The following is a 115,343-nucleotide window of genomic DNA, read 5'->3' as shown; positions in this document are numbered from 1 at the left end:
GCACCACGGACAAGCCGATGTCGGGCCGCGTCTTGTCGACGACGAGCACGTCCATGCCTGCCGCCGCGATGCGCGCGGTGCAATGCGCGAGCGCTGCCGGTAGCGACGCGGCCTCGACCGGTTGCCACGTCGAACGCGTCGTCGCGCGCGCGCCCGCCGCCGGATACAGAAATCCGGTTGCCGGGAGCTTGTCGCGATCCCACGGATGCGGCGCATCCGCGGCGACATCGAGCAACTGGTTGACTTCGGTCAGTGCCCGCTGCACCGCGATCCGGCCGTCCGGATGACAGCCGAAGCCGATCGAGAAGCGCCCGTCTTGCGGATTTTCCGCCAGCGCGGCCACGGTCGGCACCGCGAGATCGGTGGTGATGTCCAGTGCCCACAAACGCCACCCGAGCGTCGCGTATTCGTGCACGAGCGCGTCGAAATACGGATCATCGAAACTCGCGAGATCGATGCCGGGGCGTGCAAGCCGGTTGTACCACCAGATCGCGACCGCATCGCGCTCGATCAACTCGAGCATGCCTTGCAGAATCGCCTCGTCGATGCTCGAACCCGCCGCGCAGCCGTTGGGGTTGTGCACGCACGCGGCCGGCGCCTGCGCACTGTCCGGCGTTTCCGCATAGCAGTAGCTCAGCGGCACGAGGCGGCGCCTGCCGCTCACGAGCGACCATGCAGGCGTCCAGTCGATCACGTCGCGCGACGTGAAGCGCGGCGGCACCTGCTTGCGGACATCGCGGGTCAATGCATTGATCGCGTCGCGCGCATCGAATTGCCGTTCGCTGAACTGCTGAAGGTCGTTCACGTGGATGGGCTCGGCGTCGCAAGCCGGATCGGCGAGCAGGCTTGCCATGCTGCCGGTCAACCTCGCCTCGTCGCCCTGATACACGCTGCTGAATCGTTCGAGCGCTTCGCATAGCGCGCTCACGCGGGCTTGCTCGTCGCTACGGCCCTTGCCGGAGCAGATCCTGTCGAACCGGTTGCTGCCGGGCACGGCGGCCGGGCACACGAGAAAGCCCGACGCATAGACCTTGCGCAGGCCCGCGTGCCGCTTCGGCATCGGGTGCAGATACGCGATCGCGCCACTGACCGGCGAGATCAGATGGGCATAACGCTCGAACACCTGTTGCGGGTCGGCGGTACGGTAGCCGCCGTCGGCACGCGTCAACGGCGCATGATCGGCGAGCCGCGGCGCCCGCGCCGCCTGCTCGCGCATCCATGCGGGATTGCCGCAGCACGGGCATTGCGGACGCTTCAGCACGCGATGCCGTTCAGCGGCCAACGTGTCGATGCGCTGCGCCACGATATGCGTTTGCGAACGTTCCGCTATCGTGCGGTTGACCGCGATCTGCTCGACCGTCGCCGCAACGAGCGCCGCGGCGGCAGCGGCGCCGGCACGCGACGCGGCCGGCGGCAGACGCGTTGCCGCGCTGCCGTGATGGCGCGCAAGCAGCGCCTCGACCGGCCGGTTGATGCGAATCCAGTACCGCACGCATTCGATGCACGGCGCATCGGCATGCGCGCCGCCGCCGGCCAGCAACGGCCCGATCAGCGTCTGCACGCCACCGGCCGCCACAAGGAGCAATGCCCCGCCGCGCGCCGTCACGCGGGCGGCGCACGCGGCGAGATCGTCGCGGTCGTGCGTATCGGCGATCGCGACGGTCAATTCGGCGTCCGGCACGACATCGATGCCGGCCGTGTCGAGCGCGCACCGGAGCGCCGCATCGTCGGCGCCAAACGCCTCGACCGCGACGCGCAGTTGAACGACGCGCGCGCAAGCCGCGTCACCGTCGAGCCCGGCACGCTCGAAGAAGCCGCGCGCGGCATCGTCGTAGTGCGGCGAGTCGGCGCGCACGTACCCGCGACGCACCAGGTGATCGAGCCGCGCGAGCACGTCCCATTCTCCAAACGTGTCGGCAAGCGATGTCACGATCTCGGCGATCGTCATCCGCGCCCGCAAGCAGGCGGCGATCCGCACGAAGATCGCGCCCGACAGCATTGCGCGTTTGAATTCGTCGACGACGAACAGCGTCTCGGGGCCCGCATCGAGCACGAGCAAATGCGGTTTGAAGCGCAACACGCGCGAAAGGTCATCAAGCATCGTCGGATTCCGTGCGAAGGATCAACAAACATCGCTCGACCCGGGCAACCGGCCCGGGTCGCGCGATGGGGTGCGGCTCGGCCGCACCAGGTCAGCAGCAGGTGAACAGGTAGCTCGGCCCGGCGTCGCAGTAGGCCGCGAGCGCGACGGCCTCTTCGTCCAGGTTCGTCGGTTGCTCCGGTATGCCGACCGTCATCACGTTGCGCGGCAGGTTCCAGCTCCCGCCGCCTTTCCCGTCGCTCGTCCAGCCATGATCACCGTGCGTCTTCTCGATCTCGATGTCGAGGATCCACGGACACTGGTAACCGAAGTATTTCGCGAGCGTATCCAGCGGCTGGTCCAGCAGTTCGCGCTTGAATGCCGGGTCCCGCCATGAAAGCGCGATCGCACGCAGATAGACCTTCTGAAACTCCAGCATCGATTCGAGCGTCGGATTAGCGTTGTCCTTTGCCATGTCGGTTTCCCCGAGGTCATTCCATGATGGTGATGTGGTTCGCGTTGTACGCGGCCAGCGCCTGCGCGAATTGCGCCTCGTCCGCCGGCGCGGGCGGCAGATACAGGGTGAGCTTGTTTTTGTGGCCGGCTGTCCAGTCGCCGTTGACGGTCGGTGTCCACGCCGACGATTTGATCTGCACCTTCAGGTCGAGCTTGAACGGAAAGTGATAGTCGAAATGCTCGCGCAATGCGTGGACAGGATCGCTCTCGAGTTCGTCGAGAAATGCCGGGGAATGCCATGCGAGGGCGATTGCCCGGATGACGGTCGCGCGGTATTCGAGAAACTGCTCGTACGTCGGTAATCGAAGATCCTTGCTCATCGGTCTGTTCTCCTGAATGACGAATGGAACTGCTTACGGCAACGACTGCAACGTCGCTTCGGCGAGCCTGGCGATCCGGCCCATGCCCGCCGTCGTTGCAATTTCGACTGCGCGCCGGCACGCGTCCAGCGCGGCCACGCCGCCGCAGCGCGGATCGGCCCGGCGCAGGTACTCGCACTGCTTCAGCAACAGCTGGGCTTCGTAATACCGTTCCCCGGTCGACTCGCACCATGCGAGGCATTGCCGGATCTGCGCGAGCGCGGCGTCGTAGTCGCCGCGCCCGGCATCCAGCTCGGCAAGCAGCGACGCGTAGTAGGTCAGCCCGAGCAGGCCGCCCGACTGCCGCTGCGCATCGAGGTGCGCGACGACGCCCGCGCGATCCGCTTGCGTCCACGCATGGATGATCGCGGCGTAGTGCCCGACCGCGCGCAGCCGGTGCGCCTCCGACAGCCGAAGCAGCGCTGCCGACAACGATCGCGCCGCGTCGCGATCGCCCGCGAGCTGGTACGTGCGTGCGAGGTACAGCATCGTGACGCCGAGCGTCGGCAGATGGTCCAGGCAGGTCGCGCAATACACGGCTTCGCGCGCCATCGCGAGCGAGGCCTGCGGGTCGTCGTCCATGCACCAGCGCACGCTCGCGAGCGATGCCATCGTCCACGCGCGCGTATCGAGCCCCAGGATGCGCCGGTGGCCCGCGTCGCGTCGCACGTCATAGCCGGCCAGCACGGCGTCGAACGCGGCGCGGGCGCGCGCATAGTGGCCGTCGACCCACAGGCTCATGCCGCGCATTGCGTCCGCCGCGACCTGAACGCCGGCATCGCCGCGCTCGGTCGCGAGCGCGTCGAGCCGCAGGCCGATCCCGCGCACGGTGGGACGATCGCCTGCGACGTGGTAGTAGGTCGACAGCGTCCATAACGCGCTGATCTCGAGTTCCGGATCGTCGAGCGTCTGCATGTGCCGCAGCAACTGCTCCGCATGCTCGCGCACCCGCGGATCCGCCCAGCCGAAGCGCGCCATCGTCGCGTGCGTCAACGTGGCGCGGATGCGCGCACTGTCGTGCTCGCGTTGCGCGTAGTCGGCCGTGCCGAGCCATTCGAATACGGTCTGCCCGTAACGGATCGCGTCGTCGTACCGGGAACGTTCGAGTGCGCGGCGCGCCGCGTCGATGCCGTGGGCGATCGCCTCCGCCCAAGCGCCTGCGCGCGCGAAGTGCCCGGCGACGCCGAACGCATGCGCACCGGCGCCGCGATCGGCTTGCGCGACCAGCGCACGGCCGACGCGCGCGTGATTGCCGCGCCGCACGGCCGGCGGCATCGATTCATACGCGGCATCGCGAATCAGCGCATGGCGGAACGAATAGAACACGCGATCGCGCCGATGCTGCGCATACACGATCCGCTCTTCGTGCAGCAGCCGCAGATGCGCGTCGAGCGTGGCCCGGTCGTGCGGCGATGCGTCGGCGAGCAGTTGCGCATCCACCTCGAGCCCGATGGTCGCGGCGAGCTGCGCCGTGTCGCGCGCGCCGTCGATCCGATCGAATGCAAGACCGAGCATGCCGCCGAGACTGAGCGGAAGCGGATATGGGTCGGTTTCCCCCGTGGGCGCGGGCGAGCCGTCCGCGCCGCTCATCGTCAACTCGCGCGCGACGGCCTCGATAAACAGCGGGATACCCGCCGTGCGATCGGCAAGCTGGTCGAGCCATGCCGGATCGAACGCGCCCTGGCCCAGATGCGCCGACAGCAGGCGCTGCGCGTCGTCGCGCGGCAGGCGGCGCAGCACCACGCGGTCGGTCGCGCCGCGCCAGCGAGCGAGCTTGTCGGGGCGCGACGTGAGCACGATGCACAGGGCCACCGCGCGCGGCGAGCGCTGCAGATACGCGAGAAAGTCCTCGGTCGAGCGATCGAGCCATTGAACGTCCTCGATCACGAGCAAGACCGGCGCGCCGTTGCCGAGCGACACGATCAGTTGCTCGAGGACATCGAACAACGCGTGCTGCTCGCGCACGCTCGACCACAGCAGCCCCTTCGCCTCGCAGGGCAGCCCCAGCCAGGTCGCGAGCGCGACACGGGCGGCCGCATGATCGCAATCGAGCGGCGCGATCATCGCGTCGATCGCCGCGAGCGCGATGCCGGGCGGGCTATCGGCATCGATATGCCAATGCGCGCCGATGAACCGCAGGACCGGAAACAGCGCGTGGTTCTCCCGCTCGGGCAGGCACCCGCAATGCGCGAAGGCGTGGCCCCGGGCCTGGACGGCCTCGCACAGCGCGTGCACGAGCCGCGACTTGCCGAGCCCCGCGTCGCCGACGACGAGCCGCGGCACACCGTGCGGCGCCGGCTCGCCGCGCATCGCGCGACGATGGCGCCCTTGCGTTTCGCGCCACGCGCGCAGCAGCGCGTCGAGCTCGCGCGCGCGGCCGACCATGGGCGCACGCAGGCCGGCGTCGAGCGAATCGAACGGCGTATCGGCGTGCCGCTCGCCGAGCAACTCGTGAACCGGCTGCGGCACGAGGCCCGCCCGCGCCAGCCGCAACGCGGTCGGCCGGACATCGGCATGCCGTTCGAGCGCGAGCCGCGCATCGTCGCTGATCAGAATCTGTCCGGGCCCGGCCAGCCGCAGCAGCCGCGACGCCGCGGCGGGCGTCGAGCCGCCCGACATGTGCGACGCATGCGCGAGCGCCTGCCCGACGTGAATCGCGGCCGCCACTTCGACCCGCCAGTTGTCTCCTGCCCCGGCAACGCGTCCGCCGGCCGCCGCCGGCACCGGCAGCAGCGCACGCCCGGCTACCCGCACCATGTCGAGCGCCGCACGCACCGCGCGGCGCGCGGGCCGGTCGATATCGCCTTGCAGGCCGAAATGGAACAGCAGCGTGTCGCCGAGCCGTCCGCCTGCGTGCGCGCCGTAACCGATGGCGATATCGGCGCACTTCGTCAGCCACTGTTCCTCGTAGCCGTCGAGCGCATTGCCGTGCTCGGTTCCGGCATGGCGTTGCCGCCCCTCTCCGGCGATCGTCACGCAACAGCACAGGGTGGTGATCTGTCGGAACTCGCCGAGCGCGGGGATCGTCTCGCCGTGCGGTGCAAGCGGGCGCGGATGCATCTGCCGGCCCGCGCGACCGGCATCGAACTGGCCGACGAGCGCGGCGAAGTTGAGCGCGCGAAACTGCGCCGCGAGCGCGTCGGCCGACGCGGCGCGCTGCTGCGGATTCTTGTTCAGTGCGTGTCGCAGTACCGCGCCGAGCGGATGCGACGCGATCGACGGCGGGAGCGCGACATCCACGGGGCTCAGCTGCTGATAGAGGATGTCGGCCACGCTTGCGCCTTGCATGACGACATCGCCCGTCAGGCATTCGATCACGATCAGGCCCCACGCATAAAGATCGCTTGCGGGTGTCGGCGGCTCGTTGCGCAATTGCTCCGGCGCGCAATAGGGCGGCGAGCCAAGCACCTCGGTCGCCAGCGTCGCGGTGTCGCGCGCGACGTCTTCGGTACCGGGCAGCAACGCACCGATGCCGAAATCGAGGAGCTTCCCGTGCGGCCCGTCATCGGCCATCGTGATCACGATGTTCTGCGGCTTCAGATCCCGATGCACGATGCCGCACCGATGGGCGGCCGCGAGCGCGTCGAGCACCTCCGTCATCAGCCCCCCCGTGTCGACGGCCGACAGCGGCCCTTGTGCCGCGAGCCGGTCGCGCACGGTGCTGCCCTGCACCAGTTCGAATACGGCGAACAGCCGCCCGTCGGGCGCTTCCCCCTGGTCCAGCAGGGCCACGATGTTCGGATGCCGCAGCGCCTCGCACAGGCTCGTCTCGCGCCGGAAGCGCGCACGCCGGCGCGCGCGCTCCGCCGCGCTCAGCGCGGCATCGTCCCGCATCAGCTTGATCGCGACATCTTGGCCCGTCTCGTTGCAGGTCGCGCGAAACACCACGCCGTTGCCGCCTTCGCCGAGCAGCGCGCCGAGCCGGTAATGCCATTTGCCGGCAAGCGCCGCGAAAGGCGCGGCATGCTGGTGCGGCGCAACGGCGTCCGGCCCGGCTGGCGGGCGAAATGCGGTCGGCAACACGGCCGGTTCGCGCGCGTTCACGGGCAATGGACAACCGGGGCCGGCGCCGCGCGCTGCACGCCGATACGCGGCCCGACGGCCGGCACCGACTGGCATTCGAGGTGCTCGCCGCGCATGATGCGGAACGAAAAATCGCCGAAACGGACGCTGCCGCGCCGGCGCTCGACGAGCTGGCTCGCGCCCAGGCCCGGCAAGGCCGCGAACTGGCTCCGGGCGCGGTGAATCTGCACGTTGACATGGGACGTATCGATGCCGAGCATGCGTGCCAGCCGGTCGAGTTCGATCCATCCCTGCGTGGCGGCGTCGTAGCCGGCCTGCATGTCGGCCGAGCGTGCGCGGGCGAGCGTGACGAGGCTGTAGTGATGGGCACGCTCGCCGAGGTCGACCACGCCGCCGCGGACATGCAGCAGCATGCGCACGTGCTCCTCGTTCCGGCTGACGAAGAATTCGAGCAATTGCGCCGGCCCGGCCGGATCGGCAGGTGCGGCAAGCATCACCGTCGAGCCGTGGCGCACGAGGGCGAGGCGCCACGCGAAGTCGCCGGTCGACACTTCATCGCCGTCGTGGAGCGCGCGCGGCGGCAACGTGTCGTCGCACAGCCATTCACCGGCCGGCGAACGGACGATCGTGACCGGCTGCGCGGCCGGTGCAGGCAGGATCTGGCGCGGTGCTAGCACGATCGGCGCCGCGGCGCCTCGTATCGGCCATAGCGTATCGGCCGGATCGTCGAGCGTATCGACACGCCAGGGTGCAATGCCGGCTCTGCCGAACCGGATCACATCGCCTCGCTGCAGCACCGCGTGCTCGCCGTCGCGCAACGCCACGCCCGATACCGACGTGCCGTTGCTGCTGTGATCGTGAAGCTCCCAGAGCCCGCCGACCCAGCGGATATGGGCATGGACACGCGACACCGACCCATCCCGGATGACCGTGTCGCAGCGCGCGTCGTCGCGGCCGAACACGTGATACGCGCGGAGCAGGCATGCTTCTCCGGAAGAATCGTTCTTGAGTGTCGCCATGGCCGCCCCGTGTCGGATTCGCCCGGATCGCTCACGTGACGCATCGACGCGACCGGACAAGCGATTGATTCAATGATCGCGAACGGTGCCGACCGTTCGCCGCCTCGTTACCTGATTTTTCTGGCCAGCGTCCTTTCCAATCGTTGCCCGGCGCGCCGCGCGTTATTTCGGCAAATTGAATTGTCGAGCGCTTTGTTGTTTTAAAACCGGAAAACCTGATGAAAATCCTGCCAAATTAAATCACGCATCGCAACCGGAATACCCAGCGCGGGGGCTTTATATTGCAATGCTTCACATTTCGACGAATTTTCAGGGTCGCAAATAAAGGGTCGAAATTCTTCATCGCCGCGCAAATGACCACCAGACAAGCGCTGCAACGGTACGACGTCATTGAATGACGAGGTGAATTCGACAACCTTTGCTGTCGCGGACAATTTGTTTGATCGGGCGATAATTAAATTAGATAATTTCCTGAATTCAAACAATGGTCATCTATGTTCTTATAATCGACATTGATTAATTTATTCATAAATTCTGCTGCGCCACTCGGATGTTTCGGGAGATCTCATCGGCAAGCGCGTGCGTCACGATCAATTGATTGAATGACCGCCACGCCGGATCCGGCACCGGTCGTCCGGGCGCCGGGAGCGGGGAGCGGGGAGCGGGGAGCGGGGAGCGGGGCGACGACAATATCGACGGAACGCGCCGACAGGAAAGATTTGCGCTTCCGTTGGGCCGCGCAATCTCAATGCCGCCTGCAGATCGAATCCGCTCCATCCGCGCAGCATCCATGCTTTCCTTGCTCTGTCACGCCAACGTCAATCCCGTAAAGGGCTGGTGATGGCCGCGGCGCATTGGTGTGGAGTTGACCCCGTCGTTCTGGACAAAGCCTCGCACTACGGTTGATGAATCCATGGCGCGTCAAGACAATGGCTGCGCTCAACTCACGATCGGGTCGTGCATCGAAATGCGCCCGTCGAATGACGCGATCCGCGTGCAATGGTTGCGCGGCACGCGTCAGACGGATCGCAACGGGTCGTGCCGATCTTTCGCTCCAGGACCGATGGGAAACTTCATCGCGTCGTGGAAGGGATTTTTTCTATCTTTGACTACCACGGCGCGAGGCACACGACCAGAGCAATGCAAGCAATTGCCGCGAAGACAGAACCGGCTCGTCAGACGCACGCAATCCGGGCAAGCGATGCCACGCCACGGCGGGTTCGCGATGATGCTGTTGGTGATAGTTGATGTTGTACGGCCAGATAAAGAAGCGGCCCAGTAACCCGACGCGCCACGAATAAGTCCAGTCATTCCAGCCAGCCGTGACACCCGGCCCGCCGCTGTGCTCTGCAATACTACGGATCTTCTGCACCAGCGCCCCGATTGTCACGAGAGGAACGAACCAAAGCGCCGCAAGCGTCAACAGTTCGCGTACTGTGCATGCATGCACGAGCGGCACGAGCAGGATGCCCCATGTCGCTATCGCCGTAAGCAGCGGCAGTGACATGGACGCACCACGCCCGTTCGCACGCCGGTATGCGCGCATGTTTTTCACCATGTTGACCAGGAGCAAATCACCGAGCAGTTGCCGGACGAGCGGGAGTGTGTCGAGTGGCTCGAATTTCCATGGCTGCGCGTGGTACAGATAATTCCGCTCGGGATCTTCCGCAGTCCCGACGTGTCGATGGTGTGCGAGATGCAGCGGGCGATAAAATTCGATGGGCACGAGTCCCGGTACGCCGATTGCCAAGTTGATCAGAAAGTCGTTCGCGAAACGGCGGCGGGTCAAATGATAGTGTGTCGCGTCGTGATACAAAATGAACAACGCGTGTTGCCGGGTCGCGACAACAACGGCAGCGACGAGGTAGCCTCCCCAATGCCCCACCGATAACGCAACTCGCAGCGTAACTACGATACATAGCCATTCAAGCAGCAATGCGGCGGCCGTACGCAGGTCAACGTCGAGACGAATGAGCACGGTCGTCGCACCGCCAACGCCAATGCCGAGTGCGAGTCCCGCGAGCATGTCCGCGAGCAGATGCTGTCCGGTCGTCAAGACCGTGAGCGCCAGCATTGCGCTCCACGCAGCGTAATAGCGCGCTGCACGGACACGTAGCGCAGCCAATACCACGGTTACAGCCACAGGCAGCGCAACATGCCCGCATGGACTCGCGGCGAGTGGCGCGTCGATCCGATACAGCCACGCGATCCATCCTGTCGCAGCCGGCGACCGGCTCACGGCAGTCGGCCATAACAGATGACTGACGATGCACAGGCCTGCGGCAAGCGCACCTGCGAAAAACGCGGGCAGCAGCCAATTTCGGCATCGGCCGAACCAGACAATCGACGGCATCACGAGCGCGTAACTCAAATAAAGCGGCACGCTGGCGGACACACGCGGAATGACCGCATCGTACGGCCCCGGACGCAACAGCGCCACGGGTGCCATCGGCACGTGTGTGACCCAGAAGTACAGTGCACCCGACACGACGACATAGATTGCCAGCCAGCGCCACGCGTCGAACGCCGACGGTATATAGGAGACGGAAACAGGAGGTATGGCGCGCATGTGAAAAAAGGAGCGGCTCAATCGCGTATCATCATAAATCGTTTCAGCTCGCATGAATAACGACGCTATGCCGCTTCGAGCCAGTTCCATGACACGTGCGCAGCTGCGCGACGTCGACATTGCACATATGTACGCGCTCTACTCGACCTGTTACCGGGATACGGAACAGGCACGCTTCGAACACGATCTCGACGACAAGACACATTGCGTCATCATGCGCGATGACACCGGCAGGCTGCGCGGCTTCTCCACGTTGAAACTATATGAACAGCAGTGGTGCGACACCACACTGCGCATCCTGTTTTCCGGCGACACGATCGTGGATCCGGCCTGCTGGGGCAGCCAGCAACTCGCGTTTTGCTGGATTCGACTCGCCGGTGAGCTCAAACGCAACTCGCCTGACGTGGCACTATACTGGTTTCTGATCTGCAAAGGGCATCGTACGTACCGCTACTTGCGAGCATTCGCGCATGACTTCACCCCGCGATTCGACCGACCGACTGAACCCGTGAATCAGGCACTGCTCGATCATCTGGCAGTTGAGCGCTTCGGTCACGCATACGACGCCGCGTCCGGCGTGCTCAATTTTCCGGTACCGCAAGGCCGCCTCGCCCCAGCCCTCGCCGAAGTGCCGGACGTGCATCGACGGCTGCCGGATGTCGCCTATTTTCTGGAACGCAATCCAGAATACGCGTGCGGCAACGAGCTCGTCTGCCTGTGTGAACTGACGCCGGAAAACCTACGCCCGATGGCAAGACGAATCTTCACCGGTGAATGAGCCAATGACGCGGATCCGGCTAGCCACAGCGGTCGACAACGAACGGCTCCTCGCGTTTCAAACACGTTACGCGATGCTCAGCGGGATGCCGCTTCGCTTCGATCGCTCACCGGATTACTTCGCATTGCATCGGTGTCATTCGAACGACTATCGAACCTGGCTCGCGGAGGACAGCGCCGGGCGCGTCAAAGGAATAGCCAGCATGGTCGTTCGCGACGGCTACGTCGCCAGCGAGAAACAGCGCATCGCTTACCTCGGCGACTTGCGCATCGCACCCGATCGCGAACTAGCGCACACGTGGGTCGACTATGTCGTCGATCGCCTCGCCGATCTCGCCCGGCACGAAGATGTACAGCATACGTACTGCTGCGTCATTCGTGACAACCGGATCGCAACGCAATCGCTATTCAAGACAGGCAAGCGAACCCGGCTCGGATTTCGACATTGGCGCGGCTACAGTAACGTATCGATCTATGCGCGGCGTATTGCTGCGCGGAGTGCCGGCTCCGTCAGGATCACGAACGCGTCGGCCGCCGATGCCGACGCGCTCCGCGCGTTCCTGGACCAGGAGTCGCGTTCCCACCCCTTCGGTTGCGTCTTTACGGCGGACGAATTCGCGCGCCGCCTGAACACCTGGCCCGACTTCGGAATCGAGCGCTTTCTGGTTGCACGTAACGCGCAGCGGCGTATCGTGGGCTGCGTTGCTCCGTGGGATGCAGGACGTATCAAGCGCATCGTCCTGGAACGTCTGCCGCGCTCGCTCGGTGCGCTGCGTCACGGCTTCAACGCCATCGCGCCGTTGCTCGGACGCCCTCCCATCGCAGCACCCGGCCAGCCGCTTCAGGACATCTACCTGACTCATCTGCATGTGAGCGGACGCGACCCGGACATCGCACAGGCACTGCTCGATGCGGTCTGGCAACGAGAGCGGAGCCGCTACGCCTTGCTGCAGCTTTGCCTGTACGATCACGATCCTCTATGGCCCGCCTTGCGCGGCTATCGGTACACCGCACTGCCGATGGATCTATACACGCTATCCACGCCCGGCGCGAGCGCACTCGATCCGGCCGGCACCGAAGCGATCCCGGGATTCGAGATTTATCTCGTCTGACCGCTCGCGACCGCTGCCGCTCGCGTGTCGTTCAGGAGCGCAACGAGTGCAAGCCAGAAACGCCCCGCATCGAAGCCGGCGCCTCCGAGTACAGGCTGGCCATGGTCGAGATGCGGCACGCACACTTGGGGCATGCCGCGAATCGTCTGGTGGTCGAGGTAGAACTGTCCGTCATGCGCACAACCGGGACGGTAGCGGTCCAGGCGTGAGTGATGTGCGTCGAACCGGGACGTGCGTTCTATCGACCAGCTCACGACATGCACACAGTGCAGGCCACCGGGCACCGCAGACAACAGATTCGCGATGCCCGCGTCGCGCCCGCTGCCGATATCGCGCGAGCCTGCATGCAGCCAGCGTGTGCGCAGCAATCTCCCGGCGGCTCGACCCAACCATGCAGGATCGATGCGCGCCCCCCGTTGCTCGAGCAGGCCGTCGACGATCGCACTGGGGCCGACGGGCGGCTGAACGAGTGCGATACCGTCGCAGCGAGCACGAAGCCCTGAATCCGCATGCAGCGCCGCCAATGCATCGAGCCCGCCCTTGCTATGGGTAAGGACGATAAAGCGGCGATCAGCGGGCAGGCGCGCATACAGGTTGCGCACGATATGCGCGCCCTGCTCGGCAACCGCGCGCGACGAGCGGACCGGCACACGCAGGATTGGGTACCGCGCGGCACGCAACGCCCGCGCAGCATGCCGGAAGCAGGCAGGTATCCACTCGGAATAGAGTCCCGCAATTAGCACGATGACCGTGTCCCGGGATGCGTGGGCGCCATGCGCGTGCCAACATTCGATGAAGCGCCGGGTCCAGTCGAGTGCTGCGGGTGCCGGTTCGAACGGCGTCGATGGGTAGTGTTGCCGCCACTCGTCGAAGCCGGACGGCGACCATGCCGGACACCGTGCGCTCATGCCGGCTCCGTTGTCACGCCATCGGCAGCGAGCGCCGCGCGGGCAGCAGCCAGCGTGGCCGGATTCCCGATTCGGGCAGGGTGAAAACGCGGCGAGAACCATGCCAGCCACGCGGGCAGCACGCGGGTAACGATGCCCGGCGCACCGAATAGCCACCAGCCAAGCTGTGCCCAGCTTCGCCAATTGCCGGCGTCGCGGTCGGCACGCGCGAGACGGACGATAAAATAGCCCAGATCGACGATGAAGCATGCCGTGACGCCGAGCATCGCCGCCGTCCGCATGAAATAGCGCTTGATCGCGCCGCCGCCGCAAGCGCGAAATACGTCGAACGCGACGGCCTTGTGTTCGGTTTCCTCTATCGCATGCCACCGCCAGATCGCGGCCATCGACGGGTCGACGCCGTCGAGAATGGCCGGATCGCGCAATAGCAGATCGGCCAGAATGGCCGTGTAGTGCTCAAGACATGCTGTGAAGGTCAATTGAAGCAACGGCGACGCGACACGCCGGCATTGTTGCTGCCGTCTCCGCATGAGCGCCTCGAGTGCGTCGACCGGCATGCCCTGGCGAGCCAGGCGCCGGTTATACGCGCGGTGCTCGCGGATGTGAGCGGCTTCCTGGTACAGGAAAGCATCCACTTGCGCGGCGAGCGTGCCGTCGGCCGGCAGCGCGTCGCAGTACTGCCTCACGCTATCGACAAAGAACTTCTCGCCAAGCGGAAACATGATCGAGAACGCGTCGAAAAAGCGCGTCACGCGGCGGTTGTCACGATACCAATAGCGAGGAATGTGGTCGGCAAAACAAAAACGCGGATTGCGCCGACGGATGTCTGCCGCGTCGTTGCAGCGTTCATGCATTGAATCGTCGGTTCGTTTGGCGTACATGGTCGTGGCCGATCGTGGCGTAACGCGCAGGGTCAGCGCAGGCGGGCGTATTGTTCGATGATGGCGATCGAAGGTATGCTCTGCGTCGCCGCCACCATCCATGTCCGAATTGTATGTTCGTTGCCAATGCAAGCGCCATAGATAATCGTTCGCGACGGTTCGACCGGCTGAATCTCTGCGTGCTCGCGCTACAGAGCGTTGTATGGGCCGGCATCCTGACGTGGCTGTCGCACGGTACGAGCCCCTTGCGCTGGGTGTCGCTCGTACCGTTCTGCCTGATCATGCAAGGTGTGTTTTCGATGATGCACGAAACATTCCACGGTTTCGGGCATCGGCGCGGAGAAGTCAACTACTTGATGATGTGGTGGGCATCGACGATGTTCGGCGCCGCGGCAACGCTGATCCACGTGAATCATCTCGGTCACCACGTGCGGAATCGAACACCTGCGGAGCGGGTGGACTTCGTCGAGCCGGACGCTTCGCTGTGGCGCAAGCGAATCGAATACTACGCGGCGATCGTCGGCGGCATCTGGTTCGCGAGTTTCGCGGGCAGCTTCGTCCTGGCCGTGCTTCCGAGTCGCATCCCGCATGGTTGGGCGAAGTACGGACACGACAACACGTATGCGGCTGCGTTCAGAGACTTCGACCAGGCCGAATTTCGACGAATTCGATACGAAACCCTCGCAGGCGTGGCCGCGTGGATTGCACTGGGTGCATTGCTGGACTGGCGCGTGCTCGACATCGCGCTTGCCTACCTCGCATTCGCGTTTTCGTGGTCGTCGCTCCAGTGGGTGTATCACATGCACACGCCGCTCGACGTTGTCGAGGGCACATACAACATGCGTGCCCCCACAATGATCCGCTGGGCGTTCCTCAACTTCAACTACAACCTGACGCATCACCGGCATCCGAGCCTGCGCTGGCAGGAGCTTCATGCATGCTCCGACGCGGCGGAGACGCGACCGCTGTGGTACGGTTGGCTGCATGTGTTCGAGGCGCCCCGGCGTTTGCCCAGCGATCCGACACAGCTCGAAAAGACCTATTTCTGACGAGAGGACGCACGTGCGTGCACAGGATGCGTGGGCCGCGTTTGGCGCTGCTGCAGAACCCTTCCGTCGCGCGTGGCTCACCGCGCTCGATGCGCCGGGCGACGCGCAGGCGGCCTATCTGTCACGCTTGCTCGCCGCGAATCGGAACACGACGTTCGGCATTGCCAACGGGTTTGCCGATATCGCAGATCCGGCACAATTTCGCGAGCGCGTGCCGGTGGCCCCCTACGCCGGCATGTCCCGATGGATCGATCGTGCACTCCAGGAGTCCGCTCCGATCCTGACCGCGCAAGCGCCACGCTTCTTCGAGCGTACGAGCGGCGGCAGCGAGCAGCAAAAGCTCATTCCCTATACGCCGGCCTTTCTCGAAGAATTGCAGTTCGCGCTGATCGTCTGGCTCTCCGATCTGCATCGCGCCGTGCCCGGCGTCGCGGCCGGGCGCGCGTACTGGTCGATGTCACCTCCACTGCAAGCGCGCGAACGCGCTCCCAACGGCATCATGATCGGATCGGACAGCGATCTCGATTACCTGGCCGACAGTCCGCTCGTCGATCTGCTGCCGACGCTCGTCGCACCATCGCTGTCGGGTGATGGTCGGTCGTGGCGCAACGAAACGTTGCGCGCGCTGATCGCCGCTGATGATCTGGCCTTCATCAGCGTATGGAGCCCGACCTTCCTGACCAGTCTGCTTCGTCCGCTATTCGGCGACGCCGAACCGCAACGCCGCGATACGCTCACCTTCCTGTTCGATTCGCTGCCGTCGAACCGTACGGCAGCGCTGCGGCGCGCACTCGACGATGGCCACTGCGGCCGGGTGTGGCCGCAACTCGCTGCAGTGAGTTGCTGGATGGACGGCCCAAGCAAACACTACGCCGCACATGCCCGCACCTGGTTTCCGCAGGCCGCGTGGCTTCCGAAAGGCTTGTTTTCCACCGAGGCGGTGGTCAGCCTGCCGTTCGGCGATACGGCCGGCTGTCCCCTCGCCGTCTGCAGCCACTTCCTGGAGTTCCTGCTCGACGACGGAACCGCGATAGGCGTGGAAGAACTGAAGCCGGGCGATACGGTCGAGGTCGTCGTGACGACCGGAGGCGGCCTGTACCGCTATCGGCTCGGCGATCGGGTCCGTGTGACCGGATATGCGGGACGAACGCCATGCGTGGCCTTCGTCGGGCGGACGGGCACGCAAAGCGATCTGGTCGGTGAAAAGCTGGACGAAGCCTATCTTGCTGCGTCACTTTCCGAGGTGCTGCAACCGGGCGATGAAGGTTGCATGATTCCGTGCGCGGACGCGGATCCGCCCCATTACCTGCTGTTGCTTGCAAGCGGTACGCAGGACGTCGCCGCCCTGCGCGATGCGCTGGAACGGGCTCTCGCCCGCGCTTTTCACTACCGGCACGCGCGCACGGTCGGCCAGCTTGGCCCGTTGCGCGCGGTTCGCATACCCGGGGGCGCCGCCCAGCTGGCGGATCTCGTCCAGCGAGCCCACGAGCGTGCAGGCATCCGGGCTGGCGATGTCAAACCCCGCGCACTGGTGGCCAAGCCCGCTGTGGCGGACGCACTCCGCGCATTCATCGAGGACGCGTGCTCATGTTGAACATATCGATCGCATCAACGTGTTCCCCGTGCGACGAATTCGCGCCGGACGCCGATGGTGAAGCCTTCGGCGCGCTCGTCGAGCAATGGTACGTCGCGGGCACCGAAGCCGAGGTCAAGCGGGACAAACCGTTCGGCACGCGCGTACTCGGCCTCGGCATCGTGCTATTCCGGGCGGCCGACGGCGAGATCGTCGCGCTCGTCGATCAATGCGTGCATCGCGGCACCCGGTTGTCGGCCGGGAAAGTCATCGACGGCTGCCTCGTCTGTCCGTATCACGGCTGGCATTACGACCAGCACGGCAGCGTCACCCGAATTCCCAGCATCGACGGCGCAAGCGCCGAACCGACCGGTACGACCTACCCATATCGTCAGCGCAGGTTGCCGGTGCTGACTCGGCACGGCCTCGTCTGGGTCTATCGCGGGCGAGGCGATCCAGCGCTGAAGCGGCCGTTCGACATGCCGCACCACGGCGAACGGCCGTGGCAGTCGTACTACATGGTCAATACGTTCGATGGCGATCTCGGTGCGCTGGTCGAGAACTTCATGGACGTCCCGCATACGGTGTTCGTGCACGACCGGATCTTTCGCTCATCCACTGGGCGGCGGCTACGGGCGACCGTCGAACTGAAGCAGCAGAGCGTCGAGGTCACGTATCACGATGACGGCGACAAGATCGGCATGCTGGACTGGCTGACCAATCCGTCCAGGGAACCGCTTCGGCATACCGATCATTTTTATGTACCGAACGTCACGCGGTGCGACTATCACTGGGGTAGCCGCTCGAGTTTTCTGATCATCAGCCAGATCACGCCGCTCGACACGCGTCGATCGCGTGTCTATACGTACATCGCCTATCGCTTTGCCTTGCCGGCCGCGGTGCTGCGCGCGCTGAAACCGCTGCTGCACCTCTACACGCATTCCGTGATCCAGCAAGACGTGCGAATCATGCGTGCGCACCGCGAGGGACTCGACAACGCCGCAGGCTTCACGCCGTCGAGCGTGCGCGCCGATGTGGTCCACATTGCGATCGGCCGGTTGTTAGCCGCGACGCAGCGTGGCGAGCCGTTGTCCGATGCGCAATGCGGCACGAAGCCGATGGAATTCGTGATCTGAACGTCATCGGCGCGATCGGGCTAGGCCCGCCCGGCTCGACCGGCGCACCGCCCACGTGCCCCGTATTTCCGTTAGCCTCCCGTCTGGTCCTGGCTCGCGATCAGGCGTGCTCCGCATGCCAGCAAGTCGCCATCGCATGCGGCGACTTGCCCGTCGAACCGGGCGTGGCCCGACACCGTCGCAATGAAGGTCAGGCCGTGAATCTCGCAAATCGCGGGATCGTGCAAGCGTGCAATCGCGCGCCCGTTGATTCGCGAGTTCGGCGCCCCGGACACAACGCGTCCGCCGTGGCTGTGCACATCGCCCTCGATGATGTATCGCTTTTGACCCATGACATGTCGATCCGGTCCGTCAGAAATCCCAGCTGAACGTCTGCGGATGCGCCTGCCGCGACGCGGCGTCTGGCGGCGTCAGCATGACGATCGTGGCATGCAGCGGATCCCGCAGGTTGATCAGTGCGCTCGTCTTCCCGTCGCCATAACCCATCATCAGCGCCAGCGCGGTCTGGACCCAGATCGAGCTCGTTCCGGTGTCGCCGCCGATACGGCGTTGCATGTCGAATGCGTCTTTCGGATCGTCAATATCGACGTGCTGCGGGTTGTCGTGCAGCGACTGCACCAGCAACGCGAGATTGGCGGTCGAGGTGCCGGTGTCGTAGAACATCCGTCCCGGCTGCTCGCCGGGCGCAAGCGTGCCTACTGCCTGCTGCCAGCCGGCGCGGATCTTTTCGATTCGCTCGCCCTTCTTCAACGGCGTCCCGTGCCCGTTGCTCAGGTCGACTCGCACCGGTCGATGCAGATTGGCCAGGACCGGCCATCTGTCGTATTCCTTCAACTGCCACGTGGTCCAAGGAACTGGCACCCACGGGTTCGGCTTGAAGCCGTCCGGCATCTTCAGCGACGCGGTCTTCCAGAACTCGGGGAGCTTCGCCTGCCAGTAGTCCACCGGCATCTCCTTTGCACCCTTCTTCCAGTAGGCTTTCTGAAGCTGCCAGAAATAATTCCACAGCTTGATCACGTCATATCGGGTCTGGGTGTTGTCGATTGCCTCTGGTGCGTCCACCACATATGGACGAATCAGTCGGTCAACGCGATCCTTTCTCGTCACGAGCAACGCAACGTAACTGTCCGGATTCTTTGGTACGAAGTTTCCATCTTTTGTGGACAAACCCAGGTAATCGGCACCCGGAGTACCCAAATAGGATCGCGTGTTGATTCCATCCTCAACCAGCAACACTACTGCTGGCAAGTCCGGCTCGCGGTCAAAAATATCAAACGCTCTAGAGACCACATCGTCCCCGTGCGCAGTGTGTATTTCATCGAGTCTCATATAAAGGGTATTACCAATCCCCGCCCCGTTATCCGCACTGCTGATGTGGGTTGCCATGCGGTCCGCATCCGGATCACTCTCGTTTCGCGGCGGCCCGGCCACTATCACGGGAATCGGCCAATAATCGACCCATCCGCGCAACGTATAGCCGAAAACGTTGTTCTCGCGCTTATGTCCCGCAAAGCTTCGATCACTACTCGACCACGGATATTGTTTGGGATCTTGCAGGAGCAACGTTCCATTGGCCCCTGCCTCGTCCAGCCGCATCAATAGCGCACGCTGGCGAAACCGGTCAACGGCGACGCCAAAGCGTCGTATCTCCAATGTGAACCGTGCGTCCCGGGATCCGTCCCCTGCAATGACCGCTTCATTTGCGCTGGAGGGACGAGCAGCAGCCGGCGTGTCTTGAGGCGGCGAGTCTCTACGCAACGAGGCACCATAGGCGATACTGACGCCTGCCGCCAACAATAGCGGCGGCAAGATCAACAGCGACAAGCGTCGATACATTGCAATATTCCCTCCCAAAAATCCCTCCCTTCTAACAACAAATTCAAAGACTGCAATCCATAAGAGAGTTATGATTGCGAGTGCAATCAGAAATATTCGTGAAGCCGGTGGTCGTGTGACGTTTGTCGTAATCATGGCGCATCAATTTGTCAATGTACCGATCGTGCTTCTTTTGCATCTTCACTATTTCGATCTTTCCTGGTTTCACTGACCACACCGTCAGGAAAATCCTTGGGCACAATATCATTTTCCGGGAAAACTCCGCTTTCGTAATAGCTGCAATTGGCTTTTACTATGTCGGACGTTACGGAGTCGAGTTTTTTGCCGAGTTTTCTCTCGGCTTTTACTATATCACTCTCCGGAAGTCTCCAATCAGCAATAGCCCGCAGGAGTTTTGCCCAGTCCGGATCGTCCAACACACGCGCCTGGCCGATTGACACATCGTACGCGGTCGCACATCGGTGATTTCTACGACCGCTCATGACCGCCGAGTGATATGAGCTTTCTCCCGGATGCTTATTCATCAGCCGAACCTTGGCTTCGTTTAGCGTCTCCTGCCGATAAACGACGATGTGTCCCGGCGACGGCGGTACCGTCGGTACGATCCGACCTACCTTGCACTGATCGTCGGGACCCTTGCCCGCATTCAACGAGGCCTCCACCTCTGCGGGCGTGGGCAGCTTCCCATCCCCGCTCGTTGGCCAGTCGATGATTTGTGCGGGCAATGGCTGCAACGCACCTTCGCCACTGTTCGTGCTCAAGGCAATTTCCGCTTCGAGCTGGTCAATGGATTGTTTGCCGGGAGCATGCTCGCCGGCATTTTTCTTCGAGAGCGGCGTTGCCTCCGTTCCAGGCAGCACATTGCCTTCCATTTCGGGATCGAACGGTGGCGTCAATGCTTCACCATTGATATTGCGCTCGGTACCGACGCTTACCTGCGTCGACTTCACCCATGTCGTGAAGCCGCCGGGCAAGCCATGGGATGTTTCGCCCTTTTCCCGCATCGTAAAGTTTCCCGGCGGCGTACCAACCTGAACTGGCTTGCCCTGCCGCAGACGCCGGGTAAAGACACGCTGCCGGAAAGCCGCCGACAACAGGTTGATTTTTTCAGGTTTGCTTCCCGGCTGCGCTGCACGCACGTCAATGGAGTCGGGCAAACCGGAACACCCCATGCCATTGACGCCGCGCAGACCGACGGTCGCATCCTCCGGGCTGAAGTACATGTAGATTTTTCCGCGATTGTCGCGTTCGGCAAACACGACACATTCGTTACCTTGCGGCCCGCTCAGGCGCGTCGCCTGCGCGGGATCCCACGTTGGGCCGACGATGCCAAAATTGTCCCGTCCTGGCTCGAACTTCAATTGATCGAGTGGCGGCGTCGGATATTTGCCGCTCGCCACATGCCCGGCCAGGTTTGCCAGGGTCTTTGCACGCGCGTAAGCCGTCTGCTGCTGGTCCCCGCGTTGCAGCAGCCGATCCATGAACTCCTCGCTCAAGCTGTAGGGCGAGTCGATCAGGACCAACGTGTCAGCAGGACGGTCAGCCGGGCCACACTGGTTTGGAATCAGCCCCTCGACGAGATAGGCCTGGGCGAGCAGCGATATCAGCGTGCCCTGACTGTGCGCAATGATGTTGACCGTCCCGTCCGGGTCGATAAGGCGGATTTGCCGCACCAATGCCGCGAGCCGCCGAGCTGCCAGCAACATGTAATGCCGATTTTCCGCCTCGCGAAGCGGGTGCGTCGGGTCGCCCTGCATCCGGTCGAGAATTTTCGTCGTCATTCCCCCTTTGAAATTCGAGTCGAACATGTCGGGGATGTTGTTGGTCGCATTGGCGAAGAATCCGCCGTTGCGCGCGCGGTGCTCATCGAGGCGGTTGCCGAACCGGTCGACGTACTGGCCGTTGACGGTTTCCTTATTGGGGTCCCGGGGCAAATCTTCCTTCCCGACGCGTAACCCCCAATAAAACGGAATCAACGGGCTCCTTGTCTCTTCGCTTTCCTGCCGACGATAGATGACGTCGTCCATGTTCTTCATCATGTCGGCAACGCTCACCTGGCTCGGGTCGTTCGCCATGCGGCCGTGCGAGTACTCCGCGCCCTTGAAATCGGTGCGACCGAGGCGGTCGTTCAATCCCTCGCACAGTCCGCCTTCGACCGTGCCGAAATCCGTTCCAAGGTCATTCACGCCATGGATCAGGATCGTCGTGCACGGGAAGCGATTTTGTACGTCGGTATTGACGAACGCATCCTGCGGCCGGTTGCAATTGAGAATCGCCTGATGTTCGCCGACGATCCGGGACGACGAGGTTGTAGTATCGGACATGATCGCCTGCCTTAAACGTCGAAAACCTGAATGTGTGCTATGTGCATCGCGTCGCTCGATGCCAGCTCCGTCATCCCGTGTGCATCCGAGACCCCGTTAATGACCTGGCCATTGCGCAGCGTGATCTTGTACGGGCGATTCGGCACGGGATGCGTGCCGTCGTCACCGTCGGTGCCGGGGTACCGCAAGCGGAACTTCTGATCGGCACCGGCGCGATTGAAGGCCGGCGGCGCAACGTGGTCCGTGTTCGGGCCGACGAAATCATGTCCCGCCGTGTGCGCGGTGAACGCACCGTCGGAACCGACCTCGACACCGCCACCGACTTTCACGTAGCTTCCGTCTTCCGCGACGAGCCGGATCGACTTGCCCGAGATCAACACCTCGTCGCCGACCGACATGATCTGGATGCCCTTCTGGGCAGTCGCCGAAAGCGTGTCCTGTTGCGCCTGCAAGACCACTGGGCCTTCACCGGCAATCGCGCGGACGCCTTCTCCGCGCCCGAACAGGTGGATGCCCTGGCCAGCCGTCGTGATCACGCGCTGACCACCGGCGAATTGCAGGTTCTGCCGCGCGATCTGATCGATGTTCTCGCCGGCGTAGGTCACGTAAGTCTTCGGGGTGATATTGAGCGCACCCGCCTTTGCGCCGAATGCCATCAGCGCCTGAGAGTCGCCTGCGTCGGCGTTCGACGCACGATCGTCGCCTGAAGCGTGGCCGCCCGGCGTCCATCCCTTGAAGGCGGTCACGACAGCTTGCTGCCCCGTCGCATCGGTCGCCGTGCCGCCGTGCTGTCCGGCGTAATCTCCCAACGCCTTGAACAGCTCCGCGCATTCGCCGAGCAACTCGACGAGTTCATCGCGGTCAAGCTGTCCGCCGCTCGCCTGTGTACGCGCGTAAGTCGTCAGAAGCATCCCTTGCGCCGCGCGCAACGCGGCTGCCGCGTCCGTGCGCAATTCGGCGCCTTGGCCGCGGTCTGCACCCCGTCCGTCGTCGCGTGGTTGCGTCAGGTAGCCGAGATTCAACTGGCTATGCGCATGCTCCGATGCAAGCTGCGCGCTGATTTGCTGCGGTGTGTCGTCGAGACGAAGCTGGTTGTAGCGCTGCCCCTTGATTTCCTTCGTCTTGATACCGGACAGAAAGCGATTGCCCGGCAGACTGCCCGTATGAGTGAAGCTCGCCGGCATGTTCGCGCCGTTTGCCAGCACGCCGATGATGACCAGCCTGTCCGGATCCCCGCCGAGGCTCCCGAGCAGAACTTCAGTGCCCACCCGCGGCAAGAAAGTCTCGCCGAAATTCGGCCCGGCCAGACTGGATGCCACGCGGATCGGTGCGCTATCGCTCTCGTTGCTGTTCGTTCCGGCACCCTGCGCATGCGCATGATCGCGGGAATCCTGACCGAGAATCTGCACGAACACGCAGCCATTCTCGTCGCAACTGACCTCCTCCCCCTCGACCCCGACCACGCGTCCGGTGATCAGCGGCGTCGGCGGGAGATCGATCTTCGGATCATAAAGCGGCGTGAGCGGCGTGCCGCGCGGCACGCACGAGAATGCATTCTCGTAGCGCGTATCCTGCCCGGACGGGTCGCCATCGGTCATCGTTCGCGGCCGTTCAAGCGTATGACTAGCGGCGAACAACGCCTGCGCACGCTCGTTCAACCCTTTGGGCAGATTGTTCCAGACCTCGTGGTGCAGCGACGTGATCACGAATTGCTGCGTGTCGGACGAGAGCATGCCCCACTCGTCATCTCCGGCAATCGTGATCCACGACCCGACTGCGAGGTCGCGAATGCCGCTTACGCCGTCGTATCGGACCGCCTGCGCTTCGTGAGCCAGAATGCGGTCTTCCGTCATCCGCTCGTGGTCCGCCCAAGAATCCGCCATATGCGGGACGTCGATCACGATGTCCGTCAGCAATTTCGCGAGATCGTTAGCCGATTCGCCCTGATCGATTTTCGTCGATGCGCTCGACTGGTCCACGCGGGCATAGCGGTAGTCCCACGAAGGTCGAGCCGATTCCCCTGAAATCAGTTGCTGGCGCATGGTCAGCGCGGTGATGGTGTCGCGCTGTTCCGTTCCGGCATCACGCGGATGAACGCGGACCGTACCTGCGGTGCACTCGCTCAGTTTTTGCGGGTCGTCGCAGAACACCAACGTATGCACGGGAGGATCGCCGTCTTTCGTCTCGCCGCTTGCCCGTCCGGCGCGCACGAACATCGTGATGCCGTCGCGGCGCGCGATTCGGGAGATGAAACGGGCGTCGGTTTCGTTGACCTGGCGTACGAAGGACCGACTTGGATAGCGTGATCTGTCGAGTTGGGACAGGTCGAACTCGAACGCCTGTGCGAGAGCCACGCTGCGCTGTCGCCATTCGCTCAGGACGATCCCGAGTACATCGACAACGCTCACGTGACGGAAGATGCGAGAGTTGGTGCGCTTTTGCAGCAGGTTCACCGCGTCGATCACGGTGAACTGGTAAACCGTCAGTTCCCCGTCGGTCCGCCCGATCTGTACGGCGCTGACGATTGCATTGATGGCATGCACTTGCCCGCGATCGGTAACTATACCGACTGAAACCGGCGTACCGATGAAAAGCTTCGGAGACAGATCACTCTGTTGCGAAATGCAGGTCAGGTAACCGTTGATGCCGGTCATCATGCTTTCGTGGATGCTCGCGTGCTGCAACGCGATTTTCGACTCCAGCGCATGCTGCGCCTTGCCCCAATTCAGCACGACGGGCCGCTGATTCGCATCGATTCCCGATACGAAATTGCGAAACGACTCTCGGATATTCACGACGGTCTCTCAGTTTGATTCGTTATCGGCCGCCGAATGTTGCTTCTCTATAGAAGGCTGGCAGTTCCGCGCGATTTTACCAAAACATCACACGAAGGTAACAATGTCATAACCCCATTGGCAATTTTTTACATTATTCGACGAAGAACACTAATTTCGGCCGCGCCGGTCCGCGTTGGGCGCGCCCTCACATCACTTCGCGAGACCTGGTGCACTCAGTCGGCGCCGAACCCGTAACCATACCCGTCGAGTCTGCGACGTCGATCCCTCGCTGCCGTATCACAGCACCGATCCTCATGTAAGTTCGCAAAAAAGTCATCTCGACGGTCCATGCAAATCAATGGCTTGGTTACTTTTCTGCGAATTCCCTTGCGAGGAAGTGACAGAAAAGTCGACCTCTGAAAAAGGAGAATCCAATAACTCCACAATCCGAGACAGGGGAATGCCATACGGCGAGACGGTTCCGCTAAGCCGCATCCCAGCTTCGATGCTCTGCCGGGTCGAGGTACACGGACCGAAAGTACATTCTCAAGTGCTATAGACGTGCGTATGGTGTCTTATCAACAGCCAAGCGAGCTTCATACGCACTCGGCGTAGTCACGCTCCCCTTGCAGTCATTGTCGAGGCGCCCGGTCGATGCAGCCGCGCGTGCCTATATCGACGACGCCATATCGATATCGATTACGGCGAGGCTGGGCGGCAATCCGTTCGAGCAGCCGCGCTTCGTTCGTTCAGTTATCCAATTCATCAAACGCGTAACCGCACCGGCGCGTTGCGGGGACACGGTCGTCGCAAGCGGCATGAGCCTGCATGCCGGCGGGCAAAACGGCATCTCGTTGTCGTATTGCTCCCTCTCCTCCGCGTCACCGGCACTCGTCTGACTCCAATAATCTCCCTTGACACCCTATCTTTCGATATATATCTTTAGATATGTTTTACGATATATAGGACACGATCATGCGACACAACCCCTCCCGCGGCCATGCCCGATGCGACGGTCATGGTGCGCATGCCGGCCCTGACTGGTTCGCCGGCCTCTGGCACGCGATCGGCCGCCACCGTCGCGGCCACGACCCGTTTGGCGGCGGCGGTCCGTTCGGCGGCCGTGGCGGACGCGGCGGCTTTGGCGATTTCGGCGACGACGGCATGCCGCGCGGCCGCCAGTTCAGCTCCGACGATCTCCAGTTGCTGCTGCTCGCGCTCGTCGCCGAGCAGCCGAGCCACGGCTACGAGCTGATCAAGGCGCTCGACACGCGCTCGAACGGCTTCTACAGCCCGAGCCCCGGCATGGTGTATCCGGCGCTCACGTATCTCGAGGAAGTGGGCTTCGTCGCGTCGCAGGCGGAAGGCAATCGCAAGCGCTATGCACTGACCGATGCCGGCCGCGCGCATCTCGACGCGCAGCGCGAACGCGTCGACACGCTGTTCGCGCGCCTCACGCACCTCGCCCGCAAGATGGAATTCATGCGCCGCGCGTTCGCCGGTGAATCGGCGGGCAGCGAAGCACCGGACGACGCACAGCCCGGCTGGCTTCCTGAGTTCGTCGACGCGCGTCTCGCGCTCAAGCGGGCGCTGCTGCACAAGAGCGCCGCCGATGCCGACGAACAGCGGCGCATCGCGGCGATCATGCGCCGCGCGACGGCCGAAATCGAAGGCGGCACCGGCGCGTAATCCGCGCCGCCTCGTCAAAACCTAAGGAGTACGGATTGATGCAGAACACATCCGAGCGCACCGTGACCCGCGTGCGCCATACCCTCAAGTTCCGCCTGCTGCAGGTCGTGCGCGTGCACGCCGTGACGCCGCATCTGCTGCGCGTCACGCTCAGCGGCCCCGACCTCGCTGATTTCGAATCGTCGTCGTTCGACGACCACGTGAAGGTGTTTTTCCCGCCGCCCGGCGCCGAGCAGCCCGCGATGCCGACGCTCGGCGCGAACGGCCCCGAGTTTCCCGAAGGCGAACCGAAGCCGGTCGCGCGCGACTTCACGCCGCGCCGCTTCGACCGCGCCGCCTGCGAACTCGATCTGGAATTCGTGCTGAATCATCCGGGCCCCGCATCGCAGTGGGCGGCGCAGGCTCGCGTCGGCCAATGGCTCGGCATCGGCGGCCCGCGCGGTTCGTTCGTGGTCCCGATCGATTTCGACTGGCATCTGCTGATCGGCGACGATACGGCGCTGCCGGCGATCGCGCGGCGTCTCGAGCAGCTGCCGGCCGGCGCCCGTGCGGCGGTCGTGCTGGAAGTCGCGGATCGCACCGCGCAGATCTCGTTCGATACGCGCGCCGACGTGCATGAAATCTGGCGCTTTCGCGCCGAAGCCGACGCGGCGGACGGCGACGCCCTGCTGAATGCGGTGCGCGAACTGCCGCTGCCGTCCTCCGGCGACGGTTATGTCTGGGCGGCGGGTGAAGCGCAGTCGATGCGCGCGGTGCGTCTGCACCTGACCGGCGAGCGCGGCATCGACAAGTCGCGCATCCGCGCGGCGGCATACTGGAAGCGCGGTGCGGCGGCCGTGCACGAAACGCTGGAAGACTGACGCGAACGGGCGCCCGCGCATCGGCGGGCTTGGCATCGGCGGGGCGGCTGGTATATATGTATGTCTGCGACGCCGCTGTCGGGCGACAGCCGCCGCAGCCCGCCCAGGAGCGCCCGGTCATGACAAGAGAAAGCCACGCTTCGCCTTTCCTTCGCCACCTGAAGATCGCCGGCTATTGCAGCCTGGCGGCCGTCGTGCTCGCGCTGTTCGTCGCGATGTGCGCGATCCTGAAGGAAAGTTCTCTCGAACGCGACGCCGCCCGGCACCCGGGCGAAACGCCCGAACTGCACGAAGCAGGCGACGGCACGCCGGCATCGGCCGACGCGGTCAAGACGCCCGGTTGATGGCGTCCGGCCCGCACTTCTCCCGCTTGGTTCTCTCAGGGCGTGCGCTCGCGCCCCATCATCACCGCGTGCACCACGTCGCCGATCCGTTCGAGCAGCTCGACCACGCGTTGCCCGTACAGGTGCGCGGCCAGCGCGCCGGCCGTGCCGACCAGCACGCCACCGGCCATGTCGAACGGCCAGTGCACGCCCGCATACACCCGACCCCATGCAATCGCGACGGCCATCGCAGCCATCACGAACCCGGTCAGCCGCGTGGTGCCGGCGAGCATCATGCCGACGGCGAGACTCCACGCGAACGTCATGTGATCGCTCGGAAACGAGCTGTCCGGCACATGCGGAATCAGTTGCGTGCCGACGCCGGCCATGAACGGCCGCGGCGAAAACCAGAAATGCCCGAGCACCTGCGCGAGCGCCAGCGCCACGCATGTGCCGACGCCGGCTTCGATCGCCTGGCGCCGCGTCGGGCGTTCGCCGAAGATCCAGGTCAGCAGCAGCATTGCAGGCAGCGCATAGACGAGCCAGTCGGCGGCGAAGATCGCGAGGCGGGCAACGCCGGGGTGCGGCGCGGCGCCGGCATTGATGGCGGAAAACAGGGTGAGATTGAGGTTCTGCATGAATCCGGTTGCGTGGGACGTAATGAGTGGACCGGCCGTGCCGGTCGGAGGCAAACGATGCTAGGGCGCACCCGCTTAAGCGTTGCTTAATGCGTCGGCCTACCGGTGATCAGGGCCGGCCCGTGCGCCGCGCGCGAACGCACTTAGAGCCCGCACTGCAACACAAGTTCACACAATTGACACATCCGCGCGCGACCGTCTCCCGTAAAAACTCACCAACCATCCCGTAAAGCCTCACCTTTTTCACATCGTGGTGTCGTTGATGCGTGCGAACTTCGGACCGTCAGGCGCCAACCACCCCCGTTTGTGCCACCCGCCTCAATATTTAGGCGGCAAATGAATCGAAATCGGCAACAATTAATTCCATATGCGGCATCGCACAACGGCGACGCACAGGCATACGATTACGACCAATCATCCACGAAGCGATCAACACCAAGGAGTCCGCATGAAAATCAGCGATGTCCGATCGAACGCGTTTGCGATGCCGTTGACCAGCCCTGCTTTCCCGATGGGGCCGTACCGTTTCGTCGATCGTGAGTTTTTGATCATCACGTATCGCACCGATCCGGACCGTCTGCGCGAGATTGTCCCCGAGCCGCTGCAGATCACCGAGCCGCTCGTGCATTACGAATTCATTCGCATGGCCGATTCGACCGGCTTCGGCGACTACACCGAAAGCGGCCAGGTGATCCCCGTCGAATACAACGGCCAGGCCGGCGGCTACACGCTCGCGATGTATCTCGACGATCACCCGCCGATCGCCGGCGGCCGCGAGCTGTGGGGCTTCCCGAAGAAGCTCGCGTCGCCCACGCTGCACGTGAACACCGATCACATCCTGGGCACGCTGGACTACGGCAAGGTGCGCGTCGCGACCGGCACGATGGGCTACAAGCACAAGGAACTCGACATCGAAGAGCAGGCGAAACGCCTCGCCGGCCCGAACTTCCTGCTGAAGATCATCCCGCACGTCGACGGCACCGCACGCGTGTGCGAACTGGTGCGCTACTACATGCAGGACATCAAGATGAAGGGCGCTTGGACGGGCCCCGCGTCGCTCGAGCTGGCGCCGCACGCACTTGCGCCGGTGGCCGACCTGCCGGTGCTCGAGATCGTCGAAGCCCGCCACATCGTCGCGGATTTGACACTCGGCCTCGGCGAAGTCGTCTACGATTATCTGGCTCAGTAACACGTCCGCAGTCCTTTCTCCCTGTCAATCCTTTCACCACGGGAAATTCGAAATGAGCAACCTGAATGGCAAGACCGCAGTCGTCACGGGCGCCGCAAGCGGCATCGGCAAGGAAATCGCACTGGAGCTCGCCAAGGCGGGCGCGGCCGTCGCGATCGCCGACCTGAACCAGGACGGCGCGAACGCGGTTGCCGACGAGATCAACAAGGCAGGCGGCAAGGCGATCGGCGTCGCGATGGACGTGACCAACGAGGACGCCGTGAATAGCGGCATCGACAAGGTCGCCGAAGCGTTCGGCTCGATCGACATCCTCGTGTCGAATGCCGGCATCCAGATCGTCAATCCGATCGAGAACTACGCGTTCTCCGACTGGAAGAAGATGCAGGCGATCCACGTCGACGGCGCGTTCCTGACGACGAAGGCCGCGCTCAAGCACATGTACAAGGATGATCGCGGCGGAGTCGTGATCTACATGGGTTCGGTGCACTCGCACGAAGCGTCGCCGCTGAAGTCGGCCTACGTGACGGCCAAGCATGGTCTGCTCGGCCTGGCGCGCGTGCTGGCGAAGGAAGGTGCGAAGCACAACGTGCGCTCGCACGTCGTGTGTCCGGGCTTCGTGCGCACGCCGCTCGTCGACAAGCAGATTCCGGAGCAGGCGAAGGAGCTCGGGATCAGCGAAGAGGAAGTGATCAAGAAGGTGATGCTCGGCAACACGGTCGACGGCGTGTTCACGACGGTGCAGGACGTCGCGCAGACAGTGCTGTTCCTGTCGGCGTTCCCGAGCGCCGCGCTCACGGGGCAGTCGTTCATCGTCAGCCACGGCTGGTTCATGCAGTAATGTCTTCGCCTCCCTGACGGGAGGCGATTCCCGCACCACCGCCCATTCTCAAGACTCACGATGGCATGACGTCGATCGACGTCACGCCATCCGTCTCCGCCATCAACGGCGGATTTCTCGGAGCAACTGATGAAACCGCACGCGCGTACAGAAAAGCAGGCCGTCGATGCGGCGGACCTGCATCACGAGGCCGGCGCACCGGCCGCTGCGCGGTCGCTGCCATACGAAACGATCGCGCTCGTCCTGCAAGGCGGCGGCGCGCTCGGCGCGTATCAGGCCGGCGTGTTCGAAGGGCTGCACGAAGCGAGCGTTCCGCTCGACTGGATCGCAGGCATCTCGATCGGCGCGCTCAACACCGCGCTGATCGCCGGCAATGCGCCCGAACATCGCGTCGAGCGGCTGCGCGAATTCTGGGAAACGATCTGCCAGCCGGCGTTCTTTCCCGCGATGCCGGCCGCGTTCGAATTCGCGCTGTTCAACAGCATCGACCAGATCCGCACGTTCTTCACCGCGTCGCAGGCCGCGAGCGCGATGATGCAGGGCCAGCAGGGCTTCTTCGTGCCGCGTTTCCCGCCGCCGATGCCGGGCGTGTCCGATCATCCGGAAAAGATCAGCTGGTACGACACGTCGGCGCTGCGCGCGACGCTGCTGAAGCTGTGCGATTTCGACCGGATCAACTCGGGCGAGACGCGCGTGTCGGTCGGCGCGGTCAACGTCGGCACCGGCAACTTCGTGTACTTCGACAACTCGCGCATTCGCCTCACGCCCGAGCACTTCATGGCATCCGGCGCGCTGCCGCCCGCGTTCCCGCCCGTCGAGATCGACGGCGAGTACTACTGGGACGGCGGCGTCGTGTCGAACACGCCGCTGATGGAAGTGCTGCGCGCGCGTCCGCGCCGCGACACGCTCGCGTTCCAGGTCGATCTGTGGAGCGCACGCGGGCCGCTGCCGCGCACGATGGCCGATGTCGCGGAACGCACGAAGGACGTGCAGTATTCGAGCCGCACGCGCTTCGTCACCGACACGCTGCAGCGCGAACAGCGCTACCGCAACGTGCTGCGCCACGTGCTCGAGCAGGTGCCGGAAGAGCAGCGCAAGAACGACCCGTGGTGCGTCGAGGCTGACGCGATGTCGAGCGGGAAGAAGTACAACATCCAGCACCTGATCTATCAGCAGAAGGCGTACGAGCACCACTACAAGGACTATCAGTTCGGTCTGTCGACGATGCGCGACCACTGGTCCGCGGGTCTCGACGACATCCGCAAGACGCTCGCGGTCAAGGACGGCCTCGCGCTGCCCGTCAACGACGCGGGCTTCGTCACGCACGACATTCACCGCCGCCGGTAATGCCGTGTGCGGCGGACCGGCGCGCTGCCTGCGCCGGTCCGTCCTCTTTTCCGATTCGACATGCCGATTTTCATTGCGCTGTTCGCGCTCATCGCCATTGGATGGGGCGCGGTTCACCTGTTTCACGTCATCGCCGCGCAGTTCGGCCAGCCGGTCGCGATCGCGGCCGCCGTCCTCGCCGGCGCCATCCTGATCGCGCTGATCGCGTGGTGGATCAAACGCCGCCGCGACATCGCGCCGAACACGAAAGAACAAGGCTGGACCCACATCGTGCATCGCGCATGGGGCGAGGTGCGCGTGTCCGCGTCGCAGGGGCTGCTGTGGCTGTCGCAAGACGGCGCGGACGGCCGCTATACGCTGTCGCAGCTCGATGGCTGCGAGGCCGCGCCGATCGACGGCCGCTGGCATCTGGTCGTACGCGTGCGCGACGCGGTGCGCGGCGAATGGAAGCTGCCGATGATGGACAAGCGCGATGCACGGCGCTGGGCGCGCGTGCTGATGCTCGCTAGGGACAACCGGCTGTAACGGGTCCGAGCCGCGTGCAGGCGCCGGCACAAGCCGGCCCGCATGTGGCCGCACCGGGCGACAGGCTGAAGCGTTCGGCCTCGCGCATGCCGCGTCCGCTCGAGTCGGCACCGCGGCGTGCGTCCTGAACGGCGGCGCGATTCCCTATCGCGCGCCGAGCGCCCATAACGCGTCGAGCACGTGCTGTGTCGAGCGCTCGACCGGGCCGACCCGATGCGCGATACCCAGTTCCCGCCACAACGCCGGACGCAGCGGCCGCATGACGATGCGTGCGTCGGGCGGCGGGGCGCCCGCCTCGTGCGGCAGCAGCGTCGCGCCGTAACCCGCGGCGACCAGACTCTTGATCGCATCGTTGTAGTTGAGTTCGATGCGCGGCTCGGGCCGATGGCCGCCGAGCCCGAACCATTCCGTCGTGAGCCGCGACAGGCGGGTGGTCGCATCGTTGAGAATCAGCGGACGCGCGGCCAGATAGGCCGGCGTCACACGCGCCGGCAGTCGCCAGTCCGCGGGCAGGAAGGCCAGCACCGGATCGCGCCGCCACGCGCGGATCGACAGCCCCGCGACCGCCGGCTGCGGCAACGCGACCAGCCCGACGTCGAGCGTGCCCTGCGCGATGCGCGCCAGCGTGTCTTGCGACGTGAGCACCGCGATCTGTACGTCGATATCCGGATGCCGCTCGCGCAACCGGGCCACCGCCTGCGGCAACAGATGGGCGATCGCGCCGGTCGATGCGCCGAGGCGCACACGCCCGGTCAGCCCCTGCACTTGCCGCTCCACGTCGTCGAGGGTCGCCTCGACCTCGGCCAGCAGACGGCGCGCCCGCTCCACCAGCACGGCACCGATGGTCGACGGCTGCACGTTGCCGCGCGTGCGCGACAGCAACGGAGCGCCGATCCGGCTTTCGAGTTCGGCGACATGAAGACTGACCGTCGGCGGCGCCAGATGAAGCAGCTGCGCGGCGGCCACGAACGATCCCTGGTCGGCAATCGCGACCAGCGTACGCAATCGGTCCAGACTGATCTCGCGCATGCGCCCCCTCTCGTTCAGGAAAACTGAATCCGGCAATCAGGAAATTCAACTTTTCCTATTCTAGGCGTTCGGTGGACGATACGGCTTTCCCGATGCCCGAAACGAGGAACGCGACCATCATGAGCCTCCCCACTGTCTACATCGACGGCGACCAAGGTACGACCGGCTTGCAGATCCACGAGCGCCTGCGGGATCGCACCGACCTGCGGCTCGTCACGCTGCCGGATGCCGAACGCAAGGACCCCGCACGGCGCGCCGAAGCCATCAACGCATCCGATATCGCGATCCTGTGCTTGCCGGACGCCGCGGCGCGCGAAGCGGTCGGCTTCATCCGGAATCCGGCGGTACGCGTGATCGACGCGAGTTCGGCCCATCGCACCGAACCGGATTGGGTCTACGGTTTTCCCGAGATGGTCGACGGACACGCGCAGACAATCGCGCACGCGCGGCGCGTCACCAATCCGGGCTGCTATCCGACCGGCGCGATTGGTCTCCTTCGGCCGCTGCAACAGGCGGGCCTGCTGCCGCGCGATTACCCGGTGAGCATCCATGCGGTGTCCGGTTACTCGGGCGGCGGGCGGACCGCCGTCGACGCGTTCGAATCGAACGACGCCGCACGCGCGCAACCGCTTCAGGTCTACGGCCTCGCGCTCGCGCACAAGCATGTGCCCGAGATCCAGCTGCATGCCGGGCTCGCACACCGTCCGCTGTTCGTGCCGGCTTACGGCGCCTATCGGCAGGGCATCGTGCTGACCGTGCCGATCGAGCTGCGGCTGCTGCCGGCCGGCGTGACCGGTGAGGCGCTGCACGCGTGTCTCGCGCACCATTACGCCGGCGCGCGCCACGTCGAGGTCACGCCGCTCGCGGACACGCGCGCGATCACGCATCTCGATCCGCAAGCGCTGAACGGCTCGAACGACCTGCGGCTCAGCGTGTTCGTCAATGCCGATCACGGTCAGGTGCTGCTGGCCGCCGTGTTCGACAATCTGGGCAAAGGGGCCTCCGGCGCGGCCGTGCAGAATCTCGACCTGATGCTCGGTGCGGCGAGCGCGGCGAAAGCGGCATAAACCGCGCGCGGGCACCATCGTCGGCCGGCCCGACGCATCGCGGTCGCCGATGCGTCGGTGCCTGCTGAACGCAGCGGCTCGCGACGCGGCTGTATGCCGTAAACGGGTGCTTGCCGATGCGCCGCACATGCCCCCGTAAAAGCTCACCTTTGGCCGATTTCAGCCCGCATCGTCGCTCGCCGCGGCATTCAACCCGGCGAGCGCCTCCACCAGAAAATCGACGCACACGCGCACCTTCGCCGACGCCGCGACGCGTTCCGGATACACGGCCCAGATGTTCGCCGGCTGAATCGCGTCCGGCAGCACGCGACAGAGCTCGCCGCGCTTGATCAGCGGCGCCGCTTCCCAGATCGAACGCAGCACGATCCCGCGTCCGGCCAGCGCCCATTGCACGGCCACCTCGCCGTGGTTCGTCGACAGCGCGCCGCCGACCTTCACTGTTGCCGTTTCCCCGCGCACGTTCAACCGCCAGACGCCGAACGGATGGTCGCGCTCCTTGATTGCGAGACAGTCGTGCGACGCGAGATCCGCGAGCGTGCGCGGCGTGCCGCGCCGGGCGAGATAGTCGGGCGACGCGCACAGCACGCGATGGTTGGTGGCAAGGCGGCGCGCGATCAGGTGATCGGCGATCTCGTCGCCGATACGCACGTCGAGGTCGTAGCCTTCGCCCGCGACGTCGACGAGCCGGTCGAACAGATCGAGCCGCACGTTGAGCTGCGGATAGCGCGCGGAGAAGTCGAGCAGCGCCGGCGCGACGACATGGCGGCCGAAGCCGAAGCTGCTCGAGATGCGCAGCGTGCCGCGCGGCACCGTGCGCGTGGTCGACACGTCCTCGACGAGATGATCGACGTCGTCGAGAATCTTCTCGGCACGCGCGAACACGCGCTCGCCGGCTTCCGTGACCGTCACGCGACGCGTCGAGCGATGCAGCAGGCGCGTGCCGAGCTGCGCCTCGAGCAGCGCGATGCGCTTGCTCACATACGCAGGCGACACCGCGAGCTGCTCGGCGGCCGCGCTGAAGCTCGTCAGGCGGACGACCAGGCTGAATACGCGCAGGTCGTCGAGATTCGGCGATTTGTTCACGATTCGTGTAAAGTCGATTAACCTTTCATGTGATTTTAATCTGATTGGAAATAAATAAAATGGCGTCATGTTCCGCCGCGCACGCTGCCGGCGGGCCGACCAGCCAAGGAGGCTTGCATGAGCGACAAGACGTACAGGATTGCCGTCATCCCCGGTGACGGCATCGGCCGTGAAGTGATGCCCGAGGGCCTGCGCGCACTCGACGCCGTAACCGCGCGCTTCGGCATCCGCTTTCAGTTCGAGCAGATCGACTGGGCGAGCTGCGATTACTACGCGCAGCACGGCAAGATGATGCCGGACGACTGGAAGGCGCGGCTGTCGGGCATGGACGCGATCCTGTTCGGCGCGGTCGGCTGGCCCGCGACGGTGCCCGACCACATTTCGCTGTGGGGTTCGCTGCTGAAGTTCCGCCGCGAGTTCGACCAGTACATCAACCTGCGGCCCGCGCGCCTGTTCGACGGCGTGCCGTCGCCGCTGGCCGGCCGCAAGGCGGGCGACATCGACTTCATGATCGTGCGCGAGAACACCGAGGGCGAATATTCGTCCGTCGGCGGCACGATGTTCGAAGGCACCGAGCGCGAAGTGGTCATGCAGCAGTCGATCTTCACGCGCCACGGCACCGAGCGCGTGCTGAAGTTCGCGTTCGAGCTCGCCCAGCGCCGCGCGAAGCGGCTGACCGTCGCGACGAAGAGCAACGGCATCGCGATCAGCATGCCGTGGTGGGATGCGCGCGCGGCCGAAATGGGCGAGCGTTATCCCGAGATCGCCGTGGACAAGCAGCACATCGACATCCTGTGCGCGCGCTTCGTGCTGCAGCCCGACCGCTTCGACGTCGTCGTCGCGTCGAACCTGTTCGGCGACATCCTTTCCGACCTCGGGCCGGCCTGTACGGGCACGATCGGCATCGCGCCGTCGGCGAACCTCAACCCCGATCGCACCTTTCCGTCGCTGTTCGAACCGGTGCACGGCTCCGCGCCGGACATCACGGGCCAGTACATCGCGAACCCGATTGCCATGATCTGGTCGGCGGCGTTGATGCTCGACTTCCTCGGCAACGGCGCCGGGCGCGAGCGCGAAGCGCACGACACGATCGTCGCGGCGATCGAGGACGTGCTGCGCACCGGGCCGCGCACGCGCGATCTGGGCGGCCACGCAGGAACGCAGGAAGTCGGTGAGGCGATCGCGGCGCGCATCGCCGGCTGATAGAACGAGGTGAAGGGTGCGCCAGGTGGTCGATGGATGTCGTGTTCGAGGGTGAGCAACACGACCGACTGCCGCGCACCTTTGTCAATTCCGATGCGTGCGTTTGCATACGTTCATGCATGCGTGCGCGCGTGTCGTGGTCGATTTCGAACGGTGAGTTGCATCGCGCATCGATGCACACCGATTGAATCTCACCGTGCGTTTTGCGAAGGTGCCACGGATACCGCGTTCGAATCACGTGCGCTTCCGATCACGCACCTCGATGCGCGCGGTACTTCCGTCAGCGCATTCGCGCCGTTTCCTGCGACGATTGATCGGTGAGATGCAGAGCGTGAAGAATCACACCGTTCCGCACAAAATGCTCCATCTCCCGTAAACACTCACCTCAACACGCAGCTCCCGTATTTCCTCACCATTGAGCACAGGTGACGCGCTCGATGCACGATCGAGCGCGTCCACGCGTCGTCATCATGCTGCGTCACAGCCCGAGATCGGACAGGCTCGGATGATCGTCCGGCCGGCGGCCGAGCGGCCAGTGGTACAGGCGATCCGCTTCACGAATCGGCAGGTCGTTGATGCTCGCGTGGCGATGCGCCATCAATCCGTTTTCGTCGAACTCCCAGTTCTCGTTCCCGTATGAGCGGAACCAGTTACCCGCGTCGTCATGCCATTCGTATGCGAAACGCACCGCAATGCGATTGCCGCCGAACGCCCACAGCTCCTTGATCAACCGATAGTCGAGCTCGCGCGTCCATTTCCGCTGCAGCAGGCCGACGATCTCGTCGCGGCCCGTCACGAACTCCGCGCGATTGCGCCACTGGCTCTGGGGCGTATAGGCGAGCGAGACGCGCTGCGGGTCGCGCGTGTTCCACGCATCTTCGGCGGCGCGCACTTTCTGGCACGCCGTGTCGAGCGTGAACGGCGGAACCGGGGGACGAACTTCGGGGGAAGCGGACATGGAATGCTCCTGTTCAAGGTTCTGGCTGCGCACGAACGCAACCGGTTGGGATGCACCACTTCGACGCTCGAGACACCGTATCGAGCAAGAGTTCTGCCGTTGCGCGCGCATCGCGCGCGGCGGTCGCATCGCCACTGACGAGCGCCACGCCGATCGCCCCGTCGATCAGCACCAGCCATTGACGCGCGAGGCGGGCCAGCCCGCGACGCTCGATCTCGGCTTCGTCGGCGTACGCATCGAAACGCTCGCGCACGAACGCCAGCAGGCGCGCCTTGTGCATACGCGCGACGACGCGCACGGGATCGTCGGCGTCGGCAATCTCGCCGGATACGTTCAGGAACGCGCAGCCGTGAAAATCGGGTTGCGCAAACCAGTCGCGCAGCACATCGAACATGCCGAGCAAGTGCGCGCGCGGGGACTTGCCGCGCGAGAGCGTGGCATCGACGAACCAGCGCATCCAGCGTTCGTCACGGCGCTCGAGCGCGGCGACGACCAGCGCCTCCTTCGATTCGAAATGCGAATAAAAGCTCTTTCGCGCGGCGCCGGACCGCTTCACGATCGCGTCGACACCCGTGGCGTGGATGCCGCCCGAGTAGATCAGCGCTTCGGCCGCGTCGAGCAACCGGTCGCGAACGGCCGGTTCGCCGGAGAGGTCATCATGTGTGTTCATGGGTTTACGGCAGAACGATCGTTCTCCTGCGTCAACACCCGTGCGAAATGGCCCTGTCGGCGGGAGGGCCGGACGCGGCCTGGTTTCGATCGCTGGCGGCGGTGGTTCGTCGTGTCGAGTCCGCGGTTCGAATCGCGATGGTTGAACGGTGAGGGGATCAAATAGCGGGCAGCGCACCGATCGATGTCGCCCGGCAGCCTGACGGGTGAGTTCGCATGTCATTGATCGCCTCACGCATCGAGGCTGCGGTGTGATTGCGCTGCGTGGTGATGTGCTGCCGATGTGCCGCGGCGGGAACAAAGCAAAACCGTCGCAAGCGGATGATGCGGCTGGGGCTCGCTATTCAAGCGCGGCAAGCGAAAACGGAAGGGCAGGAAGAAAGATGCGCGCCAGACGACGCGACAGAAGGGACGAGCGTGCGGCCTCGATGGGTGAGGTGCATGCGCGATTGCATGTCACCGATGCGTCCAGCGGAATCGACGCGTGATCGCCCTCGTTTCGCAAACGAGAAGGTGCGTGCCACCCGCGGCATTACGCGCCCAAACGCGCCATCAAAGCGCGATCGAGCCGCCATTCGGCACGCGAGCACAGCTCCCGAATAATCTCACCTTACGCGTTTGTCGAAGCCGAACGGCCCCGCAAACGCTCGTGCCGACACGCGCGGGGCAGCCGGCAAACGCGCCGCGCTGCCCCACCGGCACTCAGACCGTCCAGTCGAGAATCACCTTGCCGCTTTCACCGGACAGCATCGCGGCGAAGCCTTTCTCGTAATCGTCGGCCGCAAAGTGATGCGTGATGATCGGCGACAGATCGAGACCGCTTTGGAGCATCGCGACCATCTTGTACCAGGTCTCGAACATCTCGCGACCGTAGATGCCCTTGATCTCGAGCCCTTTGAAGATCACCTGGTTCCAGTCGATCGCCGTCTGTGCGGGCGGAATGCCGAGCAGCGCGACCTTGCCGCCGTGATTCATCGCCTCGAGCATGCTCGTGAACGCGCTCGGCACGCCCGACATCTCGAGGCCGACGTCGAAGCCTTCCGTCATGCGCAGGTCGGCCATCACGTCGCGCAGCGACTCGCGCGCGACGTTGACCGCGCGCGTCGCACCCATCTTGCGCGCGAGTTCGAGCCGATAGTCGTTGATGTCGGTGATCACGACGTTGCGTGCGCCGACATGCTTCGCGATCGCGACGGCCATGACGCCGATCGGGCCCGCGCCGGTGATCAGCACGTCCTCGCCGACGAGATTGAACGACAGCGCCGTGTGCGTCGCGTTGCCGAACGGATCGAAGATCGACGCGAGATCGTCGGAAATCTCGGGCGGGATCTTGAACGCGTTGAACGCGGGAATCGCCAGATACTCGGCGAACGCGCCCTCGCGATTCACGCCGACGCCGACGGTGTTGCGGCACAGATGCCGGCGCCCCGCGCGACAGTTGCGGCAGAAACCGCACGTGATGTGGCCTTCGCCGGACACGCGATCGCCGATCGCGAAGCCGCGCACTTCCTGTCCCATCTCGACGATCTCGCCGACGTATTCGTGACCGACGTGCATCGGCACGGGAATCGTTTTCTGCGCCCAGTCGTCCCACTTCCAGATATGGATGTCGGTGCCGCAGATCGCCGTGCGGCGAATCTTGATCAGCACGTCGTTGTGTCCGACTTCGGGGCGCTTCACGCGGGTGAGCGTGAGGCCCGGGCCGCGTTCGAGCTTTGCCAGTGCTTTCATGGTCGCGCCTCCGTCAGATGATGCCGAGCGACTTGCCGACGCGCACGAACGCGGCGACCGTCTGATTGATCTGTTCGGGGGTATGCGCGGCGCTCATCTGCGTGCGGATGCGCGCGCGACCGCGCGGCACGACCGGGAACGAGAAGCCGATCACATAGACGCCTTCGGCGAGCAACTTGTCGGCCATGTTCGTCGCGAGCTGCGCGTCGCCGAGCATCACCGGGATGATCGGATGCGCGCCCGGCACGAGCGTGAAACCCGCGGCGGTCATCTGCTCGCGGAACCGCACGCCGTTCTCGCGCACGCGCTCGCGCAACTTCGCGCCTTCGTCGCTGCCGAGCAGCTCCAGCACCTTCAGCGATGCCGCGGCGATGCTCGGCGTCAGCGTGTTCGAGAACAGGTACGGGCGCGAACGCTGGCGCAGCAGCTCGATCACCTCGCGACGCGCGGCGACATAGCCGCCCGATGCGCCGCCCAGCGCCTTGCCGAGCGTGCCGGTGATGATGTCGACGCGACCGTCGACGCCGCAGTGCTCGGGCGTGCCGCGGCCGTGCGCGCCGATGAAGCCGACCGCGTGCGAGTCGTCGACCATCACGAGTGCGCCATAACGATCGGCGAGGTCGCAGATGCCTTTCAGGTCGGCGATGATGCCGTCCATCGAGAACACGCCGTCGGTCGCGATCAGCTTGTGACGCGCGCCCGCTGCGTCGGCTTCCTTCAGCTTCGCCTCGAGGTCCGACAGGTCATTGTTCTTGTAACGGAAACGCTTCGCCTTGCAGAGGCGGATGCCGTCGATGATGCTCGCATGGTTCAGCTCGTCGCTGATCACCGCGTCGTTCTCGTCGAGCAGCGTCTCGAACAGGCCGCCGTTCGCATCGAAGCAGCTCGAATAGAGGATGCTGTCCTCGGTGCCGAGAAACGACGCCAGCGCGCTTTCGAGCTGCTTGTGCACGGTTTGCGTGCCGCAGATGAAGCGCACCGATGCCATGCCGAAGCCGTCCTGGTCGAGACCGGCCTGCGCCGCGGCGATCAGGCGCGGATCGTTCGCCAGGCCCAGATAGTTGTTCGCGCAGAAATTCAGCACGCCGGCACCGCCGGCAAGCCGCACGGCCGCCGCCTGGGGACTCGCGATCTCGCGCTCGGTCTTGTAAAAACCGTCCGCGCGGATCTGGTCGAGCGTCCCGCGCACCTGGGCGAGAAAGGCATCACGCATCGCAAAGCTCCTGACAGGGATTCGCATTCCGCAGTGCCCCGCTCGTGGCGGAGGCGCAACGGCCTGCTACTGTTATAGTCGGTCGTTCGGTTGACCGCATTTATCCAATATTCCGAACTAGAATTCGAAATACCGAACAACTCTAAGCGAACGGAAACCAAATGGCAAGTTCCTCCGCGTCGCGGCGCACGCCTGCCGCCGCCGCACCGCAGTCGCCGGGCGTGACGCCGCCGCGAGTCGGCGAGCAAATCCAGCGCCTGCGCAACGAGCGCAAGCTGACGCTCGACGACCTGTCGCGCGCGGCCGGCGTATCGAAGTCGATGCTCTCCGAGATCGAGCGCGACAAGGCCAATCCGACGATCGCGGTAGCGTGGCGGCTCACCAACGCGCTCGGCATCACGCTCGACGAACTGTTCTCGCAACCGAAGGCGGCGGAGACGATCCGCGTGGACGGCCCGCACGACATTCCGACGCTCGCCGGTCACGACGGCCGCTATCAGTTGCGCGTATGGGGCCCGATCGACCTGGCCGGCAAGTTCGAGTGGTACGAACTGACGCTGCCGGGCGGCGGCGCGCTCGTGTCGAATGCGCACGAACCCGGCACGCGCGAGCACCTCACCGTGCTGCAGGGCGCGATGGAAATCGAAGCCGCGGCCGCGAGCCGGCGCCTGAAGTCGGGGGACACCGCACGCTACGCGGCCGACACGCCGCATGCGATCCGCAACCCCGGCAAGGCCGAGGCGCGCGCATTACTGATCGTGATTCATCGCTGAAAATGCGGATAGCTGGCCGAAAGGCCAGTTGCGGAAAACACTGTATGTTTGTACAGTATACGGACATTCCGCCATGCATGGCCGGGGTCGGCGCACCGAGGCGCCCGCGCCGGTCGACAGGAGCCTGCGATGACAGAAGAACAAGATTTGGCCGCGCTCAGCTTCAAGGCTGCCGCGCGCGACCTCGAGCTGATCGTCCGCCATATAGCCGCGCGCTACATCCGTCAGCGCGTCCCGCTGTCGTGGCGCCTGCTGCACGCCATCGAAGCCGAGGCGCTCGCCGATCTCGGCTTTGCCAGCCGGCACGACGCCGGCATGCGTCAACTGTTCGAACGGCCGTCGGACATGACCTTTCCCGAAACGGACGATCCGATCGACTTCGGCCGGTCGAATGCGCTGCCCGCCGTCTTCTCGTTCGCGGTCCTCGCATATGAAGCCGCGGCGCGGTCGCAGGAAGCCGCGCCCCACGAGCGCGTTCAACGTCCGTCCAAGGCATGGGGCGACTGACGCCCCGCCCGGATCGTCCGACACGGCGGCCGGCTTCTGCATCCTGCTGCCCGCGATGTTGCGCAAAGGGCTACCATATACGCAACTAACGGAATAAATAACATGTCCCTTCCCACGCCTTCCGACACCCCAGCACGCCCGGAAGAAAAGGATCTGTTCGACCGCGGCGCATCCGACTGGATCCTGTCGCCCGAAACCGCATTCGACGCATGGCTTGCCATGCAGGACTACCGCCGTTCGTCAGCCGACGTCTATCGCGCACAATGGGGTGCCTTTCTCACGTGGCTGCGTGCACACCAGAAAAACCTGGCGACGGTCGATACCGCGTCGATCGCGAACTTCGTCGGCGAGCTGCCTATCCGGAAAACGCAGCGGATGCGCTACCTGCGGCTGATCGAGCGCGTGCTCGACCACATCCGGCGCACCGAGCTCGCGTCCACCAACCCGGCGCGCTTCATTGCTCAGGATGGCGAAGCGAACTGGCGCCAGGCACGCGACAACGAGCCGACCGGTTTCCTGACGCCGGCCGAACGCGCGAAGTTGCTGGCCTACCTGTTTTCGCCGATCGGCGTATCGGGCTCCGCCTACTGGAAAGAGCGGCGCGACCGCGCGCTCGTCGCTGCGTTTCTCGGTGCCGGCGTGAAGACCGGCGAAGCACGTGCGCTCACCATTAGTTGCATCAACACGAGCGGAACGTCGCTGCAGATCCCGTCGACGCATCCGGATTTCGCGCGCGAAACCCATCTGGCGTCGTTCGCGATCGCGTTGCTCGAAGCGTGGCTCGTGGAGCGCAAGCGTCAGGAGATTCCCGGCGAGCTCGTGTTTCCGGCGTCGCACGCCGGGCGGCCGATGCACAAGGCGACGATGCTGCGCGCGATCGATGCGATCGTCGAATCGGCGGGGCTCACGTCGTCGCGCACCGCGCGCGCGAGTCCGCAAACGCTGCGCAACACGTATGCGGCCGAACTGTTCGAACACGACGTGCCGCCCGAGCGGGTCGGCAAATGGCTCGGCTTCATGCGGCCGATCTCGTCGAACCGCCTGCATCGCGCGTGGAAAAACTGGCGCGATGATCTCGTGAATGGTGACGCGTCCGACCACGACGAAACTCACTAATGCCGAGCCGGCTGCTCACGCGACATGATCCGTGAGCAGCCTTGTGCGGCGTAGCCTCACCGTTTCACAGCTCCCGAAAAACCTCACCTCACGCGTCCCGGATTACCTCACCTGTGCGATCGCTGTGCCGGCTGACGCATCAGTCGCGTGCAAAACGCGCGATCGCTTCGAATCGGGAAGGCCACGGCCCCGACGCATGTTCGCATTCGGGGCACGATACTTCGAACCCGTCGTCGCCTTGCGCCAGTTCCGGTTCACCGTCGCAATGCGGGCACTGGCTCGGCACCGGAACTTCGTGGTCCAGCGACGTACCGATCGCGGCATACGCGTCCGCATCCAGTTGACCCGCAGCGGCCAAGCGCCGGATCAGCGCGGCAATTTCCGGATTCATCCCTTGGCTCGCACGCAGCATATTCGCGTCGCGCGTCGCGCGTTCCAGTTCATCGCCCTGGCTGCGCAACTGCTCCTCGAGCCGGTCGGCACGGGCCTTGGCCGAACTCAATTGCTGAAGGAAATCGAATTCCTTGCGCTGCACGTCGCGCAAACCGCTCTGGTAGGTCGACGCCATGCTGCGCAGCGAGTCCAGCTCGACCAGCATCGGTTTGACGCGCCGCTCGGCTTCGGCCACCGCATCCTTGATCTGCTGCGCATAGTGTTCGGTGCGCTGCTGCAATTCTGCTTGCAGCGTATCGATGCGGTCGCGCAGCGCGGCGTTCTGCGTCTGTTCGGCGTCGACGCGGGCGGCCATCGCGGCCAGTTCCTTTTCGAGTCGGGCGATCGTGGTGAGCAGCGTCGCTTCGTTTGCCGAACCGTGCGTCGATTGCGAGGCTAGCTGCACTTCGAGCTCGGTCACGCGCGCCTGCAGCTGGTCGTTGCGGGTTTCACTACGCGTCAGCGCGCCTTCGAGTGTTTCCTGGCGAACAGCGGCGTCGCGCAGCCGCTGTTCCGCATCGCTCACGCCGGCGCGAATCTGTTCGCGGTCGACGTCGAGGCTTTCCCTCGCCGCCTTCAATGCTTCTTCATATAGTGCGCCGAGCAATGCGCCGGCCTTTTCCTCGACCGCTTTCGGAATCGCCGCGCCGTCGAGCCGGACTTTCGACGCGGAACGGATCCGTTCCCAGAAATGGTCGATGTCCTTCGGAATGTCGCTGGCACTGCCGGTCTGGGTCAGATCACGGACGTTGGCGGCCGACGGCCGGATGCCAAGATCGAAGAACAGGCGCTTGCACGCATGCAGCGACAACTCCTGGCGGCGTGCGCCGCTCGCGCGGAGCGATTCCAGTTCTTCCCGAATGGCTTCACGCATTTCATCCAGCGTCATGACAAGGCTCACGGACATTGAGATATTGCGATCATAACGAAATACGTATTTTTTGATACTTGTTTTGGTCGATCGTAGCGAATTTACGTCGCTGTGCACAGAAATCGGGGCTGTGAGCCGATTCGGTCGAAGCAGCTCTCCAATTCCGTGAAACAAAGCGAAGAAAACGAGCCAAGTCCTTGTACTGAAAGCGTTTTGGAGCAGACCCCGAAAAAGTGCATTTGTTTCACATGCCGAGCGTCATCGTAGCCCGTCGGTGTTCAGGGTTTGGGGTCTCTGTGGAAAACTCGGCGGCCGATGTCTTGAGAGTATTAGAAGTAAACACCCTTGAACCCTTAGTTAAAAACGTTAACGCCACGGCACAGCCTTATGTACCAAGGCTTTCCGGCCGACAAGGTGAAGTTTTACGGGAACCAAGGTGATGTTCTGCGGGAGCTGAAGTGATGGGGTTCAGGGAGCTGCGTGAGCCGATGCAGGAAAGGTCGTGAGCGGATTCGGGATCACAGTGAAACACGAGATTTCCCAAAGGTGAGGTTTTTCGGGGCCACACAGCCGCAGAACCCGCGCTGTGCCTGAGCGCACAGTTTTCTGCCTGTGCAGACACAGGTGAGAATTTGCAGGACCTTCTTCGCGCCCTCATTCTGCCCATCTTTTGGGCAATTTTCGTGAAAGGTGAGGTTTCACGGGACGCCACAGGGATTTGCTGTGAGGGTTTCCGGGAAACGACCGTCATTTTGCACCGCAAAGGTGCCCTGTGGAGCCTGTGAAGGCCCAAAGGTGAGGCTTTTCGGGAGTGAAACCCGGGTTTTCCTGGACGGAACCCGTTGAGGTGAGCTTTTTCGGGGCATCAATCACAGGCTGTCGTGCGCTATATGGGTGAGCATTTTCGGGAGCGCTATTTGCTTAAAAAGTGGGCAAAGGTGAGGCTTTTCGGGGGCCATCACAGGGCGAATTCGCTGAAAAGCCCGCCGGGACTGGCCGAAATCTGATTTTTGCTGTGCCACTTTTTGGCACAGGTGAGAATTTTCAGGAGTCGACACGCAGCTGTCGCATTCGCCCGGATGCCCGAAAGGTGAGGTTTTTCGGGGGGTGATCGCTGGGCACAGCGGAACGCCTGCCGCACATAAGTATCGGATGCCATTGAGATTTTTGATACCGCCGCGGTTACGGTGAGGTTTTTCGGGAGCTGCTTTCGCATCCGCTGGAGCGCCGCTTTTTTCAATAAGGTGAGGCTTTTCGGGAGGTCCTCGCGGCTGATCCCGCGTGTGTCGGGGATTCCTTGGCGTCCCGGTCACAGAATTCCGAGCTGGTGAGGTGAGAATTTTCGGGACCGAACGGTTTCTGTGCGCTGTACAATGCGCGCCCGGGCCTGTGAAACGGCTTCGATCGACGTCGCGGAGCGCCTTTTTGGCGCGGATTTCCGGATTCGGGAGCGAATCGTGGTCTCCCGGTCAGCCAAGCCTGTACATGCATACAGGCCGGTGCGGGTCCATCCGCCCGCCTTCGTCACACCCAGTAGCGACCCTGTGACGAGGACCCGGACGCGCAGTCGTAAAATTACGACAAATCGAAAGGTGAGCCGATACGGGAGCAAGTTTCGCACGTGTCGAGCACAGGCAAAAATCTGTGAATCCGCGCATCCCGCGACACGTCTGGACGAGTCAGAAACGCTGTAAATCCGGACCGGTGAGGGTTTTCGGGAGAGGGCTGGGGTGAGTGCCGGTTTGTGCACGCACTTCACCGGCTATGGTGAGCATGTCGTTCTGGACGCACATCACCACAGGCGCTATCCTTCCGTGAAACTTCTCCCTCCGACCCGACGCATGGCCACGAAGCGCGCCAAGAAAACCGATGTGGATGTGGTGAGTGCCAGTTCAGCCGAATTGCGTAAGGCCGTCGAGGCGATCGCAATTCAGCCGAAAAGCGGCAAGATCACCCTCCTGACCCGCAAGCTGTTCAACGTCCTGCTCGCCGTCGCGCAGCAGGCCGACGACTCGGGCGACACCTACCGCGCGCTGCTGTCGGATATCGTCGCCAACTCCGCCTTCGATTCGAACGACACCGCACTGGTGAAGGAACACCTGCGCCGCATGGTGTCGGTTCAGGTCGAATGGAGCACGGGGACGTCGAGCCAGAAGCCGGGCCGCAAGTGGGGGATCTCGACGCTGATCGCCGATGCCGAAATTCTCGAGGATCCGGCCACCCGCCGCGTGTGGGTCGAATTCTCGTTCGCACCGAAGATCAAGAAGAAGCTGCTCGACCCGGTCCAGTACGCGCGTCTGAGCCTGCAGTTCCAGAGCCAGCTGCGCAGCAGCGCCGGTCTCGCGCTCTACGAGATCTGCGTGCGCTACCTGACGAACCCGAGCCACCTGACGATGCGCGAGCCGTGGGAATGGTGGCGGCCGATCCTATCGGGTACCCCCGATACGGAGGCCGGCGACGAGGCGAAGCGCGAGTACAAGTACTTCAAGCGCGACTATCTGCGTCCGGCGATCGCCGAGGTCAATGCGGTGACCAACATCTTCGTCGAGCTGATCGAGCATCGCGAAGGGCGGCGGGTCGCGGAAATCCAGTTCCGCGTGACCGAGCGCAAGCAGCCGATGCTCGCGCTCGACGAGCATCCGAACGTGTTCGACAGCACGCTGGTCGACCGGATGGTGAAGCTCGGGATTCCGCTCAAGGAAGCGCAGACGCTCTACGCGGATAGCGAGGAAAACCGGATTCGCGCCGCGCTGCAGATGACCGAACAGCGGATGCGCAGCACGACGCTGCCGCCGGTGCGCAGTGCACCCGCGTTGTTCAAGGATGCGCTGAAGAAGGGTTATGCGCCGCCGGTCGAGTCCGTCGACACGCTGCCTTCCGGCATGCCCGCCGCGAAAGCCGTCGCGGCGCAGCCGGATGATCTGAAGGCGCGCCTGTTGAGCGAATTCTCGGCGTTCCGCCGCAAGGAAGCGAAGGTGCTGTACGAGGAGCAGGGCGACGCGGAGCGCGAAGTGGCGCGCGAGTCGTTCGAGTCGGAAGTGTTGCCGACGATGGGCTCGCACCTGCGTGACGACTGGCGCAAGCGCGGTCTCGATTCGAAGCTCGCCGAGACGGCGTTTTTCGACTGGCTGGCCCAGAAGACCTGGGGCGAGCCGACCGACGGGGACCTGCTGTCGTTCACCCTGAATCAATCGCGGGCCGCCTGAGGCCCGTTCAGGCCCCTCTGACGGGCCGCCGCCGGGCACCCGCCCAACCGGCGGGCCCGGCGCATCGCCAGGCCCTGCCGGCCGTTTCCCTCACTCCGACAACAGCATCCGCTCGAGCTGCTCGAGGATCGCGTCGCGCTTGTCCTTCGGGAGGCCGCGCAGGCGCAGTTCGATGCGGTCTTCGCCATACGACTTCAGGTCGCCGACTGACTTGCCGCCAAGCTTGATCTCGAGACGCTGCGCATAGCGCTGGCGGCCCGCCGGCTTCGGCGTCTCCTGCGCCGCGACGCGGCCCTTGACGATGTCCGATACCTGGCGCGTGCTGAGATCGTCGGACACGATCTTGTTGATCAGCCGCAGCGTCGCCTCGGTACCGCGCGCATTGTGATAACGGCCGACCTGATACGCCATGTTCGAACCGAAGCGATCGGGGCGCGCGACCATCTCCTGCATCACGGTTTCCGGCAGCTTGCCGATCGACAGCGCAACCGCGACCGTCGACTCGTCGAGGCCGAGATGTTCGGACAGTTCCTTCTGACTCTGGAAGTGCTTGTCGTCGAGGAAGCGGCGCCACACGACGGCGTTGTCGAACACCGTCTGCGAATCGCGTTGCACGTTCAGGTCGTAGCCGAGCTTGTAGCTCTGAATCCCGATCGGCACGTCGATCACGATCGCCTTCACCGACTCCTTGTTCGCTTCCTTCAGCGCGCGGACGCGACGGCCGCCGTCGCTGACGAAATACGTGCCCGGATTGTCGTAGTCCGGAATCACGTGGATCGCCTGCTGCTGCCCCTGCTTCGCGAGATTGACCGCGAGTTCGGCAATCGACGACTTCAGATAGAAGTGCCGCGGGTTGAACGGGCTATGCTTGATTGCCTTCAGCGGCAGCTCGATCACCTGGCCGGGCGCATAGCGATTCTCGAGCCGCCACGCGCGATATTGCAGCGACTCGTCGACAGACGGATCGAGCAGGACCTCCATAACCGGCGGCGGCGTGATGTCCTTCTTGGCGGACTTCGTCGGGGCCGGCGTGGCCGTCTCGGACTTGACGATGCCGTCGATGGCATTGAGCCGATCAAGCGCCGTGCGCTTCTCGCTCGTCGTGATATCCGGGCGCGCTTGGAATCCTTTTGCAAATTGGGAAGGTTTCATGTGACTCCTTTATGCGCATAAAGTCAGGGCAGCATGGCGACGATTTCGTCGGCACATGCGCGGATTTCCGCGGCGGCCAGCTTGGCGCCGCGGTCGTTCATCTGCAGCACGGTCTGACCGAGCGCCATCGCTTGCTTGTACGCTTCCCGGGTCGGGATTTGCGTCTTCAACAACGGGAAGCCGAGTTCCTCGAGCGCGCGCTTGAGTTCGCGGGTCAGCATGCGCTTCTCTTCCGTCTTGTTCAGCAGGAAGACCGCACGGAGATCTTCGTTCATCACCTGCGCCTGCTGGATCAGCTTGACCAGCCCGACGCTCGACCAGTAGTCGGCCGGCGACGACGAAGTCGGGATCACGGCGATCGATGCGGCCAGCAGCACGACGCCGGAGACCTTCTCGGTGATCGACGGCGGGCAATCGACGACGATGATGTCGTAGTCGTTGATGAACTTCTTGATCTCGCGATGGATTTGGCCGCCAGCTTCAGCGAGGTTGACGACCGGGAAAGGGATGCCGGCGTCGCTGTCACCCGATGCGCTCGACCAGTGAATCAGTGTGTTTTGACCGTCGGCGTCGATGACGAGGACGCGCTTCCCTTTCTCATGGAATGCCGCGCCGAGATGCATGGCAATCGTGCTTTTGCCGACGCCACCTTTTTGTTGAGTGACTGCAATGATTTCCGCGGCCAATTTTCACTCCTGTTTTTGGTCGTTGGAATTCTACAGGACGATATTTATATTTCAATGAAATTGTCGTTCACCAACTACGCATTGGCCATTCGGGCTATCGGTTTATGCGCATAAACGAAGGAGAGATGCCGGATGGCGGCAGTGGCGAGAAGCAAGATTGCCGGGCGTCGATGATGAGCGGAGCGAGCTTCGCGCAGGCTGACGTTTCGGGACGCGCATCGAGATGCCGATCGTTGAGATGTATCAGGACCTGCCCTTCCGCTTGTTGAGGGAAGGCGCTGCCGAGATGGCGGCTGAGTTTGTGCGCATAAACTTCCGCGGTACCGGAGAGCATCTCCGGGTCGGTGTCCTCGGTGTGAGCGCGAGCCCGAACGATGAACTCTGCGCTGCTCGGGGTGACGGAATACGCGTCGTGTGTAGCGACACCGCGTTGACTCTCTCGCCTGCCTTTATGCGCATAAACCATCGCGAGGATCTGCAGCCTTTCGCGGTCGCACGTCGTTACGCGTGGCATAAAAGTCGACCACACGACGATGACCGGAACACCATCGCGGATCGCCGTGCTGATTACTCGACGCATCGATGTGCATGAGCCGGCTGCGGATATCAGTGGACCGCCCCGCCCCGGGAAGCGACAACTTTATGCGCATAAACCCAGCGACAGATAAACCGTACGGCGGTCCGCCGGGTCGTAGCGTGCAGTACGCCATAGCGATGCGCCGTGCCATTCCCCCCCGCTATTCGCCAGCAAAGACGGCTCAGGTATCGCCCCCGCGCAATGCACTTTATGCGCATAAACGCATCACGGGCATCACGGGCATCACGGGCATCACGGGCATCACGGGCATCACGGGCATCACGGGCATCACGGGCATCACGGGCATCACGGGCATCACGGGCATCACGGGCATCACGGGCATCACGGGCTCCGCGGCACTACCGACCCCCCACACGTCACCCGAGTATTCAATTCCCCCCCACACGTGCGCCAAGACCTCACCGAAACGCCCCCAACCAGACTGGCTACAATACGGGCCTCTCCCATCCTGGCCTGAATGATGATCACGATCTATCACAACCCCCGTTGCTCGAAGTCCCGCGAGACGCTCGCGCTGGTCGAGGCGCTGAATACCACCGGCACGCCGGTGAATGTCGTCGAGTATCTGAAGACGCCGCCGACGGTCGAGGAACTGGAAACGCTGCATCGTCAGCTTGGTTGCCCGGTGCGCGACATGCTTCGCGATGGCGAGGAGCCGTACAAGACGCTGGATCTGGCACGCGGGAGTCTGACCGATGCGGAGGCCTACGAAGCGATTGCCGCTCATCCGATTCTGCTGCAGCGTCCGATCGTCGTGTATCGAGGCAAGGCAGCCATCGGCCGGCCGCCCGAGTCGGTGCGTGTGCTGTTCGAGTAATTGTTGTTCGGCGTATTTTTCTTATTGCGTCAGTCCGGCGCGAGCGTGCCGGATTGACCAACCGAATTCTCGTGCCGCGGCTCGCAGCGACAATCACCGAGCGAGCCGGATCGACACACCGGATTCACACACCGGATTCACACACCGGATTCACACACCGGATTCACACACCGGATTCACACACCGGATTCACACACCGGATTCACACACCGGATTCACACACCGGATTCACACACCGCCGGCGACTTCGCGTGCATTCCCGCCACCGGCACCGCACTCGATGACCGCGAGCGACCCGAGCGACCCGAGCGACCCGAGCGACCCGAGCGACCCGAGCGACCCGAGCGACCCGAGCGACCCGAGCGACCCGAGCGACCCGAGCGACCCGAGCGACCCGAGCGACCCGAGCGACCCGAGCGACCCGAGCGACCCGAGCGACCCGAGCGACCCGAGCGACCCGAGCGACCCGAGCGTCAACCCATCAACGTCGACAAGAACATCCCCGGGCAGCCGTCGCAACGCGTGACCGCAAACGACCCAGACCCAGCCGACTCACCCCCGACCATCTCCCGACGACGACCCATCCCGATCGTCACCCGCCCCATCCCCCACACCCCGCCCCGCCGCCGCCTGTGCCGCCGTCCGCAGCACCGCGATCTGCCCGCGATACGCGCGGCACCCGCCGCAAGCCGGCAGATGCACGCGCACCTGCAGGCGCTCATACAGCGTCAAGGACCGGTCGAGCGCATCCGACAGCAGTCGCGTCACATCCCTACATTTCCCCGGCAGCATCTTCGGTCGTCAGTCCTTTTTCGCTGAGGCAGGTGCGCAGGCGCGTGCGCGCCCGATACAGCAGCACGCTGCAATGGTTCGTCGTCAATGTCAGTTCGGTGCAGATGTCGTTGATCTCGACATCGAGGAATTCGCGCATCATGAACACGCGCCCGATGTGTTCCGGAAGATGATCGAGGCAGACCTGGAACAGCGTCCAGAACTGCTGTTGCTGCAATAGCGTCTCGGGGCGCGGCCACGGCCGCGGCTTCGTATGCGCGGCCCAGTGCCCGTTTTCCTTGAAGAGTTCGCGATCGAGCGCGGATTCGCCGTCGAGCTCCGCATCGAGCGCGGACAGGCTCACCGTCCGCTGCCGCGCGCGCAGGATGTCGATCAGCTTGTTGCGCAGGATCCCGAACACCCAGGTCTTGTGCGCGGACCGTCCCGCGAACTCGCCCGCGTGCGACCACGCGGCGGTCAGCGCTTCCTGCACGGCATCCTCGGCCGCATCGGCATCGCGCAGCTGGAGTCGCGCGAAGCGCAGCAGGTCGCGCCGCAGTTGGGTGAGATAGGGAGGATCGTCGTACGCGGACGGCATGGCGGGTCGGGAGCCTTACGAAGCGGAAGCAATCGCGTGCGCCACCGGGCGGGCGCGTTGCGAGCAGCTTACTGGGCGCAACGCCGTGCTGCAACGCATGTTCCGTCACGATTTCATGAAGCCGGCCGACGCGCTGCGCTATGCTTGCCGGAACCTTGCATCGCGTGGCGCGAAATCGCGATGCGGGCGGTTTGTAACATCAGACCATAACGGTCGAGTTATCCACAATTTCTGTGGAAAACCTTGTGGAAAGTCGGCCGGTCGGCCCCGTGGGACGGTTCACGGGCTGGCTTGCCTATAAACAGACCTTTGTCGCCTGTTTCGAATCAATCGATCCGATTTCTCACTCACCGGAAGGAGAAAGTCATGTCCTATCGTGTTGCCGTCGTCGTCGGCAGTCTGCGTCGCGGTTCCTGGAATCGCGCGCTCGCGCACGCCGTGATCTCGCTCGCCCCCGCCGATTTCTCGTTCGAATTCGTCGAGATCGGCGAGCTGCCGCTGTACAGCCAGGACTACGACACGGATTTTCCGGAAGTCGCGAAGCGCTTCAAGGAGTCGATCGAAGCGGCCGACGCGCTGCTGTTCGTCACGCCCGAGTACAACCGCTCGATTCCGGGCGTGCTGAAGAACGCGATCGACTGGGGCTCGCGCCCATGGGGGCACAACTCGTGGTCCGGCAAGCCGGGTGCCGTGCTCGGCACGTCGCCGGGTGCGACCGGCACCGCGCTCGCGCAGCAGCACCTGCGCAACGTGCTCGCGTATCTCGACGTGAAGACGCTCGCGCAGCCGGAAATGTTCATCAAGCACGACCCGGCGCGCATCGACGATCAGGGCCAGATCGTCAGCGAGGACACCCGCAAGTTCCTGCAGAGCTTCGTCGACCGCTACGTCGACTGGGTGCGCATGCTGAAGGCGGCCTGATCGCCGCACCGTTCGCGCTGCCGGCACCGGCCCGCGTGCCGCGGGTCAGGTGTTGGTGTGGCGCGCATCGCGCGCTTCGCGGATGCCGAGCAGGATCTCGTCGAGCAGCGCGATGTCGAACGGCTTCGACAGCACACGCACGTTGACGGTGCGCGTGCGGTCGAGTTCCTCCGCGTAACCCGTGACCAGGATCACGGGCAGCTTCCCCGGCCGCTTGTCGATCGCTTCGGCGAGATCGATGCCGTTCAGGCGGCCCGGCATGTGGATATCCGAGATGACCAGGTCGAACGCGTCGTTCGCGGCCGCGCCCTCGATCAGGCGCAACGCGTCGTCGGCGGTGGGCGCATAGGTCACGCGGTGCCCGAGCAGCGTCAGCAGCGCTTCGGTGCCGGCGGCGACTTCGCTGTTGTCTTCGACCAGCAGCACGTGCAGGCCCGCGAGCGCGCTCGTGTCGTGCGCGACGGCCGGCGGCCGCGCGACGATGTCCTCGACGCGTGCGCGCGGCAGGTAGAGGCGCACCGACGTCCCGGCGCCGACCGCGCTGTCGATCGTCGCCAGGCCGCCCGAGCGCTCGCAGAACGCGAACACCTGCGGCAGCCCGAGCCCGGTTCCCATCCCCTGCGCCTTCGTCGTGAACAGTGGCTCGAACGCGCGCGCGAGCACCTCGGGCGCCATGCCCGAGCCCGTATCGTCGAGCGAGATCTGCACGAAGTCGCCGGTCAGCGGAAAGCCGTCCTCGCGGCGCAGCGTCACGTTGCGCGCGCCGACCGTGAAGCGGCCGCCGATCGTCATCGCGTCGCGCGCGTTGACGGCGAGATTGATCACCGCGAGTTCGAGCTCGGCGACATCGACCCGGATCGGCCACACACCCGGTTCGATCGCGACGACCAGCGACGACTTCGAACCGAGCGACGTCTTCAGCAGTTCGCGGCACGTGCCGACCCATTGGCCGATGTCGATCGTCTCGTTGTGCAGCGGCTGCTTGCGCGCGACGCCGAGCAACTGGCGCGTGAGCGACTGGCCGTTCTTCAGCGCGCGTTCGATCGCGCCGAGTTCCTTGTCGAGATGCTGGACGCCGCGCCGCCGCGCGATCTGCACGTTGCTCGAGATGATCATCAGCAGGTTGTTGAAATCGTGCGCGACGCTGCCGACCAGGTTGCCGAGCGCCTGCATCTTGCGCGACTGCCGGTACGCCGATTCGATCGAGCGCCGCATCGACGCTTCCGCCTGCCAGCGATCCCAGGCCTCCTCTTCCGCCTTCAGCCGCTTCAGCGACAGCCAGATCACCGACCACAGCGCGATCGACGGCGCGAACATCGAGATGAACAGCACGCTCAGGTGTTCGTACCATTCGCGCCGGATCGCCGACGTGCGGTACGCGCAGGTCACGTACACGGGATAGCTGCCGACCTGGCGGTACGCGACGATCTCGCTGGCGCCGCCGTGGCGCACGCGTACGATGCCCGCGCGCGGATCGTTGCGTTCGTTGCCGAACGTGGTCGTGAGATCGGTATGCGCGAGCGACGGCGGCGGCGGATACGACGCGATCACCGCGCCGTCGGAGCGCGCGAGCGCCATCGTCATCGGCGTGGCCGCGCCGCCGAGGAGCTCGCGGTAGAACGAATTGAAGTACGACGATTTCAGCGCGATCGACACCATCCCGGCGAACGAGCCGTCGCTATGCCGTCGCGCGACGCCCGTGTTGAACACGGGGATGTTCTCGAGCTTGAGCGGCCCCATCATCAGCCGCGAGATATGTTCGATGACCTTGCCGTCGCGAATGCCGGCGAAGTCGTCGCGGTTCGCGATCGACGCATAGGGCGCCGGATAGTAGAGGCTGTTCGCGAGCAACATGCCGCTCGCGCCGAAGATCGACACCGCGGCCACCTGCGGATAGCCGCCGCCGATCGTGTTCAGCGCTTCGTGGATGTCGGATTCCTGGCGGCGCACGGCGACGTCGTCCATGTCCTGCACGAGGTCGACGATGCGCGCATCGAGCGTCTCGGTGAGGTCGAACACCTTGAGCGCATGCTCCTCGGCGACCCGCACGGTGCGCATCGTCACGTCACTCGCCGCGGCTTCGCGTGCCTTCAGGTCGTTGTACGCCATGACCGACACGTAGATGCACGGCAGCACGATCGCCGCGACCAGCAGCACGATCAGCGTCACGCGCCGGACCGCGAAATCGTGCTCGGGCGCGCCGGCCGAATAGCTGCCGCCATCCTGCCAGTCGTCGGCAGGTGTGGAGGCGGGCGGATGGGAGTCGGCGGGACGTTTGGACGTCATTGAAGAAAGCGGGTCAAGCTGCGGTGTTCAATCATAAACGAGTTGCGCCCGCCCGCCGTACCCGGCGCAGTGGGGCAACCTGGTGATTCCGACAGGGGTAAACCGAAAGATTGAAAACGCTATGAATCCGGCAGCGCAAACGTACACAAAGAAAAATTTTGCGTGCTTATCTCGAAAATGGTCGCGCCTGTTTTCGGAATACCGGGGGATTGGATCGATTTTGTTCGAAATGGTGAATATGGCGAGTTGCACCGCCTCCGGTTTACTCAGAGAATCGCGCCTTGCTTTCCCTATGACAGATATATGCGCCCGCCGGCGTTTGCGGCGCGGTGTGTCGCGTGCCTCGTGCGCGGCGCCCGCGCGCGGCCGCACGGTGGCTGCCAGCGCCTGATTGCATGGCGCCTCAAGAAGCGCGCCGCGCGGTCGTTAACGCGAGAGAGACCATTCCGAATACCGCTTCGCTGCCATGCCTTTGCCGATCGTGATCGCCGACGACTCTTTGCTCGCTCGCAAACTTCTGACAAAGGCACTGCCGGGAGACTGGGACGTCGATGTCGCGTATGCGGCGAATGGTCGCGAGGCGCTGGCGCTCTATCGTGACGGCAAAGCTTCCGTAATGTTTCTGGACCTGACGATGCCCGACATGAACGGCTATCAGGTGCTGGAGACACTGCGCCACGAAGATCTGAACACGTTCGTGATCGTGGTATCCGCCGATATCCAGCCGCAGGCGCAAGCACGCGTGCGCGAGTTGGGCGCGATCGCATTCGTTGCCAAGCCCGTGACGTCGGAGGCGTTGCTGCCCATTCTCAAGGAGTATGGGTTGTATGCCTGAATCGGTGTTCACGGCGGAGCAACGCGACGCGTTGCAGGAAATCGCCAACCTCGCGATGGGCCGCGCCGCCGCACGGCTCGCGCTGCTGCTCGGACATTTCATCGAATTGTCGGTACCGCGCGTGCGCGTCGTGAAGGCCGCCGATGCGGGCGACGCGCTGCGCGAGATGACGGGCATCCGCGAAAACGTGACGGCCGTGCGCCAGGGCTTTCGTTCCGACATCAAGGGCGAGGCGATCGTGCTGTGTCGCAGCGCGGGCGTCGCGCGGCTCATGTCGCTGATGGACCGCACGTTCGGCGACGGCGTGTATGCCGGCATGGCGACGCAGGACGAGATCGTGTTCGATGTCGCGAACGTGCTGATGAGCGCGTGCGTCTCGTCGATCCTCGACGAACTCGGCCGCAAGCCCGTGTTTTTCCCGCCGGGGCTGCTCGGCGCGAACGTGTCGTTCGATGACGTGTTCCAGCCGAACGCGCTCGCATGGAGCGTCGCGCTGCTGCTCGAAGTGAATTTCGGACTCGAGGATCACGCGTTCCGCGCACATTTCGTGATGCTGATGGCCGAGGATTCGATCCGGCTCATGGGCGACGCACTCGACGCGTTGCTGTCCGCGCTATGACCGCTATTACTACCCGCCCCACCACCGCCACCGCCGCGGCGTTGAGCGACCTCGTGATCGAACGGGTGGGCTTCGGCCTGTTCGTGCTCGACCGCTCGATGACCGTGCTGATGTGGAATCGCTTCATGCAGGACCACACCGGCATCCCGGCTGCCGACGTGATCGGCCGCAACCTGTTCGACTGCTTTCCGGAGCTGCCGCGCGCGTGGCTCGAACGCAAACTGGAGAGCGTGTTCCAGCTCGGCAGCTTCGCGTTCAGCTCGTGGGAGCAGCGGCCCTACCTGTTTCGCTTCGAGCACGACCGGCCGATCACCGGCGGCGTCGACTACATGCAGCAGGACTGCACGTTCATGCCGCTCACGCGCGGCCGCGAAGTCGAGGCCGTCTGCGTGACGATCTCGGACGTCACGCACGTGAGCGTGATGCAGCGCGAGCGCGAGGAAGCGGTCGCGAAACTGCGCGAGCATGCGAACCGCGACGGCCTCACCGGCATCGCGAACCGGCGCTTCTTCGAAGCGCGGCTCGGCGACGAGTTCGCACGCTGGCAGCGCTACGGCGGCGACCTGTCGATGCTGCTGTTCGACCTCGACCACTTCAAGACGATCAACGACCGGTTCGGGCATGCGGCCGGCGATGCGGTATTGCGCGAGACGGCGCGCCGCGTCGCGTCGATCGTGCGCGCACAGGATACGTTCGGCCGCTTCGGCGGCGAGGAATTCGCGCTGCTGCTGCCGTGCACGAATCTCGACGAGGCGATGCGGGTGGCCGACAAGGTGCGCGACGCGAGCGCGACGGTGGGCGCGACGGCGCCCGACGTGCTCGTCAACGAGGCCGACACCGCGCTCTATCGCGCGAAGCGGCTCGGGCGCGACCGGTCGATCGCGTATACGTGAGCGCTGCGTGACCGTTGCGGCGCCGTGCCGGCGCCGCGCGTCGTTCAGCTTTTCGCGATATCCACCAGCACGCCCGCCAGCACGGCCGGCTGCGACACGAACGGCGAATGACTGCTGTCGAGCTGGTGCACGTGCGTCGGATTGCCGGGCACGAACGCGTCGGCTTCGTCGATGAAGCGCTGCTGCAGCGCGGGCAGGATCACGCGATCCTCCAGGCACTTGATGTAGTGACGGTCGATCGCGCCCCAGCGCGCGGCGGTCGTCGGGATCGCGGTCGCGAACGGCGCGGCCGGCACGTCGCAGGTCATCAGGTTCGCCATCGCCTCGAAGTCGGCCTGCGCCGCGTCGTCGTACAGCGCGCGCTTCGCCAGCGCGCGATACGCGGCATCGCCGCTGCGCGGATCGATCCGCAGCGCGCCGGCGACGCGCGGGCTCGCGAGCATCAGCGGGGCCAGCATTTCGCCCTTGTTCTCGGGCGCGCGCACGTAGTCGAGGCCCGGCACGCCCGACGCGGGCATGAACGCGGCGAGATAGACGATCTTCGCGATCTTCTCCGGCGCGCGTTCCGCCGCGGCCGTGATCGCGAGGCCGCCCATGCTGTGGCCAACCAGCACGACCTTGCCGCGGCCGAGCGCGTACGCGTCGTCGACGGCCTGCATCACCTGCGTCGCGTAATCGTCGAGCGTGGTATTCGCGACCGGCGACGGCTCGGCGCCGAAGGCGTCCTTGTCGAGCGGCCGTTCGAGATAGGACGCGGGAAAGCGGGCGTTGATGCCGTGTGCGGGCAGGTCGCGCGCGATCGACAGGTAGCCGCGCTCGGCCAGCGCGGCCGCGACGTGCGCGTAGCACCATGCACCGTGCCACGCGCCGTGCACCAGCACGAAAACGGGATGGTCGGATGGCGCGGTGGCGGTTACGTTCGTCTCCATGGTGTCCGTCTTTTTCGAGAAAGATGTTCATCTTAGACGAAGCCGCGTGGCCGAAACTGCGCGCGGCAAAGTGGGCACGCGCAGGCCGACCGTGCGCGTGCTCGCACCGGTCGCCGCGACGAGGCCCTTTTGTCTCGTACAGGCCACATTTCGTTCCGATCTGATTTGAATTTGCACCGAAGCGCGCTAATTTGACGCTTTGCTTCCGATGGCGCCCCATGAACGTCGACTACCTTTTCTACCGGCGGCCTGACAAGCCTGGCCCCTATTCCCTCGACGACCTGGGCGAGATCACGCCGCCGATCGGCCCGAGCGACGTGGTGCGCGCGGGCATCACCCGCGTGTTCGACCAGCTCGACTGGCACGAGTCGCCCGATGTCCCGGGCGCGTGGTTCGGCACCGGCGGCCCGTCGTTCCAGTTCACGGCGGAGCCCGACGGCTGCGTGACGAGCTTCATGGGCTCGCGGCTCGAACGCCGCTCGGTGCTGCAGCTGACCCGCGAAATGGGGCTCATCGCCCTCGATCTGCAGCGCGACATCGTCTACGGCTGACGCGTGGGCGACGCCGTTCCCCGCCGGGGCCGGCCGCACCAGCTCCCGCCGGCCTTTGCGCGGCCCGCCGGGCGCGGCACGGGTCCGCCATCGAACTTCAAAGATTGCTATACTTTCGCCCAATTCCGGCTTCCGGCCGGTAATTTGTGCCTGTCTGCGTCGATCGTTCGCATATCTCGCACGCATTTGACGCCCTGACCAACCCAGCCGGGCATGGCTTCTTCAATCGCCCCGCGTGGGCGTCTCCGTGGAGCTCGTCTTGGCCGTTTCCAATCTCGTCGTGGACGAACAAGAAACCGACGCCGCTGCCGTCACATCGGGCAGTTCTTTCTATTTGGCGATGCGCATCCTGCCGGCGGTGCAGCGCGACGCGATGTTCCAGGTCTACGCGTTCTGCCGCGCGGTCGACGACATCGCCGACAGCGACCTGCCGCGCGCCGAGCGCAACGCGGGCCTCGATCGCTGGCGCGCGGACATCGACGCGTGCTTCGCCGGCCAGCCGCCGCGCCATCTGGTCGCGCTCGAGCGCGAGATCCGCGCGTTCGACCTGAAGCGCGAGGATTTCCACGCGATGATCGACGGAATGGCGATGGACGCCGCCGAGGACATCTGCGCGCCGGACGAACCGACGCTCGACCTGTTTTGCGATCGCGTGGCGAGCGCGGCCGGCCGTCTGTCGGTGAGGATTTTCGGGATCCCGGAAGCGGAAGGCATCGCGCTGTCGCACCACCTCGGCCGCGCATTGCAGCTGACGAACATCCTGCGCGACATCGACGATGACGCGGCGATCAACCGCTGCTACCTGCCGCGCGAGCTGCTCGCGCGCGAAGGCATCGCGATCACCGATCCGGCGACGATCGTGCGCGACCCGGCGCTGCCGCGCGTCTGCGCGACGCTCGTCGAGCGCGCGCTCGAGCATTTCCGCGCGGCGGACGCCGTGATGGATACCTGCACGCGTGCGCAGGTGAAGGCGCCGCGCATCATGTCGGGCGCGTATCGCTGCATTCTGGAGGCCGCGATCGCGCGTGGCTTCGCCGCTCCGCGCGCGCCGCTGCGCAAGCCGAAGGCGCGCATGCTGATGATCGCCGCGCGTTACGCGCTGTTCTGAGCCGATGCCCAGAACCGTCCACGTGATCGGTGCAGGACTCGCGGGCCTGTCGGCCGCCGTCGAGCTGCAACGTCGCGGGCGGCGCATCGTGCTGCACGACGCGCATGCGCACGCGGGCGGCCGCTGCCGCTCGTGGTTCGACGGGACACTGAACACGACGCTCGACAGCGGGCTGCATCAGGTTTTCGCGGGGCAGCCCGCGACGCAGCGCTACCTGCGTGCGATCGGCGCGGCCGATCAGCTCACGGGGCCCGCGCTGCCTGAATGTCCGGTGGCCGACGTCGCGTCGCAGCAGCGCTGGACGCTGCGCTTCGGCAACGGGCGCTGGCCGTCGTGGCTGTTCGACGCCGCGTCGCGCGCGCCGGGCACCACGCCGCTCGACTACCTCGCGCTGGCCTCGCTCGCGTTCGCGCGCACCGGCCGCTCGCTCGCACAGACGATGCGATGCGACGGCGTGCTGTGGGATCGTTGGCTGCGCCCCTATTTCCTCGGGGTGCTGAACGTCGAGCCGCGCCACGCGAGCGCTGAGCTCGCGCGCGCGGTGCTGTGCGGCACGTTTGCCGCGGGCGGCCCGGGCTGCCGCCCGCTCGTCGCGCGCCACGGGCTCGGCAGCGCATTCGTCGAACCGGCGCTGCGGATGCTGCAGCACGGCGGCGCGCAGATCCGGCTGAACTCGCGGCTCGACGCGTTCGAATTCGGCGCGCACGGCAATGCGGTCGATGCGGTCACGGTCGGCGGCGAGCGCGTGGATCTCGCGCCGGGCGACGCGATCGTGCTCGCCGTGCCGCCCGAGGTCGCGCAGCCGCTCGTCCCGGATCTCACCGCGCCCGACACGTTCAGCGCGGTCGTGACCGCGTACTTCGCGGTCGACGCACCGGCCGGCGGCCCGCCGCAGACGACCGTCGTCAACGGCGTCGTCGATGCGGTGCGCGCCGGCGGCGGCATGCTCGCGGCGACGATCCGCGACGCGGGCCGCTGGCTCGACATGCCGCGCGACGCGCTCGCGCGGCGCATCTGGGAAGACGTCGCGCGCGTGAGCGGCGCGAACCCGGAAACGATTCCCGCGTGGCAGCTCGTCGTCGAGCCCCGCGCAGGCTTTGCGGCGGTGCCGTCGCAGGAAATGAAACGTCCGGCCGCGCGTACGCGCTGGACCAATCTCGTGCTGGCGGGCGACTGGATTGCCACCGGCTTGCCCGCCACGATCGAGGGCGCGATCCGTTCCGGCCAGCTGGCCGCGGACGTGCTCCAGACACAGTAAGTAACAGAGGGACCGATGAACGATCTCACCGAAATGGCTACCCTGTCCGCCGGCACCGTGCCGGCCGGGCTCGACGCCGCCGTCGCCAGCGCGACCGACGCGCTGCTGGCCGCGCAGAACGCGGACGGACACTGGGTCTACGAACTCGAGGCCGACTCGACGATTCCCGCCGAATACGTGCTGCTCGTCCACTATCTCGGCGAGACGCCGAACCTCGAGCTCGAACAGAAGATCGGCCGCTATCTGCGCCGCGTCCAGCAGGCCGACGGCGGCTGGCCGCTGTTCACCGACGGCGCGCCGAACATCAGCGCGAGCGTGAAGGCGTATTTCGCGCTGAAGGTGATCGGCGACGACGAGAACGCCGAGCACATGCAGCGCGCGCGCCGTGCGATCCACGCGATGGGCGGCGCCGAGATGTCGAACGTGTTCACGCGGATCCAGCTCGCGCTGTACGGTGCGATTCCGTGGCGCGCGGTGCCGATGATGCCGGTCGAGATCATGCTGCTGCCGCAGTGGTTCCCGTTCCACCTGTCGAAGGTGTCGTACTGGGCGCGTACCGTGATCGTGCCGCTGCTGGTGCTCAACGCGAAGCGTCCGATCGCGAAGAACCCGCGCGGCGTGCGCATCGACGAGCTGTTCGTCGACCCGCCCGTCAACGCAGGGCTGCTGCCGCGCCAGGGCCACCAGAGCCCCGGCTGGTTCGCGTTCTTCCGCGTGGTCGACCATGCGCTGCGCGCGGCCGACGGCCTGTTCCCGAGCTACACGCGCGAACGCGCGATCCGTCAGGCCGTGTCGTTCGTCGACGAGCGCCTGAACGGCGAGGACGGCCTCGGCGCGATCTATCCGGCGATGGCCAACGCGGTGATGATGTACGACGTGCTCGGCTATGCGGAAGATCATCCGAACCGCGCGATCGCGCGCAAGTCAATCGAGAAGCTGCTCGTCGTGCAGGAGGACGAAGCGTATTGCCAGCCGTGCCTGTCGCCGGTGTGGGACACGTCGCTCGCCGCGCATGCGCTGCTCGAGACCGGCGAGGCGCGCGCCGAGGAGGCCGTGATCCGCGGCCTCGAATGGCTGCGCCCGCTGCAGATCCTCGACGTGCGCGGCGACTGGATCTCGCGCCGCCCGCACGTGCGACCCGGCGGCTGGGCGTTCCAGTATGCGAACCCGCACTACCCGGACGTCGACGATACGGCGGTGGTCGCGGTGGCGATGGACCGCGTGCAGAAACTCAAGCACGACGACGCGTTTCGCGATTCGATCGCGCGTGCGCGCGAGTGGGTCGTCGGGATGCAGAGCAGCGACGGCGGCTGGGGCGCGTTCGAACCGGAAAACACGCAGTACTACTTGAACAACATTCCGTTCTCGGATCACGGCGCGTTGCTCGATCCGCCGACGGCCGACGTGTCGGGCCGCTGCCTGTCGATGCTGGCGCAGCTCGGCGAGACGCCGCTGAACAGCGAGCCGGCGCGCCGAGCGCTCGACTACATGCTGAAGGAGCAGGAGCCGGACGGCAGCTGGTACGGCCGCTGGGGGATGAACTACGTGTACGGCACGTGGACGGCCCTGTGCGCGTTGAACGCCGCGGGCCTGACGCCGGACGATCCGCGCGTGAAGCGCGGCGCGCAGTGGCTGCTGTCGATCCAGAACAAGGATGGCGGCTGGGGCGAGGACGGCGACAGCTACAAGCTGAACTACCGCGGTTTCGAGCAGGCGCCGAGCACCGCGTCGCAAACGGCCTGGGCGCTGCTCGGGCTGATGGCGGCCGGCGAGGTGAACAACCCGGCCGTCGCGCGCGGCGTCGAGTACCTGATCGCCGAGCAGAAGGAACACGGGCTGTGGGACGAGACGCGCTTCACGGCGACGGGCTTCCCGCGCGTGTTCTATCTGCGTTACCACGGCTATCGCAAGTTCTTCCCGCTGTGGGCGCTCGCGCGCTATCGCAACCTGAAGCGCGACAACGCCACGCGCGTGACGTTCGGGCTGTAACGCGTGGCGCCGACGCAGCATAACGGCACGTTGCCCGTCATCGCCGTCACGGGGATGGCGTTCGAGGCACGCATCGCGCGCGGTCAAGGCGTCGAGGCCGTGTTCGCCGCGCGCGCCGACCGGCTCGAGCGTGCGCTGGCCGAGGCGACCGCGCGCGGTTGCGCGGGCATCGTGAGCTTCGGCACGGCGGGCGGGCTCGCGCCCGACCTCGCGCCCGGCGCGCTCGTGATCGCGGACGCGATCGACGGGCCGTTCGGCCGCGTGCAGACCGATCCGGCCTGGAGCGCGCGGCTCGTCGCCGCGCTGCACGACACGCCGGTGTGGGCGCGCGTCACGCGCGGCACGATGGCGGCGGTCAGCGCGCCGGTGGTCAGCGAGCAGGAAAAGATCTCGCTGCATCGCGCGAAGGGCGCGCTCGCCGTCGACATGGAGTCGCATATCGCCGCGGCCTTCGCGGCGTCGCGCGGCGTGCCGTTCGCGGTGTGCCGCGCGATCGTCGACCCGGCGTGGCGCACGCTGCCGCGCGCGGCGACGGCCGGCCTGCGCGACGACGGCAGCACCGCGATCCTGCCGATCCTGCGCGAACTGCTGAAGCAGCCGTCGCAGCTCGGCCCGCTGCTGCAGGTCGCCGGTGACGCGCGCGCGGCGCGCACGACGCTGATCCAGGCGCGGCACGCATTCGAGCGTGCGGGCGCGATGCGGATCGTCTGAGCGGCGTTCGCCGCTTCTCCTCTTCCCCTTCTTTTCTCGTCCGCGGACGCAAAAAAAAGAGCGCTGCATGATGCAGCGCTCTTCGGCTTTCCGGCGGATTCCGGGTCGCGTTACTGCGCGGCCGGACTGCTCGCGGGCAGGGTCGGCATCGCCGGCGCGATCGGCGCGCCGTTGGCGGCCGGCGCCGTCGTCGAACCAGCCGATGCAGCCGCAGGGGCTGCCGCCGGTGCGGCAGCAGGCGCGCTTGCGGGCGTCGCGCCGTCGGCACCCGGATCGTCGTACTGCGGCAACCCCGGCGCGGCCGGCGCGGTGTTCGGCGCCATGCCCGATGCGCCGCCCGCCTCACCCGGATCCTCGTAGTTCGGCAAGCCCGGCACGGCCGGCGTGGCCGCCGGCACCGCACCCGACTCGCCCGGCTCGGTGTAGTTCGGCGGCGCGGCCGAGGCCGACTGGCCGCGATACGTCAGCGACTTGCGCTGCTGCAGATACGCGTCGCGGACGAACGAGTACGGATCGAGCGCCGCCTGCTTCAGCAGGTCGGTCGCGCCGAGCAGATCCGAACGCGCACTGATGAACTGCGCGATGTACATCGGATTGCGCGCGGCCGGCTCGATGTAGTTCAGCAGGTTGAAGCGGACGTCCACCGCGCGGCCGACGCCGTCGCGGATCGTGCTCGGCCCGAACACGGGCAGCACGAGGTACGGGCCGGACGGCATGCCCCAGCGCGCCATCGTCAGCCCGAAATCCTGGTGATGCTTCGGCAGCCCGGCCGGCGTCGCGATGTCGATCAGGCCGGCCACGCCGAACAGCGAGTTCATCGCCACGCGCATCAGATCCTGCGTCGCATCGGTGATGCGCAACTGCAGCAGGTTGTTCGCCATGTTGCCGAGATCACCGAGGTTCGAGAAGAAGTTGCTGATCGCGGTGCGCATCGGCGTCGGCGTGATCTTCTGGTAACCCTTCGCGATCGGCACGGCGATGTTCGTGTCGACCGTGTCGTTGAACTTGTACATCGCCCGGTTCATCGGCTCGAGCGGGTCGTTGGGGTTGCGGTTCGGGCCCGTCGCGCAGCCGCTCAGCACCGCGCTGGCAGCGACGGTCGCCGCAATGATTCGCACCTTATTCATTATTTCCTTGCGATTGGTTCTGGGCGCGTTTGACGCGCGGTTTGCCCATCAGGACGGGCTGAAACACCACGGCGCCGATCAGGGTGCAGGTCAACGCCAGCGCGAGCAGCTTGCCCATGCTCGACGTGCCCGGATGATGTGACAGCCACAGGCTGCCGAAGGCGGTTGCCGTCGTCGCGGCGCTGAACAGCACCGCGTGCGTGAGGCTCGAGTGCAGCAGGCCGGTCTGCCCCGCGCGCCACGCCATCACGAAGTACACCTTGAACGCGACGCCGACGCCGAGCATCAGCGGCAGCGCGATGATGTTCGCGAAGTTCAGCGACATGCCGAGCAGGACGCACATCTCGAGCGTCACGAGACCCGACACGAGCAGCGGCACCAGTGTGCGCAGCACGTCGCCGAAGCGACGCAGCGTGATCCACAGCAGGATCGTGATCGAGATGATCGACCACAGCGCCGCATGCAGGAACGCGTTGATGATCGTGTCGGCCGAATGCAGGATCGAGATCGGACCGCCGGTCGCGCCCGGCTCCGCGGCCTTCACCGCCTTCGCGAAGCGGCGCAGCATCGTGTCGTCGTTCGGGTCGACGCCCTTCGGCACCTTCGGCGAAATCTGCACGAGCGCATGGCCGTCCGGCGCGACCCAGTCGCGCACGATCTGCGGCGGCAGCGATTCGCGCGTGACGTCCTGCGGCTGCAGCAGCGTCGCGAGCTGGTTCAGCGCGATGCGCAGCGTGTCGGAGAACGCGCGTTCGGCGCGATCGCGCGTCGCGCTGTCGGCGGCGGCGAGCTTCGCGAGCGATGCCGACAGATGCTGGGCGGCGGCCGCGCCCGGGCCCGGGTGATCTTCCGCCGCGTAGCCCAGCAAGTTGGACACGCGCTTGAGCGCGGCGACGCGCTGCGCGTCGGTCGCGTTCGGCGCGGCCGGCTGCGTGAGCGCGGGCAGCAGCTCGCTCGCGGCCGCGGCGATCGCTGCGCGCTTGGCCGGCTGGTCGGCCGGGACGAAGGTCGTGAGCGTCGTCGTGCGGCCGACTTCCGGCAGCGCGTCGAGGCGCTTCGCGGCCGTGTCGGCCTCGGCGAGCGACGGCGCGAGCAGCGTGACGTCGTTGACGGCCGCTTCGGGCGAATCCTTCAGCGCGAGCAGCGTCGCCATCGATTCGCTGTGCGGATCCTTCAGGTGCAGCGGGTTGAAGTCGAAGTGCAGGAACGCGAGCAGCGGCAGCGCGCCGATCACGACCGCGAGCGTGCCGATCAGGATCGGCTTGCGATGGCGATCGAGGAAGTCGTCGACCGGTGCGAGCCACGGAAAGCCCGGCGTTTTCGATTCGCCCGGCGGCGCGAACAGGCGCAGCAGCGCGGGCAGCAGCGTGAGCGTGGTCAGCAGCGCGACGAACATCCCGACGCCCGCGATCAGGCCGAGCTCGGATACGCCGCGATAGGCGGTGGGGATGAACGAGAAGAAGCTCGCCGCGACCGCCGCGGTGGCGAGCGCGAGCGGCATGCCCATCGAGTGCGCGGCACCGATCAGCGCGTGATCGATGCGTTGATCGCGGAAGCGTTCCTCGCGGTACTTCACGCCGTACTGGATCGAGAAGTCGACGCCGAGGCCGACGAACAGCACCATGAACGCGACCGAGATCATGTTCAGCGAACCGACCATCGCGAGGCCGAGCGCGGCCGTCACGACGAGGCCGACGAACAGCGTGACGAGCACCGAGCCGATCATCCGCTTCGAGCGCAGCGCGAGCCACAGGATGACGAGCACGGCGAGCAGCGTGAGCGCGCCGTTGAGCGCGGCGCCGTCTTCCACCGACGCGAATTCGTCGTCGGCGAGCGGCTGTTCGCCGGTCAGGCGCACGACCGCGCCGTAGCGTTGCTCGAGGCCGAGCGCTTGCGCGGTGTCGCGGATCACCTGGGTCGTTTCCGCACCGGCCTTCAGCGCGCCGTAGTTCACGACCGGCTGCACGGTGACGAACGCGCGGGCGGGCTGGCGCGCGGCATCGCTGTCGACCAGCCCGCGCCACGAGAACGCGGCCGGCTTGCCGGCCAGCACGTCGTCGACCGTCGCGGCGCTGCGCGCGAGCAGCTTCGCCATCGCGGGCAGCTTCACCTGGCCGGTGAGGAGCGGCTGGCCGAGCGTGGTGGACAGCGTGGTCGCGAGCCCGGTGAGGCTCGGGTTCTTCGCGAGTTCGTTGACGAGCGGACGCGCGCTCGCGAGCTGCGAGGTGGTGTCCGACACTTCCTGCGGCGACAGGAACAGCAGCCCGTTGTGCTCGAAGAACGGGCCGCCGCCGGGTTCGGCGACCTGGCCGATCCGGCCGGCGTCGGCCTGCTTCTGCAGCGCTTCGGTGAGCGCGTGCGCGGCGGCCGTCGCGAATTCGGGGGCCGGCGCCTCGACCACCGCGAGGATCGTGCCGTTGCGTTGCGGGAAGGCCTTGTCGACGGCCTTGCCGAGCGCGGCCCACTGCGGTTCCGCGTCGACCAGTTTGCTGATGTCCGTGTTGATCTTGAAGTGCTGCGCGACATAGACGCCGCTGAAGACGGCAATGACGAGCGACAGCACGACGACCCAGACGGGGCGGCGTACCGACAATGCGACGAGTCGGACGATGAGAGATGTCACCATGTGGCGGTGGGATGGGGCTGGCAAGGGCAAAACAACGAGTATACCGGCGCCGCGTGACGTCGGTCGCAACGTTGGAGCATGAAGGGGCGGGAAGGATATTTGCTCGGTGGCGAAGGAATCGGCCCGAACGATCGGACCATTGGTAAGCGGATATTTACATAATCGGCCCGGATCGTGCCGCGGCGGCGCTCCTGTGACAAAAGGGGCTCAAAGGTAACAGTCGGTCACCGCGCGGCAGGCGGGCGTGCGGGCCGCTATACTTCGACCCACCGGCCGATGCAATCGACGCAAACCGCCGGCCGTTTTTTTCTCATCGAGTGCGATATCCGTATGAAACGTCATCTGTTTGCTTTCGTCGCGGCGGCCGCCGTGTCGGTTTCCGCTTTCGCGCAGAGCGCGCCGGTCGACATCGTCCGCAATGCGGTCGAGGGCACCGTCAACGCGATGAAGGCCGATCCGGCTGCACGCGGCGGCGACATGGCGAAAATCACGCAAGTCGTCGAGCAGCGCTTCCTGCCGGTGACGAACTTCGAGCGCACGACCCGCATCGCGGTCGGCGATGCCTGGAAGCAGGCGACGCCGCAACAGCAGCAGGAACTCTACAAGCAGTTCAGGGTGCTGATGACGCGCACCTATGCCGCATCGCTCGCGCAGCTCGGCAGCCAGGACGCGAAGTTCTCGTTCAAGGCCGGCGGCGCGTCGGGTGCCGATGCGCTGGTGCAGTCGACGGTCACGACGCCGGGCGACAGCCAGTCGGTCGGTTACCGGCTCGGCAAGGTCGGCAGCGACTGGAAGATCTACGACATCGACATGTCGGGCGCGTGGCTGATCCAGGTCTACCAGGGGCAGTTCAAGAGCCAGCTCGCAACGGGCGGCATCGACGGCCTGATCGCGTATCTGCAGAAGCACAACTCGCGGACGAACTGACGGTCGCTCGCTGCCCCATTTGGATCGGCATGCATGGCGGGCGCCCTCGGGGCGCCTTTTCCATTCGTAGGTCAGTCGAGCGATAGAGCGGCGTCCGCGACTGTGCGACGGTGACTCAGCGAATCACATACGAGGCGAGAAAAAAACAGCATCGTTGGAGTAACCAACGTGCTCAGCGAGCACAGCACCGTTTGCCGTGTCGCGCGTCGGCGTCCCATACGCCAGCCGGCGAAGGCAAATCCAAGCGATGGCCCAAGCAGAAAACCGATTAGCAGTGCAGCAAGCGGCCACGGCGGTGAGCAGAGATCGATCTCATGACAACCATCGCCCCCGGAAGGCAGTCGCAAGCCGATCCAGCATGCGAGCCAAGTCGTGATCAGGCCAGCGATCCAGTACAGAAGCGGAAAGCCGACGCGTCTCATTTGGTCGGGTAGCGAGCGGATTTCCTGCGAGTCACGATAATCGCGCCGGCCGTCGCAAAAATTGCAATCAGCCCGCCCCATCCGAGAAAAAATAGATTCGCGATCTCGGGATTCGTATCGAAAAGGCTTCCCTCGCCACGCAGGACGAATGCACCGTAAACGTAGAGTGCTCCCCAGCAGATCATTGTCGCGAGCGCTCCACCGACAAGTGCGCCTACTACTATAGTCACGAGTTTCATTTGACGGGAAAAAACAAGATGGTTTTCGAATTTCGGAAATCCGACCAGATGCCCGGCAGGACTATATTCCATGAAATTCGCACGCCTGATCCGAAGCCCGTGAGTTTGCTCCCGTTCCAGAGGTCGACGTGACCGCCGCTCAAGTTGTCAGGTGAGTCGCCGTCCTGCAGCCAATAGCCGTCAAAGAATACGATTCCGGTCCGACCGGATACCTTACTCGCCCAATTCGGTCCCGTTATATTCTCGGGAGCCAGTACGCCCGCGATCGGCCGCAGTTTCAACCACTCAGCGAACTCGTATGCGCGCGTGGCGGTCGGTTTGCCCGCGAGCAGAAGACGACCCAGCGTCGGTTTGCCCGGCATCGGCCGAACCCGCTTCCGCGAAAACGACTTCATTGCGATGCCGACCTTGTGAAGCGTCACACTCATCCGGATCGCGCACTGGTTCTTGTACTGTCCGTTCGGATCGTCGTATGGGTTTCCGTGCGCGTAGTTGTTCCATAGCTCGGAAAATGTCACCGACTTCAGTTCGACCTCCTTGTGCGAGTTTTGCACGGCGGTTGTCGTCACGACTGTTTTTCCATTCGGCATTACACGTCCCCGTTCGATCTTGCGAGCGCTTCGTCGCCCCAATAGATCGCGTACTCGTCCTTGCCGCTCGTATGGATGCGCGGCAGGTATCCGGTGCTGTCGAGTCGGCCGGAGTGAACGCGCCCGTCCGCGGTTTCGATGATGTAGGGATAGTCAGGAGAGGCGCCGTTTCCGGTGGCGCGAACGCATTCGTCGTAGACGCACGCAGCCACGGTCTTGACGTTGCCTTCCCGATTCATTCCGGAGAAAACGACGCTCGCCGCTTCCGCTAGGTCGTCGCACCATGAATTGCCGGAGAGCACCGCGACGATGCGTGGCGGTGTCGAGCATCGACATCGAACGATGTCGCCATCGGCCGCCGTTTCGCCCATGAATTCGATGCGCTTCGGACCGCCGGTCTTGGCGATCTGCCCGGTGCTCTCGCACGCTGCGCAGAATGCGAGGCCGCCGATCAGCGCAACCTGATGCCCGGCGTCGCCGAACGTGAATGTCGGCCCCGCGTACGCAAGAATGTGTCCCCCGGTCTCCAGCTCGTCGCCGACAACGGCGATGCGGCGCATCATGATTTCGCTCCTCGATTCGCGTCACCGATATCTGCAGGTGATGCCGACTGCCGCAAGACGAGTTCACGCACGTGTCATGCGAATCACGAGCACGATGCTCGTTTCGGCAAGCGAAAGGATTCCATTACCCTCGGGGTGAGGTCGATTGGACAAGTATGAAATTGGAAGGTGAATTGCGTCCGGCGCGAGCAATCAGGAGACTGCCCTATCGCCGCCGATGCTCGACCGCGAACTTGATCAGCTCCGCCTGCCCCTCGATCTCGAGCTTGCGTTTCAGATTCAGCCGATGGGTTTCCACCGTGCGGACCGACAGCCCCGTTTGCTGCGCGATCTGCTTGCTCGACAGCCCCTCGGCCAGCGCGTCGAGGATGTCGCGTTCGCGCGGCGTCAAGCGGTCGAGTGGCGACGCGGTCGCACTCGCCTGGATCATCCGCGCGGCGAGCCCTTCGCTGAAGAACGTCTGCCCGACCAGCACCGCGCCGATCGCGCGGACGATCTCGCTCGCCGGCGAATCCTTCAGCAGGTAGCCGCTCGCGCCGGCGCGCACGGCCTGCGTCACGTACTCGATGTTGTCGTGCATCGACAGCATCAGCACGCGAATCCCCGGAAAGCGCTCGTGGAACACGCCGGCGAGCGCGATGCCGTTCATCCCGTTCATGCCGACGTCCATCAGCGCGAGATCGGGCTCGAGCGACGCGGCAAGCGCGAGCGCTTCGTCGGCGTTGCCGGCTTCGCCGACCACGGACAGGTCGGCTGCCTCGAGCCGCATCCGCAGGCCGTCGCGCACCAGCGGGTGGTCGTCGACGAGCAGCAGTCGGGCGGCGGGCCGGTCAGTGTCGGGGGCGCTCATGGGCAAAGGTCTCCGGTTAGGGTGGTGCTCGTCAGGCGGCGCGCAGCGGCACGCGCGCGGCCACGACAGTGTGGCCGACCTGCGACGCGATCGTCAGCGTGCCGCCGAGCGCGTCGAGGCGCTCGCGCATGTTGCGCAGACCGATGCCGCGGCGCGCATCGGTCTGGGTCCGCTCGGCATCGAACCCGCAGCCGTTGTCGGCGATGGTCAGCCTGACGGCATGCGCGCCGACGTCGAGCGTGACGGCCGCGCGCGACGCCTGCGCATGATGCACGATGTTGCTGAGCGCTTCCTGTGCGATCCGGAACAGCGCCGTATTGACCGGCGCGGGCAACGGCCGCGCGCCGCTGTGCGCAACCTGCGTATAGCCGATGTCGATGCCGCTCTCCGCGCCGAGTTCGCGCACGAGCTGCTCGAGCGCGGCCGCGAGGCCGAGATCGTCGAGCATCGCCGGGCGCAGCGCATGCGAGATGCGCCGCACTTCGCGCAGCGTGTCGCCGAGCCGTCCGACACCCGTCGCGAGCGCCTGCTCGGCTTCGGGCATGCGCGTCGCGCCGCGCTCGAAACGCGCGAGCGCGGACTCGAGCATCAGCTTCGCGGACACCATCATCTGGCTGATCCCGTCATGCAGCTCGCGCGACAGCCGCTCGCGCTCCTGCTCCTGCGATTCGACGACGCGCTGCGCGAGCTGCTTGAGCTTCGCATCGGCGCTGCGCGATTCGCTGACGTTCAGCACCAGCGCGCAGACGGCGATCACCGCCGCGCCGGTCAGCGCGATCGCGGTGAGCCAGCTCATCGTGCGCTCGATGTTCGCGGACGCGCGCGCGTCGATGCGTTGCAGCGCGGTGTCGACGTCGTCGAGATAGATGCCGGTGCCGACCATCCAGCCCCAGCGTTCGAGCGCGACGACGTAGCCGAGCTTCGGCGCGACCTTGCCCGTCGACGGCCGCTGCCACGCGTAGCGCACGTAGCCGCCGCCGTGCGATGCGGCGCCGATCAGCTGCTGGATCGTCAGCGCGCCCTGCGGGTCGCGCATCGACCAGAAGTTGTGGCCGACGCGCTCGGGCTCGCGCGGATGCATCAGCGAATTGCCGTGCAGGTCGTATACGAAGAAATAGCCGTCGGGGCCGAAATCCATCTTCTGCAGCATCGCGAGCGCCTGCGTGCGCAGCAGCCCGTCGTCGCGCGCATTGCGGCCGCTCGCGTCGTACAGCGGCATGATCGCGCTCGTCGCCAGTTCGACGTAATGCTTCAGCTCGACTTCCTTGCTCGACAGGTAGGCGGCCTGGATCGTCGCGTGCTGCGTGCGCGCGAGCGACGTCGCCTGCTGACGCACGCCGAAGCCGATGCCGGCGATCGCGAGCAGGAACGGCACGATGGCCAGAAGGAAAATCTTTGCCTTGAGTCTCATGGTGGTGCGAAGCATGCGCGGGCCGGCGGCCGCGTGCGTCGCGCGGCGGCCCGGCGAGCCGACATTGTCGGCGATTTTGCCCGCAGGCGGCGGTATGGAGGGCCGCACGGATGGCCGGCCGACGCCGCGGTCAGGCGCGCCGCGGTATGGGTTCGACAGACGAGGACGTCTGCACGACGACCTGGTTGCGCCCGGATTCCTTCGCGCGGTACAGCGCGTCGTCGGCGAGCTTCAGCGCGGCCTGGATGCTGTCGTCGTGTTCCGGATAGCAGGTCGTCACGCCGATGCTCGCGGTCAGGCGGCCGGACGTGCCCGCGTCGTGCCGGATGCCCAGATCGAGGATGCCGGTGCGGATCGACTCGGCGATCGTCACCGCGCCGTTCGTATCGACATTGGGCAGCACGACGACGAACTCCTCGCCGCCGTAACGGGCCGCATAGTCGGCCGGACGGCGCAGGCAGCCGGCGATGCAGCGGGCGACCGCGGCGAGCGCGTCGTCGCCGGCCTGGTGGCCCTGCGTGTCGTTGTAGCGCTTGAAGTGGTCGACGTCGACGAACAGCAGCGACAGCGCGTGCTGCGAACGCGCCGCGCGGCGCCATTCGCGCGCGAGCGTGACGTCGAGCATCCGGCGGTTGTCGAGGCCGGTGAGGCCGTCGGTGCGCGCGAGCGCCTGCAGTTCGGTTTCCGCGCGGTGACGCTTGCGCAACTGCACGTCGAGCAGCAGCGACAGGCAGACGAAGCCGAGCGCGAGCACGGCCATCGCCGAGCCGATCGGGATCGCTCGGTCGTACCACGCGGCGTAGGTGTCGGCTTCCGAGCGCGCGACCATGATGATCAGCGGCAGGTTCTCGAGGTGCCGGAACACGTACAGGCGCCGCACGCCGTCGATCGACGCGGTGTCGGCGAAGCTGCCTTCGCTGGCGGTCATGAAGTGCCGGAACGTGCTGGCCTTGCTGATGTTGCGGCCGACGATCGCCGGTTCGTACGGCTGGCGCGCGAGCATCAGGCCGGACGTATTGATCAGCGCCATCGACCCGCGATCGCCGAGCGCGAGGCGCGAGAACAGGTTCTGGAAATATTCGAGCCGGATCGATATCACGGCGACGCCGCCGAACGACCCGTCGGGCCGCGTGATGCGCCGGCTGAGCGCGATGCTCGGCGAGCCGGCGCGCAGCCGCGAATAGTACGGGTCGCTGACGTACAGGCCGACGTCCGGGTGGTCGCGATGCACGGTGAAATACCGTTCGTTGCCGAAATTGGCCTTGCGCGGCACGTCGCTCTTGCCGTCGACCGCAATGTCGCCGTTCGCGTCGAGCACGTAGATGCCGCCAAGATACTTGGCCGTGGTCGCGCGATCGAACAGTACCTGGCGGCGCATCGGCATCGGCAGCGCGACGACCGCCGGATCATTCTCGCCTTCGACGACTGCCTGCAGCGACAGCGCATAGAACTCGATGTTGCGCTCGATGTCCCACGACGCCATCAATGCGATGTTCTGCTGGGTGATGCGCGCACGGTCGCGCGCGTCGATGCGTGCCTCGTACAGCACGATTGCGCACAGCAGCAGCAGGAGCAGACCGAGCAGCAGCCCGGAATAGAAGATCAGGTGCGGCAGCAGGAGCCGGCGCACATGAGCGGCGACACGGCCCGTCAGGCCGGATTCGCTGGGCATTGCGTAGTCGGTTTCTGCCATGGTCCGTGGATCGAGGGCATCGCCGCCGGGCGGCGGGCCGATGCGATTATGTTCGTATTGATTGGCTGGCGGCGATCCGGTACGCGGCCCCGATATGCATTCCGCCCGACCGACTGGAAAAGCGGGCGCCGATCATCGTAATTGCGCCCGGATAAGGCGCCGGATTACCCTCGCACCGGCAAGATAGATCTGCCGCGATTCGACGATCCGACGAATCGCGCGACGCGCAATGGTCCGAGTATAACGCGCGCATTATCGAGCGCGAAAAATGTTGCAGACCGTTGATCCGGATCAAATTATCGCGGCGGCCGAGGCTTGCCGATCGCGCGCGGAAGCGTTGCAGCGCAAGGCTTTGCGCCGAAGTCGAGCGATACGCACCGATTATCTGTTTTCAGCGTCCGGGTGAATCCGTATATGAAAACGGGCGGCCGAGATGGGCCGCCCGTTTCGTGAAACCGCATGCGGGAAAGCCCGCATGCGAACGCTCAGGCGCCGTGCTGTTGCGCCTTGAACGTGAGCCGGAACCGATGCAGCAGCGGCTCGGTATAACCACTCGGCTGCGACGTGCCCTGCAGCGTCAGCGCGCACGCGGCCTTGAACGCGGTCGACTGGTCGTAGTTAGGCGCCATCGGGCGGTAGTTCGGGTCGCCCGCGTTCTGCTGGTCGACGACGCGCGCCATCCGCTTGAACACGTCGAGCACGAACGCCTCGGTGATCACGCCGTGGCGCAGCCAGTTCGCGATGTGCTGGCTCGAGATGCGCAGCGTCGCGCGGTCTTCCATCAGGCCGACGTCGTGGATGTCGGGCACCTTCGAGCAGCCGACGCCCTGTTCGACCCAGCGCACGACGTAGCCGAGGATGCCCTGCGCGTTGTTCTCGACCTCGCTCAGGATCTCGCTTTCGCTCCAGGCGGCGCGCTCGACGACCGGCACGGTCAGCAGCCCTTCGAGCAGCGCATCGCGTTCGCTCGCGTAGGGCGTCTTCTCCAGCTCCTGCTGGACGGCCTGCACATCGACGAGGTGGTAGTGCAGCGCGTGCAGCGTCGCGGCGGTCGGCGACGGCACCCACGCGGTGTTCGCGCCGGCGCGCGGATGCGCGATCTTCTGCTCGAGCATCGCGTGCATCAGGTCCGGCATCGCCCACATGCCCTTGCCGATCTGCGCGCGGCCGCGCAAGCCGGCCGACAGGCCCGCGAGCACGTTGTTGCGCTCGTATGCGGTGATCCACGCCGACGACTTCATCTCGCCCTTGCGGATCATCGGGCCCGCTTCCATCGCGGTGTGCATCTCGTCGCCGGTGCGGTCGAGGAAGCCGGTGTTGATGAACGCGACGCGTGCGGCGGCGGCCGCGATACACGCGGCGAGGTTCACGCTGGTGCGGCGCTCCTCGTCCATGATGCCCATCTTCAGCGTGTTGCGCGGCAGGCCGTACAGATCCTCGATGCGCGCGAACAGCGTGTCGGCGAACGCGACTTCGACGGGGCCGTGCATCTTCGGCTTCACGATGTAGATCGAGCCCGTGCGCGAATTGCGCTTGGCCTTCAGGTCGTGCAGCGCGCACAGCGTCGTGACGACGCCGTCGAGAATCCCTTCCGGAATCTCGTTGCCGTCGCGGTCGAGCACCGCGCCGTTGGTCATCAGGTGGCCGACGTTGCGCACGAACAGCAGCGAGCGGCCGTGCAGCGACAGCGTGCCGCCGGCCGGCGTGGTGTACTCGCGATCGGCGTTCAGGCGGCGCGTGAAGCTTTTGCCGCCCTTCGCGACTTCCTCGACCAGCGTGCCCTGCATCAGCCCGAGCCAGTTGCGATACAGCTGGACCTTGTCGTCGGCGTCGACCGCCGCGACCGAATCCTCGCAGTCGATGATCGTGCTGACCGCGGCTTCGAGCACGACGTCCTTCACGTTCGCGAGATCGGCGCGACCGATGGGGGTCGACGCGTCGATCTGGATCTCGATGTGCAGGCCGTTGTTTTTCAGCAGGATCGCCGATGGCGCGCCCGCCGCGCCCTGGTAGCCGACGAATTGCGCCGGCTGCGCGAGGTGCACGACGCCCTTGCCGGTCTCGACGGCGAGCTGGCCGTCCTCCACGCGATAGCGCAGCGCGTCGCGGTGCGAGCCGCTCGCGAGCGGCGCCGCGTTGTCGAGCACGTTGCGCGCGTAGTCGATCACGCGCTGGCCGCGTGTCGGGTTGTAGGCCGACGTGCGTTCGGCGCCGCCGTCCTCGGGCAGCGCATCGGTGCCGTACAGCGCGTCGTACAGGCTGCCCCAGCGTGCGTTCGCGGCGTTCAGCGCATAGCGCGCGTTCGACAGCGGCACGACGAGCTGCGGGCCGGCCTGCGTCGCGATCTCGCTGTCGACGTTTGCGGTGGCTGCCGCGACGTTCGACGGGACCGGCACGAGATAGCCGATTTGTTCGAGGAACGCGCGAAACGCGGCATGGTCGCGCACCGGGCCGGGATGCGCGCGATGCCACGTGTCGAGTTCGTGCTGGAGGCGGTCGCGTTCCGCGAGCAGTTCGCGGTTGCGCGGCGCGAGGTCGTGCACCAGGGCCGAGAAACCGCTCCAGAACGCGGCCTTGTCGATACCGGTGCCCGGCAGTGCTTCGTTTTCAATGAACTGGCTCAGCGCTGGCGCGACTTGCAGTCCTGCTTGGTCGATCATCGTGATTCCTCCCGGGGAATGAAAAACGCGCGCGGATCAGGCCGCGACGCTTTGTGTGCCGGCGCGAGCGATCTGCGCGTCCTGTTCGGACTTTACGCCAGACACACCGATCGCGCCCGCAATGCGGCCGTCCACCGTGACCGGCACGCCGCCTTCGAGCAAGCCCGTCAGCGGCACGCTCAGAAACGCGGTGCGGCCACCGTTGATCATATCCTCATACGCCTTCGTCTCGCGACGGCCGAGCGCCGCCGCGCGCGCCTTGTCCTGCGCGATGTAGCCGCTGGCCGCCGATGCGCCATCGAGACGCGCGAACGCGAGCAGGTGGCCGCCGTCGTCGACGATGGCGATCGACACGGCCCAGCCGTGGTGCTCCGCTTCCGCGCGGGCGGCGGCGAGCATGCGCTCGACGTCGGCGAGTTCGAGTTCGGGTTTCGTTTGCATGGAAGTTCTCCGGAATCAGCGGTCAGTTGACCAATCGGTTGTCGACGAGCTCGATCCAGTGGCGCACGGACGTACGGCCCGCGCCGTTCAGGTGAGTCTGGCAGCCGATGTTGGCCGTGACAATCAGGTCCGGCCGCGCGGCTTCGAGCGCGTCGAGCTTGTTGTCGCGCAGTTGGGTCGCGAGTTCGGGCTGCGTCAGCGAATAGGTGCCGGCCGACCCGCAGCACAGGTGGCCGTCGGCGACATTCGTCAGATCGAAGCCGAGCCGCCTGAGGATGCTTTCCACCGCGCCGCCGAGCCGCTGCGCATGCTGCAGCGTGCACGGGCAGTGCACCGCGACGCGGCGCGGCATCCCATCGGCCAGCGCGTCGAGCGGCTCGGCCGCGATCACTTCCGCGAGGTCGCGCGCGAGTGCGCTGACGCGCCGCGCCTTGTCCACATAGCCGCGGTCGGACCGCAGCAGGTCGCCATATTCCTTCACGAACGCGCCGCAGCCGCTCGCCGTCAGAACGATCGCTTCCGCACCGGCCTCGATCGCCGGCCACCACGCATCGATGTTGCGGCGTGCGCGTGCGAGCCCGGCCTCCTGCGCGTTCAGGTGATATTCGGTCGCGCCGCAGCAGCCGGCTTCGCGGGCCGGCGTCACGCTGATGCCGAGCCGGTCGAGCACGCGTGCCGCGGCCGCGTTGGTGTTCGGCGACAGCGACGGCTGCACGCAGCCTTCGAGCATCAGCACGCGTCGTGCATGGCGCACCGGCGGGCGCGGCGCGGCCGCCGGCACGCTGGCCGGGATCTTGTCCTGCAGCGTGCCGGGCAGCAGCGGGCGCAGCGCGCGGCCGGCCTTCAGCAGCGCGGCGAACGTCGCCGGCCGCGGTACGACGTGACGCAGGCCGGCGCGCAGCAGGCGCTCGCGCGCCGGACGCCGCGCACGCTTCTCGGCTTCCGCGCGGCCGATGTCGAGCAGCGTGTGATAGCGCACGCCGGACGGGCAGGTCGTTTCGCAGTTGCGGCAGGTCAGGCAGCGGTCGAGATGCTGCTGCGTGCGCTCGCCGCACGGCTCGCCTTCGAGCATTTGCTTGATCAGGTAGATGCGTCCGCGCGGCCCGTCGAGCTCGTTGCCGAGCACCTGGTAGGTCGGGCAGGTCGCGTTGCAGAAGCCGCAGTGCACGCAGGCGCGCAGGATCGCTTCCGCTTCGTCGGCCCGGTCGAGGGCCTTGCTTGCTTCGCTGAGATTGGTTTGCATCGGCGGTTCGCAGTCGGGTGGGCGTCAGAGGTCCGCGTACAGGCGGCCGGGATTGAAGATCGCATGCGGATCGAGTTGCGCCTTCAGCTGCCGGTGCACGCGCAGCAGCGCGGGCGGCAGCGGCTGGAACGGCTCGTGCGTCGTGCCGGGCGTGAAGCAGGTCGCGTGGCCGCCCCACTGCGCGGCGAACCGTTGCACGTCGGCCGGTGCGGTGTCGCTCTTCAGCCAGCGCTGCGCGCCACCCCAGTCGACCAGCAGCGCGCCGGGCAGCGCATCGAGCGGCGCGGCGGCCGGCACCGACACGCGCCACAGCGGGCGCGGATCGTCGAAGAACGGCAGCGACAGATCGCGCAGCCGGCCCCAGAAGCCGTCGGTGCGATCGTCCATGCTCTGGCCGCCGATCGTGTCGCGCGCGGCCTTCACCGAGCCCTCGCCGCCTTCGAGCCGCACGCGCAGCACGCCGTCCGCGTGGCAGGCGCCCGCGAGCGGCAGCCCCGCGCGACGCCATCCGGCGACGCGCTGCACGGCTTCGCCTGCCGTGAGCGGCAACGCGAGATCGCGGCTCGCGCGCGGCTTCGGCAGCACCTTCAGCGAGACCTCGGTCACGACGCCGAGGCAGCCGAAGCTGCCCGCGAGCAGCCGCGACACGTCGTAGCCCGCGACGTTCTTCATCACCTCGCCGCCGAAGCGCAAGTGTTTCGCGTGGCCGGTGATCACGCGGCAGCCGAGCACGAAATCGCGCACCGCGCCGGCCCACGGGCGGCGCGGCCCCGACAGCGCGGCCGAGAACATCCCGCCGACCGTGGCCGCGCCGCCGAACGTGGGCGGCTCGCACGGCAGCATCTGGCCGGCCGCGTCGAGCATCGCCTCGAGTTCGGCGAGCGGCGTGCCCGCGCGCGCGGTGATCACGAGTTCGGTCGGGTCGTACGCGACGATGCCGCGGTGCGTGCGCACGTCGAGCGTGCGGCCTTCGACGGCACGGCCGAGAAAGGACTTGGTGCCCGCGCCGCGGATGAGCAGCGGCTGGCGAGCGTGGATCGCGGCGTCGACCTGCGCGACGAGCGCCGCGCTGTCGTCGATCGATTCGGGTTCGCGTTCGCGTCGCATCAGAAGCGCTCCAGTTCGGGGAACGGCAGCTTGCCGTGATGGACGTGCATCGCGCCGAATTCAGCGCAACGGTGCAGCGTCGGGATGTTCTTGCCGGGATTGAGCAGGCGGCGCGGATCGAACGCGGCCTTCAACGCGTGGAAGAACGTGATCTCGTCGGCGTTGAACTGCACGCACATCTGGTTGATCTTCTCGCGCCCGACGCCGTGTTCGCCGGTGATGCTGCCGCCCACCGCGACGCACAGCTCGAGGATCTTGCCGCCGAGCGCTTCCGCGCGGTCGAGTTCGCCGGGACGGTTCGCATCGAACAGGATCAGCGGATGCATGTTGCCGTCGCCCGCATGGAACACGTTCGCGACCGGCAGCGCGTATTGCGCGGACAACGCGGCGATCCCTTCGAGCACGCGCGGCAGCTCGCGGCGCGGGATCGTGCCGTCCATGCAGTAGTAGTCGGGCGACATGCGGCCGACCGCCGGAAACGCGTTCTTGCGGCCGGCCCAGAAGCGCTGCCGCTCGGCCTCGTCGCGTGCGACGCGGATCTCCGACGCGCCGGCGTCGCGCAGCAGCGCGGCGACGCGTTCGGCGTCCGCTTCGACATCGGTCGCCGCGCCGTCGAGTTCGCACAGCAGGATCGCCTGTGCATCGACCGGATAGCCTGCGTGGATGAAGTCCTCGGCCGCGCGGATCGCGAGGTTGTCCATCATTTCGAGCCCGCCCGGGATCACGCCCGCGCCGATGATTCGCGCGACCGCCGCGCCGGCTTCGGCGACGTCGTCGAAGCTCGCCATCAGCACCTTCACGCTCGGCGGTTTCGGCAGCAGCTTCACCGTCACTTCGGTGATGATGCCGAGCATGCCTTCGGAGCCGGTGAACAGCGCGAGCAGGTCGAAGCCGGGTGCGTCGAGCGCGTCGGCGCCGAGCGTCAGCAGGTCGCCGTCGATCGTCAGGATCTCGACCTTCAGGATGTTGTGCACCGTCAGTCCGTATTTCAGGCAGTGCACGCCGCCCGCGTTTTCGGCGACGTTGCCGCCGATCGAGCAGGCGATCTGCGACGACGGGTCCGGCGCGTAGTAGAGATCGTAGGGTGCGGCGGCCTGCGTGATCGCGAGGTTGCGCACGCCAGGCTGCACGCGCGCGATGCCGGCGTCGGCGTCGATCTCGAGAATCCGGTTGAACTTGGCCATCACGAGCAGGATGCCTTTTTCGAGCGGCATCGCGCCGCCCGACAGACCGGTGCCCGCGCCGCGCGCGACGACCGGCACGCCGTGCGCGGCCGCGACGCGCAGCACCGCGCGCACCTGCTCGACCGTGTCGGGCAGCACGACCGCGAGCGGCACCGTGCGGTACGCGGCGAGGCCGTCGCATTCGAACGGCTTCAGCGCCTCGCGCTCGTGCAGCACGTCGAGGCCGGGCGCCGCCGCTCCGAGCGCGGCGACGAGCGTGTCGCGGTCGACGGTCGCCAGCGGGCCGTCGATCCGTTCGTCGTAGATGAAACTCATCGTGTGTCTCCGTCTCCACCATGCAGGCGGCCGCGGGATGCGCGGCGCGCCGGATGAACGGCATTCTTGGCGGGCGGCCGGTGCGTGTCCAGACGTCGCGAACGTGGTCGTACCAGTTTTTCTAAACGGGCCTGGCGGGTGGGGTTCGACGTGACAGGTAACCCAATTGATACAAGGGTTTGTGAGAAAATCGGCGATATCCTCCCGAAGTGGTCATACCAGTATGGAAAGGCAAGATCGACAAGCGCCCGCGCGCAATGTCGCCGACGTCGTCGCCGAGCGGATCGAGCAACTGATCGTCGACGGCGTGCTGAAGGCCGGACAGGCGCTGCCGTCCGAGCGGCGGCTGACCGAGAAGCTCGGCGTGTCGCGCACGGCCGTGCGCGAAGGGATGAAGCTGCTGCGTGCGCGCGGGATCATCGACACGACGCACGGCAAGGGTTCGTTCGTCGCGAGCCTGACCCCGCAGCGCGAAGTCTCGCCGATGATGCATCTGCTCGGCTCGCAGCCGCGCACGCTGTACGACCTGTTCGAGGTACGCGGGATGCTCGAGACCGAAGCCGCGCGGCTTGCTGCGCTGCGCGGTACGCCCGCCGATTTCATCCTGATCAAGCGCCGCTATGAGGAAATGACGGCGGCCGATGCGCAGGATCTCGATCCGGCGGCACGGGCGAAGCTCGATCATGCGTTCCATCTCGCGATTTGCGAGGCGTCGCACAATCCGGTGCTCGTGAATACGTTGCAGTCGCTGACCGACCTGCTGCTCAGTTCCGTGTTCGCGTCGGTGAACAACCTCTATCACCGCGAGCCGTTGAAGAAGCAGATCGATCGGCAGCATGCGCGGCTTTATAACGCGGTGACAGGGCGGCTCCCTGATCAGGCGCGCAAGGCTGCGAGCGAGCATATCCGGCAGTGCGTCGACTATCTGCGCGAGATCGAGCAGGAAGAGCAGCGGCTCGTGCGCTCGACGTTGCGTCTCGAAGGGTGGACCTGAACCGGATGAGCGGAGCGGGCGTTGCCGCCATGACGTGTATCAAGCATGTCGGGCTGGCGGTGCGGCTTGGCGGTCGACTATGTCGCAATGTGAGCTATTCGATGCGTGGCCCGACACGACCCGTTTCGCCTTTGCGCGACACGCGCGCTGGCCGTTGACCGTGACGCGCCGCCGATCGTTGAAGGAGGACGCTGCATGTCGATTCCAATGCGTGACGACGGGCCCGTGGCCCGCGCCATCCAGATCCTGCGATTCAATATTCGCCGCAAATTATGCGGAGAATAGCCGCTCTATTCACCGCACCGTCAAACCCGGCGGAACCAAAAAAAAGCCCGCCGAAGCGGGCAACCTCTCGATGAAGAGGAGGAGATCTGAATTCGCGATCAGTGATCAGTGCCGGCTCAACCTTTCGTCGCCCCGAACGTAAGCCCTGCCACAAAATGCTTCTGCATCGCGAAGAACATCGCGACCGACGGCAACGCTGCAAGAATCGACCCGGCCGACACGAGGTTCCACGACGTTGTCCATTGCCCCTTCAACGCGGCAACGCCCGCAGTGATCGGCGCGGCCTCATCGCCTTGCGTGAGGCACAGCGCCCAGAAGTAGTCGTTCCACACGAACGTGAACACGAGAATCGCGAGCGCGGCCAACGCAGGCCGGATCAGCGGCAACACGATCCGCCAGAACACCGTCCATTCGCCGGCCCCTTCAATCCGCGCGGCCTCGATCAATTCGAACGGCAACTGCTTGATGAAGTTGCGCAGAAACAGCGTGCAGAACCCCGTCTGAAACGCGACATGAAACAGGATCAGCGCCTCGACCGTATTGAACACGCCTAGCCTGAGCGACAGATCCCGCACCGGAATCATCAACACCTGCACCGGCACGAAATTCCCCGCGACGAACGTCCCGAACAGCGCGGTACTCCCGCGAAACTTGTAGGTCGCGAGCGCGAAGCCCGCCATCGCCGCCAGCGCGATCGACCCGATAACGGACGGCACGGTGATCTGCACGCTGTTCCAGAAGTAATGCAGCATCGGCGACGTGGTCAGCGCGTCGCGATAGTTGCTGATCATCGAGAAGTGCCGCGGCCAGCCCCAGTAGTGACCTTCGACCAACTCCTCGGTCGAGCGCACCGACGTGACGAACACCGCGATCATCGGCAGCAGCCAGATCACGAGCGCGACGGGCAGCGACAGCTTGTACAGCCGGCGCGAGACCGGCTTCCAGTGGGCAACGGGTGTCGGAAACATGATGAATGAACTCCCGGTAGGTCACTGCTCGTTGCGCAGCATGCGGCGCAACTGGAACACGATGTAGACGAGCATGATCGCGAACAGCACGACCGCGATCGACGCGGAATAGCCGAGCCGGTAGTACTTGATCGCCTGGTCGTACATGTAATACGCGAGCACGGTCGAGCTCTCGAACGGGCCGCCGCCCGTCATCACCGAAATCAGGTCGAAGCTGCGCAGCGCGCCGATCACCGTGACGACGATCGCCATGAACGTGGTCGGGCGCAACTGCGGCAGCACGACGTGCCACAGCAGCGCGAAGCCGCGCGCGCCTTCCATCCGCGCCGCTTCGATCTGCTCCGGGTTGACGGACGTGAGGCCGGTCAGGTACAGGATCATGCAGTACGCGGTCTGCGGCCACAGCGCGGCGAACACGATGCCGAACGTCGCATAGCGCGCATCGCCGAGCACCGGGATCCCGTGTCCGGCGATCAGCGCGAGCAGCCCGAAAGTCGGATCGTAGAACCACGAGAAGATCAGGCCGACGACCACGCCGGACAGCACGAACGGCGCGAAGAACAGCGACTTCACGAGCCGGATGCCGGCCACCGCCTGGTTCAGGTACAGCGCGAGCGCGAGGCCGAGCGGCGGCGCGAGCATGAACAGCGCTAGCCAGATCACGTTGTTGCGCAGCGCGGTGTAGAAGGTCGGCGCGTGCAGCAGCTCGACGTAGTTCGCGAGACCGACGAACGTGCGCTCGGTCATCCCGTCCCAGTTGCAGAGGCTCAGCCAGAGCGTCGACAGGATCGGCCAGATCACATAGACGGCAACCATCGCGCACGCGGGCGCGAGAAAGAGCCACGCGGCGCGCTGTTGCCGCCGCACGGCGGGCGACGGACGGCGCGCGGGCAGCGCGGTGGCAGCGGATGCGCCGCGCGGCGGCGGCGTGGCGTTGGCGCCGGCGCCGGCGGGCGGGGTGGACGTGATCGGACGGGACACGGCAAGCCTCCTGGGCGGACACGGCGGCACGCACACGCGGCCGCCGCATGGGTCACGCGGTTACTTCTTGTAGATCCGCTTGCGGGTCTGTTCGAGTTGCGCGAGCACGGTATCGAGCTGCGCGGGATTCGCGAGGAACTGCTGCATCCCCTTCATCCCTTCGTCGGCCATCTCCTTGGTCATGTCGCGATCGTAGAACTGCGCGACGCCGCCCTTGGTGTCGGCGAGGATCCGGAAGCCGATCCGCGAAATCGGATCGGCCGGCTCCGGCGACTTGCTGTTGGCCGACAGCGAGCCAAGCCCTTCCGCGAGCTTCGCCCCCATCTCGGGCGTCTCGACGAACGCGAGGAACGTATGCGCGTCGGCCTTGTTCTTCGCCTTGGTCGGGATGTGCAGCGATTCGACCGGGCCGTCCTCGGCGGTCGGCACCTTCGGGTCGATGATCGGGAAGCGGTAATAGCCCATTTCCTGCTTCACGTTCGGCGGAAAGCCCGCCGCGATGAAGGTGCCCATCAGCATCATCGCGGCCTTGCCCTGGAACAGGAACGGCTGCGCACCGTCGAGATCGTAGGACAGCGCGTTGTCGATGAAGTAGCCGGAATCGATCAGCGATTTCCACGTCGTGTAGACCTTCTTCACGCGCGGGTCGGTGTACGGCACGTCGCCGGCCATCAGCTGCTGGTGGAACGCGTTGCCGTTCAGGCGCAGGTCGAGATAGTCGAACCAGCCGGCGAGCGTCCACGCGTCGCGGCCGCCGACCGCGATCGGCGTGATGCCGGCCGCCTTCAGCTTCTTGCACGCATCGAGAAACTGATCCCAGGTCTTCGGCTCGTCGGCGATGCCGACCTTGCGGAACAGGTCCTTGCGGTAGAACAGCCCCCACGAGTAATAGACGGTCGGCGCCGCGTACTGCTTGCCGTTGTACGACGATGCGCTGCGCGTCGACGCGTACATCGCGTCCCAGCCGTTCTTCGCCCAGTCGCCGCTCAGGTCCTCGAACAGCCCGCGCTTCGCGTAGTACGCCATGCGCTCGCCCGCGTGCCAGTTGACCACGTCGGGCGCAACGGTCGTGAGCCACGCGGGGAGCTGCACCTTGTACGCCTCCTCGTCGACGAAGGTGGGCTTCACGTCGATGTCGGGATGGGCCTTGTGGAACGCCTCGATCGTCGACTGCCAGACCGCGCGCTGGCTGGCGCCCTTGAATGCGATGTTGATCGTCAGCGTGCCCGCGTCGGCCGGCGCCGCGGCGCCGAGCGAAGCGAACGCGATGGCGGCGGCGGTCGCAAGCCGGGCGGCGACGCGAAGGGGGCGATGTGTCATGTGTGTCTCCAGTCCTGTGTGTCGTTGTGCGTGACCGGCGCGTCGCGGCGCCGGGGGCGGTTGCTACGAACGGCTTCGATACACGGCGACGCCTTGCGGCTCGACCTGCGCGGTGCCGACCACGAACGCGGACGGCGGCACTCCATCGAGCGTGTGCGGCGCGCCGCCGTAATTGAATACGTAGGTCAGGCCGCCGCGTCGGCTCACGCGCACGCCGTCGCCGAGCGGCGACGGTGTCAGGCCGGCTTCGGCCGCGACGTCGGCGAACAGGCGCGCGGTGGTCGCGTCGTCGAACAGCGCGGCCCAGTAGTGCAGCGCGCCGTGCGACACGCAGGCCGGACGACCGTCGGCGAAGCGCGCACGCACGACGCTGGGTGCGTCGTCGTGCAGCTCGACGAGGTCGCGCCATCGGCGTGCGTCGCCGGTGAACGCCGAGCTGTCGCGCAACGTGCCGTCGACCCGCTCGGTCACGTTCGGCCGCAGCGACTCGACGCGCCACACGCGCAGCGGCAGGATCGATGCGAGCGGGCCGGGCGGCAGCGTCGGCGGAATCTGCAGGTCGGCGGTTTTCGAACCGGTGCGCGGGCCGAACACCGCATGCGCGCCCGATGCGGCGAGCCGGGCCGCGAAGTCGTCCGGCACGATCGGCAGCGGCGGCACGACGACGAGCCGGTAGCCGTCGAGCGGCGCATGCGCGGAGATCACGTCGACGTCGAGGCCGAGCGAACGCAGCGCCGAGTAGTACTCGAACGCGAAGCGCGGGTAGTGGAAATCGGCGCCTTGCGGCTGCACTTCGAACAGCCACTTCGCTTCATAGTCGAACACCAGCGCGACGGGGGCGCGCACCGCGCCGTTCGCGTCGGCATCGGCGCCGGCGTCGAGCACGGCCGCGATTTCGTGCGCGACGCGCTGCGCTTCGCGGCCGCCTTCGTCGAGCTGGTCGTCCGGCGTGTGCAGGCCCGCATGCATCTGCTCCTGCGCGAACGGCGCCTGCCGCCAGCGGAAGTACGACACGCAGCCGGCGCCGTGCGCGAACGCTTCCCAGCTCCACAGGCGCACCATGCCCGGCAGCGGCGCGGGGTTCCACTGCGCCCAGTTCACGGGCCCCGGTTGCTGCTCCATCACCCAGAACGGCAGCTTCGACATCCCGCGATAGAGATCGTGATTGAACGACGCGAAATCCGGATGGCCGGTGCGCAGCCAGCGCGCCTTCAGCTCGGGCGCGAACCATTGCTCCTCGAGCGCGCCGAGCGGATAGCTGTCCCACGTCGCGATGTCGAGGTCGCGCGCCACTTCGTAATGATCGAACTCGGTGAACAGCTGCATGAAGTTGTGCGCGACGGGCCGGCCCGGCGAATGCGCGCGGATCACGTCGACCTGCATCCGGTGATAGCGCGCGACCTCGTCGGACGCGAAGCGCCGGTAGTCGAGGCGATGCGACGGATGCGCTTCGGTCACGGTGCCGACCGGCGCGTCGACTTCGTCGAAATGCCGGTACTCCATGCTCCAGAACACGGTGCCCCACGCGCGGTTCAGCGCGTCGATCGTGCCGTAGCGCGCCTTCAGCCATTCGCGAAAGCGCACGAGCGCGGCGGGCGAATAGCTGACCACCGTCTGGTGGCAACCGAGCTCGTTGTCGGTCTGCCAGTAACGCACGGCCGGGTGGCGGCCGTAGCGTTCGGCGACCGCCGTGCAGATGCGGCGCGAGGCTTCCAGATAGGTCGGCGACGAGAAGTCGTAGTGGCGGCGCGAACCGAACCCGCGCGGCCGGCCGTCCGCGCCGATCGCGAGGATGTCGGGGTGACGGTCGACGAGCCATTTCGGCGGCGTCGCGGTCGGCGTGCACATCACGATCTCGAGGCCGGCCGCGCCGAGCACGTCGACCGCGCGGTCGAGCCAGCCCCAGTCGTATTCGCCCGGCGACGGCTCGATGCGGCTCCACGCGAATTCGGCGATCCGCACCTGCGCGATGCCGAGCGCCGTCATCCGACGGGCGTCGTCGGCCCACATCGATTCCGGCCAGTGTTCCGGGTAGTAACAGACTCCGAGGCGCATGCCGATCCTTATGCGTAGTGGTGGACGGGAACGTCGGCGCGCGCGGGCACCGCGCGGCCGTTTTCGGTGAAGAGGTGACAGGCCGCGGCCGGCGCCTGCGCGTGCACGCGCTCGCCGATGCGCAGCGGCGCGTCGCCGGGCACTTTCGCGATCAGCGGCGTGCCGCCGGGCTGGTCGAGGTGCACGTAGGTCTGCTCGCCGAGGCGTTCGACGAGCGCGACGTCGCGCGCGAGCGTCGTCGCGTCGGGCGCGGCGCCGAGCGTCAGGTGTTCGGGGCGGATGCCGAGCGTGACGGTCGCGCCCGGCGCGAGCGCGGCGCCGTCGCGCGGCAGCGTGAAGGTTTCGCCGGACGGCACGACGGTGACGGTCGTGTGCTGCGCGTCGCAGGCGACGACGACGGCCGGCAGGAAGTTCATCCGCGGCGAGCCGATGAAGCCGGCGACGAAGCGGCTGGCGGGATGGTGATAGAGGTCGAGCGGCGCGCCGATCTGCGCGATGCTGCCGTGCTGCGCGGTGTCGGCGCCGGCGTGCAGCAGCACGATCTTGTCGGCGAGCGTCATCGCTTCGGTCTGGTCGTGCGTCACGTAGACGACGCTCGCGCGTTCGAACTGCCGATGCAGCTTCGCGATTTCGATGCGCGTCTGGCCGCGCAGCGCCGCGTCGAGGTTCGACAGCGGTTCGTCGAACAGGAACACGCCGGGCTCCCGCACGATCGCGCGGCCGATCGCGACGCGCTGCCGCTGGCCGCCGGACAGCGCCTTCGGCTTGCGCTCGAGCAGCGTATCGAGCTGCAGAATCCGCGCGGCGTCGCGCACCTTCCGGTCGATCTCGGCCTTCGGCACGCGCGCGAGCTTCAGCCCGAACGCCATGTTCTCGTAGACCGTCATGTGCGGAAACAGCGCGTAGCTCTGGAACACCATCGCGACGCCGCGCTCGGCGGCCGGCACGTGGTCGACGCGGCGGCCGTCGATCGACAGCTCGCCGTCGCTCAGATCCTCGAGGCCCGCGATCATCCGCAGCAGGGTCGACTTGCCGCAGCCGGACGGCCCGAGGAACACGCAGAACTCGTGCGCGCCGATCTCCAGATCGACGTCGCGAATGACCGGCGCGTGCTCACCATAGGCTTTCTGCACGCGCCGCATCGAGATGCTCGCCATTGTCTCCGCTCCATGTTCTAATGCGCTTTCATCGATGCTTAAGCGCTTAATCATCGCGATCAAAAAAAGAGCCGATAGCGATCGCGGCCGAGTCGCGCCCGTCGGTCGGGCGGCAGGGTGTGCGGCGATAGTGCGCCGCTTCGGTGAGCGAAGCAAATACTGGATCAACGTCTCATATAGTGGGCAAGTCATGGCGACACTCGATGAAGTGGCCCGCCGCGCCGGCGTGACGGCCGCGACGGTCTCGAACGTGCTGCGCAACCGCGGCCGGGTCGGCGAAGCCACCCGCGCGCGCGTGCTCGAAGCCGTGCAGGCGCTCGGGTACCGACCGCATCTCGCGGCGCGGGCCCTCGCGGAAGGGCGCGCGCCGACGGTCGCGCTGATGGTATCGAGCATCGCGAACCCGTTCTATCCGGAGTTCGCGCTCGCGGTCGAGCGCGCGGTGCGCCGCAACGGGCAGTTCCTGATCGTCTGCAATACGAACGAAGACCCGTTGCAGGGCAGAGCGTATCTCGACCAGATCGCCGGCACGATTTCCGAAGGCATTCTCGTGACCAACGCGAACCTGCACCTGCCGGATCTGGCGGACGTCGCGCGGCGCGGCGTGCCGGTCGTGCTGTGTCTGTGGGAGCGGCCCGATGCGCCGCCCGAAGGGTTGCCGTGCGTGGCGGTGGATTTCCGCGAAGCCGGGCGGATCGCGACGCGGCATCTGCTCGAACTCGGGCACCGGACGATCGGCGTGATCGTCGGCGGCTCGGCGAGCGGCGTGCAGGCGGCGCGCTATGACGGCTTCGTCGACGTGATGCGCGAAGCGGGGCTCGACGCATCGATCGTCGCGGCCGAGCCCGATTCGATCGAAGGCGGCGTGCGCGCGGCGGGCCGACTGCTCGACGCGCATGCCGGGCTGACCGCGCTGGTCGCGACCAACGACCTGCCCGCGATCGGTGCACTGCACGCGGCGGCCGATCGCGGCCGGCGCGTGCCCGACGACCTGTCGATCGTCGGCATTACCGACATTCATCTGGCCAGCGACACGCGTCCCACGTTGACGACCGTCGCGATCCCGACCGCCGAGGCCGCCGGGCTCGCGGTCGAACTGCTCAACGCGTTGCGCGAGGCGGGCGGCCGGATCGACGATGCGTCGCGCGTGCGCACGGCGTCGTTGCCGCGGTTGGTGGTGCGCGGCACGACAGGGGCGGTGTCGGGGCGACGCTCGGCTATGTAGCGAGGGCCGACGCGCACCTTGCGGCAATGGTGGACATGCCCGTGATGTTTGCGGCGTCGTGGCTTTCCGCGCACCGCACGCACGGTTCGCGTCCGGCGCGCGATGCCCGTCGACCAGCCGTTCTAGAACGAGTACGCGAGCGACGCGAACAGGCTGCGCGGCGCGCCCGGCGTGACCCACAGGTTGTTGTACGAGCTGACGTAGTACGTGCGATTGAACAGGTTGTTCAGCACGACCGACGCGCGCAGATGCTTGTTGACCTGCACGTAACCGTTGAGCTGCACGGTCGCATAAGCGGGCAGGTCGAAGCCATCCTGCGTGTTCGCGGTATTGCCCGCGCGGCGCCCGACGTAGATCACGCCCGCGCCCGCGCCGGCCTTGTCGACGAGCGGCAGCGCGGTTTCGTACATCAGCAGCGCGCTCCCGCTCAGCCGCGGAATGTCGACGAGGCGTGCGCCCGGCGTCAGCACGCTGTCGTGCGTGACCTGCGCATCGACGTACGCGAGGTTGACGATGCCGCGCACCCCGTGGCCGAGTTCGCCGTTCCATTCGAATTCGACGCCGCGGCTGCGTACTTCGCCGGCCGCACGCGAGAACCCGGCATTCGCCGGATCGGCGCTCAGCACGTTGCGCTTGTTCACGTAGAACGCGGCGACGGTCGCGAGCCAGCGCGTGCCGGCCCATTTCACGCCGGCCTCATAGCCGTGCCCCTTCTCCGGATCGAACGCGCGGCCGTTCACGTCGGCGCCGTTGTTCGGCCGGAACGAATACGCGGTGTTCGCGTAGAGCGACAGCGCGGGGCTGGCCTCGTACACGATGCCGAGCCGCGGGCTCAGCGCCGTTTGCAGCTGGCTCGTCGTCACGCCCTTCAGGCGGTTGTCGACCGACTGGTGAAAGCGGTCCCAGCGCAGCCCGGCGAGCACTTTCCAGTGCGGCCCGAACGCGAGCGTGTCCTGCGCGTACAGGCCCTGGCCGTCGTCGCGCTCGAGCAGGTTCGTCGCGGTGCGCGGCACGGGCGCCGGCTGGCCGTAGACCGGATCGAAGATGTCGATCGCATACGGCGCCGCGGCCGTCGGCGTCGAGCGCGAGACGAACTGGTCGTAGTTGAAGCGATACGCGTCGACGCCCATCACGAACGTGTGGCCGATGCCGGCCGTGCGGGCCTTGCCGGCCACCTCGACGCGCCCTTGCACCTCGTTCGAGTGAAACGCGACCTGCCGGTAGCGGCGCCATAGCGTACGCCCGTCCGGCTGCAGCGCGAACGCTTCGGACGAGCGGCCGGACAGGTCGGTGTCGCGCTGCGCGAAGCCGGCGTTGACCGACCAGTCGGCATTGAAGCGATGTTCGAGCGTGAACTGGTGGCCCGAGTTGCGCACGTCGTAGTCGCCGTCGCGCGGCTCACCCATGAACCTCGACGCCGGCACCACGCCGAGTTGCCCATTGACCGCGACCACGCCGCGATCGAGCGGCGCGCGCTGGCGGGCGGTCTCGAATTCGTAGTGGAGCGTCGTGTCCGCGCCGATGTCCCACGTGAACGACGGCGCGAACAGGTAGCGCTTGCTCGACACGGTATCGCGGAAGCTGCCGTTGTCCTCGTTCATCGCGATGAAGCGGTACGCGAGCGACTTCGTGACGGGGCCGGTCGAATCGAGCGTCTCGCGCAGCGCGCCGTAGCTGCCGGCCGACACGCCGATCGTGTTCGAGCGCGCGAACTGCGGCTGCTTCGTCGTGTAGCTGATGAGCCCGCCCGGGTCGCCGCGGCCGTACAGCGCGGACGCGGGCCCCTTGAGGACTTCCATGCGTTCGAGCGTGGCGGTGTCGCGCGGCACGCTGATGCCGCGATTCCACGAGAAGCCGTTGACGAGGTAGTCGGTGCCGGACGTGTTGCCGTCGCCGGCGAAGCCGCGCACCGCGTAGTTGTCCCACAGCCCGCCGAAGTTGTTTTGCCGCGCGACGCCGGCGACCCAGTCGTACAGGTCTTCGCCGCGTGTGGCGGCCACCGTCTGAATCAGTTTCTTGTCGACGCTGCTGACCGCGAACGGAATCTCCATCACGTCCGTCTCGGTGCGCGTCGCGCTCGTCGATTCGGGCGCGCGAAACGGCGCCGTCGTGCGCTGCCCGGAGACTTCGATCGCGGGCAGCGACAGCTCCTGCGCGTCGGCGGCGCTCAGCCCGGCCGTGCCGACGACGATGGCCATCGGTGCGGCCGCCCAGTTCTTCCTGCTCATACCCCGTCCTCAGAGATTGGTCCGCGTTCGGGCACCGCGGGCCGTCTCGCGCCGGCATCCGTGTTCCAAACAGTCCATTTGCGGGCCGAAATCTAATGCAAATGAGATGTATTTGCAATCGTAAGTTGACCTTGTTGCATGGGGCGGGGGGGAGTGACCGTGTCCGGCCGACGAGGCCGATCCGGTGGCTTGCCGCGGGATGGCGGCCGGACATGCGCGAGCGCGCGCTCGGACGCCGGCCGGCCGCAGTTCTCAGTTGCCTTCGACGAGCTGCATCACGATGCGTCGGGCCGAATCGAGGTGCGCGACCGTCATCGCGCGGGCGCCGCGCGCATTGCGTTCGCGGCAGGCTTGGAGGATTGCTTCGTGCTCGACCTGGAACGAGGGTGTGTCGGCGAGCAGCGTCGCCTGCAGCCGCTCGTACCGCTCGACCTGGCTGCGCAGTTCCGCGATCGCCTTCAACTGGCGCGCGTTGCCGCAGCACGAATACAGCAGCAGATGGAATTCACGGTTCAGCTCGCCTTGGCGGCGCGCCACGCTCGATTCGCCGAGCAACCGATGCACGAGTTCGGCGCGCGCCAGGGTTTCGTCGTCGAGCCGCTTCACGCTGCGGTAGATGGCGTCGCCTTCGAGCAGCACGCGCATGTCGTAGATTTCCTGCACGTCGGACGCGCCGAGCATTCGCACGACCGCGCCGCGATTGCGGAAAATGTCCAGCAGCCCTTCGCGCTCCAGGCGCTGGATCGCCTCCCGCATCGGAATCCGGCTGATCCCGAAGTGCTCGGCGAGGTCGCGCTCGACGAGCCGCTCGCCGGCCTGCAACTCGCCGTTGATGATCATTTCCCGCAGCGATGCGGCCACGGCATCTGCCGTGGAATCGAGTCTGGCTTCCATCCCTTGAGTCCTCATTTTGGAATAATGGTATACCAAATGGCGTCGCGGTGACACAATGCGGCCATCACATCCGATGGCAGAGGAGAGCGAGATGGCGCATGGCGAACACAAATACCGCGTGGCAGTGGAGTGGACCGGCAACCGCGGAACCGGCACGTCGGGGTATTGCGAATATGGCCGCGATCATGTGATCCACGCGGGTTCGAAGCCGGACATTCCGGGCTCGTCGGACGCGGCGTTTCGCGGCGATGCGGCGCGCTGGAATCCGGAGGATCTGCTGTTGGCGTCGGCATCGGCGTGCCACAAGCTCTGGTATCTGCATCTGTGTTCCGATGCGGGCATCCGCGTGCTTGCGTATGTCGACGACGCCGAAGGGACGATGGTCGACACGTCCGAGCCGGGGCGCTTCACCGAAATCGTGCTGCACCCGCGCGTGATGATCCGTGCGGGCGACGATCGCGAGCTGGCCGAGCGGCTGCATCATGATGCGCATGCGAAGTGCTATATCGCGAACTCCGTGAACTTCCCGATCCGGTGCGAACCGGTGATCGAGTGCGCGGCGGCGTGACGTGCACCGTGGAGAAGACGTTGAAGCTTCTCCCCTCCCCGGGCAACACGCGCATGGCGCCCCATTTTCGTGCGCTTCAGCGGGCGGGCGCGCCGCGCGGCACCCGATCCCCGCGTTACAACGCGATCCCGTAAACCTCCCGCGCGGCCGCGCGGATCGCGTCGGCCATCACCGCGACGGCCGGCGAATGCAGCCGGTCGGTGCGCGTGATGATCCCGAAATCGTCCATCCGGCAATCCATCTCCAGCGGCAGCACCGACACGATGCCATGTCGCGCGTAGTACAGCGCGACGTCCTCCGCGAGCACCGCGATCATGTCGCTCTGCTCGATCAACTGCGTGATGAACAGCAGCGCGGCCGTCTCGACGACGTTCGCGGGCGGCGCGAGGCTCGCGCGCTGGAACACCAGCTCGAAGCGGTGGCGCAGCACGCTGCCGGCCGGCGGCATGACCCACGCGGCACGCTGCACGTCGGCAAGCGACAGCGGCGCCTGCGCGAGCAGCGGATGGCCGGGCCGCACGACCGCCGCGACCGGCTCGCCGGTCAGCGGCTCATAGCGCAGGTGCAGCTTGTCGTGTTCGACTGACAGCCGGCCGAGCACGATGTCGAGCTTGTCCTGCGCGAGGTGTTCGAGCAGCACATTGCTCGTGTCGATCGCGACGGACACGCGCACGTTCGCATGCGTGCCCTTCACCGCGGCGACGGCCGGCGGCACCAGCCGCAACCCCGGCGACGTGATCGCGCCCACCGCCACATGCCCGAGATGGCCGGCCTTCAGCGCGGCCAGCTCCTCGCGCGCCTGGTCGAGGCTGCCGAGCGCCGCGCGCGCGTGGCGGATCAGCGCGTCGCCGTACAGCGTCGGCCGCATCCCGCGCGGCAGGCGCTCGAACAGCACCGCGCCGATCGATTCCTCGAGCTCGCGCAGCAGCTTCGACGCGGCCGGCTGCGTCATGTTCAGCGCGGCCGCCGCGCGGTGAATGCTGCCTTCGTCGGCGAGCGCGACGACCAGCAGGAGCTGGCGCGTCTTCAGGCGGCTGCGGTTTCCCCATGGGCTGGCTTCGAGCATGGTACGGGTTTATATCGATATCGGAATCGATATCGTAATCGCCTAAAACGTCATTAGCGAGTTATCAAAATTCTGCCTAGACTGCGCCGGTATCCCGTCACCACAGGACTGACGATGTCGGCAACAAAACCCAGGCTGCGCTCCACCCAATGGTTCGGCACGAACGACAAGAACGGCTTCATGTACCGAAGCTGGATGAAGAACCAGGGCATCCCCGATCATGAGTTCGACGGTCGGCCGATCATCGGCATCTGCAACACGTGGTCCGAACTGACGCCGTGCAATGCGCACTTCCGCAAGCTCGCCGAGCACGTGAAGCGCGGGATCTTCGAGGCGGGCGGGTTCCCGGTCGAGTTCCCGGTGTTCTCGAACGGTGAATCGAACCTGCGGCCGTCGGCGATGCTCACGCGCAACCTGGCGTCGATGGACGTCGAGGAAGCGATCCGCGGCAATCCGATCGACGCGGTCGTGCTGCTCGCCGGCTGCGACAAGACGACCCCCGCGCTGCTGATGGGCGCGGCGAGCTGCGACGTGCCGGCGATCGTCGTGTCGGGCGGCCCGATGCTGAACGGCAAGCTCGAGGGCAAGAACATCGGTTCGGGTACCGCCGTGTGGCAACTGCACGAATCGCTGAAGGCGGGCGAGATCGACCTGCATCACTTCCTGTCGGCCGAAGCCGGCATGTCGCGCTCGGCCGGCACCTGCAACACGATGGGCACCGCGTCGACGATGGCGTGCATGGCCGAGGCGCTCGGCGTGGCGCTGCCGCACAACGCGGCGATCCCGGCGGTCGATTCGCGGCGCTACGTGCTCGCGCACATGTCCGGCATCCGGATCGTCGAGATGGCGCTCGAAGGGCTCGTGCTGTCGAAGGTGCTGACGCGCGCGGCGTTCGAGAACGCGATCCGCGCGAATGCGGCGATCGGCGGCTCGACCAACGCGGTGATCCACCTGAAGGCGATCGCGGGGCGCATCGGCGTGCCGCTCGAGCTCGAGGACTGGATGCGCATCGGCCGCGACACGCCGACGATCGTCGACCTGATGCCGTCCGGGCGCTTCCTGATGGAGGAGTTCTATTACGCGGGCGGCCTGCCGGCCGTGCTGCGCCGGCTCGGCGAAGGCGGGCTGCTGCCGCACCCCGACGCGCTGACCGTCAACGGCAAGTCGCTGTGGGACAACGTGCGCGAAGCGCCGAACTATGACGACGAGGTGATCCGCCCGCTCGACCGGCCGCTGATCGCCGACGGCGGGATCTGCATCCTGCGCGGCAATCTCGCGCCGCGCGGCGCGGTGCTGAAGCCGTCGGCGGCGAGCCCCGAGCTGCTGAAGCATCGCGGCCGCGCGGTGGTGTTCGAGAATCTCGAGCACTACAAGGCGACGATCAACGACGAAGCGCTCGACGTCGATGCGAGTTCGGTGATGGTGCTGAAGAACTGCGGGCCGCGCGGTTATCCGGGGATGGCCGAGGTCGGCAACATGGGGCTGCCGCCGAAGCTGCTGCGCCAGGGCGTGAAGGACATGGTGCGGATCTCCGATGCACGGATGAGCGGCACCGCGTACGGCACGGTCGTACTGCACGTCGCGCCGGAAGCGGCCGCGGGCGGCCCGCTGGCCGCCGTGCGCAACGGCGACTGGATCGAGCTCGACTGCGAGGCCGGCACGCTGCACCTGGACATTCCGGACGACGAACTGCAGCGCCGCCTGTCGGACGTCGATCCGACCGCGGCGCCGGGCGTGGCCGCGCAGCTTGGCAAGGGCGGCTACGCGCGGCTGTATATCGATCACGTGCTGCAGGCCGACGAGGGGTGCGACCTCGACTTCCTGGTCGGCATGCGCGGCGCGGACGTGCCGAGCCATTCGCATTGAGACAAACGGATCGCGGCGGGGCCTGAGGGAAGTAGGGGGAAGCGGCGGCCACGGCGGGGTGATCATCCGGCCGGCCGCAAAGCATGGGATGTACGTAAGCGCTGAAGCGCCAGCGTACGTTGACCGCGAAGCATGGGGCCCTCGTAAGCGCCAAGACGCCAACCGAGGCCGACCGCGAAGCATGGGACCTCCGCAAGCGCTAAAGCGCCAACGGGGGCCGACCGCGAAGCATGGGACCCCCGTAAGCGCTAAAGCGCTAACGGGGGCCGACAGGAGACAAGATGACGACGCAGTACACGCCCGCACACGCCGTGGCGGAACAGTCCGATTCGCCGGCAGCCGTCGACGAACGGCAACTGACCCGCCTGCTCACGCGCAAGCTGGTGCCGTTCCTCGCGCTGATCTACGTGGTCGCCTACGTCGACCGTACCGTCGTCGGCTTCGCGAAGCTGCACATGAACGCGGCGATCGGCCTTGGCGACGCCGCTTACGGACTCGGCGCCGGACTGTTCTTCATCGGCTACTTCCTGTGCGAAGTGCCGAGCAACCTCGCGCTCGGACGCTTCGGCGCACGCGTGTGGTTCGCGCGCATCCTCGCGACCTGGGGCGTGATCACGATCGCGATGGCGCTCGTGCAGGGGCCGGCCAGTTTCTACGTGCTGCGCTTCCTGCTCGGCGCGGCCGAAGCCGGCCTCTATCCCGGCATCCTGTACTTCCTCACGCAATGGTTCCCGATGCGCGACCGTGCCCGCGTGATCGGCCTGCTCGTGCTCGCGCAGCCGCTCGCCGGCATCGTGACGGGCCCGCTCGCCGGGTGGCTGCTGTCGACGCACGGGTGGTTCGGCCTGTCGGACTGGCAGACGTTGTTCGTCGTCAGCGGCTTGCCGGCCGTGCTGCTCGCATGGCCCACGCTTCGCTTGTTGCCCGAGTCGCCCGCGCACGCGCGCTGGCTGAACGACGACCAACGCCGCTGGATCGCGCGGCAGCTCGCCGCCGACCGCGACACGTATCGACCCGCTTCGCACGGCAATCCGCTCGCCGCACTGCGCGACCGCCGCGTGCTGCTGCTCGCCGCGCTGTTCCTGCCGTTTCCGCTGTGCATCTACGGGCTGTCGCTCTGGTTGCCGACGATCATCCACGCATTCGGCGCCGGCGATGCGGCGACCGGGCTGCTGTCCGCGGTGCCGTATCTGTTCGCGGTGGTCGGCCTGCTCGTCGTGCCGCGCCATTCGGACCGCAAGCGCGAGCGCTACTGGCACATCGTCGTCGTGTCGGCGGCCGCCGCCGTGACGATGGCCGCGAGCGCATGGGTGCGGCAGCCCGCGCTGCAGTTCGCATTCATCTGCCTCACCGCGTTCTCGCTCTATTCGATCCAGGCCGTCGTGTGGGCGCTGCCCGGCGAATTCCTGACCGGCACGAGTGCGGCGGTCGGCATCGCCGCGATCAATTCGCTCGCGAATCTCGGCGGCTACTTCGGGCCGTACGGCATCGGCCTGATCAAGGCATCGACCGGCAGTCTCGCGGCCGGCCTGTACTTTCTCGCGGCGACGCTGTTGTTCGCGGTGCTGATGACGTTCGTGGTCCGGGCCGCGCTGCGTGCGCCCGAGCCGGCCGCGGGCGCATTCGCCCGCGAATCCTGAACGCCTTGTTTTTCCGGCTGAACGCCGATTCGACCGACGCAGGACCCGAACCATGACATCGAGCAGCACACCGCGCTATCGCGGCATCTTCCCCGTCGTCCCGACGACGTTTTCCGACACCGGCGAGCTCGACCTCGCGAGCCAGAAGCGCGCGGTCGATTTCATGATCGATGCGGGCTCGGACGGGCTGTGCATCCTCGCGAACTTCTCCGAGCAATTCGCGATCACCGACGACGAACGCGACGTGCTCACGCGCACGATCCTCGAACACGTCGCCGGCCGCGTGCCGGTGATCGTCACGACGTCGCACTACAGCACGCAGGTGTGCGCGGCGCGCAGCCTGCGCGCGCAGCAGCTCGGCGCGGCGATGGTGATGACGATGCCGCCGTATCACGGCGCGACGTTCCGCGTGCCCGAAGCGCAGATCGTCGACTTCTTTGCGCGCGTGTCGGATGCGATCGACATCCCGATCATGATCCAGGATGCGCCCGCGAGCGGCACCGCGCTGTCCGCGCCGTTGCTCGCGCGGATGGCGCGCGAGATCGAGCAGGTCGCGTACTTCAAGATCGAGACGCCCGGCGCCGCGAACAAGCTGCGCGAGCTGATCCGGCTCGGCGGCGACGCGATCGAAGGGCCGTGGGACGGCGAGGAGGCGATCACGCTGCTCGCCGACCTGCATGCCGGCGCGACCGGCGCGATGACGGGCGGCGCATATCCGGACGGCATCCGGCCGATCCTCGAAGCGTGGCGCGAAGGGCGGCAGGACGATGCGTACGCACGCTACCAGGCGTGGCTGCCGCTGATCAATCACGAGAACCGCCAGTCCGGCATTCTCACCGCGAAGGCGCTGATGCGCGAAGGCGGTGTGATCGCATGCGAGCGGCCGCGGCATCCGATGCCGGAACTGCATCCGGACACGCGCGCGGAGCTGCTCGCGATCGCGCGCCGGCTCGATCCGCTCGTGCTGCGCTGGGCGCACTGACCGAGTAGCGAAGGAGGAACGCAGATGAGCAAGGTGATTTCGCTGGGCGTGATCGGGATCGGCAAGATCGCGCGTGACCAGCATTTGCCCGCAATCGCCGCCGAACCGGGCTTCGCGCTGACCGCTTGCGCGAGCCGTCACGCGGAAGTCAACGGCGTGCGCAATTATCCGGAGCTGGGTGCGCTGCTGGCCGCCGAGCCCGGGCTCGAGGCGGTGTCGCTGTGCGCGCCGCCGCAGGTGCGCTACGCGCAGGCACGCGCGGCGCTCGAAGCCGGCAAGCACGTGATGCTCGAGAAACCGCCGGGCGCGACGCTGGGCGAAGTGGCCGCGCTGGACGCGCTCGCGCGCGAACGCGGCCTCACGCTGTTCGCGACCTGGCATTCGCGCTGCGCGAGCGCGGTGGAACCGGCGCGCGCATGGCTCGCGACGCGCACGATCCGCGCGGTGCAGGTGCGCTGGAAGGAAGACGTGCGGCGCTGGCATCCGGGGCAGCAGTGGATCTGGGAGCCGGGCGGCCTCGGCGTGTTCGATCCCGGCATCAACGCGCTGTCGATCGTCACGCGGATCCTGCCGCGTGAGCTGGTGCTGCGCGAAGCGACGCTCTACGTGCCGAACGACGTGCAGACGCCGATCGCGGCCGAACTCGATTGCGCCGATACGGACGGCGTGCCTGTGCACGCGGAATTCGACTGGCGGCACGGCCCCGTCGAGCAATGGGAGATCGCGGTCGACACGTCGGACGGCGTGCTCGCGATCAGCCGCGGCGGCGCGCAACTGTCGATCGCCGGCGAGTCGGTCGAGATCGGCCCACAACGCGAGTATCCGGCGCTGTATGCTCACTTCCGCGCGCTGATCGCGCGCGGCGAAAGCGACGTCGACGTACGGCCGTTGCGGCTCGTCGCCGATGCGTTCCTGTTCGGGCGGCGCGTCGGGACCGACGCGTTCGGCCGCTGAAAACGTGCCGGCGCGCGCCATCGCGAGCGCGACCGTGTACGACGGATGTTGAAGACCCAAGCCAATACAAGGAGACACCGCATGAACCGCACGACTCGCCGACACACCCTGCGCGCACTGTTGGCCGCGCTTTGCCTCGCGCCGCTCGGGATGCAGGGCGCCGCGCACGCCGACGCGCCGCTGAAGATCGGCTTCCTGGTGAAGATGCCCGAGCAGGCATGGTTCATCAACGAGCAGAACGCGGCCGCCACGCTCGGCCAGAAGGAGAACTTCTCGGTCGTGAAGATCGGCACGCCGGACGGCGAGAAGGTGCTCGCCGCGATCGACAACCTCGGCTCGCAAGGCGCGCAGGGCTTCGTGATCTGCGCGCCCGACGTACGCCTCGGGCCGGCGATCGCCGCGCGCGCGAAGCGCTACAACATGAAGTTCGTGACCGTCGACGACCAGCTCGTCGACTCGACCGGCAAGCCGCTGTCGAACGTGCCGCATCTCGGGATGTCGGCGATCAAGATCGGCAACCAGGTCGGCCAGGCGATCGCCGACGAGATGAAGCGGCGCGGCTGGAAGCCGGAGGAAGTCGGCGCGCTGCGCATCACCAACTACGAGCTGCCGACCGCGAAGCTGCGCACCGACGGCGCGACGCAGGCGCTGCTCGCGAACGGCTTCCGCAAGGAGAACATCTTCGACGCGCCGCAGAAGACGACCGACGACGAAGGCGGCTTCAGCGCCGCCGCGCCCGTGCTCGCGCGCCATCCGAACGTGAAGAAGTGGGTGGTCTACGCGCTGAACGAGGAAACCGTGCTCGGCGCGGTGCGCGCGACCGAACAGCTGCACATCCCGGCGGCCGACGTGATCGGCGTCGGCATCAACGGCGCGGGCGAGGCGTTCGCCGAATTCCAGAAGAAGGAGCCGACCGGCTTCTACGGGACGATCGCGGTCAGCTCGACGAACCACGGCAAGGACAGCACGCAGAACCTCATCGACTGGATCCGCAACGGCAAGACGCCGCCGGCCGACACGCAGACGAGCGGCAAGCTGATGACGCGCGCGAACTGGCAGGCCGTGCGCACCGAACTCGGCATCTGAGCGTGCGAGGCGACGACGCGATGACGATGCAGACGATGACGGCCGTGTCCGGCAACGATGACGCGGCCACGCGCGGCGCCGCCGCGCCGCCGCCCGGCGGCGCGTTGCTCGCGCTCGACGGGATCACGGTGACGTTTCCGGGCGTGCGCGCGCTCGATGCCGTGTCGCTGTCGGTGCGCGCGGGCGAAGTGCACGGGCTGATGGGCGAGAACGGTGCGGGCAAGTCGACGCTGTTGAAAGTGTTGTCCGGCGTGAACCAGCCGCAGGCCGGCACGCTGACGCTGAACGGCACGGTGCAGCGCTTCGCGTCGACGCGTGCCGCGCTCGAGGCCGGCATCGCGATCATCTACCAGGAGCTGCATCTGGTGCCGGAGCTGACGGTCGCGGAGAACCTGATGCTCGGGCAGTTGCCGAGCCGGCTCGGCGTGGTCGACGAGCGCGCGCTCGCGGTGCGGGCGCTCGATGCGCTGGAGCGCCTCGGCGAGCACATCGATCCGGACATCCCGGTGAAGTATTTGTCGATCGGCCAGCGCCAGATGATCGAGATCGGCAAGGCGCTGATGCGCGACGCGCGCGTGATCGCGTTCGACGAACCGACGAGTTCGCTGTCCGCGCGTGAGACGACGCAGCTGTTCCGGATCATCCGTTCGCTGCGCGCGGAAGGGCGCGCGATCATCTACGTCACGCACCGGATGGAGGAAGTCGACGCGCTGTGCGACCGCGTGACGGTGTTCCGCGACGGCCGCCGGATCGAGACGTTCGAATCGGTTGCCGATCTCGATCGCGACCAGCTGATCGGCTGCATGGTCGGCCGCTCGATCGAGGACGTGTACGGCTACCGGCCGCGCGCGGCCGGCGACGTGATGATCGAGGCGCAGGGGCTGACCGGGCCCGGCTTGTCCGAGCCGGTGTCGTTCGCCGCGCGCCGCGGCGAGATCGTCGGCTTCTTCGGGCTCGTCGGCGCGGGCCGCTCGGAACTGATGAAGCTGCTGTACGGCGCGACGCGCCCGAGCGGCGGCCACGTCGAACTGGGCGGCAAGCGCGTCGCGTTTTCGAGCCCGCGCCACGCGGTGCGCGCCGGCATCGCGCTGTGCCCGGAGGATCGCAAGCAGGAAGGCATCGTCGCGATCGCGTCGGTGGCCGACAACCTGAACATCAGCGCGCGCCGTCATTTCAGCCCGGCGCGCGTGCTGCTCGACGCGCGGCGCGAACGCGAGCTCGCGCAACGCTACATCGAGCGGCTCGCGATCAAGACCCCTGACGGCGACACGCCGATCGGCGCGCTGTCGGGTGGCAACCAGCAGAAGGTCGTGCTCGCGCGCTGGCTGGCCGAGCGCATCGACGTGTTCCTGATGGACGAGCCGACGCGCGGCATCGACGTCGGCGCGCGCGCGGAAATCTACAACCTGTTCTACGAACTCGCGGAAGCGGGCCGCACGGTGATCCTCGTGTCGAGCGACCTGGCCGAGGTGATCGGCGTGTCGGACCGGATCATCGTGATGAAGGAAGGACGGATCGCGGGCGAAGTCGCGAAGGCGCAGGCGACGCCCGACGCGCTGATCAAGCTCGCGCTGCCGCGTTAGCGCCGTGCAGTCAACCGGAAAGCAACTGAACTGATATGAGCCAGGCAATGCAACCCCAACGCACTTCCCCGTCCCCGGATGCCACGGCCGCGCCCGCGCGAGCGCGCGGCGGCGTGTGGCAACTGATCAACCGCTCCGGCATCGTGATGGTGTTTCTCGTGCTGTTCGCGACGCTGTCGCTGACCGTGCCGGACTTCCTCACGCCGCGCAACATCCAGGGCCTCTTGCTGTCGGTCACGCTGATCGGTTCGATCGCGGTGACGATGATGTTCGTGCTCGCGCTCGGCGAAGTCGACCTGTCGGTCGCGTCGATCGTCGCGTTCTCGGGCGTCGTCGCGTCGACGCTGATCACCGCGACGCACAGCGTGGTGTTCGGCACCGTGGCCGGCATCCTCGCGGGCGGCGCGGTCGGGCTCGTCAACGGCGTGCTGATCGCGCGCTGGCGGATCAATTCGCTGATCGTCACGCTCGCGATGATGGAAGTCGTGCGCGGGCTCGCGTTCATCACGTCCAACGGCGACGCTGTGATGATCTCCGAGGAACGCTTCTTCGAGCTCGGCGCCGGCTCGTTCCTCGGCATCTCGTATCCGATCTGGAGCAACATCGTCGGCTTCGTCGTGTTCGGCTTCCTGCTGCGCAAGACGGTGTTCGGCAAGAACGTGCTGGCCGTCGGCGGCAACGGCGAGGCCGCGTTGCTTGCCGGGCTGCCGGTGATGCGCATCAAGATCGCGGTGTTCGTGCTGCAGGGGCTCGTGACCGGCTTCGCGGGCGTGATGCTCGCGTCGCGGATGAGCCTCGGCGACCCGAAGACGTCGGTCGGCCTCGAGCTCGGCGTGATCTCCGCATGCGTGCTCGGCGGCGTGTCGCTGACGGGCGGCGTCGCGACGATCTCCGGCGTGCTGGTCGGCGTGCTGATCATGGGCTCCGTGCAGGACGCGATGAGCCTCTTGAACGTGCCGACCTTTTACCAATATCTGATACGCGGCGGAATTCTGTTGCTCGCGGTGCTGTTCGACCAGTATCGTCGCAACCAGCGGCGCGCGATGAAGATCTGACCCAGGCGAAGTGAACGCGCGGCCGCCAGCGAATGCGACAGATATCGGGAGACGGCATGCAACAGATTCATCCGGGCGCGGCGGCGCTGCTGGTCGACAGCCGCAACACGCTCGGCGAAGGCGCGACGTGGTGCGACGCGACGCACACGCTGTACTGGACGGACATCGAAGGCGCGCGGCTGTGGCGTTGTCGCGCGGACGGCTCGGGCCTCGCGCAGTGGCCGATGCCCGAGCGGCTCGCGTGCTTCGCGCTGACGAATGCGCCGGACGTGCTGCTCGTCGGGCTCGCGACGCATCTCGCGTTCTTCGATCTGCGCAGCGGGGCGTTCACGCGCATCGTCGACGTCGAGCCCGATCTGCCGACGCGGCTGAACGACGGCCGCTGCGATCCGTTCGGCGCATTCGTGTTCGGGATGAAGGACGAAGGCGGCGACCCGCCGCGCGCGGTCGGCGGGTTTTACCGGCTCAATGCCGACCTCACGCTCGAACGGCTCGCGTTGCCGCCGGCCGCGATCGCGAACAGCATCGCGTTCTCGCCGGACGGCTCGAAGATGTACTTCTGCGATTCGCTCGTGCGTGAAATCCTCGTGTGCGATTACGGCCGCGCGGGTGTGGCCGGCGTGCGGCCGTTCGTGCGGCTGACCGATGCGGACGGCGACCCGGACGGCTCGACGATGGACCGCGACGGCGGCCTGTGGAACGCGCAGTGGGGCGGCCGGCGGGTGGTGCGCTACGCCGCGGACGGCGTCGAGACGGAACGCATCGCGGTGCCGACCGCGCAGCCGAGCTGCGTGACGCTCGATGGCGAAGGCCGGTTGTACGTGACGAGCGCGCGCGTCGGCCTGAGCGACGACGCGCTGGCGAGCGACGCCGACGCCGGCAGCGTGTTCGTCGCGCAGACGCGCCATGCGGGGTTGCCGACCGCGCGGTTTGCGGGGACACGTACCGGATGAATGGCGGGTGTGGACGGCAGGTTCTATCGGCTGGCAGGCAAAGAGCCGGATTGTACGAAAGATGTGCCTTGAACGAGGCTGATCAGCCCTCGTCTTTCTCAGAGGAATTCACGCGCGCCGCATCCGCGATATGAATGCCGCGCGGAAAACATGATCGCGGAATGACGCGGCTACCTTCGTGGACGAAGCAGCGGCACGACTCGAAGTGACGCAGAAAAACGAAAGTCCCTGGCTTGTGAAGGTTCGGGGGCTTTTCTTTTACACACAATCACCACAATTAAAACAAAGGTAGTCTGGCGCGAATCCAATCCCATTTGGTAGGTGGAATCGCAAGCAACTGCATCACATCACTGCTTGAACTATCGTAATATACGATCCCGCCAACACCATCTATCAATTCTCGCTCAGTTGCCGAATTTACGTAGTATGAGAAATAGCGTTGAGCGCGCAATTCTCCAGCCCCATCAAAAAGCTGAAATCTCACTTCATGCCCATTTCGAATATTCGCACCACACAGCTTTGCGTAATATTCCACACCTCCAAATTCTTTCTTCCCTCCATTTAGTTCCTTTTCAAAAAAATCACACCGACCATAATTTGGCCTGGTCATATTAATGGAAAAGCCAATCAGCAAAAACACAAGAATGGCTAGCCCAGTGATTCTGACGGCGCTAATCTGCATATTTCACCAAATTTTATTTCAACAGGTTTCTTCAATTTCAGATAGACGGGTTTTGAATATATCATAAAGTCCCCGCCCCTATGATGCTTGGCGCGCCACCGACTGTAGTCTGAGTTGTAGACCGGATAGAACACGTCAGGCTCTTTGAACTTCCCGAAAAGGCTTTTTCTCGTGTCCACGGGCTTGTTGATGCTTTTTACCCAGATATCCACATCAGTAGCATGCTTTGGCGAACTAGACGCCGACCCACTTATCACGGGCCCCGGTGCGATGATCACGCCACGCTTGTTCCAATGTCCCAAATATTGAATTCCATTAAATGAGTAGTTGTCTTTTACGTAAACATACACATGCGTAATTTTTGCGATGGCGTTCAGGCAATAAAAATTGCTCGTTTTCTCGTATCTATAATATTTTTCACCAGAAATTTCAAGATTGCCTATGGCTGCGTATATATTAAAATTCGCCAAAGCTCCCGTGAGGTCGGTTGGTGTGAGATTTTCGAGCGTGTCCCAATTGCTGATCGAAGCAAGCTGAAATTGCCAATCGATATGGAATTGACGGATGTCAGACAAGAATTGAGTCGTATTGATATTGAGATTTGCTCTTCGGTCTTCTGAGAACATTTTGTTAATTTTTGCAAGAATTTTTGTTTTTGCTTCGACTATGGCGGGGTCTCGATAAATATCATCAGCAAGAAGCTTTTCATATTTCCTTCGAACACTTCCAAATTTCAACGTCCAATCAAGGGTTACGCTATCACTGTCTATTGGTTGAATTGACTTGGCGTTATCATTATAAATGTTCTCGGAACTCGCGAACCAAATGCGTGCGAGTTTAGCCGATACCCTCCAGCCCAAGTTATCCATTGCAATAGTTACATCTTGCAAATCAAAGGGCGGGGGATTCTCGCAAACTTCGGCCTCTTCTTGCTTTGGTGGTTCTTTGGTCTTCGGCTGCGGTGCTTCTGCTTGCTTCTGAGTTTTGGGAGGCTTCACTACCGGCTTTGGTGGCAGTGGAGGGGGAGGCGGCGGTTTTTCGCCCGGAGCTAATCTGTCGATTGATACAGTTTTTTGAGTCTCAAGCGGGATGCACCCTTGTGCGCCCTCGTACTTCTTCAACTCCGGCCCTAGCAAACCTTTTTGCGGTTTATAGTAAGATATCTTTTTTACGTTGGCCATAAATAGGTTTCGCCAATAGATTGATAGATTGTTTCAGGGTAATTAACAAAAAACCGGTCCCGTATTAACCCTTGTCGGTTCCAGTATCGAAGCCACTCGAACCATGTGAAGGTTGGAGTGAAGCTGTTCTTTTACCCTGTCACAAAGTGTCGAACCATTTTCAAGATGAGAATCGATTGTTTTTGGTAATTTAATTAGCATGCCGACCGATAATTTCGTACTTATACGAGATAGCTGAGAATATGGAGGTACGCTGAGAGTGATGTCGCGACTATGCGTTCGCCCCCCGACCTGCTGGTAAGATGGCCCGCAATTCCATCCCGCCCGCACCATGAGTTCCGCACCGACCAAGCCCGCGCAGCCGAAGAACACCGCGAAGAACGCCGCCCGCGCGACGGGCGACAAGCCGAAGGCGCGCGCGCCGCAGCGCCTGACCTACGTGATCGGCGGTCTCGACCGGCTGCTGCGCCGGCATATGACCGACGCGCTCGCACCGCTGGGCATCACGCTCGCGCAATACACGGCGCTGTCGGTGCTGGAGGCGCGTGGCGCGTCGTCGAATGCGCAACTGGCCGAGCGCTCATGGATCACGCCGCAATCGGCGAACGAAGTGATGAGCGTGATGGCCGCCCGCGGTTTCGTCACGCGCGAAGCCGACCCGTCGCACGGCCGCATCATCCTGCTGACGCTGACCGACGCAGGCGCTGCGATGCTGCGTGAATGTGAAGCCGTGCTGCGCCCGCTCGAGACGCGCATGCTCGGCGACATCTCCGCCGATGACGCCGCGCACGTGCAGCGCGCGCTCGAACTGTTCTCGCGCAACCTGCGCGGCTGACCGACCCCTTTTCGACCCCTTTTCGTACCTTCGCGGCGCGGGCCGCTCGGCCCGCGCTCGCGTTGCCGGTCGCCTGACCGTTCCCCGATTCCGTCGCTTCCCGCGCCATGCGCTCCGGGTTTACACCGGCGCTCGTGCCGCTTGCAATATCAGGTAGCCTGATATTAAATGAAGCCGTCCGCAGCAGGAATGCTGCGCACCGAATCGCACAGGAACGAACGACAGGAACAGACATGAGCAAGTACGACAACCGCTGGCAGACCGTTGAAGTGAACGTGGAGGCCGGCATCGCGTGGGTGACGCTGAACCGTCCGGACAAGCGCAATGCGATGAGCCCGACGCTGAACCAGGAGATGCTGCAGGTACTCGACGCGGTCGAGTTCGACGACGACGCGAAGGTGCTGGTGCTGACCGGCGCGGGCAGCGCATGGACGGCCGGCATGGATCTGAAGGAATATTTCCGCGAGATCGACGGCGGCTCCGATGCGCTGCAGGAAAAGGTGCGGCGCGACGCATCGGAATGGCAGTGGCGCCGTCTGCGGATGTACAACAAGCCGACGATCGCGATGGTGAACGGCTGGTGCTTCGGCGGCGGGTTCTCGCCGCTCGTCGCGTGCGACCTCGCGATCGCGGCGGACGAAGCGGTGTTCGGGCTGTCGGAGATCAACTGGGGCATCCCGCCGGGCAACCTCGTCAGCAAGGCGATGGCCGACACGGTCGGGCATCGCCGCGCGCTGCACTACATCATGACCGGCGACACGTTCACCGGCGTCGAAGCGGCGGAAATGGGCCTCGTGAACAGCAGCGTGCCGCTGGCCGGGCTGCGCGACGCGACGATCGCGCTCGCCGCGCGGCTGATGGACAAGAACCCGGTCGTGCTGCGCGCGGCGAAGCATGGCTTCAAGCGTTCGCGCGAACTGACGTGGGAGCAGTGCGAGGATTATCTGTATGCGAAGCTCGACCAGGCGCAGTTGCGCGACCCGGAGCGCGGTCGCGAGCAGGGGCTGAAGCAGTTCCTCGACGACAAGGCGATCAAGCCGGGCCTGCAGGCATACAAGCGCTGATATCACCGCCGACGCAACCGCAAGAGACAGGCAAGGCAGGAGACGACATGACCGACAGACGGATGCTGATCGGGGGCGAGTGGTGCACCGCCCGCGACGGGCGAACCTTCGACCGATTCAACCCCGCGACGGGCGCGCTTGCGTCGCGCGCGCCGGCGGCCGGCCTGGCCGACGCCGATGCGGCGATCGACGCCGCGCACCGCGCGTTCCCCGCCTGGGCGGCGCTCGCGCCGACCGAGCGGCGCCGCCGGCTGCTGAAGGCGGCCGACCTGATGGACGCGCGCCTCGACGAAATCATCGCGACCGGCGTCGCCGAAACCGGCGCGACGCCCGGCTGGCTCGGCTTCAACGTGACGCTCGCGGCGAACATGCTGCGCGAGGCCGCGTCGATGACCACCCAGATCGACGGCGACGTGATCCCGTCCGACGTGCCCGGCAATCTCGCGCTCGCGATGCGCGTGCCGTGCGGCGTGGTGCTCGGCATCGCGCCGTGGAATGCACCGGTGATCCTCGGCACGCGCGCGCTGGCGATGCCGCTTGCGTGCGGCAACACGGTCGTGCTGAAGGCGTCCGAAGCGTGCCCGGGCGTGCACGCGCTGATCGGCGCGGTGCTGGACGACGCCGGGCTCGGCGCGGGCGTCGTCAATGTGATCACGCACGCGGCGGCCGATGCGCCGGAACTCGTTGAGCGGCTGATCGCGCATCCGCACGTGAAGCGGATCAACTTCACCGGGTCGACGCACGTCGGGCGCATCATCGCGCGCCACGCGGCCGCGCACCTGAAACCCGTGCTGCTCGAACTCGGCGGCAAGGCGCCGGTGCTCGTGCTCGACGATGCGGATGTCGACGCAGCCGTCGACGCGATCGCATTCGGCGCGTTCTTCAACCAGGGGCAGATCTGCATGTCGACCGAGCGCGTGATCGCCGCGCGGCCGATCGCCGATGCGCTCGTCGAACGGCTGGCCGAGAAGGCGCGCACGCTGGTCGCCGGCGATCCGCTGGCCGGCCATCCGCTCGGCACGATGGTCGACGCGGCCGCCGCCGCGCGCGCGGCGTCGCTCGTCGAGGATGCCCATGCGCACGGCGCGCGCTTGCCGCTCGGTTGCCGGATCGACGGCGCGACGATGCAGCCGGCGATCGTCGACGGCGTCACGCGCGACATGCGGCTCTATCGCGAGGAATCGTTCGCGCCGGTGGTTGCGATCCTGCGCGCGGACAGCGACGACGAAGCGGTCGCGCTCGCGAACGACAGCGAGTTCGGGTTGTCGGCGAGCGTGTTCAGTCGCGATATCGCACGGGCGATGACGCTCGCGCGACGGATCGAGTCGGGGATCTGCCACATCAACGGGCCGACGGTGCATGACGAGGCGCAGATGCCGTTCGGCGGCACCAAGGCGAGCGGTTACGGCCGCTTCGGCAGCCGTGCGTCGATCGCCGAATTCACCGAGCTGCGCTGGATCACCGTGCAGACCACGCCGCGTCACTACCCCATATGAGCGAGCCGACGATGAATGTAGCGACGCCCGAAAGCGGGCCGGTGAGCGACACGGGCGGCGCGCGCTATCGCGCGGCGGCCGTCGCCGTCGGCGCGGCCGAGATTCGCCGCGCGGAAAACGGTACGTGGTACCTGCGTTCGCGCGAACCGCTCGGCGACTACCCGACGCGCCTGACCGACTGCCTCGTGCGCGGCGCGCAAGCGCACCCCGACCGCGTGCTGGCCGCGCGGCGCGGCGCCGACGGACGCTGGATCGAGATCACCTACGCGCAGATGCTCGAGCGCGCTCGCGCGCTCGGCCAGGGCCTCGTCGATCTCGGGCTGTCGGCCGAGCGTCCGCTCGCGGTGCTGTCCGGCAACGATCTCGAGCATCTGCAACTGATGTTCGCGGCCATGCTGGCCGGCGTGCCGTACGCGCCGATCTCGCCCGCGTATTCGCTCGTGTCGACCGACTACGGCAAGCTGCGCCACACGCTCGGCGTGCTGCGCCCGGGTGCGGTCTTCGTCGCCGAACGCGCGCCGTTCACGCGTGCGCTCGACGCCACGTTGCCGGCCGATGCGGCGCTGATCGTCGCACGCGACGACGACGCCGGCGCGCACGGAAAGGGCCGCGCGGTGCCGCTCTCGCGCTTGCTCGCCACCGTCCCGCGCACGATCGACGCGATCCACGCGGCGGTCGGCCCCGATCATTTGGCGAAGATCCTGTTCACGTCCGGTTCGACGAAGCAGCCGAAGGCGGTGCCGACCACGCACCGGATGCTGTGCAGCAACCAGCAGATGCTGCGCCAGACGATGCCCGAGCTCACGCGCGAGCCGCCGGTGCTGGTCGACTGGCTGCCGTGGAATCACACGTTCGGCGGCAGTCACAACCTCGGCATCGCGCTGTACAACGGCGGCACGCTGTATATCGACGACGGCCGTCCGATGCCGGGCCGCTTCGACGAAACCGTGCGCAACCTCCGCGAGATCGCGCCGACGATCTACTTCAACGTGCCGAAGGGCTGGGAAGAGCTGACCGTCGCGCTCGAACGCGATGCCGCGCTGCGCGACACGTTCTTCTCGCGCGTGAAGCTGTATTTCTTCGGCGGCGCGGGGCTGTCGCAGGCCGCGTGGGACCGGCTCGACCGCGTGACCTACGCACATTGCGGCGAGCGCATCCGGATCATGGCCGGCCTCGGGATGACGGAGGCGTCGCCGTCGTGCCTGTTCACGACGGGGCCGCTGATGCGCGCAGGCTATATCGGGCTGCCCGCGCCCGGCTGCGACGCGAAGCTGGTGCCGTGCGGCGGCAAGCTCGAACTGCGTTTCAAGGGGCCGAACGTGATGCGCGGCTACTGGCACGCGGACGTCGATCCGCGCGACGTGTTCGACGACGAAGGGTATTACCGCAGCGGCGACGCGGGCGTCTTTGCCGATCCGCAGCGGCCGGAACTCGGCCTGCAGTTCGACGGGCGGCTGACCGAGGACTTCAAGCTGAGCAGCGGCACCTTCGTCAGCGTCGGGCCGTTGCGCGCGAACGCGGTGTCGAGCGGCGCGCCGTACGTGCAGGACGTGGTCGTCACCGGGATCAATCGCGACGACATCGGGTTGCTCGTGTTTCCGCGCGTCGACGCGTGCCGCGCGCTGGCGGGGCTCGCCGCCGACGCGCCGGTGTCCGACGTGCTGCGCGCACCGGCCGTGCGCGCGGCGTTCGCGACGTGGCTTGCCGCGCTGAACCGGCATGCCAGCGGCGGTTCGACGTTCGTCGCGCGCATCCGGCTGATCGACACGCCGCCGTCGCTCGATCTCGGCGAAGTGACCGACAAGGGTTCGCTGAACCAGGCGGCCGTGCAGCAGCATCGCGCGGCGACGATCGACGCGCTGTACGACCCGGCGCGGCGCGATCCCGACGTGATTTACGCGTAGGCAGCACGAGCAGGCATAAGCGGGAACGAGCAGCACCAAGCAGGACCAAGCAGGCATAACGACCGGCCGGTCACGACACCGGCAGGCATTCTTGCGGCCAGCGAATCAGGTTGCCTGATAAAGGCGGCCGTTCGGACGACACCTCGCGCGCCGATCCGCCACTAGCCGGCGGCGGCGCGCGGCGGCCGTTGCAGGGCCGACCGACGACAAGACATGGGATTGGAGACAGGATGAACACTTACGTTGCCGAAAAATCCACGGTCGCGACCACGCTCGCGCTGTGTTTCGCGGTTGCACTCCTCGAAGGGCTCGACCTGCAGTCGGTCGGGGTCGCCGCGCCGCGCATGGCGCGTGAATTCGGGCTGACCGTGTCGCAGATGGGTATCGCGTTCAGCGCGGGCACCTTCGGGCTGCTGCCGGGCGCGATGCTCGGCGGGCGGCTCGCCGACCGGATCGGCCGCAAGCGTGTGCTGATCGCGTCGGCCGTGCTGTTCGGGCTGCTGTCGATCGCGACCGCGCAGGTGTCGAGCTTCTGGATGCTCGTCGTCGTGCGCGTGCTGACCGGCATCGGCCTCGGCGGCGCGATGCCGAACCTGATCGCGCTGTCGTCCGAAGCGGTCGAGCCGCGCTCGCGCAGCAGCGCGGTGGCGACGATGTATTGCGGCATTCCGTTCGGCGGCGTGATCGCGTCGCTGATCGGCGTGCTGCTCGCCGGCGACACCGAATGGCGGCACATCTTCTACGTCGGCGGCGCCGGGCCGCTGCTGCTCGTGCCGCTGCTCGCGTGGTGCCTGCCGGAATCGCGCGCGTATCTCGACGTCGCCGGCACGCCGGCCGCGCGTACCAGCGTCGCGCACACGCTGTTCGGCGATGGCCGCACGACGTCGACGTTCGCGCTGTGGATCAGCTACTTCTGCACGCTGATCGTCCTCTACTTCCTGCTGAACTGGCTGCCGTCGCTGATGGCCGCGCGCGGGCTCGACCGCGAGCATGTCGGCCTCGTGCAGATCGCGTTCAACGTCGGCGCGGGGCTCGGCGCGCTCGGCATCGGCGCGGCGCTCGACCGGATGCGCGCGTCGCGCGTGGTCGGCGGCATGTATGTCGGGATCGTGCTGTCGCTTGCCGCGCTCTCGGCCGCGCCCGGCTTCGCGTCGCTCGCGGCGGCCGCGTTTGCCGCCGGGATGTTCGTGGTCGGCGGGCAATCGGTGCTGTATGCGCTCGCGGCGATCTATTACCCGACCGCGATGCGCGGCACGGGCGTCGGCGCGGCGGTGGCGGTCGGGCGGCTCGGTTCCGTCGTCGGGCCGCTCGCGGCCGCGACGCTGCTGGCCGCCGGTCGCAGCGCGCCGGTCGTGATCGGCGCGAGCATCCCCGTCACGCTCGTCGCGGCCGTCGCCGCGCTGGTGCTGATTCGCCGCCCGCAAGCAGGCGACTGACTTTCACGGTTTTTCGATGCGCGCCATCAGAGCGCGCCTACTCAAGGTCTGGAGACACAACGAATGAACACGAAAACCAGGAACGGCCTGCTGGCCGCCGGCGCCTGCTGCGCGCTCGCCGCGCCCGGCGCGCACGCGCAGTCGAGCGTGACGCTGTACGGAATCATCGACACGGGCGTCGAGTTCGTGTCGCACGCGAACGCGGCCGGCGACCACGTCGTGCGCATGCCGGGCGTGACGGGCGAGCTGCCGTCACGCTGGGGCCTGCGCGGCACCGAGGATCTCGGCGGCGGCTACCAGGCGGTGTTCACGCTCGAAAGCGGGTTCAACGTGCGCGGCGGCGATCTCGGGCAGGGCGGGCGGCTGTTCGGGCGGCAGGCGTTCGTCGGGCTGAAGAGCGGCTTCGGCACGCTCGCGTTCGGCCGCCAGTACACGATGACGTATCTCGCGCTGCAGGGCGCGGACATCATCGGCCCCGACATCTACGGGCTCGGCTCGTTCGACGCGTACGTGCCGAACGGCCGCGCCGACAACGCGGTGACCTACGTCGGCACGTATC

General features: G+C 65.9%; 100 protein-coding genes (2 of these 100 running past the window's edge). 48 read left to right on the top strand and 52 right to left on the bottom strand.

Annotation, left to right across the window (positions count from 1 at the left end; all coding sequences use genetic code 11):
- From LMA02_RS30360 to LMA02_RS30330, 7 genes are all read right to left on the bottom strand, one after another.
- Positions 1-2,101, bottom strand: the 5' portion of a protein-coding gene (locus LMA02_RS30360; RefSeq protein ID WP_228908720.1) for a TOMM precursor leader peptide-binding protein. Its footprint begins 137 nt before the window's first position; the window shows 2,101 of its 2,238 coding nt (coding positions 1-2,101); its start codon is at positions 2,099-2,101; its stop codon lies beyond the left edge, outside the window.
- A 91-nt stretch (positions 2,102-2,192) separates the two neighbouring features.
- Complete coding sequence (locus tag LMA02_RS30355) at positions 2,193-2,555, bottom strand: BMA_0021/BMA_0022 family TOMM bacteriocin (RefSeq protein ID WP_228908719.1); 363 nt, start codon at positions 2,553-2,555, stop codon at positions 2,193-2,195.
- Between the two features lie 16 nt (positions 2,556-2,571).
- Entirely contained in the window at positions 2,572-2,916 is a 345-nt protein-coding gene (locus LMA02_RS30350) for a BMA_0021/BMA_0022 family TOMM bacteriocin (protein WP_228908718.1), read from the bottom strand.
- A gap of 33 nt (positions 2,917-2,949) precedes the next feature.
- On the bottom strand, positions 2,950-6,999 hold the full coding sequence (locus LMA02_RS30345; RefSeq protein ID WP_228908717.1) for a TOMM system kinase/cyclase fusion protein: 4,050 nt from the start codon (positions 6,997-6,999) through the stop codon (positions 2,950-2,952).
- Entirely contained in the window at positions 6,996-7,997 is a 1,002-nt protein-coding gene (locus tag LMA02_RS30340) for an FHA domain-containing protein (RefSeq protein WP_228908716.1), read from the bottom strand. The genes LMA02_RS30345 and LMA02_RS30340 overlap by 4 nt, the downstream gene beginning before the upstream one ends.
- Positions 7,998-8,197: 200 nt before the next feature.
- Positions 8,198-8,431, bottom strand: coding sequence for a hypothetical protein (locus LMA02_RS30335; RefSeq protein ID WP_228908715.1), 234 nt, complete (start codon positions 8,429-8,431; stop codon positions 8,198-8,200).
- A gap of 665 nt (positions 8,432-9,096) precedes the next feature.
- Positions 9,097-10,656 carry a fatty acid desaturase family protein gene (locus LMA02_RS30330; RefSeq protein ID WP_228908714.1) on the bottom strand — a complete coding sequence of 520 codons (1,560 nt, stop codon included), beginning with the start codon at positions 10,654-10,656 and terminating at the stop codon, positions 9,097-9,099.
- On the opposite strand from LMA02_RS30330, the gene LMA02_RS30325 reads away from it, so the two are divergent.
- Positions 10,655-11,344: a hypothetical protein gene (locus tag LMA02_RS30325; RefSeq protein ID WP_228908713.1), complete on the top strand. Its 690-nt coding sequence runs from the start codon at positions 10,655-10,657 to the stop codon at positions 11,342-11,344. The two genes, LMA02_RS30330 and LMA02_RS30325, sit on opposite strands and share 2 nt — an antisense overlap.
- A gap of 4 nt (positions 11,345-11,348) precedes the next feature.
- Complete coding sequence (locus tag LMA02_RS30320; RefSeq protein WP_228908712.1) at positions 11,349-12,455, top strand: hypothetical protein; 1,107 nt, start codon at positions 11,349-11,351, stop codon at positions 12,453-12,455.
- On the opposite strand, the gene LMA02_RS30315 is transcribed toward LMA02_RS30320, so the two are convergent.
- Positions 12,443-13,363 (bottom strand): hypothetical protein, encoded by a 921-nt coding sequence (locus LMA02_RS30315; RefSeq protein WP_228908711.1) that lies wholly within the window; start codon positions 13,361-13,363, stop codon positions 12,443-12,445. The genes LMA02_RS30320 and LMA02_RS30315 overlap by 13 nt on opposite strands.
- Complete coding sequence (locus tag LMA02_RS30310) at positions 13,360-14,244, bottom strand: metal-dependent hydrolase (RefSeq protein WP_228908710.1); 885 nt, start codon at positions 14,242-14,244, stop codon at positions 13,360-13,362. Before LMA02_RS30310 ends, LMA02_RS30315 begins: the two co-directional genes overlap by 4 nt.
- 113 nt (positions 14,245-14,357) lie before the next feature.
- Between LMA02_RS30310 and LMA02_RS30305 the strand changes: the two genes are divergently transcribed.
- Genes LMA02_RS30305 through LMA02_RS30295 form a run of 3 tightly spaced genes read left to right on the top strand, consistent with a single transcriptional unit; the run spans position 14,358 to position 18,002 of the window.
- A complete protein-coding gene (locus LMA02_RS30305) occupies positions 14,358-15,293 on the top strand; it encodes a fatty acid desaturase family protein (RefSeq protein ID WP_228908709.1) in 936 nt (311 codons plus the stop codon).
- 13 nt (positions 15,294-15,306) lie between these two features.
- Positions 15,307-16,887 (top strand): GH3 family domain-containing protein, encoded by a 1,581-nt coding sequence (locus LMA02_RS30300; RefSeq protein ID WP_228908708.1) that lies wholly within the window; start codon positions 15,307-15,309, stop codon positions 16,885-16,887.
- Complete coding sequence (locus LMA02_RS30295; protein ID WP_228908707.1) at positions 16,881-18,002, top strand: aromatic ring-hydroxylating oxygenase subunit alpha; 1,122 nt, start codon at positions 16,881-16,883, stop codon at positions 18,000-18,002. Before LMA02_RS30300 ends, LMA02_RS30295 begins: the two co-directional genes overlap by 7 nt.
- 71 nt (positions 18,003-18,073) lie before the next feature.
- Here the strand turns inward: LMA02_RS30295 and LMA02_RS30290 are convergent, their stop codons facing one another.
- The 4 genes from LMA02_RS30290 to LMA02_RS30275 form a co-directional block, all read right to left on the bottom strand.
- On the bottom strand, positions 18,074-18,334 hold the full coding sequence (locus LMA02_RS30290) for a PAAR domain-containing protein (protein ID WP_027790130.1): 261 nt from the start codon (positions 18,332-18,334) through the stop codon (positions 18,074-18,076).
- A 19-nt stretch (positions 18,335-18,353) separates the two neighbouring features.
- A complete protein-coding gene (locus tag LMA02_RS30285) occupies positions 18,354-19,838 on the bottom strand; it encodes a type VI lipase adapter Tla3 domain-containing protein (protein WP_228908706.1) in 1,485 nt (494 codons plus the stop codon).
- A gap of 149 nt (positions 19,839-19,987) precedes the next feature.
- A complete protein-coding gene (locus tag LMA02_RS30280) occupies positions 19,988-22,162 on the bottom strand; it encodes an effector protein Tle3 domain-containing protein (RefSeq protein ID WP_228908705.1) in 2,175 nt (724 codons plus the stop codon).
- An 11-nt stretch (positions 22,163-22,173) separates the two neighbouring features.
- Complete coding sequence (locus LMA02_RS30275; protein WP_228908704.1) at positions 22,174-24,957, bottom strand: type VI secretion system Vgr family protein; 2,784 nt, start codon at positions 24,955-24,957, stop codon at positions 22,174-22,176.
- Between the two features lie 957 nt (positions 24,958-25,914).
- Here LMA02_RS30275 and LMA02_RS30270 point away from each other — a divergent pair.
- From LMA02_RS30270 to LMA02_RS30260, 3 genes are all read left to right on the top strand, one after another.
- Positions 25,915-26,628 carry a PadR family transcriptional regulator gene (locus LMA02_RS30270; RefSeq protein ID WP_228908703.1) on the top strand — a complete coding sequence of 238 codons (714 nt, stop codon included), beginning with the start codon at positions 25,915-25,917 and terminating at the stop codon, positions 26,626-26,628.
- A 38-nt stretch (positions 26,629-26,666) separates the two neighbouring features.
- Positions 26,667-27,488: a siderophore-interacting protein gene (locus LMA02_RS30265; protein WP_228908702.1), complete on the top strand. Its 822-nt coding sequence runs from the start codon at positions 26,667-26,669 to the stop codon at positions 27,486-27,488.
- Positions 27,489-27,607: 119 nt separating this feature from the next.
- On the top strand, positions 27,608-27,832 hold the full coding sequence (locus LMA02_RS30260) for a hypothetical protein (protein WP_228908701.1): 225 nt from the start codon (positions 27,608-27,610) through the stop codon (positions 27,830-27,832).
- Positions 27,833-27,867: 35 nt separating this feature from the next.
- Here LMA02_RS30260 and LMA02_RS30255 read toward each other — a convergent pair whose 3' ends face one another.
- Complete coding sequence (locus tag LMA02_RS30255; RefSeq protein ID WP_228908700.1) at positions 27,868-28,449, bottom strand: undecaprenyl-diphosphatase; 582 nt, start codon at positions 28,447-28,449, stop codon at positions 27,868-27,870.
- Between the two features lie 448 nt (positions 28,450-28,897).
- On the opposite strand from LMA02_RS30255, the gene LMA02_RS30250 reads away from it, so the two are divergent.
- From LMA02_RS30250 to LMA02_RS30235, 4 genes are all read left to right on the top strand, one after another.
- On the top strand, positions 28,898-29,638 hold the full coding sequence (locus LMA02_RS30250; protein WP_006755415.1) for an acetoacetate decarboxylase: 741 nt from the start codon (positions 28,898-28,900) through the stop codon (positions 29,636-29,638).
- Positions 29,639-29,690: 52 nt separating this feature from the next.
- A complete protein-coding gene (locus LMA02_RS30245) occupies positions 29,691-30,476 on the top strand; it encodes a 3-hydroxybutyrate dehydrogenase (protein ID WP_228908699.1) in 786 nt (261 codons plus the stop codon).
- 129 nt (positions 30,477-30,605) lie between these two features.
- Positions 30,606-31,823 (top strand): patatin-like phospholipase family protein, encoded by a 1,218-nt coding sequence (locus LMA02_RS30240; RefSeq protein WP_228908698.1) that lies wholly within the window; start codon positions 30,606-30,608, stop codon positions 31,821-31,823.
- A gap of 60 nt (positions 31,824-31,883) precedes the next feature.
- Positions 31,884-32,348 (top strand): hypothetical protein, encoded by a 465-nt coding sequence (locus LMA02_RS30235; protein WP_126226308.1) that lies wholly within the window; start codon positions 31,884-31,886, stop codon positions 32,346-32,348.
- A gap of 144 nt (positions 32,349-32,492) precedes the next feature.
- On the opposite strand, the gene LMA02_RS30230 is transcribed toward LMA02_RS30235, so the two are convergent.
- The gene (locus LMA02_RS30230) at positions 32,493-33,377 is read right to left on the bottom strand and encodes a LysR family transcriptional regulator (protein ID WP_228908697.1); all 885 of its coding nucleotides are present in this window, start codon (positions 33,375-33,377) and stop codon (positions 32,493-32,495) included.
- A 119-nt stretch (positions 33,378-33,496) separates the two neighbouring features.
- Here LMA02_RS30230 and argC point away from each other — a divergent pair, with 119 nt between their 5' ends.
- Complete coding sequence (argC, locus tag LMA02_RS30225) at positions 33,497-34,444, top strand: N-acetyl-gamma-glutamyl-phosphate reductase (RefSeq protein ID WP_228908696.1); 948 nt, start codon at positions 33,497-33,499, stop codon at positions 34,442-34,444.
- A gap of 159 nt (positions 34,445-34,603) precedes the next feature.
- Here argC and LMA02_RS30220 read toward each other — a convergent pair whose 3' ends face one another.
- Complete coding sequence (locus tag LMA02_RS30220; protein ID WP_228908695.1) at positions 34,604-35,527, bottom strand: LysR substrate-binding domain-containing protein; 924 nt, start codon at positions 35,525-35,527, stop codon at positions 34,604-34,606.
- Between the two features lie 117 nt (positions 35,528-35,644).
- Here LMA02_RS30220 and LMA02_RS30215 point away from each other — a divergent pair, with 117 nt between their 5' ends.
- Positions 35,645-36,730 carry a tartrate dehydrogenase gene (locus LMA02_RS30215; protein WP_228908694.1) on the top strand — a complete coding sequence of 362 codons (1,086 nt, stop codon included), beginning with the start codon at positions 35,645-35,647 and terminating at the stop codon, positions 36,728-36,730.
- 478 nt (positions 36,731-37,208) lie between these two features.
- Here the strand turns inward: LMA02_RS30215 and LMA02_RS30210 are convergent, their stop codons facing one another.
- From LMA02_RS30210 to LMA02_RS30195, 4 genes are all read right to left on the bottom strand, one after another.
- Positions 37,209-37,688: a DUF1348 family protein gene (locus LMA02_RS30210; protein WP_228908693.1), complete on the bottom strand. Its 480-nt coding sequence runs from the start codon at positions 37,686-37,688 to the stop codon at positions 37,209-37,211.
- 13 nt (positions 37,689-37,701) lie between these two features.
- A complete protein-coding gene (locus tag LMA02_RS30205) occupies positions 37,702-38,358 on the bottom strand; it encodes a TetR/AcrR family transcriptional regulator (RefSeq protein WP_228910031.1) in 657 nt (218 codons plus the stop codon).
- A gap of 701 nt (positions 38,359-39,059) precedes the next feature.
- A complete protein-coding gene (gene tdh, locus LMA02_RS30200) occupies positions 39,060-40,088 on the bottom strand; it encodes an L-threonine 3-dehydrogenase (protein ID WP_228908692.1) in 1,029 nt (342 codons plus the stop codon).
- 13 nt (positions 40,089-40,101) lie between these two features.
- Positions 40,102-41,301: a glycine C-acetyltransferase gene (locus LMA02_RS30195; RefSeq protein WP_228908691.1), complete on the bottom strand. Its 1,200-nt coding sequence runs from the start codon at positions 41,299-41,301 to the stop codon at positions 40,102-40,104.
- A 161-nt stretch (positions 41,302-41,462) separates the two neighbouring features.
- Here LMA02_RS30195 and LMA02_RS30190 point away from each other — a divergent pair, with 161 nt between their 5' ends.
- The 3 genes from LMA02_RS30190 to LMA02_RS30180 all read left to right on the top strand — a co-directional run bounded on the left by LMA02_RS30190 (position 41,463) and on the right by LMA02_RS30180 (position 43,697).
- Positions 41,463-42,074 carry a helix-turn-helix domain-containing protein gene (locus tag LMA02_RS30190; protein WP_228908690.1) on the top strand — a complete coding sequence of 204 codons (612 nt, stop codon included), beginning with the start codon at positions 41,463-41,465 and terminating at the stop codon, positions 42,072-42,074.
- A 129-nt stretch (positions 42,075-42,203) separates the two neighbouring features.
- A complete protein-coding gene (locus tag LMA02_RS30185; RefSeq protein WP_228908689.1) occupies positions 42,204-42,581 on the top strand; it encodes a DUF2471 family protein in 378 nt (125 codons plus the stop codon).
- Between the two features lie 102 nt (positions 42,582-42,683).
- Positions 42,684-43,697, top strand: coding sequence for a tyrosine-type recombinase/integrase (locus LMA02_RS30180; RefSeq protein ID WP_228908688.1), 1,014 nt, complete (start codon positions 42,684-42,686; stop codon positions 43,695-43,697).
- 139 nt (positions 43,698-43,836) lie between these two features.
- On the opposite strand, the gene LMA02_RS30175 is transcribed toward LMA02_RS30180, so the two are convergent.
- On the bottom strand, positions 43,837-45,018 hold the full coding sequence (locus LMA02_RS30175) for a DNA-binding protein (RefSeq protein WP_228910030.1): 1,182 nt from the start codon (positions 45,016-45,018) through the stop codon (positions 43,837-43,839).
- A 1,823-nt stretch (positions 45,019-46,841) separates the two neighbouring features.
- Here LMA02_RS30175 and LMA02_RS30170 point away from each other — a divergent pair.
- Entirely contained in the window at positions 46,842-48,206 is a 1,365-nt protein-coding gene (locus LMA02_RS30170) for a replication initiation protein (protein ID WP_012365031.1), read from the top strand.
- Positions 48,207-48,296: 90 nt separating this feature from the next.
- On the opposite strand, the gene LMA02_RS30165 is transcribed toward LMA02_RS30170, so the two are convergent.
- The 4 genes from LMA02_RS30165 to LMA02_RS35345 all read right to left on the bottom strand — a co-directional run bounded on the left by LMA02_RS30165 (position 48,297) and on the right by LMA02_RS35345 (position 50,964).
- The gene (locus LMA02_RS30165; protein WP_228908687.1) at positions 48,297-49,358 is read right to left on the bottom strand and encodes a ParB/RepB/Spo0J family partition protein; all 1,062 of its coding nucleotides are present in this window, start codon (positions 49,356-49,358) and stop codon (positions 48,297-48,299) included.
- A 23-nt stretch (positions 49,359-49,381) separates the two neighbouring features.
- The gene (parA, locus tag LMA02_RS30160; protein WP_006751663.1) at positions 49,382-50,044 is read right to left on the bottom strand and encodes a ParA family partition ATPase; all 663 of its coding nucleotides are present in this window, start codon (positions 50,042-50,044) and stop codon (positions 49,382-49,384) included.
- A 94-nt stretch (positions 50,045-50,138) separates the two neighbouring features.
- Entirely contained in the window at positions 50,139-50,624 is a 486-nt protein-coding gene (locus LMA02_RS30155; RefSeq protein WP_228908686.1) for a hypothetical protein, read from the bottom strand.
- Positions 50,625-50,829: 205 nt separating this feature from the next.
- A complete protein-coding gene (locus LMA02_RS35345) occupies positions 50,830-50,964 on the bottom strand; it encodes a hypothetical protein (protein WP_267478985.1) in 135 nt (44 codons plus the stop codon).
- Positions 50,965-51,102: 138 nt separating this feature from the next.
- On the opposite strand from LMA02_RS35345, the gene arsC reads away from it, so the two are divergent.
- A complete protein-coding gene (gene arsC, locus LMA02_RS30150; protein WP_175660153.1) occupies positions 51,103-51,459 on the top strand; it encodes an arsenate reductase (glutaredoxin) in 357 nt (118 codons plus the stop codon).
- A 280-nt stretch (positions 51,460-51,739) separates the two neighbouring features.
- Positions 51,740-51,985, top strand: coding sequence for a hypothetical protein (locus LMA02_RS30145; RefSeq protein WP_228908685.1), 246 nt, complete (start codon positions 51,740-51,742; stop codon positions 51,983-51,985).
- 26 nt (positions 51,986-52,011) lie between these two features.
- Here LMA02_RS30145 and LMA02_RS30140 read toward each other — a convergent pair whose 3' ends face one another.
- The gene (locus LMA02_RS30140; protein ID WP_228908684.1) at positions 52,012-52,251 is read right to left on the bottom strand and encodes a zf-HC2 domain-containing protein; all 240 of its coding nucleotides are present in this window, start codon (positions 52,249-52,251) and stop codon (positions 52,012-52,014) included.
- The gene (locus LMA02_RS30135) at positions 52,232-52,828 is read right to left on the bottom strand and encodes an RNA polymerase factor sigma-70 (RefSeq protein WP_006751665.1); all 597 of its coding nucleotides are present in this window, start codon (positions 52,826-52,828) and stop codon (positions 52,232-52,234) included. The genes LMA02_RS30140 and LMA02_RS30135 overlap by 20 nt, the downstream gene beginning before the upstream one ends.
- Positions 52,829-53,194: 366 nt before the next feature.
- Here LMA02_RS30135 and LMA02_RS30130 point away from each other — a divergent pair, with 366 nt between their 5' ends.
- Positions 53,195-53,749, top strand: a complete 555-nt coding sequence (locus LMA02_RS30130; protein WP_228908683.1) for an NADPH-dependent FMN reductase — start codon at positions 53,195-53,197, stop codon at positions 53,747-53,749.
- A 45-nt stretch (positions 53,750-53,794) separates the two neighbouring features.
- Here the strand turns inward: LMA02_RS30130 and LMA02_RS30125 are convergent, their stop codons facing one another.
- Positions 53,795-56,035: a hybrid sensor histidine kinase/response regulator gene (locus tag LMA02_RS30125; protein WP_228908682.1), complete on the bottom strand. Its 2,241-nt coding sequence runs from the start codon at positions 56,033-56,035 to the stop codon at positions 53,795-53,797.
- A 466-nt stretch (positions 56,036-56,501) separates the two neighbouring features.
- Between LMA02_RS30125 and LMA02_RS30120 the strand changes: the two genes are divergently transcribed.
- From LMA02_RS30120 to LMA02_RS30110, 3 genes are read left to right on the top strand one after another with little or no spacing between them, the layout of a single operon-like run.
- Complete coding sequence (locus LMA02_RS30120; RefSeq protein ID WP_040138947.1) at positions 56,502-56,870, top strand: response regulator; 369 nt, start codon at positions 56,502-56,504, stop codon at positions 56,868-56,870.
- Complete coding sequence (locus LMA02_RS30115; RefSeq protein WP_166726258.1) at positions 56,863-57,489, top strand: chemotaxis protein CheC; 627 nt, start codon at positions 56,863-56,865, stop codon at positions 57,487-57,489. Before LMA02_RS30120 ends, LMA02_RS30115 begins: the two co-directional genes overlap by 8 nt.
- Complete coding sequence (locus LMA02_RS30110) at positions 57,486-58,382, top strand: GGDEF domain-containing protein (RefSeq protein ID WP_228908681.1); 897 nt, start codon at positions 57,486-57,488, stop codon at positions 58,380-58,382. The genes LMA02_RS30115 and LMA02_RS30110 overlap by 4 nt, the downstream gene beginning before the upstream one ends.
- A 44-nt stretch (positions 58,383-58,426) precedes the next feature.
- Here LMA02_RS30110 and LMA02_RS30105 read toward each other — a convergent pair whose 3' ends face one another.
- Positions 58,427-59,311: an alpha/beta fold hydrolase gene (locus LMA02_RS30105; protein ID WP_228908680.1), complete on the bottom strand. Its 885-nt coding sequence runs from the start codon at positions 59,309-59,311 to the stop codon at positions 58,427-58,429.
- Positions 59,312-59,529: 218 nt separating this feature from the next.
- Between LMA02_RS30105 and LMA02_RS30100 the strand changes: the two genes are divergently transcribed.
- The 5 genes from LMA02_RS30100 to LMA02_RS30080 all read left to right on the top strand — a co-directional run bounded on the left by LMA02_RS30100 (position 59,530) and on the right by LMA02_RS30080 (position 64,928).
- Positions 59,530-59,862, top strand: coding sequence for a hypothetical protein (locus LMA02_RS30100; RefSeq protein WP_228908679.1), 333 nt, complete (start codon positions 59,530-59,532; stop codon positions 59,860-59,862).
- Positions 59,863-60,121: 259 nt separating this feature from the next.
- Positions 60,122-60,970, top strand: coding sequence for a presqualene diphosphate synthase HpnD (hpnD, locus tag LMA02_RS30095; RefSeq protein ID WP_006751673.1), 849 nt, complete (start codon positions 60,122-60,124; stop codon positions 60,968-60,970).
- A 4-nt stretch (positions 60,971-60,974) separates the two neighbouring features.
- Positions 60,975-62,228, top strand: coding sequence for a hydroxysqualene dehydroxylase HpnE (gene hpnE / locus LMA02_RS30090; protein ID WP_228908678.1), 1,254 nt, complete (start codon positions 60,975-60,977; stop codon positions 62,226-62,228).
- Positions 62,229-62,243: 15 nt separating this feature from the next.
- Positions 62,244-64,217, top strand: coding sequence for a squalene--hopene cyclase (gene shc / locus LMA02_RS30085; protein ID WP_228908677.1), 1,974 nt, complete (start codon positions 62,244-62,246; stop codon positions 64,215-64,217).
- Positions 64,218-64,220: 3 nt separating this feature from the next.
- The gene (locus LMA02_RS30080; protein ID WP_228908676.1) at positions 64,221-64,928 is read left to right on the top strand and encodes a phosphorylase; all 708 of its coding nucleotides are present in this window, start codon (positions 64,221-64,223) and stop codon (positions 64,926-64,928) included.
- A 110-nt stretch (positions 64,929-65,038) separates the two neighbouring features.
- Here LMA02_RS30080 and LMA02_RS30075 read toward each other — a convergent pair whose 3' ends face one another.
- Positions 65,039-66,055 (bottom strand): VacJ family lipoprotein, encoded by a 1,017-nt coding sequence (locus LMA02_RS30075; protein WP_228908675.1) that lies wholly within the window; start codon positions 66,053-66,055, stop codon positions 65,039-65,041.
- Positions 66,048-68,681, bottom strand: a complete 2,634-nt coding sequence (locus LMA02_RS30070) for an MMPL family transporter (RefSeq protein ID WP_228908674.1) — start codon at positions 68,679-68,681, stop codon at positions 66,048-66,050. The genes LMA02_RS30075 and LMA02_RS30070 overlap by 8 nt, the downstream gene beginning before the upstream one ends.
- A 330-nt stretch (positions 68,682-69,011) precedes the next feature.
- Between LMA02_RS30070 and LMA02_RS30065 the strand changes: the two genes are divergently transcribed.
- Positions 69,012-69,608, top strand: a complete 597-nt coding sequence (locus LMA02_RS30065; protein WP_043174297.1) for an MlaC/ttg2D family ABC transporter substrate-binding protein — start codon at positions 69,012-69,014, stop codon at positions 69,606-69,608.
- 418 nt (positions 69,609-70,026) lie between these two features.
- Here LMA02_RS30065 and LMA02_RS30060 read toward each other — a convergent pair whose 3' ends face one another.
- The 6 genes from LMA02_RS30060 to LMA02_RS30035 all read right to left on the bottom strand — a co-directional run bounded on the left by LMA02_RS30060 (position 70,027) and on the right by LMA02_RS30035 (position 75,376).
- Positions 70,027-70,215: a hypothetical protein gene (locus LMA02_RS30060; protein ID WP_006753204.1), complete on the bottom strand. Its 189-nt coding sequence runs from the start codon at positions 70,213-70,215 to the stop codon at positions 70,027-70,029.
- A gap of 50 nt (positions 70,216-70,265) precedes the next feature.
- The gene (locus LMA02_RS30055; RefSeq protein ID WP_228908673.1) at positions 70,266-70,859 is read right to left on the bottom strand and encodes a type VI secretion system amidase effector protein Tae4; all 594 of its coding nucleotides are present in this window, start codon (positions 70,857-70,859) and stop codon (positions 70,266-70,268) included.
- Positions 70,859-71,422: a PAAR domain-containing protein gene (locus LMA02_RS30050; RefSeq protein ID WP_228908672.1), complete on the bottom strand. Its 564-nt coding sequence runs from the start codon at positions 71,420-71,422 to the stop codon at positions 70,859-70,861. Before LMA02_RS30050 ends, LMA02_RS30055 begins: the two co-directional genes overlap by 1 nt.
- Positions 71,423-71,627: 205 nt before the next feature.
- The gene (locus LMA02_RS30045; protein ID WP_228908671.1) at positions 71,628-72,272 is read right to left on the bottom strand and encodes a response regulator; all 645 of its coding nucleotides are present in this window, start codon (positions 72,270-72,272) and stop codon (positions 71,628-71,630) included.
- Positions 72,273-72,303: 31 nt separating this feature from the next.
- The gene (locus LMA02_RS30040) at positions 72,304-73,683 is read right to left on the bottom strand and encodes a cache domain-containing protein (RefSeq protein ID WP_228908670.1); all 1,380 of its coding nucleotides are present in this window, start codon (positions 73,681-73,683) and stop codon (positions 72,304-72,306) included.
- 130 nt (positions 73,684-73,813) lie between these two features.
- Entirely contained in the window at positions 73,814-75,376 is a 1,563-nt protein-coding gene (locus LMA02_RS30035; RefSeq protein WP_228908669.1) for a GGDEF domain-containing protein, read from the bottom strand.
- A gap of 268 nt (positions 75,377-75,644) precedes the next feature.
- On the opposite strand from LMA02_RS30035, the gene LMA02_RS30030 reads away from it, so the two are divergent.
- Complete coding sequence (locus tag LMA02_RS30030) at positions 75,645-75,782, top strand: hypothetical protein (RefSeq protein WP_228908668.1); 138 nt, start codon at positions 75,645-75,647, stop codon at positions 75,780-75,782.
- Between the two features lie 79 nt (positions 75,783-75,861).
- Here the strand turns inward: LMA02_RS30030 and LMA02_RS30025 are convergent, their stop codons facing one another.
- The 5 genes from LMA02_RS30025 to glcD are packed head-to-tail and all read right to left on the bottom strand — an operon-like array spanning position 75,862 to position 82,326.
- Complete coding sequence (locus tag LMA02_RS30025) at positions 75,862-78,036, bottom strand: malate synthase G (protein ID WP_228908667.1); 2,175 nt, start codon at positions 78,034-78,036, stop codon at positions 75,862-75,864.
- A gap of 36 nt (positions 78,037-78,072) precedes the next feature.
- The gene (locus LMA02_RS30020) at positions 78,073-78,477 is read right to left on the bottom strand and encodes a GlcG/HbpS family heme-binding protein (protein ID WP_228908666.1); all 405 of its coding nucleotides are present in this window, start codon (positions 78,475-78,477) and stop codon (positions 78,073-78,075) included.
- 22 nt (positions 78,478-78,499) lie between these two features.
- On the bottom strand, positions 78,500-79,720 hold the full coding sequence (gene glcF, locus LMA02_RS30015) for a glycolate oxidase subunit GlcF (RefSeq protein ID WP_228908665.1): 1,221 nt from the start codon (positions 79,718-79,720) through the stop codon (positions 78,500-78,502).
- Positions 79,721-79,744: 24 nt separating this feature from the next.
- Complete coding sequence (gene glcE / locus LMA02_RS30010) at positions 79,745-80,827, bottom strand: glycolate oxidase subunit GlcE (RefSeq protein WP_228908664.1); 1,083 nt, start codon at positions 80,825-80,827, stop codon at positions 79,745-79,747.
- A complete protein-coding gene (glcD, locus tag LMA02_RS30005) occupies positions 80,827-82,326 on the bottom strand; it encodes a glycolate oxidase subunit GlcD (protein ID WP_228908663.1) in 1,500 nt (499 codons plus the stop codon). The genes glcE and glcD overlap by 1 nt, the downstream gene beginning before the upstream one ends.
- A 223-nt stretch (positions 82,327-82,549) precedes the next feature.
- On the opposite strand from glcD, the gene glcC reads away from it, so the two are divergent.
- Complete coding sequence (gene glcC / locus LMA02_RS30000; protein WP_228908662.1) at positions 82,550-83,320, top strand: transcriptional regulator GlcC; 771 nt, start codon at positions 82,550-82,552, stop codon at positions 83,318-83,320.
- A gap of 401 nt (positions 83,321-83,721) precedes the next feature.
- On the opposite strand, the gene LMA02_RS29995 is transcribed toward glcC, so the two are convergent.
- The 5 genes from LMA02_RS29995 to LMA02_RS29975 form a co-directional block, all read right to left on the bottom strand.
- Positions 83,722-84,573 carry a carbohydrate ABC transporter permease gene (locus LMA02_RS29995; RefSeq protein WP_006753189.1) on the bottom strand — a complete coding sequence of 284 codons (852 nt, stop codon included), beginning with the start codon at positions 84,571-84,573 and terminating at the stop codon, positions 83,722-83,724.
- 21 nt (positions 84,574-84,594) lie between these two features.
- Positions 84,595-85,554 (bottom strand): carbohydrate ABC transporter permease, encoded by a 960-nt coding sequence (locus tag LMA02_RS29990; protein WP_228908661.1) that lies wholly within the window; start codon positions 85,552-85,554, stop codon positions 84,595-84,597.
- 60 nt (positions 85,555-85,614) lie between these two features.
- Positions 85,615-86,874 (bottom strand): ABC transporter substrate-binding protein, encoded by a 1,260-nt coding sequence (locus LMA02_RS29985; RefSeq protein ID WP_228908660.1) that lies wholly within the window; start codon positions 86,872-86,874, stop codon positions 85,615-85,617.
- 63 nt (positions 86,875-86,937) lie between these two features.
- Complete coding sequence (locus LMA02_RS29980) at positions 86,938-88,929, bottom strand: beta-galactosidase (protein ID WP_228908659.1); 1,992 nt, start codon at positions 88,927-88,929, stop codon at positions 86,938-86,940.
- A gap of 8 nt (positions 88,930-88,937) precedes the next feature.
- Complete coding sequence (locus LMA02_RS29975; RefSeq protein WP_228908658.1) at positions 88,938-90,086, bottom strand: ABC transporter ATP-binding protein; 1,149 nt, start codon at positions 90,084-90,086, stop codon at positions 88,938-88,940.
- A 190-nt stretch (positions 90,087-90,276) separates the two neighbouring features.
- On the opposite strand from LMA02_RS29975, the gene LMA02_RS29970 reads away from it, so the two are divergent.
- Complete coding sequence (locus LMA02_RS29970) at positions 90,277-91,311, top strand: LacI family DNA-binding transcriptional regulator (RefSeq protein ID WP_228908657.1); 1,035 nt, start codon at positions 90,277-90,279, stop codon at positions 91,309-91,311.
- A 122-nt stretch (positions 91,312-91,433) separates the two neighbouring features.
- Here the strand turns inward: LMA02_RS29970 and LMA02_RS29965 are convergent, their stop codons facing one another.
- Complete coding sequence (locus tag LMA02_RS29965; RefSeq protein WP_228908656.1) at positions 91,434-93,539, bottom strand: TonB-dependent siderophore receptor; 2,106 nt, start codon at positions 93,537-93,539, stop codon at positions 91,434-91,436.
- Positions 93,540-93,791: 252 nt separating this feature from the next.
- On the bottom strand, positions 93,792-94,433 hold the full coding sequence (locus tag LMA02_RS29960; RefSeq protein WP_228908655.1) for a GntR family transcriptional regulator: 642 nt from the start codon (positions 94,431-94,433) through the stop codon (positions 93,792-93,794).
- Between the two features lie 91 nt (positions 94,434-94,524).
- Here LMA02_RS29960 and LMA02_RS29955 point away from each other — a divergent pair, with 91 nt between their 5' ends.
- Positions 94,525-95,001, top strand: a complete 477-nt coding sequence (locus LMA02_RS29955; protein WP_228908654.1) for an OsmC family protein — start codon at positions 94,525-94,527, stop codon at positions 94,999-95,001.
- Positions 95,002-95,116: 115 nt separating this feature from the next.
- Here the strand turns inward: LMA02_RS29955 and LMA02_RS29950 are convergent, their stop codons facing one another.
- Positions 95,117-96,067, bottom strand: a complete 951-nt coding sequence (locus LMA02_RS29950; protein ID WP_105784726.1) for a LysR family transcriptional regulator — start codon at positions 96,065-96,067, stop codon at positions 95,117-95,119.
- A 114-nt stretch (positions 96,068-96,181) separates the two neighbouring features.
- Here LMA02_RS29950 and LMA02_RS29945 point away from each other — a divergent pair, with 114 nt between their 5' ends.
- From LMA02_RS29945 to LMA02_RS29910, 8 genes are all read left to right on the top strand, one after another.
- A complete protein-coding gene (locus tag LMA02_RS29945) occupies positions 96,182-97,933 on the top strand; it encodes an IlvD/Edd family dehydratase (RefSeq protein WP_011659865.1) in 1,752 nt (583 codons plus the stop codon).
- A gap of 281 nt (positions 97,934-98,214) precedes the next feature.
- Positions 98,215-99,573 (top strand): MFS transporter, encoded by a 1,359-nt coding sequence (locus tag LMA02_RS29940; RefSeq protein WP_228908653.1) that lies wholly within the window; start codon positions 98,215-98,217, stop codon positions 99,571-99,573.
- Positions 99,574-99,625: 52 nt separating this feature from the next.
- A complete protein-coding gene (locus LMA02_RS29935; RefSeq protein WP_228908652.1) occupies positions 99,626-100,555 on the top strand; it encodes a dihydrodipicolinate synthase family protein in 930 nt (309 codons plus the stop codon).
- A gap of 24 nt (positions 100,556-100,579) precedes the next feature.
- Positions 100,580-101,509 carry a Gfo/Idh/MocA family protein gene (locus LMA02_RS29930; protein WP_228908651.1) on the top strand — a complete coding sequence of 310 codons (930 nt, stop codon included), beginning with the start codon at positions 100,580-100,582 and terminating at the stop codon, positions 101,507-101,509.
- 81 nt (positions 101,510-101,590) lie between these two features.
- The gene (locus LMA02_RS29925) at positions 101,591-102,595 is read left to right on the top strand and encodes an arabinose ABC transporter substrate-binding protein (protein WP_228908650.1); all 1,005 of its coding nucleotides are present in this window, start codon (positions 101,591-101,593) and stop codon (positions 102,593-102,595) included.
- Between the two features lie 20 nt (positions 102,596-102,615).
- Positions 102,616-104,178: an L-arabinose ABC transporter ATP-binding protein AraG gene (gene araG, locus LMA02_RS29920; RefSeq protein ID WP_228908649.1), complete on the top strand. Its 1,563-nt coding sequence runs from the start codon at positions 102,616-102,618 to the stop codon at positions 104,176-104,178.
- A 35-nt stretch (positions 104,179-104,213) separates the two neighbouring features.
- A complete protein-coding gene (gene araH / locus LMA02_RS29915) occupies positions 104,214-105,233 on the top strand; it encodes an L-arabinose ABC transporter permease AraH (protein ID WP_011659859.1) in 1,020 nt (339 codons plus the stop codon).
- A gap of 56 nt (positions 105,234-105,289) precedes the next feature.
- The gene (locus LMA02_RS29910; RefSeq protein ID WP_228908648.1) at positions 105,290-106,186 is read left to right on the top strand and encodes an SMP-30/gluconolactonase/LRE family protein; all 897 of its coding nucleotides are present in this window, start codon (positions 105,290-105,292) and stop codon (positions 106,184-106,186) included.
- 277 nt (positions 106,187-106,463) lie between these two features.
- Here the strand turns inward: LMA02_RS29910 and LMA02_RS29905 are convergent, their stop codons facing one another.
- Both LMA02_RS29905 and LMA02_RS29900 read right to left on the bottom strand, forming a co-directional pair.
- Positions 106,464-106,868, bottom strand: coding sequence for a hypothetical protein (locus LMA02_RS29905; RefSeq protein ID WP_228908647.1), 405 nt, complete (start codon positions 106,866-106,868; stop codon positions 106,464-106,466).
- Positions 106,835-108,049: a DUF6402 family protein gene (locus LMA02_RS29900; protein WP_228908646.1), complete on the bottom strand. Its 1,215-nt coding sequence runs from the start codon at positions 108,047-108,049 to the stop codon at positions 106,835-106,837. Before LMA02_RS29900 ends, LMA02_RS29905 begins: the two co-directional genes overlap by 34 nt.
- A 331-nt stretch (positions 108,050-108,380) precedes the next feature.
- Between LMA02_RS29900 and LMA02_RS29895 the strand changes: the two genes are divergently transcribed.
- From LMA02_RS29895 to LMA02_RS29870, 6 genes are all read left to right on the top strand, one after another.
- Positions 108,381-108,884, top strand: coding sequence for a MarR family winged helix-turn-helix transcriptional regulator (locus LMA02_RS29895; RefSeq protein ID WP_175656803.1), 504 nt, complete (start codon positions 108,381-108,383; stop codon positions 108,882-108,884).
- Positions 108,885-109,117: 233 nt separating this feature from the next.
- On the top strand, positions 109,118-109,948 hold the full coding sequence (locus LMA02_RS29890) for a p-hydroxycinnamoyl CoA hydratase/lyase (RefSeq protein WP_105832604.1): 831 nt from the start codon (positions 109,118-109,120) through the stop codon (positions 109,946-109,948).
- Between the two features lie 47 nt (positions 109,949-109,995).
- Positions 109,996-111,444, top strand: a complete 1,449-nt coding sequence (locus LMA02_RS29885) for an aldehyde dehydrogenase (protein ID WP_228908645.1) — start codon at positions 109,996-109,998, stop codon at positions 111,442-111,444.
- The gene (locus LMA02_RS29880; RefSeq protein ID WP_228908644.1) at positions 111,441-113,348 is read left to right on the top strand and encodes a feruloyl-CoA synthase; all 1,908 of its coding nucleotides are present in this window, start codon (positions 111,441-111,443) and stop codon (positions 113,346-113,348) included. Before LMA02_RS29885 ends, LMA02_RS29880 begins: the two co-directional genes overlap by 4 nt.
- 230 nt (positions 113,349-113,578) lie before the next feature.
- Positions 113,579-114,784 (top strand): 3-(3-hydroxy-phenyl)propionate transporter MhpT, encoded by a 1,206-nt coding sequence (mhpT, locus tag LMA02_RS29875; RefSeq protein ID WP_166723266.1) that lies wholly within the window; start codon positions 113,579-113,581, stop codon positions 114,782-114,784.
- A 63-nt stretch (positions 114,785-114,847) separates the two neighbouring features.
- Positions 114,848-115,343: the 5' portion of a porin gene (locus LMA02_RS29870; RefSeq protein WP_228908643.1), read on the top strand. It continues 653 nt past the right edge of the window; the window shows 496 of its 1,149 coding nt (coding positions 1-496); its start codon is at positions 114,848-114,850; its stop codon lies beyond the right edge, outside the window.

The sequence above is a fragment of the Burkholderia sp. B21-005 genome (assembly GCF_020843965.1).
GTDB lineage: Bacteria > Pseudomonadota > Gammaproteobacteria > Burkholderiales > Burkholderiaceae > Burkholderia > Burkholderia ambifaria.
The sequence above is the reverse complement of the archived record's forward strand: the minus strand, read 5'-3'. Positions and strand labels throughout refer to the sequence as shown.

Excerpts from the sequence above, each read along its gene's own strand:
- LMA02_RS30355 (WP_228908719.1), bottom strand. The coding sequence starts at position 2,555 with ATGGCAAAGGACAACGCTAATCCGACGCTCGAATCGATGCTGGAGTTT.
- LMA02_RS30350 (WP_228908718.1), bottom strand. The coding sequence starts at position 2,916 with ATGAGCAAGGATCTTCGATTACCGACGTACGAGCAGTTTCTCGAATAC.
- LMA02_RS30340 (WP_228908716.1), bottom strand. The coding sequence starts at position 7,997 with ATGGCGACACTCAAGAACGATTCTTCCGGAGAAGCATGCCTGCTCCGC.
- LMA02_RS30325 (WP_228908713.1), top strand. The coding sequence starts at position 10,655 with ATGACACGTGCGCAGCTGCGCGACGTCGACATTGCACATATGTACGCG.
- LMA02_RS30330 (WP_228908714.1), bottom strand. The coding sequence starts at position 10,656 with ATGGAACTGGCTCGAAGCGGCATAGCGTCGTTATTCATGCGAGCTGAA.
- LMA02_RS30320 (WP_228908712.1), top strand. The coding sequence starts at position 11,349 with ATGACGCGGATCCGGCTAGCCACAGCGGTCGACAACGAACGGCTCCTC.
- LMA02_RS30315 (WP_228908711.1), bottom strand. The coding sequence starts at position 13,363 with ATGAGCGCACGGTGTCCGGCATGGTCGCCGTCCGGCTTCGACGAGTGG.
- LMA02_RS30310 (WP_228908710.1), bottom strand. The coding sequence starts at position 14,244 with ATGTACGCCAAACGAACCGACGATTCAATGCATGAACGCTGCAACGAC.
- LMA02_RS30305 (WP_228908709.1), top strand. The coding sequence starts at position 14,358 with ATGTTCGTTGCCAATGCAAGCGCCATAGATAATCGTTCGCGACGGTTC.
- LMA02_RS30295 (WP_228908707.1), top strand. The coding sequence starts at position 16,881 with ATGTTGAACATATCGATCGCATCAACGTGTTCCCCGTGCGACGAATTC.
- LMA02_RS30290 (WP_027790130.1), bottom strand. The coding sequence starts at position 18,334 with ATGGGTCAAAAGCGATACATCATCGAGGGCGATGTGCACAGCCACGGC.
- LMA02_RS30285 (WP_228908706.1), bottom strand. The coding sequence starts at position 19,838 with ATGTATCGACGCTTGTCGCTGTTGATCTTGCCGCCGCTATTGTTGGCG.
- LMA02_RS30280 (WP_228908705.1), bottom strand. The coding sequence starts at position 22,162 with ATGTCCGATACTACAACCTCGTCGTCCCGGATCGTCGGCGAACATCAG.
- LMA02_RS30270 (WP_228908703.1), top strand. The coding sequence starts at position 25,915 with ATGCGACACAACCCCTCCCGCGGCCATGCCCGATGCGACGGTCATGGT.
- LMA02_RS30265 (WP_228908702.1), top strand. The coding sequence starts at position 26,667 with ATGCAGAACACATCCGAGCGCACCGTGACCCGCGTGCGCCATACCCTC.
- LMA02_RS30260 (WP_228908701.1), top strand. The coding sequence starts at position 27,608 with ATGACAAGAGAAAGCCACGCTTCGCCTTTCCTTCGCCACCTGAAGATC.
- LMA02_RS30255 (WP_228908700.1), bottom strand. The coding sequence starts at position 28,449 with ATGCAGAACCTCAATCTCACCCTGTTTTCCGCCATCAATGCCGGCGCC.
- LMA02_RS30250 (WP_006755415.1), top strand. The coding sequence starts at position 28,898 with ATGAAAATCAGCGATGTCCGATCGAACGCGTTTGCGATGCCGTTGACC.
- LMA02_RS30245 (WP_228908699.1), top strand. The coding sequence starts at position 29,691 with ATGAGCAACCTGAATGGCAAGACCGCAGTCGTCACGGGCGCCGCAAGC.
- LMA02_RS30240 (WP_228908698.1), top strand. The coding sequence starts at position 30,606 with ATGAAACCGCACGCGCGTACAGAAAAGCAGGCCGTCGATGCGGCGGAC.
- LMA02_RS30235 (WP_126226308.1), top strand. The coding sequence starts at position 31,884 with ATGCCGATTTTCATTGCGCTGTTCGCGCTCATCGCCATTGGATGGGGC.
- LMA02_RS30230 (WP_228908697.1), bottom strand. The coding sequence starts at position 33,377 with ATGCGCGAGATCAGTCTGGACCGATTGCGTACGCTGGTCGCGATTGCC.
- argC (WP_228908696.1), top strand. The coding sequence starts at position 33,497 with ATGAGCCTCCCCACTGTCTACATCGACGGCGACCAAGGTACGACCGGC.
- LMA02_RS30215 (WP_228908694.1), top strand. The coding sequence starts at position 35,645 with ATGAGCGACAAGACGTACAGGATTGCCGTCATCCCCGGTGACGGCATC.
- LMA02_RS30210 (WP_228908693.1), bottom strand. The coding sequence starts at position 37,688 with ATGTCCGCTTCCCCCGAAGTTCGTCCCCCGGTTCCGCCGTTCACGCTC.
- LMA02_RS30205 (WP_228910031.1), bottom strand. The coding sequence starts at position 38,358 with ATGAACACACATGATGACCTCTCCGGCGAACCGGCCGTTCGCGACCGG.
- tdh (WP_228908692.1), bottom strand. The coding sequence starts at position 40,088 with ATGAAAGCACTGGCAAAGCTCGAACGCGGCCCGGGCCTCACGCTCACC.
- LMA02_RS30195 (WP_228908691.1), bottom strand. The coding sequence starts at position 41,301 with ATGCGTGATGCCTTTCTCGCCCAGGTGCGCGGGACGCTCGACCAGATC.
- LMA02_RS30190 (WP_228908690.1), top strand. The coding sequence starts at position 41,463 with ATGGCAAGTTCCTCCGCGTCGCGGCGCACGCCTGCCGCCGCCGCACCG.
- LMA02_RS30185 (WP_228908689.1), top strand. The coding sequence starts at position 42,204 with ATGACAGAAGAACAAGATTTGGCCGCGCTCAGCTTCAAGGCTGCCGCG.
- LMA02_RS30180 (WP_228908688.1), top strand. The coding sequence starts at position 42,684 with ATGTCCCTTCCCACGCCTTCCGACACCCCAGCACGCCCGGAAGAAAAG.
- LMA02_RS30175 (WP_228910030.1), bottom strand. The coding sequence starts at position 45,018 with ATGACGCTGGATGAAATGCGTGAAGCCATTCGGGAAGAACTGGAATCG.
- LMA02_RS30170 (WP_012365031.1), top strand. The coding sequence starts at position 46,842 with ATGGCCACGAAGCGCGCCAAGAAAACCGATGTGGATGTGGTGAGTGCC.
- LMA02_RS30165 (WP_228908687.1), bottom strand. The coding sequence starts at position 49,358 with ATGAAACCTTCCCAATTTGCAAAAGGATTCCAAGCGCGCCCGGATATC.
- LMA02_RS30155 (WP_228908686.1), bottom strand. The coding sequence starts at position 50,624 with ATGCGTCGAGTAATCAGCACGGCGATCCGCGATGGTGTTCCGGTCATC.
- LMA02_RS35345 (WP_267478985.1), bottom strand. The coding sequence starts at position 50,964 with ATGCCCGTGATGCCCGTGATGCCCGTGATGCCCGTGATGCCCGTGATG.
- arsC (WP_175660153.1), top strand. The coding sequence starts at position 51,103 with ATGATCACGATCTATCACAACCCCCGTTGCTCGAAGTCCCGCGAGACG.
- LMA02_RS30145 (WP_228908685.1), top strand. The coding sequence starts at position 51,740 with ATGACCGCGAGCGACCCGAGCGACCCGAGCGACCCGAGCGACCCGAGC.
- LMA02_RS30140 (WP_228908684.1), bottom strand. The coding sequence starts at position 52,251 with ATGCTGCCGGGGAAATGTAGGGATGTGACGCGACTGCTGTCGGATGCG.
- LMA02_RS30135 (WP_006751665.1), bottom strand. The coding sequence starts at position 52,828 with ATGCCGTCCGCGTACGACGATCCTCCCTATCTCACCCAACTGCGGCGC.
- LMA02_RS30130 (WP_228908683.1), top strand. The coding sequence starts at position 53,195 with ATGTCCTATCGTGTTGCCGTCGTCGTCGGCAGTCTGCGTCGCGGTTCC.
- LMA02_RS30125 (WP_228908682.1), bottom strand. The coding sequence starts at position 56,035 with ATGACGTCCAAACGTCCCGCCGACTCCCATCCGCCCGCCTCCACACCT.
- LMA02_RS30120 (WP_040138947.1), top strand. The coding sequence starts at position 56,502 with ATGCCTTTGCCGATCGTGATCGCCGACGACTCTTTGCTCGCTCGCAAA.
- LMA02_RS30115 (WP_166726258.1), top strand. The coding sequence starts at position 56,863 with ATGCCTGAATCGGTGTTCACGGCGGAGCAACGCGACGCGTTGCAGGAA.
- LMA02_RS30110 (WP_228908681.1), top strand. The coding sequence starts at position 57,486 with ATGACCGCTATTACTACCCGCCCCACCACCGCCACCGCCGCGGCGTTG.
- LMA02_RS30105 (WP_228908680.1), bottom strand. The coding sequence starts at position 59,311 with ATGGAGACGAACGTAACCGCCACCGCGCCATCCGACCATCCCGTTTTC.
- LMA02_RS30100 (WP_228908679.1), top strand. The coding sequence starts at position 59,530 with ATGAACGTCGACTACCTTTTCTACCGGCGGCCTGACAAGCCTGGCCCC.
- hpnE (WP_228908678.1), top strand. The coding sequence starts at position 60,975 with ATGCCCAGAACCGTCCACGTGATCGGTGCAGGACTCGCGGGCCTGTCG.
- shc (WP_228908677.1), top strand. The coding sequence starts at position 62,244 with ATGAACGATCTCACCGAAATGGCTACCCTGTCCGCCGGCACCGTGCCG.
- LMA02_RS30075 (WP_228908675.1), bottom strand. The coding sequence starts at position 66,055 with ATGAATAAGGTGCGAATCATTGCGGCGACCGTCGCTGCCAGCGCGGTG.
- LMA02_RS30070 (WP_228908674.1), bottom strand. The coding sequence starts at position 68,681 with ATGGTGACATCTCTCATCGTCCGACTCGTCGCATTGTCGGTACGCCGC.
- LMA02_RS30065 (WP_043174297.1), top strand. The coding sequence starts at position 69,012 with ATGAAACGTCATCTGTTTGCTTTCGTCGCGGCGGCCGCCGTGTCGGTT.
- LMA02_RS30060 (WP_006753204.1), bottom strand. The coding sequence starts at position 70,215 with ATGATCTGCTGGGGAGCACTCTACGTTTACGGTGCATTCGTCCTGCGT.
- LMA02_RS30055 (WP_228908673.1), bottom strand. The coding sequence starts at position 70,859 with ATGCCGAATGGAAAAACAGTCGTGACGACAACCGCCGTGCAAAACTCG.
- LMA02_RS30050 (WP_228908672.1), bottom strand. The coding sequence starts at position 71,422 with ATGATGCGCCGCATCGCCGTTGTCGGCGACGAGCTGGAGACCGGGGGA.
- LMA02_RS30045 (WP_228908671.1), bottom strand. The coding sequence starts at position 72,272 with ATGAGCGCCCCCGACACTGACCGGCCCGCCGCCCGACTGCTGCTCGTC.
- LMA02_RS30040 (WP_228908670.1), bottom strand. The coding sequence starts at position 73,683 with ATGAGACTCAAGGCAAAGATTTTCCTTCTGGCCATCGTGCCGTTCCTG.
- LMA02_RS30035 (WP_228908669.1), bottom strand. The coding sequence starts at position 75,376 with ATGGCAGAAACCGACTACGCAATGCCCAGCGAATCCGGCCTGACGGGC.
- LMA02_RS30030 (WP_228908668.1), top strand. The coding sequence starts at position 75,645 with ATGTTGCAGACCGTTGATCCGGATCAAATTATCGCGGCGGCCGAGGCT.
- LMA02_RS30025 (WP_228908667.1), bottom strand. The coding sequence starts at position 78,036 with ATGATCGACCAAGCAGGACTGCAAGTCGCGCCAGCGCTGAGCCAGTTC.
- LMA02_RS30020 (WP_228908666.1), bottom strand. The coding sequence starts at position 78,477 with ATGCAAACGAAACCCGAACTCGAACTCGCCGACGTCGAGCGCATGCTC.
- glcF (WP_228908665.1), bottom strand. The coding sequence starts at position 79,720 with ATGCAAACCAATCTCAGCGAAGCAAGCAAGGCCCTCGACCGGGCCGAC.
- glcE (WP_228908664.1), bottom strand. The coding sequence starts at position 80,827 with ATGCGACGCGAACGCGAACCCGAATCGATCGACGACAGCGCGGCGCTC.
- glcD (WP_228908663.1), bottom strand. The coding sequence starts at position 82,326 with ATGAGTTTCATCTACGACGAACGGATCGACGGCCCGCTGGCGACCGTC.
- glcC (WP_228908662.1), top strand. The coding sequence starts at position 82,550 with ATGGAAAGGCAAGATCGACAAGCGCCCGCGCGCAATGTCGCCGACGTC.
- LMA02_RS29995 (WP_006753189.1), bottom strand. The coding sequence starts at position 84,573 with ATGTTTCCGACACCCGTTGCCCACTGGAAGCCGGTCTCGCGCCGGCTG.
- LMA02_RS29985 (WP_228908660.1), bottom strand. The coding sequence starts at position 86,874 with ATGACACATCGCCCCCTTCGCGTCGCCGCCCGGCTTGCGACCGCCGCC.
- LMA02_RS29980 (WP_228908659.1), bottom strand. The coding sequence starts at position 88,929 with ATGCGCCTCGGAGTCTGTTACTACCCGGAACACTGGCCGGAATCGATG.
- LMA02_RS29975 (WP_228908658.1), bottom strand. The coding sequence starts at position 90,086 with ATGGCGAGCATCTCGATGCGGCGCGTGCAGAAAGCCTATGGTGAGCAC.
- LMA02_RS29970 (WP_228908657.1), top strand. The coding sequence starts at position 90,277 with ATGGCGACACTCGATGAAGTGGCCCGCCGCGCCGGCGTGACGGCCGCG.
- LMA02_RS29965 (WP_228908656.1), bottom strand. The coding sequence starts at position 93,539 with ATGAGCAGGAAGAACTGGGCGGCCGCACCGATGGCCATCGTCGTCGGC.
- LMA02_RS29960 (WP_228908655.1), bottom strand. The coding sequence starts at position 94,433 with ATGGAAGCCAGACTCGATTCCACGGCAGATGCCGTGGCCGCATCGCTG.
- LMA02_RS29955 (WP_228908654.1), top strand. The coding sequence starts at position 94,525 with ATGGCGCATGGCGAACACAAATACCGCGTGGCAGTGGAGTGGACCGGC.
- LMA02_RS29950 (WP_105784726.1), bottom strand. The coding sequence starts at position 96,067 with ATGCTCGAAGCCAGCCCATGGGGAAACCGCAGCCGCCTGAAGACGCGC.
- LMA02_RS29945 (WP_011659865.1), top strand. The coding sequence starts at position 96,182 with ATGTCGGCAACAAAACCCAGGCTGCGCTCCACCCAATGGTTCGGCACG.
- LMA02_RS29940 (WP_228908653.1), top strand. The coding sequence starts at position 98,215 with ATGACGACGCAGTACACGCCCGCACACGCCGTGGCGGAACAGTCCGAT.
- LMA02_RS29935 (WP_228908652.1), top strand. The coding sequence starts at position 99,626 with ATGACATCGAGCAGCACACCGCGCTATCGCGGCATCTTCCCCGTCGTC.
- LMA02_RS29930 (WP_228908651.1), top strand. The coding sequence starts at position 100,580 with ATGAGCAAGGTGATTTCGCTGGGCGTGATCGGGATCGGCAAGATCGCG.
- LMA02_RS29925 (WP_228908650.1), top strand. The coding sequence starts at position 101,591 with ATGAACCGCACGACTCGCCGACACACCCTGCGCGCACTGTTGGCCGCG.
- araG (WP_228908649.1), top strand. The coding sequence starts at position 102,616 with ATGACGATGCAGACGATGACGGCCGTGTCCGGCAACGATGACGCGGCC.
- araH (WP_011659859.1), top strand. The coding sequence starts at position 104,214 with ATGAGCCAGGCAATGCAACCCCAACGCACTTCCCCGTCCCCGGATGCC.
- LMA02_RS29910 (WP_228908648.1), top strand. The coding sequence starts at position 105,290 with ATGCAACAGATTCATCCGGGCGCGGCGGCGCTGCTGGTCGACAGCCGC.
- LMA02_RS29905 (WP_228908647.1), bottom strand. The coding sequence starts at position 106,868 with ATGCAGATTAGCGCCGTCAGAATCACTGGGCTAGCCATTCTTGTGTTT.
- LMA02_RS29900 (WP_228908646.1), bottom strand. The coding sequence starts at position 108,049 with ATGGCCAACGTAAAAAAGATATCTTACTATAAACCGCAAAAAGGTTTG.
- LMA02_RS29895 (WP_175656803.1), top strand. The coding sequence starts at position 108,381 with ATGAGTTCCGCACCGACCAAGCCCGCGCAGCCGAAGAACACCGCGAAG.
- LMA02_RS29890 (WP_105832604.1), top strand. The coding sequence starts at position 109,118 with ATGAGCAAGTACGACAACCGCTGGCAGACCGTTGAAGTGAACGTGGAG.
- LMA02_RS29885 (WP_228908645.1), top strand. The coding sequence starts at position 109,996 with ATGACCGACAGACGGATGCTGATCGGGGGCGAGTGGTGCACCGCCCGC.
- LMA02_RS29880 (WP_228908644.1), top strand. The coding sequence starts at position 111,441 with ATGAGCGAGCCGACGATGAATGTAGCGACGCCCGAAAGCGGGCCGGTG.
- mhpT (WP_166723266.1), top strand. The coding sequence starts at position 113,579 with ATGAACACTTACGTTGCCGAAAAATCCACGGTCGCGACCACGCTCGCG.